A 99,305-nucleotide genomic window follows, 5' to 3' on the forward strand; every position below is an offset into this window, starting at 1 on the left:
GCGGCCTTTTCACTGCCCAGCCACGCCGCGGACGCGCCGTCGGAGAGCGGGGACGCGTTCCCGGCCGTGACGGTGCCGTTCCCGGTCCGGAACACGGTCTTGAGCCCGGCGAGCTTCTCCGCCGAGGACCCGGGACGGATGCCCTCGTCACGGACCAGGTCCGTGCCCGGGACCGGGACGACGAGGTTGTCGTAGAAACCCTCGTCCCAGGCCGCGGCGGCGAGGTTGTGGGAGGCGGCGGAGAACTCGTCCTGCTGCTCGCGAGTCACGCCGTACTTCTCCCGGAGCCGTTCGGTGGCCTCGCCCAGGGAGATGGTCCAGTCCGCCGGCATGGCCCGGTTCACCAGCCGCCAGCCCAGCGTGGTGGAGGCCAGGGTCAGGTCCCCGGCCGGGTAGGGCCTCTCGGTCTTCGGCAGCACCCACGGGGCCCGGGACATCGATTCGGCGCCGCCGATCAACAGCAGCTCGGCGTCGCCGGTGTTGATCTGGCGGGAGGCGATGATCGCCGCGTCCAGGGAGGACCCGCAGAGCCGGTTGACCGTGGTGCCTGGGACCGAGACCGGCAGCCCGGCCAGCAGGGTGCCCATCCGGGCGACATTGCGGTTCTCCTCGCCCGCGCCGTTCGCGTTGCCGAACACCACCTCATCGATCCGCTCCACGTCCAGGGCCGGGGCGCGCTTCACGGATTCGCGGATCACGTGCGCCGCAAGGTCATCCGGGCGGACCCCGGCGAGGCCGGAACCGAACTTCCCGAACGGCGTCCTCACAGCGTCATAGATAAATGCCTGATTCATGATTTTCCTCTAAGTTCTGTGGCGCCCAACTACGCAGCAGCAGGGGTGGTTTGAGGGCGCAAAACGACCCCCTGCTGCTGCCTTGGGCTGGCTGGCCGCCCTCGGCGACTTGGCTGTGATTCGAGCGGGCCTACGCTGCCGGGATCCGGATCAGCTTCTTGTTGGCGAACTCATTGATTCCGTATTGCGCCAGTTCTCGTCCGACGCCGGAACGCTTCACCCCGCCAAACGGAAGGTCGGCGGCGCTGCGGCTGATGCTGTTGATCCAGACCATTCCGGTCTCCAGCTGTTCGGCAAGCTGCCGGGCGGCCTCAACATCCGCGGTGTAGATGGAGCTTGAGAGGCCGAAAGGCGAGTCGTTGGCCAGGTCAACAGCGGCTTCGGGAGAGTCCACCCGGTAAACCACGGCGGCCGGGCCGAAGATCTCTTCCGAGTAAGCCCGCATGTCCGGCGTCACACCGGTCAGGACGGTTGCGGGGTAGTAGGCGCCCGAGTCGTTGGGGGCGCCTCCACCCGTGACTGCGGTCGCGCCCTTGGAGACGGCGTCCTGGACCAGCTCGGCGATGTCATCGACGGAGGCCCGGGATGACAGCGGCCCGAAGGTCGTCTGCCCATCGGTCGGGTCACCCGGGGCGATCTTGGACATGGCCTCGGTGTAGCGGCGCAGGAACTCGTCGTAGATTCCGCCGACGATGATGAAGCGCTTGGACGCAGTGCAGGCTTGGCCGCCGTTGTACATGCGGCCAGCCACGGCGCCGGCTACGGCTTTGTCCAGATCGGCGTCGGGCAGCACGATGAACGGATCGGAGCCGCCAAGCTCCAGCACATACTTCTTCAGATGGCGTCCGGCAATTTCTGCCACGGCGGATCCGGCCTTCTCGGAGCCTGTCAGGGAAACACCCTGCACCCGGGGGTCTGCGATCATGGTGGCGATCTGGCCGCTGGTGGCAAACGCGTTGATGTAGACATCGGCCGGCAGCCCGGCGTCGCGGAAGACCGCCTCGATGGCCAGCGCCGACTGCGGGCAGTTGCGTGAGTGCTTGAGGATCACGGTGTTGCCCAGCACTATGTTGGGTGCGGCGAAGCGGGCGACCTGGTAGTAGGGGAAGTTCCAGGGCATGATCCCGACCAGCGGTCCGATGGGTTCGGTGCGGACCACGGCTGAGCCGGGTCCCCGGATCTCCAAGGGTTCATCGCGGAGGAAGCGCTCGGCGTTGTCCGAATAGTAGGCGTAGATCGAGGCCACGAGGGCAACCTCGCCGCGTGCTTCGGCGATCGGCTTGCCCATCTCCAGGGTCAGCAAGGCGGCGAGTTCTTCGGAACGTTCGCGGTGCAGCTCGGCCACGCGGGTCAGCACGGCGGCCCGTTCCGCCAGCGGAGTGGAGCGCCAGGTGCGGTATTCCGTGAAGGAGCGCTTGAGCGCATCCTGCACTTCCTCGTCGGTGAGTGTCGGGAACTCGGCAACGCGCTCTCCGGTTGCCGGGTTGATGGTCGCGTAGTTGCTCATGATCCGGAACTCTTTCTGCAGGTACGTCTTTGTCTTAGCAATCACGATCCCAGCTTCCGGCTATGCAGTCCAATACTTATTAGCCTCAAGATCAATCAGGATTTTGGATCAATGACGGCGTCGTGAGTGACTGCCCTCGGGCCTGATCTATCCAATTCCGACAATAACGGCCGGTCCATTAGGTATTGGACGCTGTGTAATAAACGATGCCATGGTGGGCTGGTGAAGACGATCAAAATCCACGACGCCGACGCGACCGTCCATGTCGAACTCAACAGGCCAGAAGTCCGCAACGCCATAGACCAGCTCATGGTGGACGAATTGCACACTGTATGCGCGGATTTGGAGCGCAATCCCAAAATACTCATCCTCTCCGGGGCGCAGCTTCCCTCCGGCGGCGTCTTCGCCTCCGGAGCCGACATCGCCCAACTCCGCGAACGCCGCCGTGATGATGCCCTGGCCGGCATCAATTCCGGCCTCTTCCAGCGAATCTCCAGGCTGCCGATGCCAGTGATCGCAGCCATTGACGGGTTTGCGCTCGGCGGCGGCGCTGAGCTGGCCTATGCGGCGGATTTCCGGATTGCGACGCCACGGGCAAAGATCGGCAACCCCGAAACCGGTCTGGGCATCCTCGCCGCCGCCGGCGCAGGCTGGCGCCTCGTGGAGCTCGTCGGCGAGCCTTTGGCCAAGGAAATCCTGCTCACCGGAAAAGTGCTCGACGGCGCTGAGGCAATGGCTGTTCGGCTGGTCACTGAGTTGCATCAACCAGACCAGCTGATCCCCGCGGCCTTCGCACTCGCGGCCCGGATCGCATCCCAGGATCCACTCGCGGTCCGCCTCACCAAGAGCGTCCTCCACGCCCCAAGGTCAGCACACCCGGCCATTGACGAACTCGCCCAAGGGATCCTCTTTGAATCAGAGGCAAAATTTGAGCGGATGCAGGCGTTTCTGGACCGAAAACAACGCAAAGGAACCAACTAATGACCCCTTCCACTCCCCCACTTGAAACCCAGGGCGTCCCCACGAGGGTAGGCGTTCTCGGCGGAGGCCGGATGGGCGCGGGCATCGCCCACGCTTTCCTTGTCTCCGGAGCTGCGGTGACAATAGTCGAACGGGACGAGGCCGCAGCCGCAGCGGCCCGCGACCGCGTGAGAGTGACGCTGGCCAAGGCCCTCGAGAGGAACGCGATAACCGAGGACCTGGAGTCGCTCTTGGGCCGGTTTGCGGTCTCCACGGACGCCGTCGACTTCGGCGGGGCGGGCCTTGTTGTCGAAGCCGTGCCGGAGGACTTCAAGCTTAAGCAGGATGCCCTGCTCAACGTGGAGCGCCACCTGGGCACGGATGCCTGGATTGCCACCAACACGTCCTCGCTCTCCGTCACCGACCTGGCTGACTCGCTCGGCCGGCCGGAACGGCTGTGCGGGTTGCACTTCTTCAATCCGGTCCCGGCCTCGACGCTGGTGGAAGTCGTTCTTGGCCCCCGGTCCGCCCCTGAACTCTCCGACGCCGCCACCGGCTGGGTCCGCGGGCTCGGTAAGACTCCCATCGTGGTCAATGACGCGCCCGGCTTCGCGAGTTCGCGCCTTGGCGTGGCAATTGCGCTGGAGGCCATGAGGATGCTTGAAGAGGGCGTGGCCAGCGCCCAGGACATCGACGCCGCCATGGAACTCGGCTACCGGCACGCATCCGGACCACTGCGCACCACGGACATCGTCGGGCTGGACGTGCGCCTCGGTATCGCCGAGTACCTGCATGAAACCCTCGGCGAACGCTTCGCCCCGCCCCGGATCCTCCGCGACATGGTGGAGCGCGGCGAGCTGGGACGGAAGTCCGGCAAAGGGTTCTACGAATACTCCTGAGCTGTCAGAACCGATAGCCCGATGGCGGCAAGCGTTCTCGCTGGCCGCCATCGTGTCCAGCTGAGCTTCGTTGAGCAAAGCTGGGTTCTTCAACGCCGTCGTGGCGGCGGCGTCGCGCCGATCCCTCCGACCCAAAGAACCGGAAGGCACACGACCAGCGGCTCACGCACATTGGAGCGGGCGGTCCTTCGCGGAAGAGCTGCCCAGAAGTGCCGGCCAGCCCGGGTCGTCCGTGTCTGCGGCGGGGAACCAGCGCTCGGCCGTGAATTGATGCCAGTCCGGGAACGGGTCCGGGGGCAGTTCAATGTCGGGCTCCGGGATGGGATCCTGGCCGGGATGGTAGTCCGGGAGCAGTTCCGGCTCGCAACGATGTCCTGGATCGGCGGGCTGGTCTTGGTCGGGGTCGGTGTCGGGTTCCGGGCCGGGTTCGTCCGTGGCTGGGATGTGGGGCAGCCAGTCTTCGGGCCAGCGGGGCGGCTCCCAGTCCTGGTGTTCGCTGGGGTAGTGCCGTCCTGCCGGGGTGGTCCAGCCCGGCGGGTGGTCTTTGCTGGCCCGGGACGGTGTCCAGGCGGAGGCGTGTTTAAGCCGGTGGTGTTTCGGGCAGGGCTGGCCGAGGTTGGAGATGCCGGTGGTGCCGCCGTCGGCCCAGGCCAGGAGGTGGTCTGCCTCGTTGTCCAGGGAATGGTTGGCGCAGCCGGGGAACGGACACCGGCCGTCGCGGAGCCGGAGCCAGTGGCGCTGGGCCTTTGTCAGCCGGTAGCTGGTCCGGCCGATTTCCAGCGGGGCACCGTCCCGGGGGTCGGTCAGGACCCGGTGGAAGGAACCGGCGCCCTCGGCGATCAGGCGGCGGGCCATCGAGGGCGGGATCGGCCCGTGCCCGTCCAGGACGGCCGGTTCCTCGGTGGCGCCGAGCAGGGCCAGGACCGGGACGGTGACCAGGACCTGCGCCCGCGGGACCGGAACACCCGCGCCGGTACCGGTGCCGCCGTCGTCCGATCCAGCACCCGTGCCGGTGCCGGTGGTGAGGAGCCAGGTGGCGGTGACGTCGGCGCGGAGCTGGGTCAGGGTCCGGGGCTCGTCCGGGCCCTGAAGGGCGCGGGCCGCGGCGGTGGCCCGTTCCCAGATCCCGGCCGCGGTGTCGGCCGGGAAATAGGCCGAGAGCCAGGCCATGCCGTCCCGGTCCGGAGTGTACTCGACCCGCCGGTCCGCGGCGCTCGTGGCGTGGCGTTCCTCGATGCCGGCCGGGTGGTGGCGTTCGCGCCAGGCGCGGGCCTTGGCCCGGAACCGGGACGGAACGAGCTCCCCGGCCGGGCACCCACGGGCGGGGTTCGGTGCTTCGGGGTCCAGGAAGTGCGCCTCGAGCCCGGCCGCCCCGGCCGCATCCAGGCTGCTGGTTTCGTCCACGATGATCCGTGCGTGCTGCCAGGAGATCGCCCCGGACTCAAGGGCGGCCAGGGTCAGCGGCAACGCCGACATCAGGGCCCGGGCTTCGGCGAGGAGGGCCGCGGCGGCGCGTTCGCTGACGGTCAGGACACAGGCGACCTCGGCCACCAGGGCCATCGCCTGGGCGGCCCGGTCCCGCGCGGACGGCGCCGGCGGTGCAACGGCTATGGCTGCCTGCGCGTAGTCGGCGGTCAGCCGCACCCTCAACGCCGCGGTCCGGGCCTCCATCCGGGCGACCTCGGCCAGCCCGTCCAGACAGGCATCCGCCCGCCGCCGCAGCGGATCGCCGTCTCCCAACGGGTCGGCAGCAGGCGCACCGGCGTCGTCAGCGCCGGCGCCGGCGCCGGCCAAGGCAGCCAGCGCGGCAACAGAGGCGGCGACGGCCTCCACGGCCGCCCCGCTCTCCGCACTCAACTCCGCACTCCACGCTGTCCCGCGATCCATACGCCAAGCAAATCACGAGCCACCGACAATATTGATGCGACCGAAACGGTGCCCGCACGAAGCCGGCACGTTTGTGAACCGCAGCGGTAGGTGGCGGTCTTTTCGCCGCGTTATATGGCACCCCCGGTGCTTGTAGTCCAATCATGCACCGGGTGGTCTGGCGGGCGCAGCAGCAGAATTCGAGGAAAGGACATCTTTGCGGACCGCCCACCGGCCGATCGCTGCCGCTGCGCCAACTGTGGCCCATGGGATCAGCAGCCAGGTCTGCCGGCCGAGACCCAGGACGCTTCCCAGCAGCCAGAACGCGAGGGTGGGCACCGCGAAAAAACTCCGATGTGGATCCACTGTTGCCGGACCGGGCGCAGAAGGTAGACCAACACCCAGGCCAGTGGCGCCGCGAACACCAGGGCAACTCCGAAGCCATAAAGAACCACCATGCCCAAAAAGCCCCAAACATGGCCGGCGTCGGTTCCGTCCAGCGCGGCGGGTACGCCATAGTGGGCCGCAACCAGGAGCAGCAGAAAGCCTACTCAGAGCGAGGTGGCGATAAGCCAGCCCTTGATGAACGCGTACGCATCCAGGACCACTCGGCATGGACGCCCGCAAACCCCTGACTGTCACCCGCGACCCAGCCACCAAAGACTACGTCGCGAAACGAACAAGCCAAGGACGCACCAAGAAAGAGATCGTCCGCAGCCTCAAGCGATACATCACCCGGCAGATCTACCGAACCCTCAACCACCGGTTAGTGCTGGCTAGCAGCACCTGAACCAGTGGGGGTAGAAACCGAAAACTCTCCGTCATTGAGGATGCGCGCCAAGGTGCTCCGCCCGAGCGCGCTCATCCCTGGAACCGTTTCCCGGTAGTACCAGACCAGGCCCATTGCCTGCTGGAACGCCCAGGCGGCTCCACGCCTCCACTCGAGGTCACTAGACGCCAGCTCCCGGCGTAAGAGTGCCCGCCTTTCGTTATCGAGCATGTGCCAGGCTGCGACAAGGTCAAGGGAAGGATCGGCAGGAGCAAAACCCCCACCATCCAAGACGCCAAGAAGTCGGTCGCCTCCGACGAGGAGATTGCCGGGAATCAAATCCCCGTGCGTCATCACCGCCGGGCCAGCAGAGGGCAGGCTCCGGAATTCTGACCAGAGCGCACGGAGCCGGTCTACCGGAAGCAGGCCATCGCTCTTAAGAAAACAGACTTCCATCCACTCGTCAGAGTTCTTTAAGTCGCCGCCACGACCGGATCCCGTAAAAGGGCGGCCTCTCGCATCGGCGGCTCGAAGCGAATGAACGAGGGTGGCGAGGTCACGGGTGAACACTTCCGAGTGCGCCAAGCCATCGGGTGTTGCAACGACGCCGGGTAACCACGTTTGCACAGACCACGGCAACGGATAGCCGTGACCAGGACGGCCCAAAGCCACTGGCTCCGGTGTGGGGACGGGACAGCATGTTGCCAATTCACGCATTGCGGCTGCCTCCCGGACGAGCTCAGCGCTTATGTCAGTTGGGTCAGCGGATCGGAGCGGGAAACGTGCCGTGAGATCGGCGCCGATTCTGAATATGGCGTTGACCGTGCCGTCCGTCATGACGCGGCTGATGCGCTCGTGACCCCAACCTGGGAATTGTTCGACTACCAGTCGGCAAGCGAGGTCCTCGTCAATGTGCAACTGGTCGTCGTGCATAGTCATGCAGCTGACGTTAGCCCACTTACTAGTGCGTGGTCAGGACGAGATGGGAGATGCTTTCTCCCACGTCAGGACCTGGAACACTGCTTGACGAATATAGAAGCGTCCAAGCCTACCAATGGGCAAATGCTTCGCCATGGGACCGCAGAACGGCGACTACCACTCCCCCAAGGTGTGGCAGCCGCCGTCGCTGTCATTTGATTGTGGTTACTCCGCCGGGGCGAGTACCTTCAGGTCGAAGCCCTCGTAGCCCGATTCGCGAACTTCGGCGAGCTTGTTCCGGTAGTTGCCGAGGCCGCCGAGGTAGAACATGACCGTCCTCTTCTTGCCGGGGATATTGGCACCGAAGATCCAGGAATCGGCCTTCGGGAAGAGCGTCATTTCGGCGATCTCCTGGCAGGTCTCGGTCCAGGCTTCTTCGGCCTCGGCCGTCGGTTCCACGGAGGCCACCTGGCCGGTTTCTGCGTCCTTGACCAGTTGGGAGATCCACTCGACCTGGGTCTCAATGCTCGGCGGCAGGTTCGTGAAGGGACCGTTCGGTCCGAGGATCATGAACATGTTCGGGAATCCGGCGGTGGTGATGCCGAGGTAGCTTGTGGGGCCTTCCTTCCAGTGGTCCTGGATGGTTTCGCCACCGCGGCCACGAATGTCCATCCGCGTGTAGTTGCCGTCCACGGCGTCGAAGCCGGTGGCGAAGATCAACACATCGAGCTCGTGCTCAACGCCGTCGGACGTCCTGATGCCCTTAGGTGTCAGGTCGAGAATCGGCGTCTCCTTCACGGATACCAGCTCAACGTTGTCCCGGTTGAAGGTGGCGTAGTAGCCGCTGTCGCAGAGGGGGCGCTTGGCGTAAAGGTCGGTCGGGGTGAGCTTGCGGGCCGTCTCCGGGTCCTTGACGATTTCGGCGATCTTTCCCCGGACAAAGGATGCGGCAGCTTCGTTGGCGTCCCGGTCCGTGGCGATGTCGCCGAAAGTGTTGAACATGAAGCGGAATCCGCCGCCTTCTTCCCAGGCCTTCTGGAAGACCGCCTGACGGCCCGTTTCAGACACACTCATGGCCGGAACGGTGCTCTCCTCGAATCCGAAGGCGACGCCGGAGGCCCGGACCTGTTCCCAGATTTTGGGGTAGTCCTTCTTGACGGATGCGACGTACTCCGGCGTGACAGTGGTGTTGCCGACCGGGACGCTGTATTGCGGCGAGCGCTGGAAGACGGTGAGGTGCCCCACCTTGGGCGCGATGGCGGTGATGATCTGCAGGCCGGTGGAACCGGTGCCCATGACGCCGACGCGCTTGCCGGTAAGGTCCACGCCTTCGGGCCAGGCGCCGGAATGGTAGATCTTGCCCTCGAACGAGTCGATGCCCGGGATGTTGGGGATATTGGTGGCCGAGAGCAGTCCGAGGCCGTTGACGATGTACTTCGCCGTGATGGTTTCCCCGGCGTCCGTTCCGATGACCCAGCGGTCGGCGGACTCGTCGTAGCGGGCCGAGGTGATCCCGGTGTTGAGCTGGATATCCTTGCGCAGCTCGTACCGGTCAACCACGTGTTCGAGGTAGCTGAGGATTTCAGGCTGCGTCACGTACTTGTGCGTCCAGTTCCATTCCTTCAGCAGTTCGTCATCGAAGGAGTAGCGGTACACGAAGCTCTCGGTGTCCGACAACGCACCAGGGTAACGGTTCCAGTACCAGGTGCCGCCCACACCCCCGGCGCGGTCGAAGGCGCGGACGTTGAGGCCCAGTTCGTTGCGCAACTTGTGCAGCATGTAGATGCCGCCAAATCCGGCGCCCACGACGACGGCGTCGAATTCGGCGGTGGGGGTGGTGGAGGCAGTCTGCCCCTGTTCTTCAGCCATGATGAAATACTCCTTTGTGTTTCAGGTCTTTGTAGTGAAGTGGCCGGGGCTCAGTACTTGTACCAGCCGGCAATACGGGCGAGTTCGGCGTCGGCAACCTCGGAGTCGCCGGCCAGGAACGGGTACACGTGCTGCTGTCCTTCGCCGATGGAGAGCGTCACGTCGACGCCGGCGGCTTCCGCCAGTGCGTTCAGGCGGGTGGCATTGTCCAGGAGGGATTCGGACGAGCCCGCGGTGATGTACAGGCGCGGGAACCCGGCGAAATCGGCGTAGAGCGGGTTGGCCAGCGGGTTCTGCGGGCTGACGGACTCGCCCAGCACGCCGGCGATCATGCCCTCGAGCAGGGGCACGGAGATGAGTGCGTCCGATGCGTCGTTGGTGATCAGCGTTTCGCCCTTGTTCTCCATGTCCAGCCAGGGTGAGAAGGCGATGACCTGGCCGGGCAGCGGCTCTCCCTGTTCTTTGAGGGCCAGGGGAATGGCAACCGCAAGGTTGCCACCGGCGGAGTCGCCGATGGTGGTGATGTCCTGCGGGTGGATGCCGCTCTCGACGAGGGCCTTGAAGGCGGCCACGCCGTCTTCGACCTGGGCCGGGTGCGGGTGCTCGGGCGCCCTGCGGTAGTCAAGGACAAAGGTGACGACGCCGATTGCCTTGGCAACGTGGCCGGCAAGCTTGCGGTGGCTTGACGCGGAGCCGACGGCGAAGCCGCCGCCGTGGGTGTAGAGCAGCACCTTTGTGCGGTCGGCACCTTCCGGGAAGGCCCAGATGCCGGGGACACCGCCGACGACGTCTTCCTTGTAGGTGACTGCCTCAGGCTCCCGCGTGGGCTGGTGCCACTCGTCGAAGATGCTGCGGAACAGGCGCATCGTCAGGTTGGGCGTGGTGGCGATGATTTCCGACCAGTCCGCGTACAGGTCGCGGAGGGGGTCGGTCGCCTGAGATGTTTCAGTCACTGCTGCTTCGGTCGAGATAGTCATCTCATACTCCTTCGTATGGAGAGCGCCCCCGCGTTGCCCGGGAACGGATGGATCGGTTGTTGGCTGCGTTTGCCGCTACATATAGCGTGGGTCACATTTCTGCCGGCTCAGTGTTCCACTTTGGAACACTCACGCGGCTCCTGATTGTTGCGCTCAGGACATCAAAGGGGCCGCGATTTAGTATTGGATACCTATCAGAACTGGTGTCATTCTTGAATCAATACAGTCTGCGCAACGATGCGAGGTCACCATGCACGCTTTTGCCGTTTTCCAAGACAGCCCAGAGATCCAGGACATCGAACTGCCGGATCCGCTGCCGACAGGAACCGAGGTCCTCTTGAGGGTCATCCGTTCCGGTGTGTGCCACACGGACACCCACCTTCGTGAAGGTTCGTACGATCTGGGCAGCCGCGGCGCGTTGAAGCTGGTGGACCGGGGCGTCACTTACCCGCTGGTCATGGGGCACGAAGTCGTCGGCGTCGTCGAGAAGGTCGGCGACCGTGTGCACGGGACCAAACCCGGGGACATCCGGCTGGTCTATCCCTGGATTGGCTGCGGCACGTGCCGGGATTGCCTTGCCGGCCGCGACAATGTCTGCGCCAACGGACGCAACCTCGGAGTAGCGGAGCACGGAGGCTACGCCGAGCAGATCCTGGTCGGTGACGAAAAGTACCTGGTGGATATCGAGGGCCTGGACCTCAGCTGGGCGGCGACGCTGGCCTGCTCCGGGCTGACGGCATTCAGCGCTGTGAACAAGGTCCTTCCGCTCGGACCCGACGAACCCGTCGTGGTGATCGGCGCCGGCGGAGTGGGACTCACCGCCATCGCCACCCTGAGCGCGCTCGGGCACCAGGCCATTTGCGCCGTCGACATTTCCGAACGCAACCTGGAGCTCGCGCGGCAGGTTGGCGCAGCCACCACCGTCCAGTCCACAGACGGGGCCCTCAGTGCAAGAATCGTTGCAGCCAGCGGCGGGCCCGTGGCGGCCGTCATTGACTTCGTGAACAACAGCCAGACGGCGCCGGTAGCCTTCGATTCCCTGCGCAAGGGCGGCCGGTTGATCCAGGTCGGGCTCTTCGGCGGCGAACTGACGGTACCCACCGCGCTCATGGCCCTCAAGATGCTCACTATCCAAGGCAGCTTCGTGGGGACCCCGGACGAGCTAAACCAGCTCATCGCCTTGGCCAAGCGGGACGCCATTCCCCACATCCCCATCATCGACGCCGAGCTCTCCGCCGCCTCTGTTGGCGAGAGCCTGGACAAGCTGACGCACGGCGGCGTGCCCGGACGCGTCGTCCTGCGCGCGGCAGACGGAGCCCAGGGCTGACCAGCCATGCAAAACCCCAGGAAGGTGCCCGATGATGCGCTCCGCGCTGCCCGGGAACAGCTCATCCGCCGCGGCCTGCTGAATGGGACCCAACTGACGGAAATCGTCTCCCCGGATATCGAGCACAGCTGGCGCCGCTCTATCGGCGTGGAGGCGTCGGCAGGGCCCGAGGCATTCCTCTTCGTCAACGACTTCGATCCGGACGGAATCCTCATCCGGGCCGCCAAGAGCGTGATGGACCACTGGCTGGAGAGCCTCAACGGCATGGGCATATCCCTGTTCCTCAGTGACCAGTCCGGTCAGATCATCGCCCGCAGGCTCGGGGACAGGACGCACGGCAATCGGTTCGATGAGGCAAATGCCGCCGAAGGATTCAGTTTCTCGGAGCGCTCCGTGGGAACGAACGGGCTGGGCACCCCCATCGAAGGACGCCAGGCCGTTTTTGTCCGCGGAGCCGAGCATTTCAACGAGGCACTGGCACCCCTGTCGTGTTCCGGGGCCCCGATTCTGCACCCGGTCACCCGCCGGGTGCTCGGATCCATTTCCTTCGCCTGCGACACCGCTTTGGACAACCCGCTCATGCTGGCCATGGCCCGCGAAGCCGGCGGCCAGATCGAACGCCGACTGCTCGATCTCGGCAGCGCGACGGGACTCGCCCTGGGGATGTCGCAACTGCGTTTGAGCTCCTCCAAGGCCCCGGTCATCATGCTCGACGCCCAGGCTGTCATGACCAACGTCTCCGGACTGGCCGTCATGAGCAGCGAACTGCACACCACCCTGTGGGAACAATTGCGCGGCCTCGTGTGGACCGGCGCCAAGCAAACCATCGAGATTCCCTCCCTGAACGTCGATGCCACGGTCCAGCGAATTGACGATTCCGGCGGGAGCTCGGCCTTCGCCCTGGAGCTTTCCCGCGTTCCGGAGGCCGCAAGCAGTCCGGGCAGGGCCGAGCCTGGGGTGGCCGACGGCGGCTCTTGGGGCGGCGGGGCGGCGTTTGGGCACATCATGCGGAATGCTTTCGATCGCGCAGGTCAGGGGCCCGGGGCGATTGCTGTTTGCGGGCAGGGCGGCTCCGGCAAGCTTCACCACACACTCGCCTGGCTCAATGGGCAGGACTCCGGCCCGAATCCGCTGATCCTCGACGCCTGCCTGCTGCCAGGGGAACAGGATGCCATCTGGTTCTCTGACTGCCGCGAGGCGATCGCGGCAGGCCGGAGCGTCGTCCTGCGGCATCTGGAGGATCTTCCCCGGAGCGAGCTTAACAGGCTGAAGGCGCTGGATGTGGCGGTGCGGCAGCAGCCGGCCGGGCCGTCGGCGGGCGCCACACACGCAGGTACACCGCCGTACAGCGACACGGCCGGCCCCTCTCCAGCCCGGCTCGTCTTGACGACGAATCCGGACGCATGCCCGGACTTCGTATCCGAAGTGGTGTCCCAGATCGCCGCGCGCGTGAATGTGCCGAGCCTCTCCGCCACCAAGGAACGCATCCCGGTACTGGCGGCACATTTTCTGGACGCAGCAGCTCCGGCCGACAGATCCACGCTCTCCGCAGCGGCGCTGCAAGGGCTCATGCGCTGGCATTGGCCAGGCAATGTCGCCGAGCTGCGCGCCACCCTCGAATCACTCGGGCGGGCACATCCCGGACGCGTGGTGCAGGCCAATGACCTCCCGGAACATCTCAGAAGCACGGGCAGGCGGAAACTCTCCAAACTGGAATCCCTCGAGCGCGATGCGATCGTGGCCGCACTCGAACAGAGCGGCGGGAACCGTTCGGTCGCCGCGGAATCCTTGGGCATGGGCCGGACCACGCTCTACCGGAAGCTGCGCGCACTGGGGATCGAAACACCCGAGTCCATGGCGACCTGACCCAGTCATCCGGCGCCTGTCATCCGGCGCCGGGCAGGATCCTCTCAGCCAACTCCAGGACCGCCCGCAAGGCGGGGCTGGAGTTGTCCCGCCGCCAGGCCATGCGCAGCTCGACCGGAAGGGTCTCGTCCACCAGCTGCACAAAACGCACATGGGGATCCGTGACCGACTCGGCCACCGAGGACAGCGTGAGGGTACAGCCCACCTCCGCCGCCACCAGCGAGAGAGCCGTCCAGGAATCCGGGACAATCTGGACGACGTCGAGCTCGAACCCGGCGGCGTGCGTGAGCCGGCGGAGCCGGTCGTTCAATACGGCCCCTGCATGCGGCGGCAGCGAAACAAAAACGTCGCCCTGGAAGTCTGCCATCCGGGCCTCGGCGGCATCGGCCAGACGGTGGCTTGCCGGTACGGCCACGACGAGGTCCTCCGCCGCAAGCAGCCGCGTTTCGATACCGGCGGCAATGTAGTCCCAGCGACCGAGGGCGATGTCCATGTCCCCGCTGAGGACACGGTCCATGGCAGGTTGCGCAAAATTCTGGCTGAAGAGTTCGATCTGGATACCCGGGTGGTCGCGCCGGACCTCCCGGGCGAGCCGGCCCACCAGGGTATGGGTGGAAGCGCCCGCGTAGGCCACCCGAACGCGCCCGACTTCGCCCTTGTCCGCGGCGCGGACCGCGATGCTCGCCCGGCGCGTGGCATCGATGATCTCCGTCGCCGGCCCGATGAACGCCTCTCCGGCGCCTGTCAGCTTGACGCTGCGGGTGCTTCGGTCGAACAGCCGGGTTCCCAGCTCACGTTCCAGCTGCTGGATACTGCGGCTGACCGGAGGCTGCGCCATGTGAAGTTTTTCTGCCGCGCGGCCGAAGTGCAGCTCTTCTGCCACCGCCAGGAAGGCTCGGATCTGTTGGATCTCCATGCATGTGATTATTACACCTGACGCAACAAAAGGGCCATCAATAAGTATTGGACGGATAGCAATGTCCTCCGTCATGGTGGAGGGAGAGAACACTATTCGAGGAGCCCATCGATGGACAGCCAACACTCCGCCACCCCTGAGACGTCGGCATTCGGCCGCAGTCCGGATGGCCCGCTCAGCGGCATCGTCATCGCAGATTTCGGCAGGGTGCTGGCCGGACCATACTGCACCATGCTGCTGGCCGATCTCGGGGCGACCGTCATCAAGATTGAGAGCCCGGCCGGCGACGAGACCCGGGCATGGCGCCCGCCCACCCGCGGGGATGACTCGACGTATTTCCTCTCGATCAACCGCAACAAGACCTCGATCAAGCTCGATCTGCGCGATCCGGACGACCGCCGGACGGCCCAGCGCATCGCGGAACGGGCCGACGTCGTCGTCGAAAACTTCAAACCGGGTGACCTGGTGCGCTACGGACTGGACTACGACACCGTCGCGGCCACGAACAAGGACGTTGTCTACGCCTCGATCACGGGTTTCGGGACCGCCGGCGGCGCCCAGCTGCCCGGCTATGACCTGCTGATCCAGGCCCTGTCCGGACTGATGGACATCACCGGAGCGCCGGACACCGGGCCGTTCCGTTCCGGGGTTGCTGTATTCGACGTCATCACCGGCCTTCATGCCTGCATCGGCATCCTCGCAGCCCTCCGGCACCGGGACCGCATCGGGGAAGGCCAGCTGGTGGAAATGAACCTGATGTCCTCCGCGCTCTCCGGCATGGTGAACCAGACGGCGGCCGTCGTGCTGGGCGGGACCGTTCCGGCCAGGCTGGGCAACGAGCACCCCAGCATCTACCCCTACGAGCCATTCGAGACCGGCGAGGGGCAGCTTGTCATTGCGATCGGCAACGACTCCCAGTACCGCACCCTCTGCGCCACCATCGGCCGGCCGGAGCTGGCCACGGATCCGCGCTTCGAGAAGGCGCCGCTGCGCAGCGCCAACCGCACGGAACTGCGGCCGCTCCTGCTGGAGCGCCTCTCGACCCGGACCGCCTCCGAATGGTTCGACATCCTCACCGAAGCCAAACTCCCGTGCGCGCCGATCCAGGACCTGAGGGCCGGGATCGACTTCGCGGAACGGATCGGCTTGGAACCCGTCGTGACCGTGGGGCACGGCGGGAACACGCAGCCCGGCGTGCGCAACCCCATCCGGCTCTCCAGGACCCCGGTGAGCTACGACCTCACCCCGCCCGGTCTGGACAGCGGCGCTGAGCTCGTGCGCGCGTGGCTCGGCGAGGATACAGCAGTTTCGGCCGGCAGCCTTGCCGGTACTCCCACACGATCCCCCGAGGAGCACTGATGACCACCACAACGGACATGTCCGTCAATTCCGACTTCTATGGATTGGACGACTACCTCAACGACGCCGACCGTGCCTTGATCGCCCGGGTGCGTTCCTTCGTCGAGCAGGACGTCACTCCCATCATCAACGAATACTGGGAGAAGGCGGACTTCCCCTATCAGCTGGTACCAAAGTTCGCTGAACTGGGCATCATCGGCACCGCGATCAAAGGCTACGGCTGCCCTGGCCTGACCCGGCTGCAGACCGGACTCGTCGCCATGGAACTCTCCCGCGGTGACGGCAGCATCAACACCTTCAACGCGGTCCACTCCGGACTGGCGATGGGCAGCATCAACCTCCTCGGCAGCGACGAGCAGAAGCAGCGCTGGCTGCCGCCGATGGCCAGACTGGAAAAGCTGGGCGCCTTCGCGTTGACCGAACCGGCGCACGGCTCAGACTCTGTGGCACTGGAGACTTCCGCGCGGCTGGACGGTGACCACTACGTCATCAACGGATCCAAGCGCTGGATCGGGCTGGGCCATGTGGCGGACCTCGTCATCATCTGGGCCCGGGACACCGCGGACCAGAAGGTGAAGGCGTTCGTACTGGAGAAGAACGACGACGGCACCTACCCCGCCGGGTACCACGCCGAGGCCATCACGGGAAAGATGGCAAAGCGGGCCATCCAGCAGGCACAGATCGAGATCGAGGGCCTGCGGATCCCCGCTGAAAACCTGCTGGCAAAGTCGACGTCCTTCCGCGACGTCGGAGCGGTGCTCAACACAACCCGCAGCACCGTGGCCTGGGAGTCCCTTGGCCACGCCACCGCCGCCTACGAGATGGCGGTCAAGTACGCCCGGGAACGCGTCCAGTTCGGCCACCCAATTGCCAGCTACCAGCTGGTGCAGAACAAACTCGCCAACATGCTCGCGGACCTGACGGCCATGCAGCTGATCTGCTTCCGCACGGCGGCGCTTCAGGACGAGGGCCGGCTCAGCAACGAGCAGGCCTCCCTGGCCAAGATGTTCACCGGGGACAAGGCACGAACGCTCTGCCGGGATGCCCGGGACATGTTCGGCGGCAACGGCATCCTGCTGGAACACCATGTAGCCCGCCACCTCACCGACATGGAAGTCGTCCACACCTACGAAGGCACCGACTCCATCCAGTCCCTGATCCTGGGACGGGAAATCACAGGTCTCTCAGCCTTCTCCTGAGCGGTTCCGATTCCCAAAAGACACTGCATTCCTCAAGACAAAGCACGGCCATCCGCACTGGATGGCCGTGCTTTCGCATTGCGGACTCTCAGCGCCACTCTCCCCTGCTCCCTGCCTCGGTCCTGGCCGCTCCCCCACCGGCGCAGCTTCCGTCGACTGTTCCACATCGAAACACCTGTGACGCAGCACGCACACCTACGGTGGAAGCAGGCACACCGACGCACCGCCGCCAGGCGCTGCGCACTAATCTCGTCCCATTTCTTGGCGCATCATCACCGTCGCTTGCGAAGACCGGAGACAGCGTTGCGCCGACCCACAGTCCTGCTTCAGACCCACAGTCCTGTTTCAAAGGAGAAACAAATGACACACCCAATGACTTCGCGGCCCGCGATGACACCGCGGCGGGCGGCCACAGCTGCGCTGCTCGGCAGCGCCCTGGAGTACTACGACTTTTTCGTGTACGGCGCCGCGGCCGCCCTCGTTTTCAACGTGCTGTTCTTTCCCTCCGGCGATCCCACCGTTGCGCTGATCGCATCGTTCGCCACCTTCGCAGTGGGCTACGTGGCACGGCCCGTCGGTGCGGTGGTGATGGGACACTTCGGCGATCGAATCGGCCGCAAACGCGTCATGCTGGCCACGGTCGTCATGATGGGCATCGCCTCCTTCGCCATCGGCTGTCTTCCGACGTACGAGCAGGTGGGCCTGTTGGCCCCGGCACTGCTGGTGGTCCTGCGCGTCGTGCAAGGCTTCTCCGCGGGGGCCGAGTCGGCGGGAGCCTCGACATTGACCGTCGAGCACTCACCCGTCGGGCGCCGTGGATTCTTCACCAGTTTCGTTATGGTCGGCTACGCAGTCGGCTGCTCGCTGGCCACCATCGTGTTCCTGCCGGTGGCGCTCCTGCCCGCCGGGGAACTCTACAGCTGGGGCTGGAGGATTCCCTTTTGGCTCAGCGCCGTCGTCGTCGTCATTACTTACTACGTGCGGAGCCACCTGGACGAAACGCCGGTGTTCGCCGATGCGAAGGAAGAAAGCGCAGTTCGCAGGCTGCCGCTGAACGACGTGTTCAAGTACCACTGGCGGAAGGTCATCCGCGTCGCCGGGGCATCACTGATGGCAGCGATTCAGACCCTGTTCGCCGTGTTCAGCCTTTCGTACGCAACCTCAGTCGGGGTGGACCGGAGCGCGATGCTCGCGGTCATCTCCGGCGCAATTGCGCTGTCGATTGTCGGCATCCCGGCGGCCGGCTACCTCTCCGACGTCATCGGACGCAAGAAGACGATGCTGATCGCCTCTGCCGGCTGTTCGCTCACAATCTTCGGATACCTTTGGGCGATCTCGACGACGGATATCGTGCTGATCGCGATTTTCGCGTTCCTTAACATGACGCTGTTCTTCAGCTGCTACAACGGCGTGTGGACATCGTTCTTCGCCGAGCAATTCCCGGCACCCGTCCGGTTCACCGGCATGGCCGTCAGCAACCAGCTCGGCAACCTACTTGCCGGATTCGCCCCGATGGTCGCGGCGATTCTCCTCAAGCCGGGCCCGTCGGGCTGGCTTCCGGTGGCAATCTTTGGCGCGGTTGCCGCAGGCATTGCCGCGGTCGCGGTGATCGGGCTGCGCGAGACCTCCAAGACACCGACGGAACTGCTCGGTGGCCCCCGGGCGGCGGACCAGGTGCGTCAACTGGACACCGTCACGACCGCCTGATCCGGCTCCCACGTGAGCCAGCCCTGGCTGGCTCACCTGGGCTCACTCGTTTCCGGCATCGGCGCCCAGCAGGGCACGCGCCTGGAGGATCGCTTGTTCGACGTCGTCGTTGAGGTCTCCGGTGGGGAGTGAGCCGAGTTCACCGCGGAGCAGGCCGACGTCCTTGAGAAGCAGGTCGTACTGGACGTCGACGAGGTTGTCGCTCATCCAGCTCTGCCCAGTGGAGACGCCGATGACCTCGAAGAGGTCCCCGGCGGGTACTCCGTGTTCGGCTGCGAGGTTGAGCATCCGAGCTGTGGCGGCCAGGTTGTAGGTAGCCAGGGCGTTGTTGAGGAGTTTCACCAAGGCCGGCTGGCCATAGGACTGCATCCGGAAGACGCGGCCGGAGATGTCAGCCAGCAGCCTGCCCTCGGCATCGGTGGGGGCGGGGCCGGCGAGGAAGATGGTCATCGAACCGTGGCGTGCACCCTGGGGGCCGCCTGAGACCGGGGCTTCGAACGCGCGCCAGGACTCTGGAGCCGATGCAAAAATCCTCCTGGCATCCGCGGGTGCGAGCGTGGTGTGGACGAAGACGGTCAGCGGCCGTTCGGTGTGGTCTTTGAGGGCCTCGAACACGGAGGAGACCTGGTCGGCCAACCGCACCGCAATGTGGACGCTGTCGACCGACGACCAGTCAACAGCGGCGAGGTCGTTGCCGGCAGGTGATTTGTTCTCGTCCGACCACTCGCGGATGCGGTCCTGGTTGAAGTCGTAGCCATAGACCGCTTGTCCCAGCTCGGCGAGGTGTGCGCCGATGTTTCCGCCGATGGGTCCGAGTCCTATTACCAAATGCATGAGCGTTCCTTGAGTGTGAGGGAGGAGATTGTGGAGGGCGAGGGGCGGAGGAGCATCTCAGTGCGTGGGTGAATCCGGGGTCAGACCGCGCTCTGCCATGACCTCCTTGACGAGGGTCAGTGCGTTGAGTACGCGCGGGAACCCGATGTAGGGGATGCAATGGATCAGGGCACCGACGATCTTCTCTTTGGTCAGGCCCACGTTGAAACCTGTGTTGATGTGCAACTTCAACTGGGGCTCGGTGCCCAGGGCAACCAGCGTGGAGATGGTCACCATTGTCTGCTCCTGCTGGGTCAGGGCAGTCCGGGAGTAGATGTCCCCGAAGGCGAAGGAGACGATGTAGTCGGACAGGTCCTCGTCCAGGCTCCTGTAGGACTCGACGAGCTTGACGTGGTCGAACGTGTTGGCGTGTTCCGTGGAGACGAGTTCCATCATGCGGTCGAGTCCGCGCTGGTAACGATCTGTGGCCATGTCGGCGCTCCTAAAAGTGCGTAGGGTGGTTGTGGGTTTGTCGGGTGGGTTGCTTCAACCACCCGCGAAACGCTACGTTGCGTAGCGTTATTAACATTAGCGCTTCTGGCGCGGAACGGGAAGGGGCGTGGATGTGGCTAACCCCACAGTGACGGGCGAGGACGGGACAGCCGCGGCCCCTCAACCCGCGGACACGGGTCGGCGCGCGCGGACGGAGAAGTTGATTCTTGCCGCCACGAGGGAAATGCTCGCGGAGTCTGGGGTCAACGGCCTGACTGTCGAGGGCGTGGCGAACCGTTCCGGCGTGGCCAAGACGACCATCTACCGCCGGTATCGGTCGAAGACCGACCTCGCACTGGCCGTCCTGCTGGACTCGGTCGAGTACCTGGGGACGACGCCGGATGTCGGGGATACGTACGCCGAACTGGCGGCAGTGGTTGACCGCACCATCGAGCTCCTTAGCTCCACCCTGATAGGCCGCATCATGCAGGGCCTCGTATCGGAGGTCGCTGCGGACCCGGAACTTGCGCGTGCTTACCGGGAGCGGGTGGTGAACCGCCGGGTGGCAGATGTACGCCTCCTGGTGGAGCGGGGCATCTCCCGAGGAGACCTGAGCCCGGACGTCGACGCCGAGATGCTCACCGACCTCCTGCTGGGGCCGATCTACTACCGGTTCTTCCTGAGTGGCTCGCCGCTGGATGAAGGCTTTGGGGTCCGGCTGGTCAGCACGCTGTTTTCGCGCCGACCCGCCCACGGGGGCACGCCGTAGAAGCGATGACGGCGCGGGGGCCCGTGCCGACGTCGGTCCCCGGACTGTCATTCGAAAACGACGGTCCAGCGTGCCTTACATGGGCACGGGCATGTATAGCCCGGGCAGCAGCTCCGGGTGTGCCGGGACGAAGAGCGCGAAAACGATCAGCGAGACACCGGTTATCCGGCTGAAGGCGGGCCCGTATTTCCATGTCTTCTCCAGGAAGATAACTACCGTGAGCACGGCCATCCACGCCAGGTTCATCACGCCCACGGCAATCAGCACCACCATGAGCCCCCAACAGCAGCCGACGCAGTACACGCCGTGGTACATGCCGACGCGGACGTCCCGCAAGCGGCCCTTGTACCCGGACACGTGCAACAGGAAGGCTATGGGCGACCGGCAGTGCCTGAGGCAAAAGTCCTTCAGCGGGGTGAGCTGGTAGGCGCCGGCCGCCACCAGCACGGCACCTCCCACCCAGGGCGCGATATCCGGCGCGTCCTCAGCCAGCAGTCCGGCGAGCGCCGCGGCCGCGTAGGCCACGACGCCGAATCCGATCCATGTCAGAAGGTAGCCGCCTACCAGGGCCGTTGTCCGGATGGCCCTGACCCGGCGGCTGCGCACGGCGCGGATGGATCTGAGATACGTCGAAGTCAGGGGCGCCAGCGCCGGCAACATCATGGCTGCCATCATCAGCGTCCACACCGCCAGGAAACCCCAGAGCCTCAATCCCATCGTTCCCGGGCCCGTGGACATGTCGGAAAGGCCTAGGAACGTCAGGTACCAGGCCAGCGCGGCGCACCCGATCAGCGCCAATTCTCCGGCATGGTGGCCAGCTGTCAGGCGGCTCCTGCCCGGCACCTAAGCGGACCAGGCGAAGGGGGCCGAGAAGGAGTTCTTCCCGGCGTTATCCCAGGTCATCCCGAACACGTCGACGCGGGCGGTGCTGGATGTGCCGGCTGCCAGAGTGTCGGCCGGGAATCCGACCCCGCTAATTTTCACTCCTCGCCCTGTGGAATCAAATGGATTCATGAAGTCCTCGACCACCATCTCGACTGCACTGCCAATACGCACCTGGTGGACACGCCCGTCGTCGGCGTAGGCCATCTCCAGGGACTCCATGCCCGCCATTTCACCGATCAAGGGTGCGAGGCCCTCCATCGGTCCGCCGAGCTGGCCGCCGAAGACTGCACCGAGCGCTTCGGCCTGCTCGGCGGAGGCGGCGGCGTCCATCAGGAGACCGACCTTCCAGCCCCCCTCACTCATCAGGGCCGGGGTATCGGCGAGGACGCAGACTGTCAGACCGCCGACGTCGACACCGTTGACTTCACCGGTTTCCACGTGGAAGGCCAAGGCCACGTTGCAGCGGTCATTGTCCGCCGGTGCCGTCTGTCCTGTCGCCGTACACGGGCAGACCATATCGCAATTGCAATTCTCAAAATATGTACCCTCGACATGCCACGGCATTTAGGGCTCCTTTCGAAGAGGCCCCCCAAAACAAATCCTCCTCGCGGCCCTGAACAGTGTCAACGCCATGCGGACACCCATGCGAAGGACACTCTCGGGCGGCCCCGCGCATCGAATAAAGGGGCGCGGGTCGTCCGGCCGGAATGGGCGCCAGGGCGACTTTTTACGTCTGCCCAGCGGTGCAACACCGCTGTTAGCTGGCCGGCGTCACGACGTCCTCCAGCATTGACCTGTCGAAGAATCGGACCTCACCCGTTGCCTGGAAAAACACCGGGACGACCGAGGTGCTCGGGTCCTTCGAGGTTTCGTAGATCTCAGGCGCGCCCCCGTGTTTGCGCGCGATGGTTCCAACCAGGTCAGTGCCGCGAACCCGGACGGTTCGATATTTGTAGCTCATGTGGACCCCTTCGTCTGCCGACCCCTTCGTCTGCCAAGCCAAACCCTACTCCTGAAAAAGTGTCAGCCACGCCGTTGCACGCGTGCCAGAATCCTCATATGACCAAGGAACGAAGTGAACTGAAGAGCACCGGATACGAGATCTTCATCGGTATCCTTTCGATCCTGTCGATTGTCAATCTCGTGCTCTTGTATGTCGTGCAGGACCAATACCTCGACACGGTGCTCACCGTGATGAACGCCATTTTCAGTGTGATCTTCCTTGCGGACTTCCTCTACCGGATCGTCACCGCGCCATCGGCCGGCGCCTATTTCTTCAAACACTTCGGCTGGGCCGACCTGCTGGCCAGCGTGCCTGTCGCGCAATTCAAGATCCTGCGCATCTTCCGGCTGATCCGGGTGTACCGCCTGCTCCGCGATGTCGGCGTCCGCACGATCAGCCGCGCGCTGATCAAGGATCGGGCCGGCAGCTCCCTGTACATCCTGCTGCTCATGGGCATTCTCGTGCTCGAATTCGGCAGCCTCGCCATGCTCCGCGTCGAGCAGTACGCCCCAGGGGCCAACATTACGAACGCCTCCGACGCCATCTGGTACACCATCGTCACGATCTCGACAGTCGGATATGGTGACCAGTATCCGGTCACCGACCCGGGCCGTATGATCGGGGCAGGCATCATTGTCCTCGGTGTCGGCATCTTCGGCACATTCACCGGCTACCTGGCCAACTTCTTTCTGTCTCCCAAGAATCCCGCACCGCCGGTCGATGCCGCCGGGACGGGAACCGCGACGGTCGAAGGACTCCGCCAGCGCCTCGAAGAGTCCGAAGCCAAGCTCACCGAGATCAGAAAGCTGCTTGCCGGGCCAACCGGGTGAACGTTCGTCCCATAGCTGCCGCCATCTGACCCGGCGCCTCTATTGAAGAGCGCTCATGGCGACGGGGGCGTGAACTGGCTGGCGGTAAACTCAGCTCCCTGGGGGTCCCGGATCAGTGCCGTGCGCGTCCACTCGGTCTCGCTTTGGCTAAGGACTTGGGCGCCGAGTCGCTTCGCCTCAACCACCGTCTGGTCCCGGTCGGCAACGGTGAACGAGACGTGCCAGTGCGGCAGTTCGTCGGGGGCCGTGGTCGCGATCCAGGCGATCGCATCCTCGAAGCCAGGTGGAGGGGCCAGCGCTGACTGCCTTTCCCTGATGCCCGGATCGATTGTCGCCTCAAGGTGATCACCGTAACCGGGCCTGCGGATCATCATCGCGAAGCCGAGGTCGTCGACTTGCCAGCCAAACACGTCCTCATAAAACTTGCTGGCCGCGCCGGGGTTAGGCGTGTGGAGATCGCTGAAATTCCAGGACCCCGGCTGATTGGCCACCTGTGCCCCCAAGCGTCGCTTGGCTTGCCAGATGCGGATCCCGACGCCCCCTGGATCGGTCAACGCCGCACTGCGGTATCCGCGTCCTCGACGGATACGTAGGTATTCCATGTCGCGGCACCCCGGGTGTCCGCCATCCCGGCGACGTCCTGGCCATCGAACTTGGCAATCAAGTATCGGCCTGGCGCGCCCGCCGGCACGGCGTCCTCGAACGTCCAGCCAAAGAGGCCGGCATAGAACTCGGCGGCCGCCTCGACGTCGGGCTGCTCGGTGTCGATCCAACACGGTACGCCCTCAGGGTAGGTTCGCTGGGTCATGTCTCGCTCCCGCAGTCCCTTTCGTAGTACCGCCTGGCGTGATCAGTCCTCGGCCGGGGCATCGGCTTCAGCCTCAAGCTCGGCTTCGAGCTCGGCTTCGGCCACTGCGATGACAAAGCCGAGCGCAATGGCGAGGTTTGCTGCCTGCCGCCACGATCCGGGGAGTGCCGACAATGGGCGCAACTGCGATGACGGTGCCCTGGACATCATCTGCCGTGACGCCGACGTCGACCACCGTACCGGCGTTGAGCAGGTAGGAGGCGGGTGGAGCGTCGACGGAGACGAGGGCCGCGATACGGGCCAGCATCAACTCGCGGGGAACAAGGGTGGAGCGTTCGAGCGACACGGCGGTGATGTCGGCGAGGGCGTCGACGACGGGGGTTTCTTCTTCGGCCATGATCATGTCTCCATCTGGATTCGGTGTTGGGTGCCGAGCCGACGGCACGGGCGAGGGGCCCGGCCCGTCTGCAAAGTAGCCCTGTACGTCCCAGGGAGACATCACCCCCGCGGGATGAACCGATCGCCGGCCATCGGACTCCGTAACAGACGGGCCTCGAGCGTGCGAAAGGATCACTTCTCGGTAGCCGCCAAGTAGCGAGGTCGCCTTTGACGCACAATTGCTGACCCGCCCAAAAGGATTTGAGCCCGATGTATCCGTCGGCCCCAATGCCGAGAGATATACCCGTTACGGTGTCGGCTGGAAGAAGGTCTGGATGAAACGTAGGAGTCGGTGAGTCCGTCATATGTGGGGCCGAAATCGGCCATGGGGCGTGGCTGACCCGCGGGCAGCGCATCAAGTAGATCGTTCGTTGCGGATGAGCCGGATGTCAAGAAGCGGCTGCCATGCTTGTCCCATGGATGACCAGGTTGGTGCCGCGCAGCCGCAACCCCGGCCGTCTGCCTATCGGACCGGGCGGATGGAAGCATTCAGCGACGGCGTGTTCGCCATCGCGATAACGCTCCTCATTTTGGAGATTTCGGTCCCTGCCGGCTCCCACGAGAACCTCGTCGGCGCGCTGGTCGACCTGTGGCCGTCGTACTTAGCATACTTGGTCAGCTTCTCGACGATTGGGGCGGTCTGGTTTGCCCACACGGTCATCACCGAATACCTCGACCATGCCGACTCGGTGTTCGTACGGCTGAACCTGTTACTGCTCCTGGTTGTCTCGTTCCTGCCGTTTCCGACGAAGTTGCTGGCCGAATTCATCCACGAAGCCGGGCCCGAGCGGATCGCGGCGACCGTCTACGGCATCAACCTGCTCCTATCGATGATCATGATTTCGGTGACCTGGCGATATGCTGTCCGCGCGCGTCTCGTGCGCCCGGATCTGGCTGATGAGGATGTGAAGACCCTCACCAAACGGCTCACGCCGACGCTGGGCGTGTACGTCGCCATGATCCTGATTGGGCTGGTCCAGCCAGTCATCGCCGTCTTCGGCTATCTGGCACTCGCCCTGTTTATCCTCCTGCCGTTCAGCGCCATCCGGCGCCGTTCCCGTTCCGCTTGACCGGCGGGTAGGCAGAATCGGGGGCTTTGCATTCAAGATTCCTGTCGATGCGCTGTGGCCGCCACGGCGGGCTGAGCATCGGTTCATCCCATGGGGGTGATGTCGTCCTCCGCTTTCGAGGGTTACGTTGATGTCGAGTCGCAGCGACCGGCCCCGGTCGCGCCACTCGCCATACAATCACCGCAACCAGATGGAGACATGGCCATGGCCGAAGAAGAAACCCCGATCCTGGACGCCCTCGCCGACCTCACCGCCGTATCGGTTGAACGCTCGACGCTTGATCCTCGCGAGTTGATGCTGGCCCGGATCGCTGCCCTCGCCGCCGTCGACGCCCCGGCCGCGTCCTACTTTTTCAATGCCAGTACCGCGATGGATGTCGGCATCACCAGTGAGGACATCCAGGGCATCCTGATCGCTGTTGCCCCAATCGTCGGCACCCCCCGGATCGTGGCGGCAACCGGCAACCTAGCCAGCGCCCTGGGCTTCGCCCTCGAATTGACCGAGGCTATGGCCGAGGCAGAAGCGGAAGCCGAGGGCTAATCCGGTCCGGACCACGGCGCCGTGGCGCGCGGGCTCGTGGAGGGGAACCTGCACGGGCGGCATATCGCCTTCGGGCTACGCCGGAATGATCCTCGTCCCGGTCTGTGCAGACGACGTCGTGGGGTCCGGTGCTGACGTTCTCCTCTCCGGTCCACGCATTCCGGCTCAATGTGGCAGGGGACGCGTAGATTTGCCCCGGGTGGTTATGACCGGTTTGGATCGCACGGATAGGCAGTTATTTCTGGCCCCACCTCGTGACTCGCCGGCACCCTGGTGGATGGAGCCGAGAGTGGAGTTGGTCGCGCGGATCCGAAGCGAGGCCCGGGCATGTCGGTTCGTGGCCTTGCGGTCCTCCGCAGGGTTCACTGGGGTCGTGTCGGCCGATCAGGACGAAGCGGCTTCGATGAACTTCTCGTCACCCACCTTCACGGCCTTGACACCGGACGCTGTCTCCGGACGGTGTGGGGCAGGACCGACCCGTCAAAGGCAAGCGGCCTTTCGCACCCGGACCGGGGCGCTGGCCAAACCGGTAGCGAAGGTCCAACTCTTGCCCCGGCAGGCACACACGGGCAGTGCCAAAAGTCATTGGTTCGGCGAAGAACCCTGGCAGGCAGCCGGGCCGGGGAGGCCCAGCTAGGTTGGCTCGGTGAGCAGCTTTCTGATCTCGGTGAGCTTGGCTTCGGACTCTTCGAGGCGCAGGCGGAGTGCTTCGACCGTCGCGCTGGTGTTGGCCGCATCGACGGGCGGTGCGGGTTCCTTCTTCCGGGGAGCCAGGAAGAAGTTGGCCAGGTAGCCGGTGAAGGTGCCGAAGATGCCGACACCGACGACGATGATGCCCGTACCGAGAATACGGCCGGCACCGGTGACCGGATACTGGTCACCGTATCCCACTGTCGAGATCGTGACGATCGTGTACCAGATGGCGTCCGAGGCCGTCGTGATATTGGCCCCCGGCGCATACTGCTCGATGCGGAGCATCGTGAGGCTTCCGAATTCCAGTACGAAAATGCCCATGAGCAGCAGGATGTACAGGGAGCTGCCGGCCCGGTCTTTGCTCAGTGCGCGGCCGATTGTCCGGATGCCGACGTCGCGGAGCAGGCGGTACACCCGGATCAGCCGGAAGATGCGCAGGAACTTGAGTTGCGCGAAGGGCATGCTGGCCAGCAGGTCGGCCCAGCCGAAGTGCCTGAAGAAATAGGCGCCCGCCGATGGCGCGGTGAGGATCCGGTAGAGGAAGTCGGCGAGGAAGATCACGCTGAAAAGGGCGTTCATCACCTCGAGCACGGTGTCGAGCGACTGCTCCCGCGCGGCATACACGAGCACGAGATTGACGATCGACAGGAGCGAAAGTATTCCGATGAAGATCTCATATCCGATGCTCTTCAGTTCACTGCGTTCCCTGGTCATGTGAGGATTCTGGCACGAAAGCACTCAAGTACCCGACACTTTTTGCCCTTCTCTGACCGGACCGCAGTGCCGCTGTTCAACAGCCTGGCGCGCAAGTACCCGGCCTGGGGCCTCGCCGGGATCGAGGCAGGCGCATGGTCTAAATGTCGTTAGCCGCTCCCCGACGGCGACGACCGCTGCATGCACGCCGCCACGAAAATTCCCCTGCATTAAGTAGTCTTACTATGCAAGCTTCCAGCAGAGTCGAGGAGGTTAAAGTGGCCGGACATTTGGAGTTGGAGCACTCGCTGCAGAGTGGTGGCGGCGTTCTGATCGTGGACGCTGAGAAGTCTTTGACAGGTACTTCGGACGCCGGTCTGGAAAGATCCGTTATGGGCCGAGCCGTTGCCTGGTCAGGCACATGCGGCCGCCCTCAACCAAAGGTGGGGTAGCAATGGTGCCAGGTTCAAAATCCGAAAAGAAACGCGGGGTCCTTTTCGACGTCGACGGGACCTTGATTGACTCCAGCTATTTCCATGCCCTTGCCTGGTGGCAGGCGTTCCGGGGGGAGGGGCTGGACATCCAGATCTCGGCTATCCACCGCTGCGTCGGCATGGGCGGCGACAAGCTCATCGAACACTTGGTCCCCGGGTGCACCACGGACATGCAGGAAGACCTCAAATCCGCGCACGGCGCCGTGTTCTCCACGTTTTGGCCTTCCCTGCGCCCCTTCGACTCTGCCCGGGACCTCCTGGCCGCATGCTCCGGCGCCGGGCTGGCCGTGGGTTTGGCATCATCAGCGCAGGAGCGCGACCTGGACGTCGCCCGGCGCCTCCTGGACGCCGGCACGTCCATCGATGCGTGGACCAGTTCCAACGACGCCGACGAGAGCAAGCCCGCTCCCGACATTCTGCTGGCGTGCCTGGACAAGCTTGAGCTCAGCCCGGCGGACGTCGTGTTTGTCGGCGACGCCGTCTGGGACGTGTTGGCCGCAGCGGCAATCGGAGTTCCCGCCATTGCCCTGACCTGTGGCGGAATCAGCGAAGCCGAGCTGCGGGAGGCCGGTGCCGCCGAGGTTTACGACAATCCGCGGCACCTGTTGGAGAACCTTGGAAGCAGCGCGATTGGAAAGCTGAGCGCCTGAGGCCTTCCGCCCGTGCGGCTTCCAACGCCTGAACGGCCGCCGAGGCAGCACGGTCTGGAATTCTCAGTCCGTGCTGCCCGGCGGGTGTCCTGCCTGTCTTTACTTGGACGCCGCGGCTGTCAGTTCGCCCCGGCGCCGACGCCTGCCTCGACGGCCGGGCCGCCTGTGGCGCCGGCAAGGCGCAGCCAGGTGTCCACCACGGTGTCGGGGTTCAAGGAAACCGAATCGATGCCTTCCTCGACCAGCCACTCGGCGAAGTCCGCGTGATCGCTCGGACCCTGGCCGCAGATGCCGACATATTTGCCGCGCGCCTTGCAGGCCGCGATGGCCATGCTCAGGAGCTTTTTGACGGCCGGATCGCGTTCATCGAAGCCGCCCGAGACAATCGCGGAGTCCCGGTCCAGGCCCAGGGCCAGCTGGGTCATGTCGTTGGAGCCGATGGAGAACCCGTCAAAGTAGTCCAGGAACTCATCGGCGAGCAGCGCGTTGGATGGGATCTCGCACATCATGATCACGTCGAGGCCGTTCTCGCCGCGGGTGAGGCCGTTCTCCCCCAGCAGTTCGATAACGCCGCGGGCCTCGTCCAGGGTCCGTACGAACGGGATCATTAGCTTGACGTTGGTCAGGCCCATCTCGTTGCGGACAAAGGACAGGGCCTCACACTCGAGGTCGAAGCAGTCCCGGAAGGACGGCTCGAGGTACCGTGAGGCGCCGCGGAAGCCGATCATCGGGTTCTCTTCGTGCGGCTCGTAGGCGGGCCCGCCGATCAGGTTGGCGTACTCGTTGGACTTGAAGTCGGACATGCGCACAATCACGGGTTCCGGCGCGAAGGCGGCGGCGATGGTGGACACGCCCTCGGCCAGGCGCTTGATGTAGTAGTCGCGCGGGCTCTCGTACGCTGCGATGCGCTCACGGATTTCCGTGGCGACGTCCGCCGGCTGCTCGTCGAGGTTCAGCAGTGCCTTGGGGTGGATGCCGATCTGGCGGTTGATGATGAATTCGAGCCGGGCCAGGCCCACTCCGTGGTTGGGCAGTTGCGCGAACGTGAAAGCCTGCTCCGGGGTGCCCACGTTCATCATGACCTTGACGGGGGCCTCGGGCAGCTGGGTGATCTCGGTTTCCTCGACGCTGAAGTCCAGGAGCCCTTCGTAGATCACGCCGGTTTCACCGTCGGCGCAGGACACGGTCACGTCGAGGCCGTCGGAGAGGGCATCGGTGGCGTCCCCGGTGCCGACGACGGCGGGAATCCCCAGTTCCCGGGCAATGATGGCCGCGTGGCACGTGCGCCCGCCGCGGTTGGTCACGATGGCGGAGGCACGCTTCATGATCGGTTCCCAGTCCGGGTCGGTCATGTCGGCGACGAGGACATCACCGGTTTTGAAGGCGGCCATCTGGTCGATCGCGGTGAGGATGCGGACGCTGCCCGCGCCGATGCGCTGGCCAATGGCGCGGCCCTCGACCAGCACCCGGCCGGTCCCGTTGAGCCGGAACCGGCTCAGGCTGCCGGAGGCCCGGCGGGACTGCACGGTCTCCGGGCGCGCCTGCAGGATGTACAGGCCGCCGTCGATCCCGTCCTTGCCCCATTCGATGTCCATGGGGCGGCCATAGTGGTTCTCGATGGCGACGGCGTGCCGGGCGAGCTGCTCGACGTCGTCGTCAGTGAGGCTGAAGCGGTTCCGCAGGGACGCCTCGACCGGCACGAAGTCGATGGTGCGGCCGATTTCGCGGCTGCTCGTGTAGGTCATCTGCAGGGCCTTCTCGCCCAGTCCGCGCTTGAGGATTGCGGGCCGGCCGGCCTGCAGCGCGGGCTTGTAGACGTAGAACTCGTCGGGGTTGACGGCGCCCTGGACGACAGCCTCGCCGAGGCCGTAGGAGGACGTGACGAACACGGCGTCCTGGAACCCGGACTCTGTGTCCATGGTGAACATGACGCCGGAGGCGCCGACGTCGGAGCGCACCATGCGCTGGATGCCGGCCGAGAGCGCCACCTCGGCGTGCTCGAACTTGTGGTGCACCCGGTAGGCGATCGCCCGGTCGTTGTAGAGGGACGCGAACACGTCCTTGATGGCGAGCAGGATGTTCTCGATGCCGCGGACGTTCAGGAAGGTTTCCTGCTGCCCGGCGAAGGAGGCATCAGGGAGGTCTTCCGCCGTGGCGCTGGAACGGACGGCCCAGGACAGGTCCTCAGAGCCGCCGTGCTTGTCCACCAGCTGCTGGTAGGAGTTCCGGATCTGCGCTTCGAAGTCAGGCAGGAAGGGCGTTTCGCGCATGAGGGCCCGGATCTCCTGCCCGGCGGCTGCCAGGGCGGTGACGTCATCGGTGTCCAGGCCGACAAGCCGGTCGGCGATCTTCTGGTCAAGGCCCGAATCCGCCAGGAAGTTGCGGTAGGCATCCGCGGTGGTGGCGAAGCCGTCGGGAACCTGGACGCCGGCGGAGGTCAGGTTCTGCACCATCTCACCGAGGGAGGCGTTCTTCCCGCCCACCCGGTCCAGGTCCTTGAGTCCGAGTTCTGAGAACCACAGGATGTCTGTCGTCATAGTTACTGCTCCTTTGCAGATGATGGCATGCAAGTGCGCCGCCCCGCTTGCGGCGATGGCCGGTTGATGGGCGCAAGTCCTGTCCACAGTGACAGGTCTCCAGCGCACTTTCCACATGACGTGCGCCACACTAAGTTTGTGAAACTTTTCTCTAATGCTTGAGGTTCATCCGCTGCAGGATGGTTGCCGCCATTTCCTCGACGGACACCGTGGCCGAATTCAGGTACGGAATCCTATGGGAGACGTACAGCTGTTCGGCGCTGCGCAGCTCGAAGCCGCACTGCCGCAGCGACGCGTAGGGTGAACCCCGGCGCCGTTCGGTGCGGATCTGGCTCAGGCGCAGGGGGTTGGAGGAGAGCCCGAAACACTTCTCAACGAAAGGCCTCAGCGGCTTGGGGAGCCCTTCGCGTTCAAAGTCTTCGTCCACCAGCGGGAAGTTGGCGGCGAAAATGCCGTGCTGCAGGGCCAAGTACATGGTGGTGGGCGTTTTTCCGCAGCGGGACGGCGCCACCAGGATGACTTGGGCCTTTTCGAGCGCCCGCAGGCTTTGGCCGTCGTCGTGTTCCATGGCGTATTCGACGGCGGCCATCCGGGATTGATACCGCTCCGCATTGCCCAGGCCATGGGCCCTGCCGGGTTCGCCGCTGGCCGGCGAACCCAGGGCCCGCTCCAGCTGTCCGACATGTGTCCCGATGAGATCCACGATGATTCCCTGGCACGTACCCAGGACCTGGCGGATATCGCTGCTTACCGCGGTGGAAAAGACGATCGGCTGCAGGCCAGTGGCGGCCAGTTTGTCGATAGTGCCGACCACCGTCCTGGCCTGTTCGACCGTGGTGATGAAGGGGACCGTGATGCGGTCAAAGTGGTTCGCGGGGAACTGCGTCAGCAAAGTGTTGCCGAGCGTTTCCGCGGTGATGCCGGTGCTGTCCGAAAGGAAGTAGACAGGCCGAAGATCGTCTTTGGTCATGAACGCATTCTCCCCCACGCCGGGACCGGTCCGGTATCGGGCAGCCGGCGGGTCCCTACCCCGCCTCCGGTCCCGGACGTAGACTGCTCGCTTACAACGCCACCAGCTATTCGGGAGATCGACATGAACTATGCAGGGACCGGGAACGAGAAGGCCGTCACGGCAAGTGACCTTAACCGGACACATGTCGGACTGACCGTGAGCTTCCAGCCGGACGAATTTACCGTGGTCTTCGGCCGGATTGGCGCCATTGCGCGCAAAGAGGGTGGTGTGACCATCGCGCTGGCAGGGGTGGACGGTGCGGGTGGCCTGGCGTCCCATTACAGCCTGCCTCCCGCCCAACAGGTCTACGTCCAGCCGGACATGCTCACCAATACGGAGACGACCATCAAGGATTTGTTCGGCAAGGTGCAGGAGAATCTGCGGAGCCACAAGGGAGATCAGCGGCCGGACACCGTGTAGGGCGTCACTGACCCCTGACACGGTCACAGTGCTACGTGTTGAGGTCCCAGTGGACACGGATCGCTTCGGCAACCGGTCCGGCGGTGACATCAATCCGGAAAGCAACGGGCGCGGTCCCAGTCTCTTCGATGACAGCGTCATGGTAAACGCGGCCGCAAGAGGAGCACAAGGTGTAGAGATCCTCGTCCTCAGGCCAGGTAGCCAGCCCCGCGGGCACGGGAACGTTTCCGCCAATGTGAACGGGCATGCCCTGTGAGTTGGCCTGAATCAATCCCTCGCTGCTGACGGTATTGCCGCATACGCAGGTGATGGTGGTGACGTCATGATCAATGACCTCGGCGAATTCGGTATCCATGATCAGTTCCCCTCAGGTTCCGCAGAAGGTCCGGTACGGGCCAAAGCTTTCCGGGGCGGCAGCGGCGTAGCGCTCGAGGCCGGACCGCTCGTCGAAAGGCGAGGCGACTGCGTCCAGCAGCCGTGCCAGCGGATCCAGGTTTCCGACGGTAGCGGCCGCCAGGGCCTCCTCCACCAGGTGGTTCCGCGGGATGTAGACCGGGTTGACCCGGTCCATGGCGTCAGCATCCGGTGCCAAGGCACGCCATCGCCCCACCCAGGCATCGAAAGCTGCCGTGTCCTGAGCCTGGCCCCGGGCGGCTTCGGCACGGCCGCGGGCGGCATTGCCGAGGTGCCGGAAAAACGAGGTGTAGTCGGCCCGTGACTCCTGCATTAAAGCCACAAGTTCGTCCACGAGAGGCGAGGCCACGTCGTCGTCGAGCCCGTCACGGAACCCCAGCTTGGCCTTCATGCCTGCCGACCAGGCGTCACTGTACTGCCGGCGGAACTCGCCGAGTGCTCCCACCGCGAGCTCGACCGCCTGCTCCTCGTCGTCGTGGAGCAGGGGCAGAAGCGACTCCGCGAGCCGGGCAAGATTCCACTCCGCCACCACCGGCTGGTTGCGGTAGGCGTAGCGCCCGCTCTCGTCGATCGAACTGTAGACGGCGGCCGGGTCGAAGCCTTCCATGAAGGCACACGGCCCGTAGTCGATCGTTTCGCCCGAAATCGTCATGTTGTCGGTGTTCATGACCCCGTGAACGAATCCGACGAGCATCCACTGGGCCACCAGCGAAGCCTGGGCGGATATGACCCCTTGGAAGAGTGCGAGATATCGGTTCCCGGCCTTCGCGGCGGCGGGGTGGTGACGGGTCAGGGCGTAGTCGGCGAGGCGGCGAAGGAGGCCGATGTCGCCCGTAGACCGGGCGTACTGGAAGCTGCCGACGCGCAGGTGGCTGCTGGCTATCCGGGTCAGAATGGCGCCGGGCAGGAGCGTCTCGCGCTGCACCGAACGTCCCGTCGCGACGACGGCGAGGGACCGGGTCGTGGGGATGTGCAGCGCGTGCATCGACTCGCTCACGATGTATTCGCGCAGCATGGGACCGACCACCGCCTGGCCGTCCCCGTTGCGGGCAAACGGCGTGCGTCCTGATCCCTTGAGGTGGACGTCGCGGAGCTGCCCGTCCGCGTGCCCGATCTCGCCCAGCAGGAGTGCGCGCCCGTCGCCGAGCCGGGGCGCGTACCAGCCAAACTGGTGGCCGGCGTAGGCCTGCGCCACCGGACTGGCATGGGCAGGGACGGCGTTGCCGGTCAACAGACGCAGACCCTCCGGACTCCGGAGGAAGGCCGGATCGAGGCCCAGCTCAGCGCCGAGGTGCTCGTTGAGCACCAAAAGGTGCGGCTCGGGCGCCTCCTCCGCGCGCCAGGGAATGGCCATCTCCTGGAACTCCCGGGCGAAGCGGCCATCAAATGTGACGGTTGAATGCGCTGTGCCACTCATCTTTCAAGGATACCGGCCACAGCGTCAGCAATGCCGCTGGTCGCGGCGGAGCAGATTCGGGCCGGTGCCATGACGTGGCGCGGAGCTGGTGGCAGGATGGGCGCATGGAACTGCACATCACGGGCGACGCCGCCGCCGACCAACTGCTCAGCAATGACGCGTTCGCACTCCTTGTGGGCATGCTGCTTGACCAGCAGGTGACCATGGAGTCTGCGTTTGCCGGACCCGAAAAGATCCGGACGCGCATCGGGTCCATGGCCCCTGCCGCAATCGCCGAATACGACCCTGCCGGCTTCGTTGAGATCTTCAAGGAGCGTCCATCCATCCACCGCTTCCCCAGCTCCATGGCCGGCCGCGTCCAGGACCTCGCTGCGACCGTCCAAGGCGATTGGAATGGGGACGCAACTGCCATCTGGAACCAGGACGACCCGGACGGTGAGGAAGTGCTGCGCAGGTTGAAGGGCTTGCCCGGCTTCGGAGAGCAAAAGGCCAGGATCTTCCTTGCACTGCTAGGCAAGCAGTGCGGCCTGCAGGCGCCAGGCTGGCGTGAGGCCGCCGGCCCCTATGGCCAGGAGAGCGCATTTCTTTCTGTCGCCGACATCGTGGACCCCGAGTCGCTGAAAAGAGTGCGCGCCAGCAAGCAGGCCGCCAAGGCCGCCATCAAAGCCGCGAAGGCATCCGAGCGCTGATACGGAGGTCCGGGATCAGAGGCTTCCAACGGCTTCGCCGGGGAACACGATTCCGAGCTGGTTCCTGATGGCGTCGGCGACGGCCATGGTCCGGATGGATTCGGCGAGCGGCCGCTGGGGAACCTCCAGCCGCCCTGCCGCAATGGCGCGGGCGACGGCGGCAGCCTCGAAGTGCAGGCCCCCGAAGTGTGCTCCGGCCGGCTCCTCATAGGCCAGCCGGGTACCGTCCGGGAAGCGGACGCTGAACTTGCCTGGCATGTTGAAGGGCCCGTCAATTGACAGCGAAGCCTCGGTGCCCACAATGGTGGCGGACGTCGGCGTGAAATTGTGCAATTGGGTGTTCATCATGGCCTGGCGTCCGCCGGCAAAGGACATGACGGCCGAAAGCTGGGCATTGACTCCGGATTCGTGCGGTTCACCGAGCGCCAGGAGGCGGTCCGGTTCGCCCAGGACGGACGTGATGAGCGAAAGCGGATAGGTCCCCAGGTCCAGCAGTGGCCCGCCCGCCAGAGCCGCGTCGAAGATCCGGTGGCTGCGGTCAAAGTGCTCACCGTATTCGGCGAAGACCGTAGTAAGGTCCCCGAGCATTCCGGAGTCGAGCACTTGCCGGATGACGTCGAACTTGGGCAGGAAAAATGTCCACATGGCTTCGGCGGCGAACAGGCCGGCGGCGGCGGCCCGGCTGGCGATGCCGGCCGCCTGCGCACGGTTGATGCCTATCGGCTTTTCGACCAGAACGTGCTTGCCGGCGTCGAGCGCCATGAGGGCGGCCTCGTAGTGGAAGTTGTGCGGCGTGGCCACGTAGACGATGTCGACGTCGGCGGCCGCCAGCTCCTCATAGCTGCCGAAGGCAGCGGGGATGCCGTGCCGTCCAGCAAAGGCTTCGGAACGGTCCAGCGAGCGGGACCCGATTGCGGCGATAATCTGCGAGGTGTGCGCCTGGACGGATTCCGTAAAGCGCTCCGCAATCCAGCCGGGACCCATGATCCCCCAGCGGAGTGGTGGTGCGGCTCGGGAATCCGGGACCCGGGACACCGGGAGTGAAGAGTTCCCGGTCATATGCCGGCCTCCCTTGTGTTGACATCGATTCGCATGAGACGCATAACCCCTTCCCTGAATTTGTCCTGACATAGTAACAAACCGCTTCATCCGGGAAAAGCCCCTGAAGAGGTAGCCGCTCCACCGCGGCGCCACACACTCGGCCTCCGGCACCCTTCCCGCCGCCCCGCCCGCGGACTTGTCCCTGACCGTGCGCCTCCAGGATGCCCGTCGATACTTTGAGCGCATGTCAAGACAAACTCTTGACTGTCTCGTTAGAGCGCTCTAACGTTGAAGGTGCGTGATCCAGCACCCTCCCGGGAACGCTCCCAATTCAAAGTCCGCCCTCCAGGTCGGCCGAATCGAGGAAGTCAACAATGTCGTTGCACACAGCAAGCTCGCCCGCATCGGGCTCAAAACACCGCGGGTATCTCGCCCGTCTCACTGTCATCTCCACACTCGGCGGACTCCTGTTCGGCTACGACACCGGCGTGATCTCCGGTGCGTTGCTCTACATGCAGGACTCCCTGAGCATGAGCCCGGTCGAAGAGGCCACCGTCGTCAGCGCACTGCTCTTTCCTGGTGCCGCGGTGGGCGCACTGAGCGGCGGCAGGCTCGCCGATAAGCTTGGGCGGCGCGGCACGCTGCTCGTCTGTGCGCTGCTCTTCCTCCTCGGCGCGATAGGCTGCGCCATCGCACCGACCGTCGGGTTCATGGTCGTTGCCCGCGTCATCCTCGGTCTTGGCGTCGGCGCCGCCGCCGTAACGTGCCCCCTCTACCTTGCGGAAATGGCGCCTGCACAACTGCGCGGACGCATGGTCACCATCAACGAACTGATGATCGTGACCGGCCAGATGCTCGCTTTTGCCATCAACGCACTCCTCGACGCCGTCATCCACGACGCCGAAGTCTGGCGCATCATGCTTGGCATTGCCTCCATCCCCGCCATCGCACTCCTGATCGGCATGCTCGCCCTGCCCGAATCGCCGCGCTGGTTCGCTATCCGCGACAGGCTCGACGACAGCCGCCGCATCCTCAACCTCAGCCGCAGCCCTGAGGAAGCCGATTTCGAGTACAAAGAAATCGTTGAGTCCGCGAATACCGCCCGGAACGAGCGCTCCAGCGCCTGGCGCGATCTGAAGAACAATCCCTGGATGCGCCGGCTCCTCTGGGTCGGCATCGGGCTCGCCGCAGCCCAGCAGGCAACGGGCATCAATACCGTGAACTACTACGCCCCCACCATCCTCGAGCGCAGCGGCCTCGGCGTGAGCGCATCGCTCGTGGCGACCATCGCCGTCGGTGTGACGTCGGTGCTGATGACCGTCCTGGGCATCTGGCTGCTGGGCTTCGTCGGGCGCCGCCGCATGCTGGTCATTGGCTTCTCCGGGGTCGTGGCTTCGCAGGCACTCCTCGCAGTCGTCTTCACGCTTCCCCAGTCGGACCTCGTCAGTTACACCATTCTGGCGGCCATGATGCTGTTCGTGGCCTTCGTGCAGTGCTTCATCGGCACGTGCGTGTGGCTATTGCTCTCCGAGATCTTCCCGTTGGCCATCCGTGGCTTCGCGATGGGCATTGCGGTGTTCGCCCTCTGGACCGTGAACGCGGCAATCTCCTTCCTGTTCCCGATCCTCGTCGTGGCCCTGGGCTCAACCGGCACGTTCACCCTGTTCGTGCTGGTGAACATTGTTTCCCTCATCTTCGTGGCGAAATTCGTCCCGGAGACAAAGGGACAGTCGCTGGAAGAGCTGGAGGTGCATTTCCGCACCGGAGGCATACCAATCATCGTGCCCCCCACGGTACCGGGCGAGAAGGCGGTGTCTCTCTGAGAATCGAACGTCCGTAGCCATTGCCGCCAGGGCCTCCCCCACGGGACAGGCATGCGGCCGGCGTCAGGCAGCAGTGGAACCGGCGCGGTTGCCCATGGGGCGGCGGCCGGAACCGCTGTGTTTCCCGCGATACGCTTGCCGGCAGGAGGCCATTTGTCCAGGAGCGAACTGAACCGGCATGGAGCGGCCAAACGCGCCACCATTGAGGATGTGGCGCGCGAAGCCGGCGTATCTCGCGCACTCGTATCCCTGGTGCTGAGGGGTTCACCAAAGGTGAGTGAACAAAAAAAGGAAGCTGTCGCCACCGCCATAGCCGCACTCGACTACCGGCCCAGCAATGCGGCCCGCTCGCTCGCCAGCGGACGGACGCAAACAGTAGGAGTGCTGCTGGACGACCTCTCCAATCCCTGGTTCGTGGAGCTGCTCGACGGCATGCAGAACATCTTCCGGGAGCAGAACCTCCGGATGGTCCTCGGCGATCCCCGCTATCTGGCCCGCCCAGGGGAAAGCCCGGTGTCCGCCTTCATGGAATTGCGCGTCGACGGCCTCGTCATCGCCGGAGACTTCACGGCCGATGAAGACCTCACCCGCGCCACACTGCTCACGCCAGCCGTCGTCGCCGGCACCCGCGCCTTCGACCTCCCGGCAGCGGACCGCGTCACCAACGACGACGCCGCCGGCGCCCGGATGGCCGTCGAGCACCTGATTGGTCTCGGCCACAGCGACATTGCCTTCCTCACCGCTCCCACCGGCTCTGCTACCGTGCGGGCCGACGCCTACCGGGACACCATGACCCGCCACGGCTTCCAGAACTACATCCGAGTGATACCAACGGACTTGAGCGAACATTCCGGCTTTGAGGCAATGAGCCGCCTTATCGACGGCGGCCAGCCCCCCTCAGCGGTCTTTGCCGCCAACGACATCCTCGCCGTCGGTGCGCTCTCGGCCGCCGACGAGCACGGCATCAGCGTGCCGGCACAACTCTCACTGGTCGGATACGACAACACCTATCTCGCCGGGATCCGCCACGTCTCCCTGACCACCGTCGACCCCGTCAGCCGGGACGTAGGCACCCGCGCCGCGGAGCTTCTCCTCGCCCGCATCGCCGACCCCTCCCTGCCGCCACGTACCGAAGTGCTGGCCCCGCGCCTCGTCGTTCGAAGCACCACCGCTCCCGCCGCCCACACCTGACACTCTTGGCCACCCAAGGCGGGCGGCCGGAGGCCACTGCGCTCTGTCATGGTGCAGTGGCCCTGACTAGACTTGAATTGCGCCGGATTAGACGCATGGATTCGTCTCTGGAGGGCAGGATCATGACAGACCGCAGCGACTCCGAATTGCCCGCGGACCAGGCGCCCGCGGACGTGAAACCAGAAGATAAGGAGCTCCGGGGCCGGTACGTCGAAGGAGCGTACGGTAAGGCTGGCGTGCAGAGAGGCCGGCACGCCGAGGACGAGGAAGGCCAATACGTCCAAGGTGACTACGGTGCGGCCGGCAAGGAGGGCGGCCTGCCCGAACCCTTGGGAGACCGAGCCAAGGAATCCGGGCGCTACGTAGCAGCCGACTACGGCGGCGCTGGCACGGCTCCGGGACGCACGGCCGGGTCGGAAATCGGCCAGTACACCGAAGGTGACTACGGCGCGGAAGGTACTGTAGATCCGCTGCGCAAGGCCGGAACAGGTACGCCTGGCGAAAAGCCGCCGGCCACGGACAAGCCCTTCGACACCGGCACCCAGGAGGGCACCTAAAAGCGCCTGCCCGGGGGCAAGCAAGGACGCATCACGAGACTATTCCGGGCTGGTAGGTGCCGGCGCTCCATTCCTGTCCTTGCGGATCGAGGACCCGGCAGCGCCGGGCGCCCCATTGGGTGGCTTCGGGCTCGATCACTGAGGTTCCGCCCGCGGCGAGGGCCTTCTGATGAAAGGCGTCGACGTCTTCGACCAGAAGATACAGTCCCTGGCCGGTTGACTGGCCGATAAGTGGCGGCCGCTGGTAGGCGGCATCGCTACTTGCCACCATTAGCACCGCCTCCCCCATGGAAATCTCGGCGTGCAGCACTGACCCTGCGGGTCCGTCGTGCCGCTGAATAACGCCAAATCCCACGGCCTGGAGCCAGTCCAGGGCTGCGGGTGCGTCACTGTAGCTGAGATAGGCGAATAACTTGGCGTCCATGCCGGAATGCTATTCCCAAGCGCAGCCGTCCGGAACTAGCGTGGCGGAATGAACTCGTCGAAGACCCCCGCCGAGATCCTCAACATAGCCGGCAACGAGGTTCGCATCTCGAGTCCGGACAAGGTGGTGTTCCCCGAACCCGGGCTGACCAAGCTCGACCTGGTCCGCTACTACCTCGCCGTCGCCGACGGTGCGCTGCGGGGCGCAGGCGGCCGGCCCATGGTACTCAAGCGCTTCCCGAAGGGGATCGGCGCTGAGCCGTTCTTTCAGAAACGCGTGCCTGAAAACCACCCCGACTTTATCGACACGGCAACGCTGCACTACGCGTCCGGAACATCAGCCGAAGAGGCCGTCATCCGGGATGCTGCGGGCTTGGCGTGGGTCGTGAATCTTGGATGCCTGGACCTCAACCCGCACCCCGTGCGTGCCGAGGACCTCGAGCACCCGGACGAGCTCCGGGTCGACCTCGACCCGATGCCGGGGGTCGACTGGGCGCAGATCGTCGACGTCGCCTATGTCGCGCGGGAGGTGCTCGACGACGTCGGACTGGTGGGGTGGCCGAAGACGAGCGGTTCGCGGGGACTTCACATCCTCGTGCGCATCGCGCCTCAGTGGTCGTACCGCGACGTGCGGCTCGCCGCAGAGACCCTCGCCCGCGAGGTCGAGAACCGCGCTCCGGGCCTCGCCACCGCGCGGTGGTGGAAGGAGGAGCGCGGCGAGAGTGTGTTCGTCGACTTCAACCAGAACGCCAAGGACCGCACCGTGGCATCGGCGTACTCGATCCGGCCCCTGCCCGACGCCCGGGTCTCGACTCCGCTCACGTGGGACGAGGTTACCTCCACCCGGCCGGAACAATTCACGGTGCCAACGGTGCTTGAGCGCTTCGCGGCGATGGGCGACCCCCACGCCGGGATCGACGATGCGGCAGGGACACTCGACAGGCTCATCAGTCTGGCTGCCGGGCTCGGCCCCGCCGAAAAGCCGCCGCGCGGCGGCGACGGTCTGGGCCGCCGGCAATCGGTAATGCCGCTCATCGAGGTGGCAAGGACCAAGACCAAACCCGAGGCGCTCGCGGCGCTCGAGGAATGGAAGACCCGGCATGCGGACCTCTTATCAGCCCTGCACCCCGCAGACGTACTCGTCGACGGAATGCGGGGATCGAGTTCGCTCTGGTACCGGGTCCGGGTGAACCTGCAACACGTCCCGGAAAATGAGCGTCCGCCGCAGGAGGAGCTCATCGCCGACTACGACCCCTGGGCCGGCAAAGAGTGGCCGGGGCGCCCTGGATCCTGACCGCCGGATCCTGACACCAAGGACGGGGCTCGGGCGTCTTGAGGCTTGTCCAGCTGCGCCAGGGTGTCTGCGTGGCGGTGGGCGACCTTCCATTCGCCATCCTCGCGCCGGTAGATCTGGGTCACGCGCAGTGTGTAGTCCCTCGGCTCTCCGTTTACCGAGGTGCTCGTATGCTCGTACCCAACGGTGTAGGCCATGTCCCCGATCACGTCGGCAGCAATCACCTCGTGCGTGTATGACTTGCAATCCGAGAAGGATGCTTCCAGCTGACGGAAGATGCGCCCCACGTCCTCGGAACCGCTGCCGGACATCCACGCGCCAAGCACGGTAACGGGCTCTCTTCGGGACCAGATGGCGAACCGCGGCGCGGCGTCGCCGTTATGCAGGGCGGTCTCGGCGTCCTTGAGGCGCGACCCAACCCAGGCCATGAAGTCATCCCGCTCACTCACGTCGGACCTCCAAAGGGCTCACTGTCCGTCAACGGCAGGATAGGTCTATCGCCGTCCAGGCCGTCCCGGCCCCGCCATCCTAAGCGTGCCTCGTGGTGGCTGCAAGGGTGGGGGGTTACCTCTGCCCCAGGCAGCTGCGGGCTAGAGGCCTCGCCTCGATTCCAAGCTTTCCGCAAGGGGGTTCAGGCAAGATTCGGTCCGAGGTATGCCAATTGATTGCGGGGTGGTTGTTATGGATGAGAAGCCGAGGCCGAAACTCTCGGCCCTATTTTGGGTGGTTTCCGTTGCCGTTCTGGGTGCACTTGGGGCATTGGGCTGGTATGCGGTGAACGTCATAGCCGCCCTGCTGTCCCCGTCGGTGCGTTGAATATGTATCGACGCTCCTGACACCCAATTCGACGCACACCCGGATTGCGGGATCCATTTTGCGGCCGCCATCGCGGCCAGCGCACATCACCGCCGTCCAACATGGCCAAAGACGCGGCGGGGTGGACGGGCCTGAACGCCAGATGTTCGCGTTAGAAAGTTGATAGCGGCATCGGCTTCCCGACGACGCCGGGCACGCTTACGGTGGGCAAGAGGAGCAGGACACAAGGCCTTCGAAGGGACCCGCCATGCTGATCTGCGCAACTTGCGCCGTGGAACGCGACGAACCTGCCCCGGACATTTGCCCGATCTGCACCGACGAGCGGCAGTATGTACCCGAGGACGGACAAAAGTGGCTCACACTGGACGGGCTCGCGCAGGAGGGCCAGCAAACGGTGTTGACGGAGAACGAGCCGGGCCTTGTCGGGATCCGGACAGAGCCAAGAGTCGGGATCGGCCAGACCGCCCAGCTTGTGGCGACACACAAGGGTTCGCTGTTGTGGGATCCGGTCGGATATGTCGACGACAGCGCTGCGAAGGCAGTGCTCAAGCGGGGCCCGGTCCTGGCGATCGCCGCCAGCCATCCACACATGTTMGGTGTGCAGGTCGAGTGGGCGCATCGGCTCGGCGGCGTCCCCGTACTTGTGGCGGATGCAGACCGGCGATGGCTGGGGCGCAATGATCCGCTCATTAAATACTGGTCCGGCAGTCAACCTATCGCCGAAGGGTTGACCCTGCACCAGACCGGGGGCCATTTCCCGGGCAGCGCGGTGGCGCACTGGGCTGCAGGAGCCGGCGGCAAAGGAGTTCTGCTGACCGGTGACAGCGTGTATCCGAATCCGGACCGTCGCTCCATCGCTTTCATGCGCAGCTACCCGAACCACGTGCCGCTATCCGGCGCGGTGGCGGTGCGAATCGCCGCGCAGCTGGGAGAGCTCAACTTCGACCGGATCTACGGCAACTTCAACAATGTCATCGCGTCCGGCGCCAAGGCCATTCTGCACGATTCTGCACAACGGCACGCTGCTTGGGCGCGCGGCGACTTCGACCATTTGACCTGAGCCGCCCATTTCCCTTTTGCGTTAGCGTGGGATCAAGCGCCTCAATTGACGTCAGAGGTATCCGAGCCATCATGGCGACCAGGAGAACCCCAGGTTCTCACGGCGCTCTCATCCCTTCCCCCTATGGAATCCGAAGAAGCGGAGTAACAGTGAAGGCCATCGTGTACGAAAAGACAGGGCCATCGTCCGCGATGACCCTCCAGGACAGGCCACTGCCGGCACCCGGACCGGGCCAGGTCAGAGTCCGGGTGGTGGTCTCCGGGGTCAATCCCACCGACTGGAAGTCCCGGGCCGCCGGCGGGAGCGGAAGCAGGCTGGAGGCACCAAAAGTGCCCAACCAGGATGGTGCCGGCGTTATCGACGAGGTTGGATCCGGCGTGCCGGGGCTGTCCGTCGGCGATCGTGTTTGGCTCTGGGACGTCGCCTGGGGCGGCACCGAGGGCACAGCCCAGGAGTACGTGGTGGTGCCGGCCGCGCAGGCCGTTGCCCTTCCAGACATGGAGTCCTTCGACACGGGCGCATCCCTGGGGATCCCGGCACTGACGGCACATCGTGCACTGACCTCCAGCCAGGACGGCCCGGCCAGGCTTTCGCCGGGCGCCCTGGAAGGGCGGGTGGTGCTGGTCACCGGTGGCGCGGGTGCGGTCGGGCACGCGGCCATTCAGCTCGCCCGCTGGGCCGGGGCAACCGTCATCGCGACCGTGAGCGGGGAGCGGAAAGGTGAACTTGCCCGCCGGGCCGGCGCGCACAGTGTGATCAACTACCGCACTGCCGACGTCCCACAGGCCGTGCGCGAGGCAGCCCCTGGAGGCGTTGATACGATCGTCGACGTCAATGCTCCGGCGAACATCGGCAATGACCTCAAGGTGGTGAAGCCGGGCGGAACCATTTCCATTTATGCTGCCAACCCCGGTGAATCCTTGGGCATTCCCATTCGCGAGAGCATGGGCAAGAACGTCCAATTCCAGTTCATCCTCACGTACACCGTGACGGAGCAGCAGAAGGCGGCGGCCGTTGCCGCAGTCGCGGATGCGCTGAAAGCGGGGGCATTGCGGGTCGGCGATGAGCACGGACTGCCCCTCACCCGCTTTCGGCTCGAGGAAACCGCGGCAGCGCACGACGCCGTAGAACAAGGCTTCGTCGGGAAGGTCCTGGTCGACGTGTCCGCGGCCTGACCACCTTCTGCGTGTCCGGCGAGGAGCCCGCGACCAGACAATGCGTTCGGCATACTGGTTCCATGCAGGCGACGACGGTGTTGGTCGAAGGTGAGAGTGACCGGCTTGCGGTTGAGGCGCTTTCCTTCCGCCGTGGCCATGACCTGGCAGCCTTGCGGGTGTCGGTCGTACCGATGGGAGGCGCGACCAGCATCGTCCACTTCCTCGACCGCTACGGACCGAATGGCGCAGGCCACCGGTTGTTAGGCCTGTGTGATGCAGGGGAATCCCGTGGCATCGCCCGCGCGCTCGGCCGGGCAGGTATCGGGCCCGGTTCGCTGGCCGAGCTTGGGTTCCACGTCTGCCACGCCGATCTGGAGGACGAACTCATCCGCTGCCTGGGGATCGGTGCCGTGCTCAAAGTCAACGCCGCTCAAGGCGAGCTCGCGTCGTTCCGGCTCCTGCAACGCCAGCCGTCACTGCGAGAGCGGCCAATAACGGCGCAGTTGCGCCGGTTCTTCGGTGGACGCAGCGGCAACAAGGTCCGATACGCGCCACTGCTGGTCGACGCCTTGCCGGCCGGACAGGCGCCTCCGCCGCTCGCCCGCCTCGTTGCATCATTCCCGCTTTGATCCTGCCGCCCAAAGGATCGAATGCCTTCACCGTGTCACGGGCATCCCGCTATCTACGTGCGGCGGTGGATGGACTTGTAGCTCAGGTACGCGTTCAGGCCTTCAATCCCGTACTCGGTGCCAAGGCCGGAATCGTGCCGGCCGCCAAAGGGGGCTGCATGGTTGGAGGCGAAGAAGTTGATGCCCACGGAGCCCGTGTCCATCCGGTCGGCCGCGTTCAGAGCGGCCGCCGCGTCCTGCCCGAACACCAGACCGCCGAGCCCGAACTCGGTGTTGTTAGCCAGCGCCACGGCCTCGTCAACACGGCCATCGGCGTCGTCGTATTTTAGGATGCACAGGACCGGGCCGAAGATCTCCTCACGGGAGATCCGCATCTCCGGAGTGACGTCGGCGAAGACTGTGGGCTGCACGAAATAGCCGCCCTCAAGGCCACCGCCTAACGACGCCGCTCGCCCCCCGGTGGTGACCCGCGCGCCGTCGGCCACGCCCGACTCCACGTACTCCAGCACGGTCCGGTACTGGGACTTCGTTGCGCAAGGGCCGAACACAGTGTCCGCCTCGAGCGGATCACCCTGCTTTCCGGCCGCAATCGTGGCCGTGACCATCTCCACCACTTCGTCATAACGGCTCGCAGGCGCCAGGATCCGGGTCGAGATGTAGCAGGTCTGGCCGGTGTTGCGCATCGACGACCGGATCAGCACCTTGGACATCGCGTCCAGATCCGCATCAGGGAGCACAATGGCGCTGGACTTCCCGCCCAGTTCCAGCGTGACCGGACGCAGCAGTTCCCCGCAGGCCGCGGCAATTTTCCGGCCCACCGGCGTCGATCCCGTGAACGCCACCTTATCGACGCCCGGGTGCTTCACCAGCTGATCCCCCATCCGGCCGGAGCCGGTTACCAGGTTGACCACGCCCGCCGGAACCCCGGCCGCGGCGACGGCCTCGACAATCACCCGGATGGACAGCGGCGTGGGCGACGCCGGCTTGATCACCACGGTGCAGCCTGCCAGCAGAGCCGGCGCCAGTTTGATGACCACCAGGTTGATGGGGAAGTTCCACGGCGCGATCAGCGCGCAGACTCCCAGCGGGTCGCGCCGCACTACTGACTCGCCGCCGCCGCGCGGGAAGGGGCGGACATCCTCATGCTCAAGGTACGCGGCGAGGGTGGCGAAGTACCGGAAGATACCGGCCGCGTTGGCTGCCGCCCCGGCGGATTCGGACACCGGTGAGCCGTTTTCCCGCGAGTTCGTCAGGGCAAGCTCCTGAGCCCGATTCTCCACCTCCTCAGCGATCCGGAGAAGGTAGCTGGCGCGCTCAGACGGGGTAAGCCGGGGCCACTCGCCCTGAAAGGCACGCTGGGCAGAGCCGACGGCGGCGTCCAGGTCTTCCGGCGTTCCGTCCGGCACCGAGCCCCACACTTCGCCCGTAGCGGGGTCGGTCACCGGGTTGCGGCCGGTGCCCCGCGAAGGCTGCCACGCGCCGTCGACAAAGATCGTATCCACATGCGTATGCGGCAGGGACAGCTCCGTCCGGGCTACCAGGGCAGGAGCATCATGCGTGGCGGAGGTCATCGGATCACCGCCGTCTTAAGAAGGGCGTTGGATCGGTTTAGGTCCGCGGCGGCCATATCGTGGGCGGCCTGGGTGATGAGTTCGGGCACGATCTCGGTGGCCAGCCTGTCGGTGTACGTGGCCGGGTCCATGGCGAACCACGAGGAGGCGAGGGCGATCCCGGCGCGGTCGAAGCGCCATAGCCTGTCGGCATCGCGCATCAGGGCGTCTTCCAGGGACCGGGCCACCGGCCGGGTGTCGTGGCCGTCGATGATCTCGCAGACGCGCTCAATGAATTCGGTGGAGTATCCCAGGGCGGGGAGAACCCGGCGGGCCACGTCGCAGCCCTGCTGCTCGTGTTCGTAGCGGATGGCAGCCTTCCGCCAGTCACCGGTGAAGCCCTCGGATATGATGCGGGATTCATCAACGTGGGCCCAGCCAGTGTCGTGCAGCACGGTGGCCACGCGCACCAGTTCAGCGTCGGCGCCGGGATAGGCCCGGCACAGCCGTTCGGCGTAGGCCAAGGAAATCGGCAAGTGGATGTCGTTTCCGCGCGTCCGCGTCTCATGGACCACGGCCCTCCACAGCGCGTCGAGTTCCTGAACGGCAGCCGGGGTATTGCAGATCGCGGTGGTGTCTACCGGACCAGCCGCGGGAACAGGCCGGACGCTGTACTCCGCGGCAAAGGCCTGGGCCGGCACGTCCACCGGTTCAGCGGCGGGGCTGGCTGCGACCGGAGTCTTGGGGGTGCTCATAATGCTCCTTCGGGTGGGCCGGCGTACTGTCTGAGTGCAGTTAGCTGTCCGTGGTGATGGTCTTGAGTTGCGTGGCGGGGTCCGCCGCGGCGTCGGCAGGGATGTTCTGGCCCTTTGCCAGTGCGTTCTTGACGGCCATGAAGTCCAGCGGGGCGTTGACGCAGTCCGCGGCGATGACCTGGCCCTGGCGGTAGTACAGGACGCTGAACTTCCCGCGGTCCTCGTCCCGCCGGAGTACCGTCTGGTCGTAGCCGTTGCACAGTCCGGCGATCTGCAACTTGAGGTCCGCCTGATTGGACCAGAACCACGGGATCCCGGCGTATTCCTCGCGCCGCCCGGTCAGCGAGTAGGCGGCTACCTTCGCGTGTTCGATGGCGTTGTTGACGCTTTCCAGCCGGATCCGCTCCCCCGGCTCCGACCCTGGCACCGGGTTGGGCATGTTGGCGCAGTCGCCGATCGCCACCGTTGTGCCGTCCGAGGCCAGCGCGAAGCGGTCCACCACAATCCCGTTGTCCACCGTCAGCCCGAGCTGTTCGGCCAGCTGTGTGTTGGGAATGACGCCGATCCCCACGAGCACAATCTGCGCGGAGAGCTCTGTGCCGTCCTGGAGTTCGACGCCGGCGACCGCGCTACCGCCCTCGCTGGCTGTGAAGCGCTTGGCGCTGGTGTTGAGCCGGATGTCCAGGCCGCGGGAACGGTGCGCCTGCAGGAAGTACCCGGCCGTCTCATCTCCCACGGCCCGGCCGACGAGCCTCGGACCGAATTCCAGAACCGTGACGTTCTTGCCCATCTTCCGCAGGCTGGACGCGGCCTCCAGTCCGATGAATCCGCCGCCGATCACCACCACATCCGTGGCATCCCCCACCCGCGCCTTGAGTGCCAGCGCGTCGTCGGCGTTGCGGAGGTACAGCACGCCGTCGAGGTTCCCGCCCTCAATCTCCAGCTTGCGGGCCCGGGCGCCGACCGTGAGCGCCAGCCGCTTGAAAGGGAACTGTTTTCCGGCGGAAGAATGCGCGACCCCGGAGCCGTCGGGTTCCTTGTCGATCCGGACGATGTATTCGCCCTTGACCAGGGCCACGTTGTGTCCGGCCCAGTAATCGTTGGAGCGGAAGATCAGTGATTCGCTCTCTACCGTGCCCTGCAGGAACTCCTTGGACAGGGCCGGGCGCTGGTAGGGTCGGTGGTCCTCGTCGCCGAGCAGGGTGATGTGTTCGTCGAAGCCGAGTGCCCGCAGCGATACAGCAAGCTGGACCCCGGACTGGCTGGCGCCGATGATCAGGAGCCCCGTGCGCGTTGGAGTGTTTTGCTCCGCGACGAGGGCGTCAGTTGCCTGCTCCACTGCTTCCGCGCCCACGGCTACACCTGGGTTTCCGGGGTGGTGACGAACAGCTCCACCGTGTCCGTGAGCCGGAGCTGGCAGGACAGCCGCGAGTTGTCCTCACGGTCGACGGCGGTGCCGTAGAGCATTTCGTCTTCCATGTCCTCCATCGGCGGAAGCTGCGAAAGGCAGTCCTCGCGGACGAAGACATGGCAGGTAGCGCAGGACAATGAGCCGCCGCATTCGGCGACGATCCCGGGGACGCCGTTGCGGACGGCCGTTTCCATGACTGAATCGCCGGGGTTTCCCTGGACGTCGCGGACAGCGCCCCCGGCGTCGGTGAAATGAACCGTTGGCATGTGGTTCTCCTTAGGTTGAATCGGATGATGGCAGGCAAGGGAGCGCCTCAGATGAACTGGCGGCCGCCGTCCACCACCATGGTCTGGCCCGTGTAGTAGGAACTGTCCGGCCCAGCCAGGAAGAGGGCCGCGCCCACGATGTCCTCGGGCTGGCTGGCCCGCTTGATGGCCCCGCGCTCCACACCGTAGTTCTCGGCGTTCTCCATCAGGCCGTAGCTGGCTTCGGTGAGCGTGAAGCCGGGGGCGATCGCGTTGACCGTGATCCCCCGGCGCCCCAGTTCCTTGGCCATCACCCGGGTCATGGCCACCACGCCGCCCTTGGACGCGACGTAGTGGAGCCACTGTTCCGAGCCGCTGAAGATGGTGGCGCTGGAGAGGTTGATGACGCGCCCGCCCTCGGGCAGGTACGGGCTCGCCGCGCGGGTCACGAGCCAGGGGCCCTTGAGGTTGACGTTCATCACCAGGTCCCATTCGGCCGGGTCGATGTCCTCGAACGGGCTGCGGGTCACCCCCGCGTACACCGCCGCGTTGTTGAGGACGACGTCGATGCTTCCGTTCCCGAAGTCCGCGCAGTCCCGTGCGAGGATCTCAGTGGAGTCTACGCTGGTGACGTCCGCCGGGAAGGCTGCGGCCTCGGCGCCGAGTTCGCGGACCAGTTTGGCCGTCTGCTCAGCGCCCTCGAGGTTGATGTCGGCGACCGCCACGCGGTAGCCGCGGCCGGCAAAGCCGAGCGCAAACGCCCGGCCCAGCCCGCCGGCGGCACCGGTGATCAGGACGGTCCTTGCAGCCGGCGCGTTCAGCTCAGACATGACTGTGGGTGTGGGCGTGGGCGCCGGGTCCGGTCGCCAGGAGCTCCGGTTGGTCGGCATCGAGGATCTGCACGGTGCCCTTGGTGCCGTCCACCCGCAGCCGCTGGCCGGTCTTGATGGTGGTGGAGGCGGAACCCGTTCCGGTCACCGCCGGAAGACCGTACTCCCGGCAGACGATCGCCGCGTGGCTCATCATGCCGCCGATGTCCGTGACCGTGGCCTTGATCTTGCCGAAGATCGGGCCCCAGGACGGTGCGGTGACGGTGGCCACCAGGATCTCGCCCTGCTGCACCTCGGAGAGCTGGTCCGCGTCGGTGATGACGCGGGCCAGGCCCTCCACCACGCCCGGCGAGGCAGCCATGCCGCGCAGGCCCCCGCCCTCCACTTTCTCGCCGGCGCCCAGCCACTGCTGGACTTGCTCGGTGGTGATGCCCCACAGCATCCGGGTGAAGGGTTCGGTGATGGATTCCGGCGGGGTGTTCAGCGCCGGGGCAGGCCGGGCGGTCTTGAGCGCGTCCACGATTCCGCGGCGGCGCTCGATCTCTGCCGGCCAGTAGTCGGGACCGATCGGCTTGGCACCGACGCCCCAGCCCGTGACCAGGTCGAACAGCGCGTCGCGGACCTCGTTGCGGCCCAGGTAGAGGAGGTCGTCCGGTTCAGTCCAGAAGCCCTCGGCCTGCATCATGCGGGACAGCTCGCGGATCTTGCGCCAGAAGACGCCCATGGTCCAGTGCTCGATGTAGAAGTTGTGGTTCTCCACGTAGGGGTAGGCAGTGGCGGCGAGCCCGCGCTTGGCGTCGAAGAGGGCCTGGTTTTCCCCTTCCAGCAGCTCGCGGTATTCCTCGATGATGCGGTCGCGTTCGGCGATGAGCGCTTCCACCGGCCGCATGATCTCCTGGCCCTCGTCCACGCGGCGGATGTAGTCCGCGATGTAGCCGAGCGGGATTTCCTGGTGTTCGTTCCAGTACTTGTCGTGGCCGTAGAAGCCGTTGCCCACGGTGAAGTTGAACCACGGGTCCCTGGCGGCATCGTACTGGGACGTCCAGCGGTCACCGCCGGGGGCCGCGGCGATGGCAGCCAGGGTGGCCTCGACGTCGTCGGTGTTGCTGAAGTGGGCCTGGATCCCAAGTTCCACGGCAAGCTTGGCGAGCTGCTTGAGCTCGTCATCCGGGCGGAAGAGCTCCATGTCCACGCCCTGCACCATGGTGGCGATGGACTGGTCCGGGATGTTGGGGAACACCTGCTTGCAGAAGTTGAAGAAGTCCAGGTAGGCGATGTAGCCGAGGTTGAGGAACTCGAAGTGGTACTGCCAGTTCTGGTAGGCCAGCTGGATGAGCCGGTCGTAGCTCTCCAGGAGCTTCTCGGAGCCGTCCTTGCCCTTGCCGGAGAGGATGTCCTCCATGGGGACCAGGTCCGGGAGCCTGGGGAAGGAAATGGTTTCCATCTCGTCGATGGTGCCCTTGACCTTGACGTGCCACTGCTTGAGCAGCTGGTCCCAGTTCTGGAAGTAGTGGCCAACGCGCTGTTCGAACAGGGGCACGCGGGCGGCGATCTGGTCCGCCGGGACCGGGATGGGCGACATGTAGAGGTAGCCCAGGTGGACGCGGAACTCGATGCCGTTGGCGTTGGGGATCATCAGGTGCCGTGCGTTGTACTGGCCCAGGCACTTGACCGCGAACTCGCCGCCGATGGTCTCGAAGGGCTTGAACACGGTGGGCCAATGCTGGCTGTCGCAGAACCAGAACTTGGCGTCCTCCTGCTCCTTGAGCTTGTCCTGGAAGACCAGATAGTACGGGTAGATCTTTTCCCAGCCCTCGGCCCCGGCGGGGACCGCGAGCTCGGAGGGTTTGGGGAAGGACTTCAGGGACATGGCGGTCCTTTCAATACGGGCTCGGCGTTGAGCCTGGGTGACGTAGCGGACTAGCGGGTCGGAACGTTCTAGAAGGACGGCTTCAGCAGTGAGGCGGTGATGCTGCCGAGGCTAAAGCCGGTGGCGGACGACGGCGCCGGGCCGGCCGGCGTCGTGATGGCTGGCGCCGTCGGGGAAGCGGGCGCTGCCGCAGAAGTGGCGGGGCTGAGTCCGCTGAAGTAGCCGCCGGCGGCTGCCGAGGATGGGACAACAGGCTTCGAGGAGTGCACGGTTTCCGGGCGGGACTGCAGCAGGAGCAGGTTCTCCCCGTCCGGCAAGTCCGCATCGAGGGCCCACTCGATGTCCTGCGGGCACTTGTAGTGCTTCTCCGCGCGCTTGGCCATCTGCGCGACGGCGGTGAGCTCGGCGCCGGTGAGGCTGCGGCGGCCGCGGCGTTCGGCGTCGACCTCCCGCTCCACCAGGCGGCCGGCAACGGCGTCCGGGACGAGTTCGGCGTGCTTGTCGCCGAGGTGTTCGGAGACGACCGCCAGCGTGACCTTGTCCAGCATGATGTTGTCCGGCGTGACCTGGCCGGAGACCACCATCTCCCCCACCCCGTAGGAGGAGTCGATAGTGATCTTGGAACGGTCGCCGTTGGTGGGGTCCATGGTGATGGCGACGCCGGAGACCCGTGCGTTGACCATCTTCTGCACCACGACCGCCATCGAGAGGCCCTCGTTGGGGATGTTGTTCTTGAGCCGGTAGATGATGGCGCGGGATGTGAAGAGCGAGGCCCAGCACTGGCGGATGTGCTCGGTGACGGCCTTGACGCCGTCGAGCCAGAGGTAAGTGTCCTGCTGGCCGGCGAAGGAGGCGTCCGGCAGGTCCTCGGCGGTGGCGCTGGAGCGAACGGCCACCGGGACCGGCGACTCAAAGCGGGACATCAGGGACTCGTAGGCGGCGACGGTGAGCTCGCGCAGGGCCTGAGGCACCGCGCGGGAGCGGATGTCCGCCCGGATCGCGGCGGACACCCTATCCACCTGGCCCATGTCTTCGGGGTCCAGTCCTGCAAGGAGCTGGTGGATGTCCCGGGTGATCCCGGCTTCCTCCATGAAGGCATCGAACTGCGCGGTGGTGACCACGAAGCCGGGCGGGACGGGCATGCCGGCGAAGGTCATGGTGACCAGGGAGGCGCCCTTGCCGCCAAGGTTTTCGAGCTTCGGTTCGATGCCGCCGTCGAAGAACTGGACGTATTCGTTGCTCTGCATATTTCTCAGGCCTTCCAGGTGACGGGGACGGTCTCGGGGACGCGGAAGGAGAGGTTCTCCCGGAAGGAGATGGTTTCCGGATGCTCCAGCTGCAGCTCCGGGACGAGCCGGACCACTTCCTCGAGGGCGATCTTGGCCTGAAGCTTGGCGAGCATGTTGCCCAGGCAGTAGTGGATGCCAAACCCGAAGGACAGGTGCTCGCGGGCGTTGGGGCGGGTGATGTCGAAGTCCTCGCCGGCGTCGAACTTGGTGTCATCCCGGTTGGCTGAGCCCATGAGGAGCAGCAACTGTGCGCCTTCTTCGATGGCGACGCCGCCAACTTCAGCGTCCTTGAGGGCCTTGCGGCGCCAGCCGACGATCGAGCCGGCGTAGCGCAGGACTTCGTCGATGGCGGCGGGAATTTTCTTCGGGTCCTCCACCAGCTGCTTCCACTGATCGGGGCGGGCCAGGAGTTCGCGGAGGGCGTTGGAGATCAGCGTGGTGGTGGTCTCGTGGCCGGCGAAGAGCAGGCTATAGAGGACGGAAGCGACCTCGTGGTCGGAGATTTCGGCGCCGTCCTGCTGCGCTTTGACCAGGTCCGCGGTGAGGTTGTCGCCGCCTTCCTCGTGAGCCACCCTGACCAGCCGGAGGCATTCCTGCCAGTACTCCACCAGGCTGTGGGCGTGCGGGATCTGTTCGTCGTCAGTGAGGTCGCCCCACGTCATGGCGGCGCGGGAATCGCTCCAGCGCTTGAAGGTGTCGACCTGGGCTACGTCTGCGCCGATCAGGGTGAGGATGGTGATGGTGGGGACGTCGTAAGCAAGGTCCTTGACCATGTCGCCGCGGCCTTCCGGCCGGGCCAGCATTTCTTCAAGCAGTCCGACGACGTTTTGCCGGATGAACGGTTCCAGGGCCTTGTACCGGCGGGGGGTGAAGGCCTTCTGCACCACGGCGCGGATGCGGGTGTGCTCCGGCGGGCGGCGGGCGGAGAGGCCCGAGTAGGCGGTGAAGCCGCCGTCGTCCATGATCTTCTTGGCCGCGGCACCGCGTTCGCGGACAGGCGCCTGGGCGTTTTCGCTGGAGAAAGTCTCCCAGTCTTCAAAGACGGCCTTGATGTCGTCATAGCGGGAGACGACATAGAGGCCGATCCGCTCGTCGAACATCACGGGCTGCTCAGCCCGGAGTTCGGCGTAGGCGGGGAAGGGATCCTTCATCTGGAACGGCTCGTAGCCGTGGTGCCCCGTAGGGGCTTCGGCGCCGTGTCCGAAGGGACAGCGGCCGGCCGTTTCAGTCGACGATGACATCTGGGCTCCTTGGTTTTCCGGTCCCGCTGACAGCAGCAGTGCATGCCGGGGGTTCTTCCTCCAGTGTGGCCCCCGTCACCTCGGGATGGCAGGAAAGGCTTCCACTGAGCGGAAGTCACTTTGCCGCGGGCCTGCAGCTGCAGGGTTCGGCCTAGTGCGATGCCGCAGTGTGGCTGCCCAGCAGCGTTTCCAGCGGGATCCGCGCGGTGGCGCGTTCGATCTGCGCCGAGATGCCCCTCAGGACGGGAAGGTGGCGGCTCATCGTGGCGGCCTGGCTCGTGGGAAGCACCAGGCCGATCGCGGCGCCGATTCTGCCGGTGTGGAAGACCGGGACGGCGATGGAGCACGAGCCCAGCCGGACTTCCTCGAGCGTAGTGGCGTAGCCCTGCTCCCGGATCTGGGTCAGTTCGGCGGCCAGCTTTCTCGGGTCAACGTGGGTGTGCGCGGTGTGCCGCTCGAGCTGCCGGTTCAGGTAGGCGTCGCGGACCCAATCCTCCTCGAAGGCCAGGAGGACCTTCCCGACGGCGGTCGCGTGCATGGGCAGGCGTCCGCCGACGCGGGAAGCTCGGGGCAGGCGCTTGGAGCCGTAGACGCGGTCGATGTACAGCACCTCGTGGCCGGACCGGACGGCCAGGTGCGCGGTTTCGCCCGTGAGGGAGAAAAGATCCTGGATGTATGGGCGCGCCGCGTCGCGGAGCTGCCGCCCGGTGTTCTGGGCAAGCTCCCAGAGGCGGATGCCCAGCTGATAGCGGCCGTTGGGCTCGCGGGAAAGTAATCCCCAGTCCGTGAGCTCGTTAACAAGCCGGTGGGCGGTGCTCAGGGGCAGCCCGGATTTTTCCGCGATTTCCGTCAGGCTGAGGGCACCCCGGGACTTTTCGAAGGCTTCCAGGATGGAGAGCACCTTCGAGGTCACAGTCCTACCGGGCTCACTGCTGCCGCCAGCCATCAAGGCTCCTCTGAAATATTCGCCCATCGTCGATGGTCGCCGGGACGTCCGATCAGAGTCTAGCCCTCGAGCAGGAGCACACGAGTCCGCCAAAGAGCTGCAGCCGGCCGGTAAGTAGAATCCGGGGAAGTATCTTCCATGGAATCCAAATGCTAATCTTGATCCATGGACACCAGAACTGGCCAGACTGACTTCTATCCCCTCTTCAGCGCACTGACCCGGCTGGAAACCGAGCTGTGGGATGCGGTCGACGCCCGCCTGCGCCAGGAATGCGGACTTCCCCTCGGCAGGTTCGAGGCGATGGTCGTTGTCTCCTCCCTTGGCACGTGCAGGGTGTTCGACATCGCGTCGGCGCTGGCCATAACCGTGGGCGGCGCCAGCAAGCTGGTTGACCGTGTTGAGGCGGCCGGGTACTGCTCGCGGAAGATGAACCCGGACGACCGGCGCTCCTCCCTCCTTGACCTCACGGAAGCGGGGGCCGCGGTGGTCGCTCGGGGACGCGCAGTGATCGAGGCCGAACTCGCGCGCTGGTTCACCCCGGCCCTGAGTCCGCAGGAGACCACCACCCTGCTGGACCTCCTGACACGGGTCCGCAGCGCCCAGCGGCCCTCCGTGGACTCGACGGCGGCCGGTCAGTGAGCGGCGGCACCATGCGGGCCGTGGTGCTGGACGGCCCAGGGCCGGCCGAGGCGCTGGTCATTCGCGACCGACCCATCCCCGTGCCACTGCCGGGCCAGGTGCTCATCCGGGTCCGGGCGTTCGGGCTCAACCGCTCGGAACTGCACACCCGCCTGGGCTTGGCCGAGGGCGTCACGTTCCCGCGCGTGCCCGGAATCGAAGCTGTCGGCGAGGTGGCCGACTCCCCCGGCGGCGAGTTCCGCACCGGGCAGAAGGTCGCCACCCTGATGGGGGGCATGGGCCGCGTGTTCGACGGCGGCTACGCCGAGTACACGTGCGTGCCGGCCCGGCAGGTCATTGCCTTCGAATCAGAGCTGCCCTGGTCCGTCATCGGCGCCGTCCCGGAGATGCTTCAGACCGCCCACGGCTCCCTCACCATTGGCCTGGACATCCAGGCCGGCCAGAGCCTGCTCATCCGCGGCGGAACCTCCTCCGTCGGCATGGCCGCCGCAATACTTGCCAAGCGCCGCGGGCTCACCGTCCTGGCCTCAACGCGTGACGAAGCCAAGCGGGAAGCGCTCGCCTCGATCGGCGTCGACCATGTCCTGATCGACGACGGCGACCTCGCCACTGCCGTGCGCCGCATTGTTCCGGGCGGCGTGGACGCCGCCCTCGAACTCGTCGGCACCCCCACGCTGCCCGACACGTTGCGCGCCACCCGGGTCCACGGCGTCGTCTGCTTCACCGGGATGCTCTCAAACCAGTGGACGGTCCCGGACTTCTATCCGATTGACTACATTCCGCGGGGCGTCCGGCTCACCTCCTACACAGGCGGCGCCCCCGACCTCCCCGGCGGCGTGCTCCAGGAATTCCTGCAGGCCGTCAGTGACGGCACCGCGATGGTACCCATCGGCAAGGTCTACACCCTCGATGACATCGTCCGGGCCCACACGGACATGGAGGAAAACCGCGTCAGCGGCAAACTCGTCGTCACCACGTAAGACCCACAGCCGGCAGCGAATGCCACTTCCCCCAACCCTGTTGCGACGCCCCGCTGATTCGCAACAGTCGCTGGGGGAATACGCGATGCGCAATAATAGTTGAAGCTTCAAGAGAAACTAATTGTGCCCAACACCCCCGAGCAGGAGCATTCATGCGCATCTCCGAGAAGTCCACCGATCCTGACGGCCGCCACCCGGGCACCTCGGCAGTGGCGACGACGGCCGGGTCGTCCGACCCTGCGGCTCCCCTGGTGGTGCTGTTGCACGGCCGGGGCTCAAGCGAGCGCGAGATCATTGCCCTCGCCGACCACCTGCCGCCCGGCCCGGCCTACGCCGCCGTCCGGGCGCCGATCGCAGAGGGCGGCGGCTATGCATGGTTTGCCAACCGTGGCATCGGCCGTCCGGTCGCCGAGTCGCTGACGGCATCCATGGCGTGGTTCCGAACCTGGCTCGATGCCGTCGCCCCCGCAGGCCGGCCGGTCGTGCTCGTCGGCTTCAGCGGGGGTGCAGCATTCGCCGGCGGGCTGGTCCTTGCAGATCCGCAACGATTCTCCGGTGCGGCTATTCTGTACGGCACCTTGCCGTTCGACGCCGGTGTCCCGGTCGCGCCGGCCCGGCTGGCAGGCCTTCCGGTTTTCGTCGCTCAGGGCGATCAGGACAAAGTCATCCCCACGGAACTGCTGGACCGCACCTGGAATTACTTGCTGACGGATTCCGCCGCCCCCGCCTACGCCCGCCGCGACCCCGGAGGGCACCAGATCAGCGGCCAGACGCTCCGTGAACTCGGGGGCTGGATCCACGAGCGACTGTCGTTCCTGGCTCGTCCCGGAGCGGATGAAGGCACCACCGGCGGACGCTGGTCGGCCCTGCCGGACGGCACTCTTCCCCGCAGGGCCGGTCAGCGCCCCACCGTGTCATGGACAATCCCGCAGGAACAGCGCAGTGACAATGCGCCACTGGACCTTCAGGAAAAGTTGTTCGCCAGGATCAGTTCGCTCGCCGGAGTCTCGACTTCGCAGTCCGTTATCTCCGTTCCAGGCGCGCGGGGCCTGATGATAAAGCCTGAACCTGACGCTCCCGAGGATGCGTTCCTGGTCCCCTCAGCCGGGGAGTTTGCCCACCAGCACCCGCCCCACGACGGCTCCCTCCACCTGGCCCTGCCGCCCCAACTGGCCGCGGAGGCAATCGCCAAGGGCTGGGCAGTGGCCCACCCGCTGGCCGGCATCCGGCTGGCTCGAGGCATGGTCATGGTCTACGGGCCCCGCGACGAGAATGAGCTGCACGTGGTCGCTGCAATGGTAGAGACCAGTCACGCCTGCGCCACAGGCCCCGACGCCCACAGGTTGTAACGTTCCGGCAGGCCGGCCCCGATCATGCACCCCGGCGTGGCTTGCGAACCCGCGCATGGCGTTTCGCATTGTGCCGCGCCCGAGTGCGCGTGGCAACGTGGCCCAGCTTCGCCTGGAGCAGGAGAAGGCGGGGAACGGCGAAGTAGACGGCAATGGGAACGGCCACAAGAGTGAGCGTAAAAGCACGCAGGATCGGTGGCCACCCCGGCGCCAAAGCGGCCAAAATACTCATCCCGATTGCGGCCAGCGGAAAGATCGCCACCCAGGTGACAGCAGCCCTCACATGGACCGATGCCACACCGACGGTTCGGTGATGATGCCCATCCGTTTCATCGGCCGCTAGCGCCTTACCCTCGTGTTCCACTCAATCTCCAAACGTATGGTTGGAATTGATGCTACTGCGTGCTGTTTCGCGAAAGCAAACAAACGGTTGGAGTTATGATGGGGGCCATGGCCTGGGACACTGATGCGACGCGGAAGAAAATCCTCGATGCCGCAATTACCGAGTTCTCTGATCGTGGCTTCTCCGGTGCGCGCATCCATCAGATTTCGCGGATCTCCGGGTGCAACCGCGAACGGATCTACTTCTACTTTGGCGGCAAGGCCGGACTCTTTGAAGCGGCGCTCACACGCGAACTCGTCACCGCCCTGAACGACCTTCCGGTCGCCGGCATGGGTCCTGGTGCGATCGGAGATTTCGCGGGACGGTACTTTGATTTTTCCAGGAGCCGCCCCAGCCTCGCACGCCTTACCTTTTGGGAGGGGCTTGAGCAGGGACATCCGGTAGGAGCCGAGGCCCGCACCCTCCGCTCGGCGAACAAAGTCACCGAGATCCGGAATGCCCTTCCGGCCTTGAGCGAGGCCGCGGCGGAAGACCTGCTCCTGACCATCGTCACCCTGTGCCACGCCTGGGTCTCGAGCCCGAATGTCCCCCTCGTGATCACCGGACCGCCGGACGCAGAGCGCAGGCGCGCAACCATCGTGCGCACCGGCGAACTGCTCGCTCAAGATGCCGTGGATACGGCCCAGCGGCCGTCATAGGCGCGAATACTCCGTTCCGTTCGAAAAAATAGTTGACGCTTCAACTTTCCTGACGTACATTTAGTTGTAGCTTCAAGCATCACTCCCCCAAGAGAACAGAATCTGATGAAAACCCTCCTGGCCCGCATATTCGGAAAGAAGACACCCATGACGAACCTCACCATCATCGGCAACGGCAACATGGCCCGCGGCATCGCCACCCGAGCACTCGCCGGCGGCCTGACCGTGGAAATCCTCGGACAGGACATCACCAAAGCGCAGGAACTGGCCGCCGAACTCGGCGCCGGAGTCACCTTCGGGACCACCGCCGAGGCCCCGCAGGGCGCCATCGTGGTCCTCGCTGTCCCGTTCGACGCCGCCAAGAACGTCGTCAGCGCCTACGGCGAGGCCCTGACCGGCAAGACCATCGTCGACATCACCAACCCGGTGAACTTCGAGACCTTTGACTCCCTGGTCGTCGAGCCCGGCACCTCCGCCGCCGAAGAAATCGCGCAGCTTGCCCCCGCAGGCGCCAACGTGGTCAAGGCGTTCAACACCACCTTCGCCGGCACCCTCGTCGCCGGAGAGTCAGGCGGACAGCCCCTGGACGTCTTCATCGCCGGCGACAACGCGGACGCCACCGCCGCCGTGAGCAGCTTCGTCAGCGCCGGCGGCATGCGCCCCCTGGTGGTCGGTCCGCTCAAGCGCTCCCGGGAACTCGAAGGCTTCCAGTTCGTCCTCATGACCATGCAGGCCAACCCCGAGTTCGCCGACTTCAACTGGGACACCGGACTTCAGGTCACCAAGTAACACGGACTGCGATAGGCGTCAAGAAATAGACGCAAGAGCACGACGGCGGGCCGGATCCGCCGTCGTGCTCTTGTTTGCCTCGGCGGCAGGCCTCCGGTTCAACGCTTCTTGCCTCCGACACCCGGCACGGACGCGACCTGCTTCATCCACGCCGCGATCTGGCGTTCGTCGACGTCGTCCATGGATTTGAGCTCCACACCCCGAGTCGACTTGCCCATCCCCACCGGTGTCACCGGAGGTACAGGCTCGAGCGCGGCGCCATTCACAAACATGAGCTTCACATGGCCAGCAAAACCGCCGCAGCTGAAGCACCACCCGTCGCCGACTCCGTAGTAGGACATGCCCCACTTCACTGAGCGCCGGAGGCTGGGCAGCGTCTTTGCCGCCAAAGCATCGACCGTTTCGGCGATGCCCCGCTGCGGCTGTGGCAGGCTGGCGATATATGCGAAGACTGGCTTGTCGCCGACCGCCGCTTTTGCCGGGCTTGCCCTGCCGGTCATGGATTCCGGCAGAGTTGGGGCGACGTCAACACGCGCACCGGTGCGCGTTGCCGGCTTTTGGGCTTCCCTCTTACCGATCTCCCCGCTGGTCATGGAGGGTATTATTCCTCACCCATCGCGAGACGGAACCACAACCGTTTTCTCGCGAGCCGTATCAGGCTCTTCGGCGAAGTCTCTAACTGTCCGCAGTTATCGATTCCAGGACGGCCTGGAATGCTGGACTTACTCGTATCCCCAGGCCACCATCGTCGGACACCTCGGTAAGTTGCTCGTAGCTCGTCCCGTTCCACCAAAAGACGTGTGGACTCACCGGTGCAGGTGAATCGCTGTATCCCATGGCGGCGAATCGGGCCATTCCGTTAACCGCTGGAATGACGGTGGCGTCTTCGATGATGTGCCAAACGACTTGGTGTCGGTTCGGGACGCTCATGAGCCAGCCGAATTCTTCTCGGACGCGCTTGCCGATGAGTTGTGAGGCCAAGTCGGGAAGAAGTAGAGCCCGGCTCCCGGTATAGACAGATTCACCTAACAGAGCCGTGAACGAGCCCCCTCCCGGTGCAGGGAGGGTTTCGAGTTTTTCGACTGCCAGCCCGCGAAGGTTCGCAATACCCTGGGTTCTGAGGGCTTCGAACCCGCCGAACTTGTTTGCGTTGTTGTGACTGAAAACGGTAACCGTGTCCGGGAGGTCGAGCGCGATCATCTCGACGATGCCCGGCGCGAACTCCCTGTGCGGGTAGCCGTCGATCCCTGGCATGCTCGCCTCATCATAAAGGCGTGCGAAAGTCTGCTTCGCTACATCAGCAGGGGCAAGGATGTCGAACGGATCGGGTGCGTCGAAGCTCGCCAGAACGCGTTGAAGATGTTCGCGTATCAGGTCCCGCCACAAGGATTGCGGCTGGTCACCACAAGCGGCGGCCACGTTCCAAAATCCGAATTCACGCCCGGAGTCATCGACAGCGTGGCCGGGCTGAACATGGACTTCGAGTCCCATCTCGGCGAAAACTTCGCGCGTGATCGTTCGGAAATGGTTAGCGCCTGAAATCGTGAAGAACGTGAGGTGCGAATCAAGCGGTTCCGGTTCGGGAGACTTCTTCCTGAAGATGCCCACAATGACCCGCTTTCGTTGTGGCGGTCGATCGATTCAAGTCGACACTGCCCGGCCTGGGAGTTTCTGCTGCCGTCAGTGGGCCCACAGGCTGAACCCGATTCCGATTCTGTCGCAGTCCGATGGGAACCCAGGTTGCGACCCGCCCGGTAGAGACCTCCAGCCGGAACAGGCGGCATTGCTTTAGGGGCGGGTCCGGCACACCCAAGTCATGTCCAGGGTTCCGGCCGGGAATCCAGACGTGCCCACGTATCGAGACCGAGATTCGCGTCCATCGCACTGCCCGTAAGCCGACCGGTCTGCACAGCATGTGTATGGTGCTGATATGGCTTCTCCGCAGACGCTGAGTGAGCCCGAGCGCCGCGTCGTCGCGACTTGGGCCGCAGACTGCGCTGAGCGGGTTGTGGCTTTATTTGAGGCCGAGGCGCCGGCAGATGATCGCCCCCGCGACGCCATCGCCCGGGCGCGGGCCTTCGCCCGCGGTGAACTCAGTGCCGCCGACGAGATCCGCCGGCGGTTTGTGGCCGGCCGTGCCGCACGCGAGGTGACCAGCCCTGCTGCGGTGGCTGCCGCCCGGTCCGCCACGCAAGCCGCCGCCGTCGCCCACATGGGCGCGCACGCCCTGGGGGCAGCCGCGTATGCCGCGAAAGCGGCCGGACTGGCCGCGCCCGGTCGGCCCCAGACGATCGACGACGAGATCCACTGGCAACTCGAGCACATGAGCGCCGAAGCCCGGTCCGCGCTCCGGCGCCTGCCACCGCTGGGCGCGAATCCCGCCGGTCCGCTGGGGCCAGGACTTCTCGCATCCGGAATCCTCGCCTCGATCATCCGCACGATCCAGGCCGACTTGGCCCGCCCCGACCAGCCTGCCTCCTCCAGTTGAATCTGCCGCCCGCAAGCCGGTCCCCCACCGCGACACCATCCGCCCGCACTGGTGCTGCCAGAAAATCCGATACAGCTACTGGATTCCTGGAAGCCAGCAGCTTGGCCCACGTGCCCGGGTGAGGAGACCGTCGGGACCAGCCGCCGGAGACGGTGGTCGAGGATGCCATCACCTGCTAGGATCCCCAGAATCCCCACGACCGCATGCAAGTCGCTATCACTCTGGAGGTTCGCGATGCCGGACACCACCTGCCACATGTCGATCTCGCTGGATGGCTTCGTCGCCGGGCCGGACCAGAGCCGCGAGAACCCCCTGGGCAAGCGGGGGCTGGAGCTGCACCGCTGGCACATCGGCGACCCGCGGGCCAACGATGCCGACAAGGTCGCGAACGAGTGGCTCATGCGCCCACGGGGTGCGTATGTGATGGGGCGGAACATGTTCGGCCCGGTCCGCGGGGACTGGGATGAGGACTGGGCCGGGTGGTGGGGAGCCGAACCGCCGTACCACGCGCCGGTGTTCGTGCTGACCCATCACGGACACGACCCGATCCAGATGGACGGCGGAACGACCTTCCACTTCGTCACCGAGGGCTTCGACGCGGCCTACTCCGCAGCCCGCCAGGCCGCCGGGGACAAGGGCGTGGACATCGCCGGCGGGGCCTCGACCGTCCGGCAGGCACTGATCGCCGGCGTGATCGACGAGCTCACCCTCGACATCGCACCGGTCCTGCTCGGTTCGGGCGAACGTATTTTCGACGGGGTTGAATCCTTCGGCTTCGAGCCCGCCGAGGTGCTCCACTCACCGCTGGCCACCCACATCCGCTATCGCCGCGTCGGCTGACTCCGAACTGGGATCCGGCCCGCTCCGGCCCAGGTACAACCCGGGACCAATCCCAACGGCCAGTACGATCGTCCAGCGACGGTAATCCGACCTCCCCGATCGGCGTGACGGGTCTTCCTCCGGTGCGAGAATGTCTGCATGCTCACCTTCCTGGAGACTGAACGACTTCTGCTCCGGCAGTTCACCCCCGACGATGCGGAGCTACTCGTGGAACTGGACAGCGATCCGCGCGTGATGCGGTACATCACCGGCGGTATCCCCACCCCCCGGGACGAGATAGAAGGCGACTTCCTCCCGGCATTCCTCGACTACTACCAGCGCTTTCCCGGCTACGGGTTCTGGGCCGCGATCGAGAAGACGACCGGGGAATTCCTCGGCTGGTTCCACTTCCGGCCAGGCCCCGACGATCCACAAGATCAGCCGGAACTGGGCTACCGGTTGCGCCACGCGGCCTGGGGAAAGGGGCACGCGACGGAGGGATCGCGGGCGCTGATCGCCAAGGGGTTCACCGAGTTCGGGGTGCAACGGGTTGTAGCCTCGACCATGGCAGTCAACACGGCCTCCCGAAGGGTGATGGAGAAATCCGGGATGCGCCTCGTGCGGGCCTTCGTCGCGGACTGGCCGGTGTCCGTTCCGGGCGAAGAGCACGGCGACGTCGAGTACGCGATCACCCGAGATGAATGGGAGACTGACGATTCCCGCCTTCGTCCCCAGTGACCCGCCCGTATCCGCGCGCGGCCAAGGTTGCCCTTCAGCAGCTTCAGTGCCCCCCGCGTGGAAACCAGTTCCAGGGCTTCGATGCTTCCGTCGCGGTCCTCGCCAGCCAGGCGCACCCAGTGTTCGGGAGCAGGGGTTGAGGTCATGCGGGCGTCGCTGGTCATGGTCATTCGTTATTTGGTGGGCGTCTGGACGGGCAGCTGCAGGTAGGAGGCGTACTCTCCACCGGTGTGGATGACGTGCGTTCCGCTGTTGGCGCCGACGTATTCGCTTATGCCCGGCATCAGCGTGCCGAGCAGGTTCCGGGAGCTTACGATGAAGCGGAGTTGTTCTCCAGGATGGAAGGCGAGGCCGATCGGAAACAGGTCGATCTCGATGGTGACGATTTCCCCGGCCGACAGCTTCTGGACCCGGTCGAAGCTGTGGGCGGGCACGTCGTCGGTCGAGAGTGTCTCGTCGAGGTGGCGGGCGGAGACACGAAGCCGTCCGTCGGAGCCCTTGTAGCGCAGGATCGTGGCCCCGCGATCGGTGAGGTCATGTGCCATGGCGCTCTGGTTGGGGACGGTGAACGCCTGTAGAGGCGTTCCGTACGCGTCGAGCTTCTGCACGAGGACGAACAGGTCCATGTCGTCAGCGCCTCGCGCCTCGACCCAGAGGTGCGCCTTCGGGTAGCCGACCATGACGGTCTCCTGCGCGAAACGGGTGAGGAAGGACACCGCGTCCGGGTTCGAGTCGACGTCGTACGCGGCTTCCGCCGCGGCGGCCGGGGCGGTCGTCGTCAGGGTCCGGGAGCGGCCGTCCAGGTAGAACTTCGTTGACGCGATGTCCGCGGGCGGGAACATATCGGCGGCGACGCCGACTTGGTCGCCGCCCTCGAGGTCGAGAACGGCGTACCGGACGCGGGGCGTTTGCTCCCACCCGTTGTCCTGATCCTTGAGGTAGTGGTCGAAGAAGCGGCGCAGGTCTTCCACGTTCTCTTCGTCGTAGTAGTCCGGCCATTCCTGGCTGTTGTGGATCCTCAGCCATTTCTCTTCCGAAGCAATGCGCCGCCAGGCGCGGAATGTCCCGGCGGTGTGGAGGGTGTTCGAGTAGCTGGCCACGATGTACGCCGGGACGGTGATCTTGCCGAAGTCGGGGATCTTGTTTTCCCAGAGATCGGTCATCAGCGGGTAGCGCTCGACTTCGGAGAGGATGTCTTCCCTCCGGTTTTTGCCGAAGAAGCTGCCTTCCTGGAGTTGCCGGGCGAAGCCGATGTCTGGCATTCCGCCCCGCATCACCAGGTCGCGGTAGACGTCGCTGACGCCTTCCCACGGGTTGATCGCCGCCAGGTGCGGGGGCTGTTCTGCGGCGGTGAACCACTGGGATACCGCTAGGTAGGAGGTCCCGCTCATGCCCACCTTGCCGGAGCACCACTGCTGCCCGGCGAGCCATTCAATCAGGTCGTAGCAGTCCCGGCCTTCCTGCCGGTCCCACAGCACGCTGTCGCCGTCGGAGTCGACCACGCCGCGGATGTCCGGGTTGCAGATCGCGTAGCCCTGGGCGCACCAGTATGCGGGATCCGGTGCCTCGAACTTTTCCAGACCGGACACGATGCCGTTGTCCAGGCCAACCAGCCCGAAGACGCCCATGACACTAAGGGATGTGCCCTGACCCTTGCCGTACGGACTCCAGGCCACGATCACCGGCACCTGCTCAGAACCAGCGGGACAGAAGATGTCGACGTGAATCGTGACTCCGTCGCGCAACTGAACCGCGACGTCCTTCTCAAACACCACATCCACCGGCAGGGCCCGGAACTGAGGCGCAATCCGGAACCCTGCTTCCAGGGTCCGGGTCCCGGGTTCGAACGCGGTCAGCACGCCCGTTCTCGCGGCCGGCAGCGGATGGGATGGTACGAACATTTTCTGGTCATCGCTCATGGCGAGCTCCTTCGGTCAGTTCAGCCCTCCGGGGCTTGCGTCCAAGCGAGCCTACGTCGGCCAGTTCAAAAACTCAACACTTGTTGAGAAAATCTATATCGGTTGCTAGGTTTGACTCATGACCCAACAGAAGGAATCCCTGCCGAAAGCGCGCCGCGGCCGGAGGCCCGGGACCGGCAGCACCAGACAGGCGGTGCTCGACACCGCCAGGGCCCGGTTCGCCGCCGACGGTTTCGGCGCGACGACGATCCGGCGTGTCGCCGCCGATGCCGGCGTGGACGTGTCCCAGGTGATGCAGTTCTTCCGCTCCAAAGACGAGCTGTTCGCGGCCGTGATGTCCGTCCCAGCGTCGGCCCTCGAACGGTTCAACACGGCTTTCGAGGGGCCGGACGAGCATCTTGGAGAACGCGTCGTCCGCGCCTACCTCGACGCTTGGGAGGGCCCCGCCACCGATTCCGAACCACTGATGGCGATGCTGCGTGGTGCGATCGTCAATGACCAGGCAAGCGCACAACTGCGTGAGTTCATCCAATCCCGCCTGCTGCACGGCACAATCGGCCGCAGCGATGACGATGCCGCTCTCCGGGCTGGACTCGCCTCATCGATGCTGGTCGGTATCGTCACCAGCAGGCGGATCATCGGTGTGCCTGTGTTGGTCGACGCGGACATAGAGAAGCTGGTGGCGACCGTGGCTCCGGCGATCCAACAGATCCTGGTTGGCGCACCCTCCCAGACCGGCGGGATCGGGAAGGGCACCGGCGCGTGACTGCCATTGAAAGTCATGTCACATAGGACTCGTGGGCTGCATGAACTCGCGTCAGCTGAAATAGGCAGGTAGGTGCCCAGCCACCAGCAGCGGCATAAGGTGCATACGGGTATGGACAATGTCCACGCTATCTTTGGCCGGACAAAGGTCCGCCAGCCCCTCCCGGCCACACGCCAATTCGAAGTCATGGTGTCCTGACTGCGCTGACCCTACACCGCCGGGGAGTACGCGGACCTCCGCATCCTCCCGGAAAACCTGACAGCGACCGATCAACGTTGAAGCCCGGATGAGACTCACGCACACGGGCAAGCGCCCCGCAGGCGCGGCACTGGTCCCGTTCCTCTGCGGCTTCCCACCGGCTGTCACCATCACCGATCAGGACCCCTATGCGGAGATTGCATGTTTCCTGAAGATCCATCGCGGGAATGTGGCCCGAATATTCAAATGAACGCGCGCACCTAACGGTTCACTTGACAATATTTCTGAGTCAACTCAAAATTGAGTAGGCTCATGTTTAACCAACCGTACGTCATAGAGGAGCAGCACGCCATGAGGGCATTCGTCGTCACCAAGTACAAGGAGCCGCTTCGCGCAGCAGACGTCCCGGAGCCGACGGTCGGCGATCGCGATGTGCTGGTCCAGGTCCAGGCAGCTGGCCTCAACCAATTGGACGAAAAGATCCGCCTGGGTGAGTTCAAGCAGATCCTCCCGTACAAGCTCCAGCTGATCCTTGGCAACGATGTCGCCGGCACAGTCATCCGTGTCGGGGCGAAGGTGCGCGGCTTCAAACCCGGTGACGAGGTCTACGCCCGCCCCGACAAAGACCGCATCGGCACGTTCGCCGAGCGCATCGCCATCACCGAGGCCGATCTGGCACTGAAACCCGCATCTATCAGCATGGAGGAGGCCGGCTCACTACCGCTGGTTGCACTTACGGCGTGGCAGGCCCTCGTTGAGCAAGGCAACGTACGTCCGGGGCAGAAGGTCCTCATCCACGCCGGAGCCGGCGGGGTCGGGTCGATCGCGATCCAACTCGCCAAGCACCTCGGCGCCACCGTCGCGACCACCGCCAGTGCCTCCAACGCCGGCTTCGTGCGCGATCTCGGCGCGGACACTGTGATCGACTACCGTACGCAGGACTTCGAACAGCTCCGCACCGGGTACGATCTGGTGCTCGACAGCCTCGGCGGGGAGAACCTCGTCAAGTCACTGCGCATCCTCAAGCCCGGCGGGAAGGCGATCGGAATCGCCGGCCCGCCGGACCCGGCGTTCGCACGCAAGGCCGGCCTGAACCCTGTGCTGCGCCTGGCCATCGCGGGGCTCAGCAGCCGGATCCGGCGGCAGGCGAAGAAGCTCGGCGTCAGCTACGAGTTCCTCTTCATGCATGCCAGCGGCGACCAGTTGCGCCAGATCACCGCCCTGGTTGACGACGGCGTGCTGCGCCCGGTCGTTGGACGGGTCTTCGACTTCGCCCAGACCCCACAGGCGCTCGAGTCGCTGGCCAAGGGTGGCCTCCGCGGCAAAGCCGTCGTCGCACTTCCCTCCTGAGCCGCCGGCAGCCATTCACCTCACAGACCACCCAGGAGGACTACCAGCATGAGCAGCTTTGACACCCCGAACGGCTCTGTCGTCACCTCGTACGCGAAGGCCGCCACACGCTCCATCACTTCAGGTGGCATCACCTACGCCTACCGCGAGCTGGGGCCCAAGACCGGCATCCCCGTCGTGTTCTTCGTGCACCTTGCCGCGACCCTGGACAACTGGGACCCGCGCATCATCGAGCCCATCGCGAAGAACCGCCACGTCATCACCTTCGACCAGCGCGGTGTCGGAGCCTCCACCGGGCAGGTTCCGGACAGCATCGAGGCGATGGCCGACGACGCCTACACCTTCATCAAGGCCCTCGGGTTCGACCAGGTCGACGTCTTCTCCTTCTCAATGGGCGGCATGATCGCCCAGGACCTGGTCCTCAAGCATCCCGACCTCGTCCGCAAGCTCGTGCTGGCTGGTACCGGGCCGCGGGGCGGCAAGGACATCGACAAGGTCGTCGGCACCACCTACTGGGACGTCCTCCGCGCGACCCTGACGCGCTCGGACCCGAAGGAGTTCCTGTTCTTCAACCGCGACGCGACCGGCAAGCCGGCCGCGAAGGCGTTCATCAAGCGCTTGCAGGAGCGCACTGTCGACCGCGACAAGCCGATCAGCACCAAAGCCTTCCAGACTCAGCTGAAGGCAATCCGGAAGTTCGGCCGCTCCGCGCCGTCGGACCTGTCAAGGCTCACCCACCCCACCCTCATCGCCAACGGCGACAACGACCGCATGGTGCCGTCGGTCCTGTCCGGGGACCTGCACCGGCGCATCAAGGGATCCGAGCTGATCATCTACCCCGATTCGGGCCACGGCGGAATCTTCCAGTTCCACGACAGGTTCTCCCCCGTCGCCGTGGAATTCCTCGCCCACTGACCAGCACGTACCTGACAAGATCCCGCTAACAGAGCAGAGAGTCACTGTGGCTGTGCCCGTCCGTGAATACGGGCGGGCACAGCCATTGGCGTGGCGTTCCGTCGCGCTGGCCAGCTCGAACAGGACACCCACAAGCGCGTCAGCAGAGTGATCAAAAGTATCGCCACCCGTGACGCGGCCCCCGGCTAGTGACTCCCCCGGAGTGTCAGGCCAACCCCGGATCCTCCGCTATTCAGACACTCCCTGCGGCGGGAGTGGTGCCACCGCGCTCACTTTTGGTGAACGCGGTGGCACCGGTTGTTCCCTTATGCGTTCGTCGCCGCCAACTGCGGGTAGACCGCTTCGAGGGGTGCGCTGAGTCCGGCCTTGAGCTGGACAGACGTGTCGTCGGCGAGGACCTCGTACTGCCCTGCCTCGGTGGCGTCGAACACGGTGCGCACCAGCACGGCCGGGTCGAGCTTCGGGTCGGTGGCGTGCGCGGCCATCGCGGTGTCGACGTATGCGACGTGGACGCCGACGACGTGCACGCCGGCGGGGGCGAGTTCGAGGCGGAGGGAGTTAGTCGCGGACCAGAGGGCGGCTTTGGTGGCGCTGTAGATGCCGGCGACGGCGTACCAGCTCAGGGCCGAGTGGATGTCGATGATCATCGCTCCGTCCTTCACCGACAGGACCGGAGCGAACGCGCGGGCGACGAAGAGAGGCCCGAGAAAGTTCGTCTCGACGTTCCTGCGGATCTCCTCGTCCGTGTGGGTGAGGATCCCGGCACTGGAGACCGACGCGCCGGCGTTGTTGATCAGCACGGTCACATCCGGTGCCGCGTCGACCGCTGCCTGGATGGAGGCGGAGTCGGTGACGTCCAAGGCGAGCGGAACGATGCGCTCGTCGTTCCAGGCGCGGGGGGTGCGGGCTGAGGCATAAACCTTTGCAGCTCCCCGGGCGAGGGTTTCGTGCACGAACTGCGTGCCGATTCCGCCGTTGGCTCCGGTGACGAGGACGACTGCTCCGTTGAGTGAGGGCATGGCTGTTTCTTCTTTCTGATCGGTACGGGGTATGGAAGGTCGGTGGCGTGCGACCTGCGGCAGACGATTAGGCGTGTGCCAGGGCCGGATAGTCGGTGTACCCGGCCGCGCCGCCGCCATACAGGGTTGCCGGGTCCACCTCGTTCAGTGGCGCACCGGTGCGCAGACGCTCAACAATGTCGGGGTTCGCCAGGGCGAAGCGGCCCAGCGGCGCGATGTCCGCGAGCCCGGCGTCGATGTCGTCGGCAATCTGCTCGCGGTCGCGCCCATAGCGGAGGACGAGGATGGCCGCAGGCCACGCGTCGCGGAAGGACCGCAGCAGTTCGTCGTCACCGAGGTGGTGTACGTGCAGGTACGCAAGGTCCAGAGCGGCGAGTTCGCCGACCAGGTGGCGGTACTGAGTCCGGACGTCGGCGGGGTCCCCTTCATTGATTCCGCCCAGCGGGAACGCCGGTGAGATGCGGATGCCGGTCCGGTCCGCCCCGATCTCCTCGGCCACCGCGCGGGCGACCGCGACGACGAACCGGGACCGGTTCTCCACGGATCCGCCGTATTCGTCCGTGCGGTGGTTCGAGTTTGGCGAGAGGAACTGGTGCGGCAGGTACCCGTTCGCGCTGTGGATCTCCACGCCGTCCGCTCCCGCTGCGATAGCGGAGGCTGCGGCGTGGCGGAACCCGGCGATGGTGGCCTGGATGTCTTCGGCAGTCAGCTCACGCGGCACCGGCGTCTTCTGCGGGCCCGTTGGAGTGAACATGTCCTGCTCGGCCGAGATCGCCGACGGGCCCACGGGCTGACGGTGGTGCGGGGTGTTATCCGGGTGCGACATCCGGCCGACGTGCATCAGTTGGATGAACAGGGCTCCGCCGCCTGCATGCACCGTGTCGGCGATCTTTCGCCATCCCTCGATGTGTTCAGGAGTGTAGATGCCGGGGGTGTTCAGATAGCCCTGGCCATCCTCGGACGGCTGCGTGCCCTCGGTGATGATCAGCCCGAGCGAGGCGCGTTGGCCGTAGTACTCCGCGGCCAGTTCCCCGGGGGTGCCATCAGGGTTTGCGCGGCTCCGGGTCAGCGGGGCCAGCGCGAGCCGGTGCGGCAGCTCCACATTGCCGATGGTGAAGGGTTGCCAGAGGGAGGAAGTCATGTGTGCGGTCCTTTGCGTCGCGGGGTATAGCGCCACCACTCTGCCGGGGCGGAACACTGGGGTTCGGCCCTTGCGTGGGAGAATGAACGAAGGAACATTCGAACCCACACAGTAGTGACTACACTCATAACTGAGTGCAGTCAGAATCTATTCCGGAGGATCCATTACCATGTCTCTCGCCTCCCAGCCGGTCGGACGGCGCGAGCGGAACAAGCAGCAGAAGCTGGACCGCATCACGGCCGCGGCAAGCGAACTGCTGGCCGAGCACGGCATCGAGGATGTCACGACCCAGCAGATTGCCGACAAGGCGGACATAGGCACCGGGACCCTGTTCCTTTACGCGAAGACCAAAGGCGAACTTCTCCTCCTCGTGCAGAACGCACACTACGCCGAAGCGCTTCAGCAAGGTCGGGCTGATGCCGAAACCACCTCGGATATCCTCGATGCGGTGCTGGCAATCGTACGGCCGATCGTGGAATGCAACCGCGTCCAGGTCGACAACGGACGCACGTACCTGCGGGAAATGGTCTTCGGTGATCCGGCGGAGCCCCGTCACGCTGAGGCCCTCTCCATCGTCGCGGAGACCGAGGAGGCCATCGCTGCCGTCCTGGGCAGGCAGGAACCGGCTCGTGCGCACGATGCCGCTACGACGGCCCGCATCGTCAGCGCCATCATGTTCCTCAGCATGGCAGCGACCGTGAATGCCGCATTGAGCATCGACGAGATTGTTCAGGACATCCGGACACAGGTCGGCGTACTGCTGTCTCACTGACGCAATCAAGTGCTCGCGCCAACGCCCGGTGTCCACCAATTGCCTGGGGTCGTGGACCGGCAGAAGAACGGCCACCGCTGCTGCACTGAATGCGCAGCCGGACTCCCTCAGCGGACGAGGGGGCACCGTGCGGTTCCAGGCAAAGGATTTTAGACGCCGGACTTCCAGTTAGGCGTTGCCCTCAGCACCCCGCAAACCCGCCGAATCTTCTGTGTGCTGGAGCCGGGCGCGCGGTTCGCGGCATTCCGGGTTCTTAAGTCCGGCCGGGCAGCAGGTGGGGTCCCATCCGATCGGTCCGGGTCGCCAGGAGTGCGTCGGTAAGCCGCCGGACGTCCCTTGCCCGCACTTCGTCTGTGGGTGGCACGGTGCAGGACTCGCTGGTGCAGGTCAGCAGCGCTGCCGTGACCTCCGCGATCAGAGCCGGGGATGGGCTAAACCGGTATCCGCCGTCGGCAGGGTCGTTAGAAGAATTCAGCGCCCTGGTGATGAACACGGCGGCCTGCGTCCTGCTCGCCATGCCGAGTTTCCTCAGAATGGTTGAGGTCAGATTCTTCACGGTCTTTTCCGCCAGCGACATTTCCTGGCTGATCTGGCGGTTGGTCAGCCCTCTCCCCAGTCGGATGGCGGTATTCATTTCCTGTCTCGTAAGGGTCAGGAGTCTCCTATCCAGGGACTGGGTTGCGGGCCCGACGAGCGGGGTAACGAGCGCGGTCCGGAACCGGCCGCTGTACGCGGTGTGCCCGGCCAGGGCACGGCGGATGAGCCTGAGCTGTTCGCAGCTGCCGTCCCGTTTGGACAGGCACCCCCATGCGCCGGCCAGAATCGAGTCGATCAGCACGGCTTCGTTGGCATCTCCGGTCATCAGGAGGCACCGGATGGTCGGGTCCGCCGCAGCGATGGCCCGGCACACGTCGGCACCTGAACCGTCGGGGAGATCATCGTCAAGGATGACCAGCTCCGGGCGGAGGGCAGGGATTCGCCGGAACGCCCGGTGCGCGGATCCTGATTCTCCGGCGATGCTGAGACCTTCGGACTCCAGCAGATGGCGCAGGCCCCGTCTCACGACCTCGTGGTCGTCCAGCAGATAGAGGCCCCGGCCGGCCAAAGGGGGCGGCGGGTGGATTTCCGGTTCAGCCATCATCGCCATTACGTTCCTTCGCTTTTAAGGCACCGAAGGCGTGCTGGATGATCCCGTCCGGTCCCCATCCAGCGTGCATCCATGCGCACACTGCCCGACGGGCCCCACACTAAACCGATAGGGCCGACCCAACAAGGGCCCGCGGGGGTGGATCCGTGGCTTTTCTGAACGTGTTCTGCAGACAACCGGTGTCGTAACCTCAGAGCGCCACTAGTGCTCCGTCGGGGAGTATGGCCCAGAGCACGCTCGGGCGGCGTCGGGCGCTCTTGGACGCTGCGCGCTTCTCCGATGGCGCTCATGATCCCGTGGTTCGAACGTGTCGGCCGAGGATTTCGGCGCGTTTCCTGACCGCGCTAACGTAATCGGTGAAAGCCTGCTGCGTGTCGGACGCAAACTCCCGGAGCAGCAGCCCGCAAAGCGGGCCAGTGAACTCTTCTCTTACGAGCAGGTGCGTCATGCCGCCCACCGGTTCAAGCGTGAAGGTACGCACCCCGGTGAGCAGGCCCAGAGGCAGGCCCTGGGTCCAGGTCATCACCTCGCCGGGCATCTGATGGACGCGCAGCCGGAAGGTGCGCTCCCCTCCGGTGTGGGTTCGGATTCTGATGGTGCCACCGTTGCGCAACTCGCCCCTGATGTGCGTGATGCCGGATTCCCAGACGGTGAAGTTCCGTGCATCGGTGATGACGTCCCAGACGGTGGAGCTTCGGGCTTTGATCAGTGTCTCGGCCCCGACCGAGTGCCTGGCCATGCTGTGACCCTGGCCGAGAGGGCGCCGGGTTGTGGGCACCTGGTCTGTAGACATCAGCCCGCAACCCAAGGCATTGGCCGCGGGACCGGACTGCCGACGCGACCAGCCAGGCATCGGCAGGCTCCACGGCCGATAGCGCCGGCAAGGGACAGCGCCGCGTTCTGGACGGCCATGACACCGCAGCCCTCCGCGGCCGGCAGATCGTGCATCACCAGCACGACGCTCCCTACTGATTCTTCAGACAAGGGGTTCTCCTTTTCTAAACGGAGTGACAGCCGGATAGTAGCCCGGCTTCCTGTGGGCAGCCAGAGAGTCCACTGATCGGGTTATGCCTCGCAGCCTCGGCCGGTCCGAACCGCCTGCGGGAACGCCCTCGACGGCTGGCAACCGGCCACCGTGCCGCCCAATGGCATGGAGCGACAGTCTGGCGGTTGCGCAGAAGGACACCGCACCCTGGTCGAGGACTAAGACACCACCTCGTCCATGGTCATTGCATCTGCTGCCACGCGGTGCTGGGTCGATGGCGCTCTCAGACCAGAGCCTTGGTCTTGATTCTTTCGAATTCATCAGCGCTGATTGTTCCGGAGTCCCGAAGAGCCGTGGCTTTGGAGATCTCGTCGCTCGGACTCGGTGCAGCGACGCTGCGGATGTAAGCATCCGAGGCCTCCCGGTTCTCCTGGGCCCGTGCCATGGACCGCTCCGTCATGCCCTTACCGCGGGCAATCACGTAGACCAGCACACCCAACAAGGGCACGAAGACCAGGAAGAGGATCCAGACAGCTTTCCACCAACCGCTCAGCATGTCGTCGCGGAACAGGTCGCCGATGACGGCGAACAACGCCCAGAGGAAGGCGATGAACGCGTATAGGAGGAAAAACCACCAGAAAATATCCCAAAAGTTTTCCCAGAAACTCATATCAACTTCCCTGCTTTCTGTAGGAGCGGAGTGGGTCGGGAATGCAGCCGGGCAGGACTGAGGCTAGCTGCAGACCTGCCCGGAGGGGCCTTGAGGTCAGCATTTAGTCGCCGTCTGGAGGTCACTGACCGCGGCCTGGACGTTGGCGGCGTCGTCCCGCAGGGAGGCGGCCGCCTGAGTAAGGGTGGCATCATCCGGGACGGCTCTGACGGCTGCGTCGAACTTGTTTTCGGCCGTCTTAACTGCGTCCGTTTCGTCTTTGGCTACATCCTGGCTGGCCTTGACCAGGTCGTCGTAGGTCTTCGCGACCTGTTCCCGTGCCGATTTGATCTGTTCTATCGTGGCACCAGGTTTAAGTGTCTGTTTGAAATTTGTCAGGGATCCGGCGAAGGCACTGGCAGCAGCGCAGGCCTGCGAAACGTTCTTCTCCGCTCTGGCGCTGCTGACACTGGTGCCGGGGCTGGACGTGCCGCAACCCGTGAGCAGTACGATGGCTGCCCCGGCTGCGATCGATCCGGCGAGGATCGGGTGTGGTCTGGACACTGGAGGCCCCTTTCCGAAATGGAATGCGGCAGGGAACCCTGCCGCACGCAAGTCCGACCATTGTCTACCCGTAACGCGGGCGTGGGCCTCATCCGGGGAAGGTGATACGTAGCGGCAGAACCACGAGTTCACCGGACTCGAGATGGCCTCCACTACCAACCGGATTGAAGGCGGCACGAACGCCCAACTCAGACTGATGCTCCACAGCCACCGGGGCATGAGCGAAGAGCACCAAAAGCGAGCCATCCCGAGGTAGGACTCGAACTGCATTCCCTCCATTTCGTCCCGGCAGCTGAGCACCAGTCCCGGAGTCACCGCCACGGGGCAGGTGCCGGGAGAACCGACGGCACCGGAGGGCTAGGACTCATGGCGCAGACTAACGGAGAAGCAGGTCCCAGCCGTCGGGTCTGGTTAGGGTGGAGGATGACCGGAGAACCGAACACCTGGCACGACAAGCACAAGGCTTCCCTCACCCGCGGGCAGCAGGCCGCGGACCTCATGCGAAACGGGATGGGGAGCTGGCCTTTCGTGGGAGGTTTCATCGCCTTCATGCTGGTCTGGGCCGCCGTAAACACCTGGGCGCTGGCGACCCATGCCTGGGATCCGTACCCCTACATCCTTCTTAACCTCTTTCTGTCCATGCTGGCCGGTCTGCAAGGAGCAATTCTGCTCATCGCCGCCAAACGCCAGGATGCCATCGCAGGGGCCATGGCCCAGCATGACTACACTACGAACCTGAAGTCCAAGGAAGAGATCGATCTCCTGATGGACATTAACCGCCAGCAGTTGGAGATTCTCCGCGAACTTCAGCAACTCACAGAACACGGACCAAACGAAAGCAGCCTTTCAACTAGCGCCCGCCCGGCCTAAAAGATGAACCGATACCGGCAGCCGGCAACCCTGGCTAACGGCTCAGGCGTTCCGCAAAGAGGTGCCCCGTAAAACGGCAGCGAAGCCTCCCGTAAGCGGGCCCCCGACGTGCCACACCCCGGGCAGTGACCTGCGGTGCCGTTGTCATGAGTTGTCTGATGGGGCGCTCACAGAGTGCGCCAAGGCAGCGCGCGTGTGGAAATTTCGTTGTTCGACAACCCCGGTTGGCGGGCGGATACTGAAGAACCATGAAGCCTACCCAAAGCGGGTTGCGCATCCAGCTTCTCGGCTCGTTCATCGTGTACGTCAACGGGAACGCCGTCGAGAACAGCCACTGGCGGCTGCAGAAAGCAAAGGCCGTGGTGGCAATGCTGGCGCTGGCGCGTGGTCAGCGTAACCGTCGCGAGCAGGTACTGGACCGCCTGTGGCCTGACATGGAGCCGGTGGCCGCCGCACGGAATCTGCATCAGACCCTGTACGTCGCTCGCCGTGCGCTCGCTAGCGCTGGAGCCGGCAGCGACGGGCTGCTCGCCATCCGCGGTGAAGTGGTCGTGCTGGATGACACTGGCCCGGTCGATGTCGATGTCCTGCAGTTCGAACGTTCGGCCGTGGCAGCGTTGGCTGCAGGTGTCGAGGGCGGCCTGCGCGATGCGGCCGACTTGTACACTGGTGATCTTCTGCCGGAACTGCCGGATGCGGACTGGCTGACGACACGCCGCGATGAGCTCCGGGAAATCCATCGCGAGGTACTGGTGAAACTGGCGTCCACGGTGGCGCAAAGCTCACCGGAGGAAGCGTTGGTCATCCTCACCCATGCGCTCGAATCCGATCCCGTTCACGAGGGAGCCGTGCGCGCGCAGATGGTGGTGCTGGCTGGGATGGGCCGGCGGTCGGAAGCATTGGCACGATATGAGCGGCTGGTCGACGAACTCCTCGACGCGTTCGGGACCGACCCGGACACCCGGACGGTGGAACTGTTTCGCGAATTGTTGACCGGCTCGCCGCCCGAGGAACGCCTCCACCAGCCCGCCGGAGTGACCGGCAAAGACGATGCCATCGGCTATCTGCCATCCCCGTTGACAAGCTTCATCGGGCGCGAGCGTGAGCTCGTTGACGTCGAGCGGCTGATGGGCCATGCTCGCCTGCTCACCCTCACCGGGGCTGGCGGCAGCGGCAAGACCAGACTAGCCTTGGAGGCCGCGAAGACAGTTCGTCCTGGGTACGTGGACGGAGTCTGGTTCGTCGACCTCGCGGCCGTTGGGGAGTCGCTGCTGGTGGCCGATGCCGTAGCCGAGGTCCTCGGGTTGGATTCCGGCGCGGCACCAAGCCGCGTGCAAGCGCTGGTCGACCAACTGCGGCGACGCTCGCTGCTCCTCGTGCTGGACAACTGCGAACACTTGCTCGCGGCCTGCGCGCAACTCGTCGTCGCGCTACTTGACGGATCCCCTGGGATTAAAGTTCTGGCCACCAGCCGGGAGCCAATCCATGCCGACGGGGAGTACACCTACCGGGTGCCGTCATTGCCGCTGCCCTCGCCCCTGCCGTCTGACGCTCTCGACGTGGCCGTGCTGGGCCGTCTGCCCTCTGTCCGGCTTTTCGTTGAGCGGGCAGCGCAGGTCCGGCCGGGTTTCGCGCTCGACGCCGACAACGCGCAGGGGGTGACAGAGTTGTGCCGACGGCTCGACGGGATGCCGCTGGCCCTCGAATTGGCCGCGGCCAGGACGGCCGTACTCGAACCGGCCGAGATCGTCCAGGGATTGGGCGATGCATTGTCCATGCTCGGCGGGGGAACCAGCGGCGTCACACGGCACCAGACGCTGCGTGGCACCTTGGAATGGAGCCACGAACTGCTCACCAAACCGGAGCAGGTTCTGCTGCGCCGGCTGTCTGTGTTCGCGGGTGGTTTCACCCTCGACGCTGTGGCAGCAGTCTGCGCTGACGCGCCCCTCCAGCAGGTCGAACTGCTCGACCTGTTGGCCAAGCTGGTGGACAAGTCTTTGGTGGTCACCGAAAGGAGGGGCGCCGGGACCCGATATCGGCAATTGGAGACGGTCCGCCAGTTTGGCCAAGAGAATCTCGATCATGCAGGTGAGGCGGCTCAACTGGCGGCTGCGCATTGCGCCTACTTCCTTGCCGTCGCCGAATCCCACAATCCCGAACGGGCCACCGGGGTGGTCATCGAACAGCCGAAGTTGCTCGACCGCGAGCACGACAACCTGCGCGCTGCGTTGCGCTGGTCGTGCGCCCACGAGCCCGGGACCGCGCTCCGGCTCGCGGCCAGCCTGTGGCGGTTCTGGTTCCTCCGCGGTCACGCGGTCGAGGGAGCACGTTGGGTGGAGCGTGCCTTGGCGGTGGCTCCCGACTCGACCCGGCCTCGCGCGGCCGCTCTGATCGGCCTGACCGGGCTGGACAGCCGGCAGGGCCGTGGCGATCGGCATCGGGCGCTCGGCGCGGAGGCTCTGGCAATTATGCGGGAGATCGGCAACCCCGACGAGGTGACGATGGCCCGGCTCATTGAGACCTCGCTCGCCTGGAGCACTTTCGACCTGGACGAGGCCGAACAGCTGGCGGCCGACGTGCACACCGAGGCAGTCGAGGGTGGCAGACCCGAACATTGCGCAGCCAGCAGTTGGCTGCTCGGCCAGTGCGCGTTGTCCCGGGAGGACGGACCACTCGCCGCCCGTCACCTAAACACCTGCCTGAGCGAACTCGCGCAGTCTGAGACCAGCACCCCACCCTTCCTGCCGGTGATCACGCCCAGCCTGCAACTGGTCCCGATCGCCGGACGGCTGGTGCCCTGCGTCGAGGAAACCCTGCTGTTGGGCCGGCGGGTCGGCGTCATCCAAGCCAAAGGCTACGTGCTGTCCGCGATCGGCTACGCGGCCAGGCTTTCGAGAGACACGCAGTCTGCGATATCCGTCATCACGGATGCAGCCGAACATTTCGCCGAGTTAGGAGATGACCTGGCCAGGGCGCAAACACTCCACCAACTTGGCTGCATTCTGCGCGACTGTGGCGACCACAGTGCGGCCGATGAGGCCCTGTCCTTGGCGCGGGAGCTTCGGCTCGGTCTGGGCGACCGACGCGGCGAGCTGCTGACCGAGATTAATATCGCCCTGCTCCGCGCCATGGGTGGTGATATCGACCGCGGCCTGACAGACGCTCGGCGTTGCCTTTCAGGGTTCGAGTCCGCGGGAGATCAGGTGGGAATGGGCGCCACGCTGACCATTCTCGGTGCCGCCGAACTGATCTCCGGGGAGGTCCGGGCAGCGCGGGAAATGTACAGGCAGGCAGCGGAAAAAGTCGCCCCATGGCGGCGACACACTGGCTGGCAACGGTTGATGGTGGCAGAGCTATCCAACGAGCTCGGCGACCCACATCGGGCGGCCCGAGAAATTGACAGGGCTGGGGAAATTTTCGACCGAACGAAATGCCTCATCGCCGGTCAGCGGCTGGCCGCACTGCGTAGGCGGGACCCGGATGATGATGTTGAGACGGCGTTGAGTGCTCGTTGAGTACGGTTCACTAGCGTGATTCCTGGATCTGACAAATAGATCTGACCAACCAACAGCAATCAGGAGGAACGCATCGTGACAACGACGCAGACTAGGCCGACCCGCATCGGCGAGGCCACCATCGCCGAGTTCGCCGCCGGGCTGCGCGGCACGGTCGTCAGGCCAGGGGACGCGGACTACGACCACGAACGCAGCATCTGGAACGGGGCCCACGACCGGCGCCCGACGCTCATCGCACGCTGTGCGGGTGTGGCAGACGTGATCCGCACGGTCGATCTCGCGCGCAGCGAGGGGTTGCCGTTGTCGGTTCGCGGCGGTGGACATTCGATCCCCGGGTTTTCCACCGTCGACGACGGTATCGTGCTGGACCTTTCGCTGATGAAGGGGGTCCAGGTGGACCCTGCCCGCCGCCGCGTGGCGGCACAGGCAGGGTGTACCTGGAAGGACCTGGATGCAGAGACCCAGCAATTCGGGCTTGCGGTGACCGGTGGCCTGGTGTCCTCAACCGGCATCGCCGGCTTCACCACCGGCGGCGGCATCGGCTGGCTCGTGCGCAAGCACGGGCTGGCCAGCGACAACCTGGTCGGCGCCGACGTCGTCACTGCTGACGGGCAGTTTATTCACGCCAGTGCCGATGAGCACCCCGATCTGTTCTGGGGGCTGCGCGGCGGCGGCGGCAATTTCGGTGTGGTGACGTCCTTCGAGTATCAATTGCACGAAGTGGGGCCCATGGTCCTTTCCGGCCTGGTTTTCTACCCCGCAGAAGAAGCGGAGCAGGTGTTGCGCGGCTATCGGGCGGCCTGCGCGGCGGCCCCCGATGAGCTGACCACGCTGGTCAACATGACCATGGCGCCGCCGGTCCCGTTCCTGCCAGAATCAGTGCACGGCAAGCCGGTCATCGCTGTGGGAGGGTGCTGGTCCGGCGATCTAGATGCCGGCGAGGCTGCCACCGCACCCTTCCGGTCATTGGGCACGGTCATCGCCGATGTGTTCACGGCCAACCCGTACGCGGGATGGCAGCAGGCGCTCGATCCGCTGTACCCGCGGGGCGTGCACAACTATTTCCGCTCGGCATTTCTGCGCGCCGCCGACGACGCGTCCGTGCGCGTGCTGCTGGACTCGTTTGCGGCATTGCCCAGCGCCATGACGCAGATTCACCTGCACCACCTTGGCGGCGCGGTCGGCCGGGTTCCTGCCGAAGCAACGGCCTTCGCACTCCGCGACCAGGAATTCATCGTCAATGTTGTTGCGCGCACGCCGACAGCGGAAGGCTTCGCGGATGTCGTCGAATGGGCCCGGGGCGTGACGTCTGCGCTCGGTCCGGATGTGACGGCCTACGTGAATTTCACAGGTGAAGCGAATACGGCGCTCGTCCGGGCGTCGTACCCGGCGGATACATACCGGCGGCTCGTGGAACTGAAAAACGAATACGACTCCACCAATCTATTCCGGTTGAACCAGAACATCGCCCCCACGGTGTGACAGCACTGCCTGCGCCAGAGGCACCTCGGATGGGTCCGCTGCACCCAGCAAACCCCTTACCTGAAGTTGCGTGAGTTGAGGCAGGAAGATCCCTGGGTTTCCGGGGGTCTTCCTGCCCGTCTCGTGGGAAGCAGGCAAGGAGCGAGCCACAAAGCAGCAACGGCAGGACACTCACTCCGGTGTGGACACCCCACACACCCCTCTTGGCCGGACAAACGGGAACCAGCCTTCCCCCAAGCCGCCGGTAAACAAAGGATTCCGGAGAAGAAGGTCTTCAATAAATCCCCGCAGTTTATGTCGTCAGTAGGACCCCACAGCATGAATAGGTACAAGAACAACCACGGCCACCCGAGCAACCCAGAAAGGAGACCCGAATGACCCACCCCCCTCTGACGAGGGGAAACACTGCGCCCGAGGTGGGACTCGAACTGCATTCCCTCCCCCGCACCACACTGGACTCCCCCGGACATGCGGAATCCGGCCCGATTCGAAGCCCGAAGTGTGGACAAAGTACACATTCCCAAATTGCCCAGTTCAAAGCATCGCAGCCACCAGCCGCACCCAAGAAGTGAAGAGCGCACTCCAGGCGATCTGGGCAGCACACACCTGAATTCAGACGACCCACGCGCGCACGTCGTGATGGCCTCGATTAAGCTGATGCGCTCTCGTCGGCCCGTCTGAACACCCGTCGCACGCCGCCTCGCGCGAGCATGAGAACGATGATCAGTGCAGTCACTTGAAAGAAGCCACCGAGACGGACAGCGTCGCCGAATACCAGGTCAACCAGTCCGAGCACCATGAACTTGCTCCCCGGCAGCACCAGCAACAGGGTGAACGCGCTGACAATTCGAACCCGCCGAGTATCGGCCGACCGGATTCGCGCAACGATTTTCTTCTTCGCCCACAGCACGACTTCAAGGACGACCTTCAGCAGGATCGCCGTCAAGAGCGCCAACAGGAATGTTTCGGATATGACGTCGGGAAACAGCTGGATGAACACACCCAGCACCACGAGATAGTCCAGCACGTCGACCAGATCTATTGGACGGATCCGCATCCAGCGAGTATATCGACGGCGCCCGGACCGCCCTCTTGCCCGATTAGGATTCCTTCCACTTCGCTCAGGCCCTGCAAGTGCCTCACCCGCCCCACGCAGACCCAGAGCAGTCCGTTTGCCCGTTCCACGGTCTGCCCCATAAGAGTCGTTCACGCGCGGTCTCGGTCTCTTCCGCGACCAGGATGTAACCAAGGTCCGCCGCCCTCGACTCGTGGATCTGGCTCCTGGCTAGGTTGCCGACCTGTCAATGAGCAGATGGTCGGCAAGTACTCCCGTTCGTGCTCTATATGGACGGGGTCTTACGCCGGCCTTCCAGCAGGGCAAGAGTAGCCCAGGATAAAAGCGCTGGGACCAGTATCAGCAGGACGAAAACCCACCACTGGTAGTGGAAGCTCCACAGCAGGACGAGCCCACCCACGACGAGTCCGAGTACAAAGTAGAGCACGAAAAAAACGATCCCTAGACCCATGATGCGTCGATTCATGAGTACATGCTCCCATGAGGAGCAGTACCTTGATGGAAGTAGTGAGCCAGGGAGTTTGGTGGAGGCTCGTTGCGCCACGAAGCGTTCCCGTAAGCCGATCCCTCAGCGGGCGCTGCGATAAGACGCGGCGCTATGGCAGGAACGGCTGCGGGTGCCAGAAGCCACCCCAGCTGCCGCATGGATCCCGCGTGCCAGGCACGAACCCGGGGAAGCCAATGATCGTGATACATCGCCGTCGGTAGGTGTGCCACGGCTAGTCTAGGGGTTCACAATTCTTGGGGGATTGAATGGCTCGGACACACAACGCACCGGTTTTCTCGCCGGGGTGATCCTCGTGTCCGTCGGCTGGATACTCTTCGGCCCGACGAGTATGCTCGCGGCAGCTTCCGATCGACCCGTCTCCCCCAGTCACCCAAATGCGGGGTTGTAGGCTCAGAACATGTCAGCTCATTGGGGGATGCAGACTCAGCGCGGAAGAGTACTGCTTGTTTTGGCCGGACTCGTCCTTGCGCTGGCGGGTTGCACGTACAGTGACCCGCCTGAGCAGACAGTTAGCTCATCGTCCAAAGGGGCAACGGTGCCGCCCCGGTCATTTGAGGAAAACGTTGGTGACGTGGCCCGTTTGCTTGGTGCATCCGTAACGGCCGCTGGTATGCCAACGGAAGCAGAGCCTGCCGGGAAATTGGCCACTGTACTTGCTCCCGGGGACTATGTCGTCACGGCCGCGTGTGCCGGCGGCTACTTCGCCAAGCTGACGATCGTTGAGGGCGATGGGCTTCCGCTGTCAACAGACGTTGACTGCGACGCCACATTCCAGCGATTCCTCAGGCACGCGGGCGGTCCCATCACGATCAGCGCGATCCCGTCGACCGGCGGGCCCGCAGCCGCCGGAGTTGCGATAGGGCCCAACACTGACCCCATGGCTTCAGCGCAACAGGACATGGGCGAATGGTCATCAAAGCAACTGAAACCCGCAGTGCCGGGAGAGCTGGCCGGCTCCGCTGCTTCGAATTCCCCGACCAGCTTCGGAATGTCCGCCAAATCCGGCACTTACGAATTGCAGTTCTTGTGTGAAGGACCCTCCGGGACCGAACTGTCGGTGGCCAGTTGGTCCGGTGTCGAAGTCGTCGCCCCGGTGCAGGTCCATTGCAATGGGAACATCTTCAAAACGACAGTGCAGCTGGGAGCAGGCGCCGACAGAGTCGATTTCAAGATGAACCCAGGAAGCGGTGGCTCGGAGACCCGATACGCCTTCAGGCTCGTTCCGCCCACGTAGCCTCTCCTGTCCGGACGCGTCGACCTCGGCTCGGAGTCTTAGACGCGCTCATGTTGAACCGCCGTGTTCGGACTGCGGTTCCCGGGTGGTTCCGCCGAACCCCACCGCGCTGCCGTGCGTTGGGGGAGCGTTCAGACGACCAGGGCGTCGCCTTGGCGCAGTCGTGTGCGGGCTCGACGAAGAGTCTCACCTTACCGGGATCTTCCTGGGCCCTGGGATGGTCAGGTGCCCTGGTAGTCGCCGGAGGCCTGCTCGGGAACTTCCCACTCCCCCTTGGGGGTCCGGAATCCACGCATGAATCCGAACATCAAGTCGGTCATTCCGGCCGGGTCACCGCCGCAACGGACGAAATCTTCCCGTCGGCGCCGGCCTAGCCACGTCGTGTGTCGGACGCCCAAAACCGTGACAAGGGTTGCACCGAACACTGCAGCGGTTAGAAAGATAGGCAATTCAGTGCTGAACCAGGAGGCCAGCAATCCCGCGGAAATTGCTCCAACCCCGATCCACAGAACGAACCCGGTGACTACTGCTCCGCGCAGCGATGCGTTACTGGGACGGTGGATTGGGATGAACTTGGCGGGGTCAACGGGCGTATAGCCGCGCCTGGAGCGGCGTCCGGTTTGTTCGGACATGAAGTTCGTATCCCCTAGATTGTCTGCGCTGACCGGGGACATCCCGACCATTACTCTCGAATCATATTCTGGACTATGGCGCCAGTACCGATAATGGACCCCAGTGTCCCGGCTCACGCTAATAACTGATGAGCCAATTTAACCGCTCTTCACCACCGGACCTTGTTGCGGGAAGGCCCGGGCGTGGATCCGGGCCAGGACCTCGACTCCGAGGCCCCCGGCGGCCCCGCACGCCACGGCCGCGAGCAACAACCCGCCGGGTGGCCGGGAAAGCAGGAAGAATTCCTGCACGAGCGGGAGGTTGAGCGAGACCAGCAGGGAGGCGCTCATGGCCAACACCACGGCCAGGCGCGCCGCGTTGAGGGGGCGCGACACGGCCGATAAGATCCACAGTCCGACCATGGACAGCGTCAGCACAGAGGCGCTGCTGACTTGTTCGGACGTGGCCGCGCTGGCCAGCGGCGCGAATGCGTTCAGTGTGAGCAGGGAAGCCGTGACGATCAGTCCGGCAGGGACGGAGAACCATAGGGACCGGCGCAGAAATCCGGGCTGATAGCGGCGCGGGTTCGGCATGAGCGCCAAGAAGAAGGCCGGGATTCCGATCGTCAGGCCGTCCGTGAAGGATAGCTGGCGGGGAAGAAACGGAAACGTCCACTGCAGGAGCCCGAAGGTCACCGCGATGGCGGTCGCATAGACCGTTTTGCTGAGGAAGAGGCTGGAGACCCGCTCAATATTGGCGATGACCTGCCGGCCCTCAGCGAGGACTCCGGGAAGCCGGTCGAAGCGGCCGTCGAGCAACACCAGGCGCGCGACTGCCTTGGTGGCGGGCGCCGCGGAGTCCATGGCGATGCCAAGGTCGGCCGTCTTGAGCGCGAGGGCGTCGTTGACGCCGTCGCCGGTCATGGCCACAGTATGTCCCCGGCGCTGGAGCGCCTCGACCATCGCCCTCTTCTGGGCGGGCGTCACTCGGCCAAACACCGTGTTTGATTCCATCACCTCCTCCAGATGCAGCGGGTCCTCCGGCAGTGAGCGTGCGTCGAAGCCCTCCGTGACCTCCAGGCCAACCCTGCGGGCAATGGCGGCAACGGTGCGGGGATCGTCGCCGGAAATGATCTTCAACCCGACCCCTTCGGTCCGGAAGAACTTGAGGGTCTCCCGGGCATCGGAGCGCGGCTGTTCCCGGAAGGTCAGCAGCGCCACAGGGTGGAGCGACGCCGGCAGCTGCTCCGCCTTCCCATTGGCTGGCAACTGATCCGCGCCGGCCAGGAGCAGGGTCCGCAGCCCTGATGCGGCCAGTTCGCCGGCCTGGCGCAAGACGTCGCTCTGGCGCGGTACTGCGCCGTCGGGCGCCGAGATCGACGGCTTCAGACGTGCGGCTGCGTCGTCGCCCTGCACAAGCATCATTTCCGGTGCTCCGAGAATCCAGGTGCGCGCACCGCGGGCGCTCCCGTTGAAGCTGACTCCGCTCCACTTCCGGGCGGAGGAGAACGGCACGGACCGGACGGGTTGAAGGCCGCCATCATCCTCAAAGGCCGTGCTCAGGCAGCGTGCCGTGGCGTTTGCCTCGGGTTCGGCGCCAAACCATGCGAGGGCCTGCTCCCATCCCGGTTGCGGCGCCAGCGGGTGAACCGCGTCGAAGACCAGTCCTCCTTCTGTGAGGGTTCCGGTCTTGTCCATGCACAGTACGTCTACGCGTGCCAGTCCCTCGACAGCGGCGAGTTCCTGGATCAGTACGTTGTGTTTAGCCAGCCGGAGTCCGCCCACGGCGAAGGCCACGCTCGTCAGCAGCACTAGTCCCAGCGGGACGATCGCGATCATGCTGGCAATGAGTCCCACGAGTGCGGGGGTCCAGGCACCGGTGGAAATGGCGGTCTGCCAGCCGCCGCGCGCCTGGATCTCGCCGTTGAGCACGATGAGGGCAACGGGCAGCAGGATCCAGGCGATCCAGCGCATTACACGGTTGAGGCTGTTGCGGATCTCGGAGTTCACCAGTGAGAACCGTCGCGCGTCTGCCGTCAGCCGGCTCGCGAACGACGCCGCTCCGACCCGGACAACCTGGGCGTTGCCGTGGCCGGCCACGACGATCGATCCGGAGAGTACTTCCGTCCCCGCATCCTTACCCACCGGGTCTGCTTCGCCCGTGAGAAGCGATTCGTCCACCTCGAGGCCGGACGACTCCAGTACGGCAGCGTCGGCAGTGACCTGATCCCCGGCCCGCAACACCAGGAGGTCATCTTTTACGACGTCGGCCGTGGCGATGTCGTGGATCTGACCCTCGCGCAAGACCCGCGCGAGCGGGGCGTTGAGGACAGCCAGTCGGTCCAAGGACTTTTTCGCCCTGTATTCCTCGACGACGCCGATCACGGCATTGCTGACAGCGGCGAGGCCGAACAGGGCATCCCGCCATTGCCCCAGGAACAACAGCAGCAGGAAGCTCGTGCCGACGATTGCGTTGAAGAGCGTGAAGACGTTGGCCCGGAAGATCTGCCACAGGCTCCGGCTAGTGGTGTCCGGCACGCGGTTGGTAAGCCCGCGCTCGACCCGCGTAGCCACCTCCCCCTGCGACAGCCCCTTGGCGGCCGGCCGGCGCCTGGCGGCCTTCCGGTCTTTGGCTGCCGGGGACGCACGCCGATGCAGAAAGGCTCGTCTCTTGCGCCGGCGGTATGCCTTCACCCTCCGATGGTATCCGCCGTAGCGCCACAATGTGACGCACTGCGACGCATACGCCGGTCCCCCACCGCAACACCATCCGCCCGCACTGGCGCTGCGAGAAAATCCGATGCAGATACTGGAGCCTGGAATCGCGCATACCCCGGCCGCAAACTGTCCCGCTCAGGGTGGACAATCCCGACAGTTGCACCCGCGCAGATCATTGGCTGCGTCCGGGTCTGCACCAACGAACAGGACCTGGCAACGCCGCGCAAGGCGCTTACGGGGCTGGGCGACCCCCGAGGGCCTGACCAATGGTGACCACGGCGCGCGGCCCGCAGAAACAAGGATCGGCTGGGATTGAACGAAGCCCTGGGCGCTGTCCGGGCCGGCGGCACCCTGGTCGTCGCCAAGAGAGGAACCACCCGGCAGCAGCAACGGCCACCAACAAAAATGGGCCCCCGCAAGGGCCCATAAAGGAGATTTGTACACAGTCATACGCTCACAAGCCTCTGAACAGGGAAAACACGTGCCCGAGGTGGGACTCGAACTGCATTCGCTCCCCCAGAAACATTGAGCTCCCCCCGAGACATAAGGAATCCGCGCAGTGAGGTCCGCGATCGACTCTGAGGCGACTCAACGATGGCATGCCAGCGCGAACATCACAGCCGTGAGGGCCGGCGTCCTGGCCCGACGTACTCACACGCGTATACCCGAGATGTCCCGCCGGCTATTGTGCCTCAGAAACCCCCGGCCAGCACCCGCCTGAGACGAATTACGGTGAGACATATTTCCACGACACGACACGACACGAGGCGGGCCAGCACGCTGTCGATTCCTTCAATCCTCCAGACACGACGAGGTGTCTTGAAGGGTGTTGTTTGCCAAGACAGCAGCGGATACGGTCGCTGCCGTGTTTCTCACTGGCGGTCGTCTACAAGAATCCTGCACGGTTCGGCCCTGGTTGGCGGTACGAGGTGCGACGTAGAAGCTCAAGAGGGTCTTTCGGTCACTCTTTGATGGGGGGCCGAACGACGGACAGTAGTCGAGTGCACTATAAGTGCACTATAAGTGCAGTATGATGCACTTATGGATGAGAGTACAACGAGCTTGGCGCTGGCAATCGGCGCCCGGGTTAAGCAGGAGAGGCAGTCGCGGGGCTGGACGCTTGATCAGCTTGCGGAGTCTGCAGGGGTAAGCCGCAGGATGGTCATCAACGTGGAGCAGGGTGCCGCGAATCCCAGCGTGGGAACTCTGCTGAGGATCAGCGACGCGCTGGGTGTGGGGCTGCCGGCGTTGGTCGAGCCACCTCGCCCGAAGCCGGTGAAGGTCACGCGCAGTGGTGAGGGCGCTGCTTTGTGGAGCGGTGAGTACGGCGGCCGCGGGGTGTTGGTGGCCGGCACCGAACCGCCGGACGTGGTTGAACTGTGGGACTGGACGCTGGGTCCCGGCGACCGTCATGTGAGCGAGGCCCACACGTCGGGCACCAAGGAGCTTTTGCAGGTCCAGCAGGGCACGGTCACGGTGGAGGTCGCAGGTCAATTGCTCACCCTCGATGAGGGCGATGCGGTGACGTTCCCGGGCGACGTGGCACACTCTTACGCCAATCCGGGCACGGAGCCGGCGAGGTTCTCCCTGGCCGTCTTCGAGCCGGGCGTGGGGACAGGTCACCGGCCGGAGGCGTCCGATGCCTGAGTCGGGCATGCTTCAGGAATTTCTCGACGGCGGCCATGTTGACGCCACCGTGTTCGCGCTGCGGCCCGACTACCGGGCGTTGCTGCTGGCCGTTGGCGGACTCGTCCCTGGCCCGAGTGACCAGGCCGGTGAGGAGATGCTCCAGGCGGCGGAATCCGCAGCCCGGGAGCTGCTCAACGGCCGGCCGGTTGAGCAGCTCCCGCACGTGGCTGCGTGGCGCGAGGCTTATCAGGGCTTCGGCGCCAAACCGAACCGCACGCGCAACAGCCTGGAGGCGCTCCTGCGCCGGGCGGTGTCCGGGTTGCCCCGGGTGAACCGTCTCACCGACCTCTATAACGCCGTTTCGGTGCTCCACCAGGTCCCGCTGGGTGGGGAGGATCTGACCCGCTACAGCGGTGCGCCGCGGCTGGTTCGAGCCACCGGCAAGGAAGCCTTTGATACCGCCGCCGACGGCGCCACGGTGATCGAGCACCCGGAATCCGGCGAGGTGGTGTGGCGCGATGACGCCGGCGTGACCTGCCGGCGCTGGAACTGGCGCCAGGCACGCCGCACCCAGCTCGGCGAGGAGACCACCTCCGCGCTGTTCATCCTCGACGCGCTCGAACCCATGACCGATGAGGCGCTCCACGCCGCAGCCGAGGACCTGATCGCCCGGCTGACCCTACTGGGTCCCGACGTCGGCGTTGCCCGCCGCCTGATAGCCGCGGGCACGCCAGCCAACGAAGAGACTGACATGCTCGTCCACTCCCGGATACGCGCGATCGTTGACCGGCAGGCCCGAAGGGGCCAGCCGTGAGCCAGCGCGTCCCCAAGAATGTCCCCGTTCCGCCGTGGGGGCTGGCCGTGGCGGCCATGCTCTCAGTCCAGCTGAGTTCGGCACTGTCAGTGGATCTGATCGCGGCGGTGGGGCCGGCCGGAACTGCCTGGCTCAGACTCAGTGTGGGGGCGCTCGTCTTCTTGGCCGTTGCCCGACCCCCATTGCGCGCGCTGCGCCGCCCCGACGTCCCCGTGCTACTGGGGCTGGGTGTCGCCACCGGACTGATGACCATCGCGTTTCTCGCCTCCATCGAACGCATCCCGCTCGGCACCGCCGTCGCGATCGAGTTCCTCGGTCCGCTGACTGTCGCCGGGGTGCGCAGCCACAGCGCACGGGCGCTTATCTGGCCAGCCCTGGCGCTGCTCGGCGTCGTCCTTCTGACCGAACCCTGGGCTGGTGACATCAACCTCGCCGGTATCGGGTTGGCAGGGCTCGCAGCCGTCGGGTGGGCCGTCTACATTGTGCTCACCCAACGGATCGGCGACCGCTTCACGGGCATCGGTGCGCTTTCACTCACCGTTCCCGTCGCAGCTGCCACGGCAGCGGTCGTCGGCATCCCGCAGTCCGCCGGACATCTCAACCTCGGTGTCCTCTCCGTCGCTTTCGGACTGGCCGTCCTGATGCCGGTGCTGCCAATGGCGCTCGAGATGCTCGCCCTGCGCCGGATGACGCCCACGGCGTTCGGTACCCTGATGGCCCTCGAACCCGCCATCGGGGTGCTCCTCGGGCTGCTCGTGCTGCACCAGCAGCCCTCACTCGCCCAATTCGGTGGCATCACGCTCGTCGTCCTTGCAGGGGCCGCCGCGCAACGCGGTGGCCGACGGCGACCGCGCTCCCGCGAACACGCCGGCGCCCGCATCGCCCCCGACCTCATCGGCCAAGGGCCAAAGTAAGCGACAGTCCTCCAAATAGGGGGTCCGCCAGACTGTCGCTACGCGGGAATTCCCTGCTGACAGGGCCCGCAGCTAAGTCCCCCAGGGAGTGCCTCAGACTTTGCTTCCCTGTTATTCAGACCTAAGGAGTTATAACCATGTTCACCGGCTTGAGTGCCTTCCCCCTGACCCCTCTGGCAGATGATGCTGTTGACGAGTCTGCCTTTGTTCGCCTGATCGAACGGCTCTCGGAGGCGAAGGTTGGCTCCATTACCGCGCTCGGATCCACGGGCTCCTACGCGTATCTGAGCGGCGAGGAACGGAGCCGTGTGGCTCGTCTTGCCGTCGAGCACGCCGGCGCGACACCGGTGTTCATTGGTGTTGGGGCCTTGCGGACCTCACACGTCCTCGCGAACGCTGAAATGGCAGAGCAGGCGGGGGCTTCCGCACTCCTGCTTGCGCCCATGACCTATCAGCCCCTCACCGAAGATGACGTGTTCGAACTCTTCCGGACCGTCACCGCGAACTCGTCGCTGCCCGTGATCGTCTATGACAACCCGGGCACCACCCATTTCACCTTCACGACCGAGCTTTACGGACGCATCGCGGAACTGCCCGGAATCGCCTCCATCAAAATCCCCGGTGTGCCGGCCGATCCGGAGCAGGCACAGGCGCGGGTTCAGGAAATCCGAGCCGCCGTCCCGGCGCACGTGACCATCGGAGTTTCCGGTGACGCAAAGGCCGCCGCCGGACTGGCCGCCGGGTGCGATGCCTGGTACTCCGTCATCGGCGGCACCTTGCCCGCCCTGGCGCTGCGGATCACCCGGGCCGCTCTGGAAGGGCGGGTCTCAGACGCGACCGCTGAGTCCGAACGGCTTGCACCGTTGTGGGAGTCGTTCGCCGAGTTTGGCGGGAGTATCCGGGTCGTTGCGGCCATAGCCGAACAGCTGGGACTGGCATCACCATCGTGCCTGCCGCTTCCCCTCCAGGGATTGACCGCGGAGCAGCGTGCCCATGTTGGCAGGATTGTCGATGAGCTCGGGCTTAACCCGTAGCGCCGGCCTCGGCGTTTCACGCGGGAAGTACCGCCGGGGCGGGGCGCTGGCGCGCTACGTCTTCGCCGCGACGCTGGTGCGAAGCGCAGACGGCGGCGCAGTGGTCGCCATCGTGCTGCTCGCGCACGCCTGCGGGATGCCGGGCTGGCTGGCCGGCATCCTGGGAGCATCAATCACCGCACCCCACGTGCTCGGCCCCTTCATCGCCCGACGCCTCGATACAGCCCGTGACGGACGCAAGGTCATCGCGTGCTCCGCAGTCCTCCACGGGGTGCTGCTCGGTGCTGCTGCACTGCTCCTGCCCGTCGCCTGGCCGATCTGGCCAGCCTTGCTGCTCTTCGTCTCCGGCATCTTCGGGCCGATGCTCACCGGCGGGATCAGCAGCCGCCTGCCCTCCATCGCCGGCCCCGGGCAGCGCAGCCAACGCAGAGCACAAAGCTGGGACGTCGCAAGCTACGGACTCAGCGGCACCCTCGGCCCGGCAGCAGTGGCATGGATCGCGGCAGCATCCGACGCACTCACCGCGACATTGGTTCTGGCCGGAGCCGCCGTCGTTGGTGCTGGAGCCGTCCTCGCACTCCCCAAGCAAGAGCCGCCCAACAAGGCCGTTGGGGTGCCATCACCCGGACGAACACTGAGCCTCATATGGGAACGTGGTCCGCTGCGCCGCACACTCGGACTCACCGTGACCGTCGCATTCTCTGTCGCCGCGCTACCGATCTACGCCGTTGCCACAGCTCCCGCGTTCGGCGGCGCCGCGGCCGCCGGAACACTGGTCGCAGCCTACGGGATAGGGAATCTCCTCGGATCAGCAGGGCTCATGCTCCGACCGCTTCGCCGCGACGCAGACCCTCTCATGAGCTCCCTCTCCGCACTCGTCGCGGCAACGCTGATACTCGTGATGCTTACTCCGACACTCCCCACATCCCTCATTGCCTTCGGCCTGGCAGGGATCGCCAACGCAATGTTCTTCGCAACCCTCGCCGCGCGAAGCGAATACGCACCCATCGAGGCCCGCGGCCAAATCTTCATCTGGGTAGGCGCACTCAAGATCGCAGCAGGATCCGCCGGAACAGCCGTCGCGGGTGCAACTATCGCACAGACGGTTTGGGCACCACTTCTGCTGGCGACAGCCCTCACAGCAATTGCTGCGACCACCAGCATCATCGAGCGCTCCCGTCCACGCTTGTCCAAACACTAGCCCGCCTGAATCCGCGGCGTGTATGCGGCGAGCAATGTCTCCAACCTGATGGCCCCGTCGCGGAGCACCGGGCCGGCCGAGGGTGTCATGCCCGGCGCAGGGATCAACGCCGACGTCATCAAAGAGGAATCCCCCGGGGCCGTCGAGGGCCACTTCGGCCCCTTCTCGGCCGCCGCGGAAGCAACTGTCGCTCAGATCTGCCTGGGTCACCGACGCCATGGCCTTTATGATGGGCAGAAATCCACCGGCATACGCCCTGCGGCCACAGTTGAAAGGTAAGTAGGCCTTGGCGGGGTGGGTAGCGTTGGTCCATGGGACTGGTCGACGACAGCCCGGACCGGGCAGCCCTGACGTTGACGCGGCTCGCCCGCGGAAGAATCCGTAGGACCCGGCGACCTGGCAGGCGCATGCTCGACTATCTAGACGACCTCGGACAGCGGAACGGCACCCCTTCCTCGGGTTGGTGGCCACCGCATTGCCCCGAGCCACTTCAAATCCCTGGACTATCTGGGAGCAGGGTTGCGCGAGCCGTGTTGGGGCGGGATGTTCGACACTAAATCACTGTCACCTGCTGGAATTTGACCTTGTCTTTGTCGTCGCGCGCCGCGCCCATTTGACCGGGAGCGCCGCTGGGCCCCGCGAGGCCCGGTGTGGATGGCTGGCCAGGGTCAGTGCTGGCGTGGCTGAAGTCGCCTCGGGCGCCGCTGTCGCCGGTGACCCCCGCGGCACCTCCCGGGCCCGGGTCTCCTCCTTTGCCGGGGTCTCCTGACTTCGCCTTGAACACGCTCTGGCCACCGCTTTGGTCGGAAATGTAAAAGACAAGGATGTCTCCGGCTGCGCCCGCGTCGCCGCCCCGACCTCCAACCCCGCCCTGGGCTCCATTCCCTCCTGCGCCGCCGTAAGCGCCGGGCTCGCAGTCGTTTCCGTCGCCGCCCTTTCCGCCCTTGCCGCCGGCGCCACCTTTTCCTCCGTTTCCACCTTTCCCTCCGTTGCCGCCTGAAGCGTCGACAGATACGTCGCTGCCGAGGACGCTCACGTGTAGTTCAACGGTGCCGCCCTTGCCGCCTGGCAAGCCATCCGCGCCGGGGCCGCCGATGCCGCCATCGCCGCCACGTCCGCCGCGCGTGGCACCAGTGTCGGTGACGAAGAACCAGCCACTGCACACCGCTCCGAATCCCCCTTGTCCCTGCGGTCCGTCTCCTCCGGCAGCGCCAGCCGCGCCATCGCCGCCATCCGTTCCCCGCTTGTCGATGCCGCCCATTTTAGGATCTCCTGTTCTGGTGAGGGTAAGTCTCTGATGGGTTTGCTGCTGTTAAGTTCAGCGCCAGCCGGCCGTGACAGCCTCCACTCGAGCGAGGATCTCGGAGATGGCAAGACGATCTGTATAGCCCTCTATGGGCGGATGCGGGCCGGGCTTGGTCATTTCCTCCACCACCAGGGGAATCTCCAATGGTGTAGGCGGGGCACCGACCATCTCGTTGCAGGTGAGCAGGAAGTGGCTGCTCTCCGGTACGATCCAGCCGTACTGGTGGAACTTCACGTTCCCGGCCGTCAGCGCGTTGATCGATCGTTTGAGGAACAGCAGGCCTCGCACTTCGAGGTCGCGGTCCAGAAGCCGGACCTCCTTCCATACCGGAAATGCGTCGCGGACCGGTGAAATGAAACGCGCACCTTTCTCAGCGGTCAGCTTCGCCAGGGCAGGAGAATGGCCACGAGCGATAAGCATCGCCGTTGCGCGACTGACCGCGTCACGCACCATCACAACTTCCTGTGGAATGGTTGCAGTGCCCTCGATCTCTCGGGACGACACAACACCGTGGTTACCCTCAGAGAAAACCACATCAGGCACAGAGGCATGCTCGAGACTGCGTTGGATGTCGTTCAGATCTTCCTCCGGGATGGCGGGGTGGATGATTCCGAGGCGGTAGAGGTCCCTGATTGAGCGCGGTCTTTCTTCGACCAGAAATTCAGCGGCCGGAGAGTCAGGGCTGTCAGAGAAGACGACCGGGTAGTCCGACTCCTCGATTACATATGTGTCAGGCATGATCTGTCCTTGCTTGAACGGAACCTGTTTGGGGGAATGGGGTCCGGTCACGAGGTGGGGACCTGCGTGAAGCGGTCAGCTCTGGGTGATCGGACCAGTCGGCGCCTGCGGGTGTCTCTCAGGTGGGACCGCCAGCCGCCGATCCTCATCCTGGGCGCGGAGACGTGGCGGGCAAGGGACACGGTCGGGTTCTGGACGATTTTGGCTCTGTAGCCGTCCGCGATCAGCAGGTCGTAGACACCTTGCCAGCCTGATCCGTCGACGAAGCCGCCGTGCACGAGCACGAGGTTCTTTACTGGTTCCTCGGACATGCGACCCTTCTGTTTAAGGGAGTAACAACCGGATGCTAGCCGGACCCGGTCCGGGTCGCTAGGGTCCATTGACCGGGGCAATGCCTCGACGCCGCCTTTACCTGCGATTCCGTCGAATGGTTCTCGAAATGGAACGGGCGCTCCCGAGCCCGAATCGAGTTTGAGAGGGAGCGGGGAACCCAGAAAGTTGGTCGGGAAGTGTGCCTCATTCTGTCCCCCGGGGGATGGAGCCTACGGTCAGCGGAGCGCGCGCAGATACCGTGCAGGCACGATTCGCTGCCCGATTCGAAGGAGTGGGTAGATTGCCCGCCAGTCGGCCATCTGCTCCCGGCTCAGCGCGCGCCCAGACCGGGATGCACCGCAGCTTTGCAGTACCGCGGACCTTTCCCGTGAGTCAACGCGCACCCTAGCCCGGGATGCGTTCTGGAACTACGCTGGGGCAGGCGTCGCCCTGTTTCCGGGCAGGCGGCGGGCACGTGGTCGGGGAAGGAGGCGGTCCATGAACGCACAGAACATCACCCACTGGATCCGGGCGGGGTTGTGGACACTGCCCCTTTACGGTCTGATCACCGCCTGGGCCACGCTTGAGCCTCAGCCGGACCAGCAAAAGGATCCAGACGCCTGGGCACGGTTCGTCAGCTCGGGCTCATATCAATCCAGCCACTTGCTCGGCAGCTACGGAGGCACCATCCTCGCCATCTTCGGGGTGTTCGCGCTGGGCTGCTGCCTGGCCAACAGCCGCGTCGGCCGCCTGGCACTGGCAGCAACAGTCATCACCGTCGCGGGAACTGCCTTGCTAATGGTCCCCGCTGTCCTCTCCACTTTCGCCACTCCCGCGATCGGGAAGGCGTATCTGGAAGGGAACCGGGACGTCATGCTTCTGGAGTTTCCATCCGCCATGACGGTCTCGTTCCTGCTCGGGCTCCTGCTCGCGTTCGTTGGCAACGTCTTGCTTGGAGTCGCGGTCTGGCAGTCCCGGACGCTCCCCCGCTGGGCCGGGGCGCTATGGATTGCCGGCGCCGTACTGTTCTACCTCCTCGGCGTCGTGCTGGGGCAGGCGACCACGGGCAGCAGCCTTCCGACACAACCGGCCGGTGCCTTGCTCATGGCTGCATCGGGTGGCTGGATGGCGTGGAGCCAGTCACGGCAGGGCCAGCCAGCCGCGGCCGTCCATGCGGCCGGCACGCGCTGACGGCTTAAGGTTCGTGGAGGCTGGACTTGCCCAAGCGGTCCAGGTGATTGTGTTGAGAATTCGCGTCGGTTCCATCCGATCGGATGGATCGAGACGATGAATACCGGAGAACGCCTCATGCCACATCAACGACGTTGCGATTATGTCGGCATCACCGTTGGCGTATCACCCATGTGCGCGGTCCGGAGGATTATCTTGCCCCTGGCCCAGCGGATCGGCTGACCCGCCTTCAGCCGCGCCGACCTCACCGGTGAGGTCCGACTCGGGCCGCGAAGATGCCCACCCGCTAACGTTCAGCAACCCAGCACGGGCGCTCACGCCTTTCCCGCGGCCACGGCGGATAACCACGAAGATTTGATCCCCAAGACTCAGCAAGTCATGCAGGTCCAAGCGCTCCCGCCCATGAAGAAGTAAGCAGGAACACCGCTGTCCAAGCCAAGAGAAGGAGCCGCCAGACCGCCCCAGACACCAACAAAAATGGGCCCCCGCCGGGGCCCATAAAGGAGATTTGGACACATTCAGCGGCCCACAAGCCCCTGACCAGGGAAAACACGTGCCCGAGGTGGGACTCGAACTGCATTCCTGCCCTCGCAATCACTGGGCTCCCGCGGAAACATGCGGAATTCTGTCCGATCCGACACCGGTACGGCCCGGTCCGAAGCCCAATGTGTGTACTTTGTACACACCGCAAAATGGCCAGCTCAAAGCATCGCAATCACCAGCCGCACCCGACACGTTTCGCCGGCGACCACCAGCAACCGCAGCAACTCGGCTAAAAAAACGCCGCTCCCCATCGGCCACACGTGGCGAGTGAGGCCGCACCCGTCACGACATATTCGAGACTTCCTTGACGGGCAGTGTGACAAGTGCCATAGTCTTCGTATGGACCTGTTGGACAGCTGGACAGCTGCGCAAGATCGAGTGGTACGCGTCGGCGCGGCCGAAGCGGTCTTCGCATCCCTCCGCAGCGCAATCGAAGGCGGCAAGATCCCTGTCGGCACCCGCCTGGACTCAGAGGCATCGCTGGCCAAACAGTACGGCGTGAGCCGCACGATGGTCAGGGAGGCGCTGCGTTCCTGCACCGCGTTGGGACTCACGGCCACCCACACGGGTAAAGGCACCTTCGTCATCGCTGACAAGGTGGCCCAGGACCTCAAACTCGGCAAATATTCGGCCAGCGCCCTCGTGGAAGCCCGCCCCCACGTGGAAGTGCCGGCCGCGGGCCTCGCCGCCCAACGCCGCAGCAACGAAGACCTGGAGGCCCTTCGGGAAATCCTCCGGGAAATGTCCGAGGAGGACGATCTCCAGCAGTGGGTGCTTTTGAACACCGAGTTCCACGTGACCATCGCCCGGTGCAGCGGCAATGGCGTGTTCGAATCATTCCTGTCCGACATCTGTGACGCCATGGCCAACCAATCGAACACGCTTAACCTCGTGGCGGACCGGCGCAAAGAATCGGGTCAGGAGCACGCCCGCATTTTCGCTGCCATCGAGAGTGGATCAGCCGACGAAGCATCCCAGGCCATGAGGATGCATTTGCACGGGGTTGAATGCGCCCTGGGCACCATCGTCCCCGGAAGCGGAAACTCCAGGTCCGGCCATACGCGCTAGATCCTAAACCTCGGATTTCACCCACCCTCCCCTGCTGCAATCGCCGCAGGCCCCGCGCGGTCTCTTTGCCCTGGAACAACCATGCCCACCGTGCTGGCAGCGGCGTCACTCAGGCCTGCCCCAGATTTTCCGTCCAAACCCGTCAACGAAGCCCTGTGAGGACCCAATGACCAACGCCCATACCGCCCCGGACACCCGCTCCGAACACGACCTCCTGGGCGACCGGGATGTTCCCGCCGGCGCCTACTGGGGCGTCCACACCCTCCGGGCCGTGGAGAACTTCCCCATCACCGGCCAGCCACTGTCCTCCAACATGCACCTGGTCCGCGGCCTGGCCGCGGTGAAACTCGCCGCCGCCCGCACCAACCACGAGCTCGGACTGCTCGACGCCGGGCGTGCCGCCGCCATCGGGCAAGCCTGCACCGAGGTCATGAACGGCAAACTCAGCGAACAATTCGTCGTCGACGTCATCCAGGGCGGCGCCGGGACCTCCTCGAACATGAACGCCAACGAGGTCATCGCCAACCGGGCCCTGGAAATCCTCGG

General features: G+C 65.1%; 93 protein-coding genes. 47 read left to right on the forward strand and 46 right to left on the reverse strand.

The features are described 5' to 3' along the window. Both AC1DDH_RS17770 and AC1DDH_RS17775 read right to left on the reverse strand, forming a co-directional pair. A partial coding sequence (locus tag AC1DDH_RS17770; RefSeq protein WP_476955969.1) for a thiolase family protein occupies window positions 1–794 on the reverse strand: 794 nt, incomplete at its 3' end. 130 nt (window positions 795–924) lie between these two features. Beyond that, window positions 925–2,346, reverse strand: coding sequence for an NAD-dependent succinate-semialdehyde dehydrogenase (locus AC1DDH_RS17775; RefSeq protein WP_476955970.1), 1,422 nt, complete (start codon window positions 2,344–2,346; stop codon window positions 925–927). Window positions 2,347–2,523: 177 nt separating this feature from the next. Between AC1DDH_RS17775 and AC1DDH_RS17780 the strand changes: the two genes are divergently transcribed. Continuing rightward, window positions 2,524–3,282, forward strand: a complete 759-nt coding sequence (locus AC1DDH_RS17780; protein ID WP_476851114.1) for an enoyl-CoA hydratase/isomerase family protein — start codon at window positions 2,524–2,526, stop codon at window positions 3,280–3,282. Continuing rightward, a complete protein-coding gene (locus AC1DDH_RS17785; protein WP_476955971.1) occupies window positions 3,282–4,160 on the forward strand; it encodes a 3-hydroxyacyl-CoA dehydrogenase family protein in 879 nt (292 codons plus the stop codon). Before AC1DDH_RS17780 ends, AC1DDH_RS17785 begins: the two co-directional genes overlap by 1 nt. Before the next feature lie 162 nt (window positions 4,161–4,322). On the opposite strand, the gene AC1DDH_RS17790 is transcribed toward AC1DDH_RS17785, so the two are convergent. From AC1DDH_RS17790 to AC1DDH_RS17805, 4 genes are all read right to left on the reverse strand, one after another. After that, a complete protein-coding gene (locus AC1DDH_RS17790) occupies window positions 4,323–6,047 on the reverse strand; it encodes a DUF222 domain-containing protein (RefSeq protein WP_476955972.1) in 1,725 nt (574 codons plus the stop codon). Between the two features lie 745 nt (window positions 6,048–6,792). Beyond that, window positions 6,793–7,734 carry an aminoglycoside phosphotransferase family protein gene (locus AC1DDH_RS17795; protein WP_476955973.1) on the reverse strand — a complete coding sequence of 314 codons (942 nt, stop codon included), beginning with the start codon at window positions 7,732–7,734 and terminating at the stop codon, window positions 6,793–6,795. A 204-nt stretch (window positions 7,735–7,938) separates the two neighbouring features. After that, window positions 7,939–9,582, reverse strand: coding sequence for a flavin-containing monooxygenase (locus AC1DDH_RS17800; protein WP_476955974.1), 1,644 nt, complete (start codon window positions 9,580–9,582; stop codon window positions 7,939–7,941). 50 nt (window positions 9,583–9,632) lie between these two features. After that, window positions 9,633–10,559, reverse strand: a complete 927-nt coding sequence (locus AC1DDH_RS17805) for an alpha/beta hydrolase (protein WP_476955975.1) — start codon at window positions 10,557–10,559, stop codon at window positions 9,633–9,635. Between the two features lie 250 nt (window positions 10,560–10,809). Here AC1DDH_RS17805 and AC1DDH_RS17810 point away from each other — a divergent pair, with 250 nt between their 5' ends. Both AC1DDH_RS17810 and AC1DDH_RS17815 read left to right on the forward strand, forming a co-directional pair. Next, on the forward strand, window positions 10,810–11,886 hold the full coding sequence (locus AC1DDH_RS17810) for an alcohol dehydrogenase (RefSeq protein WP_476955976.1): 1,077 nt from the start codon (window positions 10,810–10,812) through the stop codon (window positions 11,884–11,886). A 6-nt stretch (window positions 11,887–11,892) separates the two neighbouring features. Next, window positions 11,893–13,752 carry a sigma-54-dependent Fis family transcriptional regulator gene (locus AC1DDH_RS17815; RefSeq protein WP_476955977.1) on the forward strand — a complete coding sequence of 620 codons (1,860 nt, stop codon included), beginning with the start codon at window positions 11,893–11,895 and terminating at the stop codon, window positions 13,750–13,752. Between the two features lie 19 nt (window positions 13,753–13,771). Here the strand turns inward: AC1DDH_RS17815 and AC1DDH_RS17820 are convergent, their stop codons facing one another. Further along, on the reverse strand, window positions 13,772–14,668 hold the full coding sequence (locus tag AC1DDH_RS17820; protein WP_476851123.1) for a LysR family transcriptional regulator: 897 nt from the start codon (window positions 14,666–14,668) through the stop codon (window positions 13,772–13,774). Between the two features lie 111 nt (window positions 14,669–14,779). On the opposite strand from AC1DDH_RS17820, the gene AC1DDH_RS17825 reads away from it, so the two are divergent. From AC1DDH_RS17825 to AC1DDH_RS17835, 3 genes are all read left to right on the forward strand, one after another. Further along, window positions 14,780–16,027: a CaiB/BaiF CoA transferase family protein gene (locus tag AC1DDH_RS17825; RefSeq protein WP_476857353.1), complete on the forward strand. Its 1,248-nt coding sequence runs from the start codon at window positions 14,780–14,782 to the stop codon at window positions 16,025–16,027. Continuing rightward, window positions 16,027–17,226, forward strand: coding sequence for an acyl-CoA dehydrogenase family protein (locus AC1DDH_RS17830; protein WP_476857354.1), 1,200 nt, complete (start codon window positions 16,027–16,029; stop codon window positions 17,224–17,226). The genes AC1DDH_RS17825 and AC1DDH_RS17830 overlap by 1 nt, the downstream gene beginning before the upstream one ends. A 360-nt stretch (window positions 17,227–17,586) precedes the next feature. Further along, window positions 17,587–18,933 (forward strand): MFS transporter, encoded by a 1,347-nt coding sequence (locus AC1DDH_RS17835; protein ID WP_476955978.1) that lies wholly within the window; start codon window positions 17,587–17,589, stop codon window positions 18,931–18,933. A gap of 42 nt (window positions 18,934–18,975) precedes the next feature. On the opposite strand, the gene AC1DDH_RS17840 is transcribed toward AC1DDH_RS17835, so the two are convergent. Both AC1DDH_RS17840 and AC1DDH_RS17845 read right to left on the reverse strand, forming a co-directional pair. Continuing rightward, window positions 18,976–19,767: an NAD(P)-binding domain-containing protein gene (locus tag AC1DDH_RS17840; RefSeq protein ID WP_476955979.1), complete on the reverse strand. Its 792-nt coding sequence runs from the start codon at window positions 19,765–19,767 to the stop codon at window positions 18,976–18,978. A 57-nt stretch (window positions 19,768–19,824) separates the two neighbouring features. Then, on the reverse strand, window positions 19,825–20,238 hold the full coding sequence (locus AC1DDH_RS17845; RefSeq protein ID WP_476955980.1) for a carboxymuconolactone decarboxylase family protein: 414 nt from the start codon (window positions 20,236–20,238) through the stop codon (window positions 19,825–19,827). 133 nt (window positions 20,239–20,371) lie between these two features. Here AC1DDH_RS17845 and AC1DDH_RS17850 point away from each other — a divergent pair, with 133 nt between their 5' ends. Continuing rightward, window positions 20,372–21,007, forward strand: coding sequence for a TetR/AcrR family transcriptional regulator (locus tag AC1DDH_RS17850; RefSeq protein ID WP_476851129.1), 636 nt, complete (start codon window positions 20,372–20,374; stop codon window positions 21,005–21,007). A 75-nt stretch (window positions 21,008–21,082) separates the two neighbouring features. Here the strand turns inward: AC1DDH_RS17850 and AC1DDH_RS17855 are convergent, their stop codons facing one another. The 3 genes from AC1DDH_RS17855 to AC1DDH_RS17865 form a co-directional block, all read right to left on the reverse strand. Beyond that, window positions 21,083–21,805 carry a DUF2182 domain-containing protein gene (locus tag AC1DDH_RS17855; protein ID WP_476955981.1) on the reverse strand — a complete coding sequence of 241 codons (723 nt, stop codon included), beginning with the start codon at window positions 21,803–21,805 and terminating at the stop codon, window positions 21,083–21,085. A gap of 45 nt (window positions 21,806–21,850) precedes the next feature. Then, window positions 21,851–22,456, reverse strand: coding sequence for a DUF1326 domain-containing protein (locus tag AC1DDH_RS17860; protein WP_476932289.1), 606 nt, complete (start codon window positions 22,454–22,456; stop codon window positions 21,851–21,853). 193 nt (window positions 22,457–22,649) lie between these two features. Beyond that, window positions 22,650–22,853 carry a hypothetical protein gene (locus AC1DDH_RS17865; RefSeq protein WP_043435465.1) on the reverse strand — a complete coding sequence of 68 codons (204 nt, stop codon included), beginning with the start codon at window positions 22,851–22,853 and terminating at the stop codon, window positions 22,650–22,652. A 98-nt stretch (window positions 22,854–22,951) separates the two neighbouring features. Between AC1DDH_RS17865 and AC1DDH_RS17870 the strand changes: the two genes are divergently transcribed. After that, window positions 22,952–23,725, forward strand: a complete 774-nt coding sequence (locus tag AC1DDH_RS17870) for an ion transporter (RefSeq protein WP_476851132.1) — start codon at window positions 22,952–22,954, stop codon at window positions 23,723–23,725. Between the two features lie 53 nt (window positions 23,726–23,778). Here AC1DDH_RS17870 and AC1DDH_RS17875 read toward each other — a convergent pair whose 3' ends face one another. The 3 genes from AC1DDH_RS17875 to AC1DDH_RS17885 form a co-directional block, all read right to left on the reverse strand. Then, window positions 23,779–24,216, reverse strand: coding sequence for a VOC family protein (locus AC1DDH_RS17875; protein WP_476955982.1), 438 nt, complete (start codon window positions 24,214–24,216; stop codon window positions 23,779–23,781). Window positions 24,217–24,275: 59 nt separating this feature from the next. Continuing rightward, a complete protein-coding gene (locus AC1DDH_RS17880) occupies window positions 24,276–24,533 on the reverse strand; it encodes a VOC family protein (protein ID WP_476955983.1) in 258 nt (85 codons plus the stop codon). A 73-nt stretch (window positions 24,534–24,606) separates the two neighbouring features. Then, window positions 24,607–24,930 (reverse strand): carboxymuconolactone decarboxylase, encoded by a 324-nt coding sequence (locus AC1DDH_RS17885; protein WP_476955984.1) that lies wholly within the window; start codon window positions 24,928–24,930, stop codon window positions 24,607–24,609. Window positions 24,931–25,387: 457 nt separating this feature from the next. Between AC1DDH_RS17885 and AC1DDH_RS17890 the strand changes: the two genes are divergently transcribed. Both AC1DDH_RS17890 and AC1DDH_RS17895 read left to right on the forward strand, forming a co-directional pair. Next, complete coding sequence (locus AC1DDH_RS17890) at window positions 25,388–26,041, forward strand: TMEM175 family protein (RefSeq protein ID WP_476857362.1); 654 nt, start codon at window positions 25,388–25,390, stop codon at window positions 26,039–26,041. 204 nt (window positions 26,042–26,245) lie between these two features. Continuing rightward, window positions 26,246–26,581, forward strand: a complete 336-nt coding sequence (locus tag AC1DDH_RS17895; RefSeq protein ID WP_476851136.1) for a carboxymuconolactone decarboxylase family protein — start codon at window positions 26,246–26,248, stop codon at window positions 26,579–26,581. 633 nt (window positions 26,582–27,214) lie between these two features. Here the strand turns inward: AC1DDH_RS17895 and AC1DDH_RS17900 are convergent. Further along, window positions 27,215–27,988 carry an ion transporter gene (locus AC1DDH_RS17900; protein WP_476851137.1) on the reverse strand — a complete coding sequence of 258 codons (774 nt, stop codon included), beginning with the start codon at window positions 27,986–27,988 and terminating at the stop codon, window positions 27,215–27,217. Window positions 27,989–28,421: 433 nt separating this feature from the next. On the opposite strand from AC1DDH_RS17900, the gene AC1DDH_RS17905 reads away from it, so the two are divergent. Next, on the forward strand, window positions 28,422–29,111 hold the full coding sequence (locus AC1DDH_RS17905) for an HAD family hydrolase (RefSeq protein WP_476955985.1): 690 nt from the start codon (window positions 28,422–28,424) through the stop codon (window positions 29,109–29,111). Window positions 29,112–29,230: 119 nt separating this feature from the next. Here the strand turns inward: AC1DDH_RS17905 and ppsA are convergent, their stop codons facing one another. Together ppsA and AC1DDH_RS17915 are read right to left on the reverse strand one after the other, a co-directional pair. Continuing rightward, complete coding sequence (gene ppsA / locus AC1DDH_RS17910; RefSeq protein ID WP_476955986.1) at window positions 29,231–31,648, reverse strand: phosphoenolpyruvate synthase; 2,418 nt, start codon at window positions 31,646–31,648, stop codon at window positions 29,231–29,233. Window positions 31,649–31,799: 151 nt separating this feature from the next. Continuing rightward, window positions 31,800–32,618, reverse strand: coding sequence for a pyruvate, water dikinase regulatory protein (locus AC1DDH_RS17915; protein ID WP_476871978.1), 819 nt, complete (start codon window positions 32,616–32,618; stop codon window positions 31,800–31,802). Between the two features lie 123 nt (window positions 32,619–32,741). On the opposite strand from AC1DDH_RS17915, the gene AC1DDH_RS17920 reads away from it, so the two are divergent. Next, window positions 32,742–33,080: a hypothetical protein gene (locus AC1DDH_RS17920; RefSeq protein WP_476857366.1), complete on the forward strand. Its 339-nt coding sequence runs from the start codon at window positions 32,742–32,744 to the stop codon at window positions 33,078–33,080. Window positions 33,081–33,111: 31 nt separating this feature from the next. Here AC1DDH_RS17920 and AC1DDH_RS17925 read toward each other — a convergent pair whose 3' ends face one another. Next, window positions 33,112–33,435, reverse strand: coding sequence for a hypothetical protein (locus AC1DDH_RS17925; RefSeq protein WP_476851141.1), 324 nt, complete (start codon window positions 33,433–33,435; stop codon window positions 33,112–33,114). Window positions 33,436–33,447: 12 nt separating this feature from the next. Then, on the reverse strand, window positions 33,448–34,911 hold the full coding sequence (locus AC1DDH_RS17930; protein WP_476955987.1) for a protein adenylyltransferase SelO: 1,464 nt from the start codon (window positions 34,909–34,911) through the stop codon (window positions 33,448–33,450). Between the two features lie 104 nt (window positions 34,912–35,015). Between AC1DDH_RS17930 and AC1DDH_RS17935 the strand changes: the two genes are divergently transcribed. Beyond that, window positions 35,016–35,600: an HhH-GPD-type base excision DNA repair protein gene (locus tag AC1DDH_RS17935; RefSeq protein ID WP_476932283.1), complete on the forward strand. Its 585-nt coding sequence runs from the start codon at window positions 35,016–35,018 to the stop codon at window positions 35,598–35,600. 15 nt (window positions 35,601–35,615) lie between these two features. Here the strand turns inward: AC1DDH_RS17935 and AC1DDH_RS17940 are convergent, their stop codons facing one another. Further along, window positions 35,616–36,659 (reverse strand): Gfo/Idh/MocA family protein, encoded by a 1,044-nt coding sequence (locus AC1DDH_RS17940; RefSeq protein ID WP_476955988.1) that lies wholly within the window; start codon window positions 36,657–36,659, stop codon window positions 35,616–35,618. A 356-nt stretch (window positions 36,660–37,015) separates the two neighbouring features. On the opposite strand from AC1DDH_RS17940, the gene AC1DDH_RS17945 reads away from it, so the two are divergent. The 3 genes from AC1DDH_RS17945 (at window position 37,016) to AC1DDH_RS17955 (ending at window position 40,212) form a co-directional block, all read left to right on the forward strand. Beyond that, a complete protein-coding gene (locus AC1DDH_RS17945) occupies window positions 37,016–38,464 on the forward strand; it encodes a sugar porter family MFS transporter (protein WP_476955989.1) in 1,449 nt (482 codons plus the stop codon). A gap of 51 nt (window positions 38,465–38,515) precedes the next feature. Then, window positions 38,516–39,655, forward strand: coding sequence for a LacI family DNA-binding transcriptional regulator (locus AC1DDH_RS17950; protein ID WP_476955990.1), 1,140 nt, complete (start codon window positions 38,516–38,518; stop codon window positions 39,653–39,655). Window positions 39,656–39,750: 95 nt separating this feature from the next. Continuing rightward, the gene (locus AC1DDH_RS17955) at window positions 39,751–40,212 is read left to right on the forward strand and encodes a hypothetical protein (RefSeq protein ID WP_476955991.1); all 462 of its coding nucleotides are present in this window, start codon (window positions 39,751–39,753) and stop codon (window positions 40,210–40,212) included. A gap of 31 nt (window positions 40,213–40,243) precedes the next feature. On the opposite strand, the gene AC1DDH_RS17960 is transcribed toward AC1DDH_RS17955, so the two are convergent. Next, on the reverse strand, window positions 40,244–40,636 hold the full coding sequence (locus AC1DDH_RS17960; protein WP_230009733.1) for a VOC family protein: 393 nt from the start codon (window positions 40,634–40,636) through the stop codon (window positions 40,244–40,246). Between the two features lie 48 nt (window positions 40,637–40,684). On the opposite strand from AC1DDH_RS17960, the gene ligD reads away from it, so the two are divergent. Further along, window positions 40,685–41,929, forward strand: coding sequence for a non-homologous end-joining DNA ligase (ligD, locus tag AC1DDH_RS17965; RefSeq protein ID WP_476955992.1), 1,245 nt, complete (start codon window positions 40,685–40,687; stop codon window positions 41,927–41,929). Here ligD and AC1DDH_RS17970 read toward each other — a convergent pair. Continuing rightward, a complete protein-coding gene (locus tag AC1DDH_RS17970; protein WP_476955993.1) occupies window positions 41,881–42,378 on the reverse strand; it encodes a nuclear transport factor 2 family protein in 498 nt (165 codons plus the stop codon). The two genes, ligD and AC1DDH_RS17970, sit on opposite strands and share 49 nt — an antisense overlap. Before the next feature lie 614 nt (window positions 42,379–42,992). Between AC1DDH_RS17970 and AC1DDH_RS17975 the strand changes: the two genes are divergently transcribed. The 3 genes from AC1DDH_RS17975 to AC1DDH_RS17985 all read left to right on the forward strand — a co-directional run bounded on the left by AC1DDH_RS17975 (window position 42,993) and on the right by AC1DDH_RS17985 (window position 45,591). Next, window positions 42,993–43,805 (forward strand): MBL fold metallo-hydrolase, encoded by an 813-nt coding sequence (locus AC1DDH_RS17975; protein ID WP_476955994.1) that lies wholly within the window; start codon window positions 42,993–42,995, stop codon window positions 43,803–43,805. Window positions 43,806–43,954: 149 nt separating this feature from the next. Next, entirely contained in the window at window positions 43,955–44,980 is a 1,026-nt protein-coding gene (locus AC1DDH_RS17980) for an NADPH:quinone reductase (protein ID WP_476851150.1), read from the forward strand. 62 nt (window positions 44,981–45,042) lie between these two features. Beyond that, a complete protein-coding gene (locus AC1DDH_RS17985; protein ID WP_476851151.1) occupies window positions 45,043–45,591 on the forward strand; it encodes a TOPRIM nucleotidyl transferase/hydrolase domain-containing protein in 549 nt (182 codons plus the stop codon). A gap of 53 nt (window positions 45,592–45,644) precedes the next feature. Here the strand turns inward: AC1DDH_RS17985 and AC1DDH_RS17990 are convergent, their stop codons facing one another. The 9 genes from AC1DDH_RS17990 to AC1DDH_RS18030 form a co-directional block, all read right to left on the reverse strand. After that, entirely contained in the window at window positions 45,645–47,162 is a 1,518-nt protein-coding gene (locus AC1DDH_RS17990) for an aldehyde dehydrogenase family protein (protein ID WP_476955995.1), read from the reverse strand. Beyond that, window positions 47,159–47,896 (reverse strand): HD domain-containing protein, encoded by a 738-nt coding sequence (locus AC1DDH_RS17995; protein WP_476851153.1) that lies wholly within the window; start codon window positions 47,894–47,896, stop codon window positions 47,159–47,161. The genes AC1DDH_RS17990 and AC1DDH_RS17995 overlap by 4 nt, the downstream gene beginning before the upstream one ends. Before the next feature lie 40 nt (window positions 47,897–47,936). Next, window positions 47,937–49,250: an NAD(P)/FAD-dependent oxidoreductase gene (locus AC1DDH_RS18000; protein WP_476851154.1), complete on the reverse strand. Its 1,314-nt coding sequence runs from the start codon at window positions 49,248–49,250 to the stop codon at window positions 47,937–47,939. 2 nt (window positions 49,251–49,252) lie between these two features. Beyond that, window positions 49,253–49,573 carry a 2Fe-2S iron-sulfur cluster-binding protein gene (locus tag AC1DDH_RS18005; RefSeq protein WP_476851155.1) on the reverse strand — a complete coding sequence of 107 codons (321 nt, stop codon included), beginning with the start codon at window positions 49,571–49,573 and terminating at the stop codon, window positions 49,253–49,255. 47 nt (window positions 49,574–49,620) lie between these two features. Next, the gene (locus AC1DDH_RS18010; RefSeq protein ID WP_476851156.1) at window positions 49,621–50,382 is read right to left on the reverse strand and encodes an SDR family NAD(P)-dependent oxidoreductase; all 762 of its coding nucleotides are present in this window, start codon (window positions 50,380–50,382) and stop codon (window positions 49,621–49,623) included. Next, window positions 50,375–52,252, reverse strand: a complete 1,878-nt coding sequence (locus AC1DDH_RS18015; RefSeq protein WP_476851157.1) for a PEP-utilizing enzyme — start codon at window positions 52,250–52,252, stop codon at window positions 50,375–50,377. The genes AC1DDH_RS18010 and AC1DDH_RS18015 overlap by 8 nt, the downstream gene beginning before the upstream one ends. A 68-nt stretch (window positions 52,253–52,320) precedes the next feature. Further along, window positions 52,321–53,499, reverse strand: a complete 1,179-nt coding sequence (locus AC1DDH_RS18020; protein ID WP_476851158.1) for a PEP/pyruvate-binding domain-containing protein — start codon at window positions 53,497–53,499, stop codon at window positions 52,321–52,323. Window positions 53,500–53,504: 5 nt separating this feature from the next. Beyond that, window positions 53,505–54,782: a cytochrome P450 gene (locus tag AC1DDH_RS18025; RefSeq protein ID WP_476851159.1), complete on the reverse strand. Its 1,278-nt coding sequence runs from the start codon at window positions 54,780–54,782 to the stop codon at window positions 53,505–53,507. A 151-nt stretch (window positions 54,783–54,933) separates the two neighbouring features. Next, window positions 54,934–55,728, reverse strand: coding sequence for an IclR family transcriptional regulator (locus AC1DDH_RS18030; protein WP_476851160.1), 795 nt, complete (start codon window positions 55,726–55,728; stop codon window positions 54,934–54,936). A 165-nt stretch (window positions 55,729–55,893) separates the two neighbouring features. Here AC1DDH_RS18030 and AC1DDH_RS18035 point away from each other — a divergent pair, with 165 nt between their 5' ends. The 6 genes from AC1DDH_RS18035 to AC1DDH_RS18060 all read left to right on the forward strand — a co-directional run bounded on the left by AC1DDH_RS18035 (window position 55,894) and on the right by AC1DDH_RS18060 (window position 60,526). Continuing rightward, complete coding sequence (locus AC1DDH_RS18035) at window positions 55,894–56,367, forward strand: MarR family winged helix-turn-helix transcriptional regulator (RefSeq protein ID WP_476851161.1); 474 nt, start codon at window positions 55,894–55,896, stop codon at window positions 56,365–56,367. Next, window positions 56,364–57,347, forward strand: a complete 984-nt coding sequence (locus AC1DDH_RS18040; RefSeq protein WP_476851162.1) for a zinc-binding alcohol dehydrogenase family protein — start codon at window positions 56,364–56,366, stop codon at window positions 57,345–57,347. The genes AC1DDH_RS18035 and AC1DDH_RS18040 overlap by 4 nt, the downstream gene beginning before the upstream one ends. 152 nt (window positions 57,348–57,499) lie before the next feature. Beyond that, window positions 57,500–58,696 carry a luciferase domain-containing protein gene (locus AC1DDH_RS18045; RefSeq protein WP_476955996.1) on the forward strand — a complete coding sequence of 399 codons (1,197 nt, stop codon included), beginning with the start codon at window positions 57,500–57,502 and terminating at the stop codon, window positions 58,694–58,696. Window positions 58,697–58,866: 170 nt separating this feature from the next. After that, window positions 58,867–59,010 carry a hypothetical protein gene (locus AC1DDH_RS18050; protein WP_476851164.1) on the forward strand — a complete coding sequence of 48 codons (144 nt, stop codon included), beginning with the start codon at window positions 58,867–58,869 and terminating at the stop codon, window positions 59,008–59,010. Window positions 59,011–59,146: 136 nt separating this feature from the next. Continuing rightward, window positions 59,147–59,737 carry a TetR/AcrR family transcriptional regulator gene (locus tag AC1DDH_RS18055; RefSeq protein WP_476955997.1) on the forward strand — a complete coding sequence of 197 codons (591 nt, stop codon included), beginning with the start codon at window positions 59,147–59,149 and terminating at the stop codon, window positions 59,735–59,737. A 147-nt stretch (window positions 59,738–59,884) separates the two neighbouring features. Then, window positions 59,885–60,526, forward strand: a complete 642-nt coding sequence (locus AC1DDH_RS18060; RefSeq protein ID WP_476851166.1) for an NADPH-dependent F420 reductase — start codon at window positions 59,885–59,887, stop codon at window positions 60,524–60,526. 98 nt (window positions 60,527–60,624) lie between these two features. Here the strand turns inward: AC1DDH_RS18060 and AC1DDH_RS18065 are convergent, their stop codons facing one another. Next, the gene (locus tag AC1DDH_RS18065) at window positions 60,625–61,119 is read right to left on the reverse strand and encodes a DUF1801 domain-containing protein (protein ID WP_476948387.1); all 495 of its coding nucleotides are present in this window, start codon (window positions 61,117–61,119) and stop codon (window positions 60,625–60,627) included. A gap of 82 nt (window positions 61,120–61,201) precedes the next feature. Next, window positions 61,202–62,134 (reverse strand): hypothetical protein, encoded by a 933-nt coding sequence (locus tag AC1DDH_RS18070; protein ID WP_476888097.1) that lies wholly within the window; start codon window positions 62,132–62,134, stop codon window positions 61,202–61,204. A 322-nt stretch (window positions 62,135–62,456) separates the two neighbouring features. Between AC1DDH_RS18070 and AC1DDH_RS18075 the strand changes: the two genes are divergently transcribed. The 3 genes from AC1DDH_RS18075 (at window position 62,457) to AC1DDH_RS18085 (ending at window position 64,571) form a co-directional block, all read left to right on the forward strand. Beyond that, window positions 62,457–63,014 carry a putative immunity protein gene (locus AC1DDH_RS18075; protein WP_476851168.1) on the forward strand — a complete coding sequence of 186 codons (558 nt, stop codon included), beginning with the start codon at window positions 62,457–62,459 and terminating at the stop codon, window positions 63,012–63,014. 234 nt (window positions 63,015–63,248) lie between these two features. Beyond that, the gene (locus tag AC1DDH_RS18080) at window positions 63,249–63,854 is read left to right on the forward strand and encodes a dihydrofolate reductase family protein (protein ID WP_476857392.1); all 606 of its coding nucleotides are present in this window, start codon (window positions 63,249–63,251) and stop codon (window positions 63,852–63,854) included. 138 nt (window positions 63,855–63,992) lie between these two features. After that, window positions 63,993–64,571: a GNAT family N-acetyltransferase gene (locus tag AC1DDH_RS18085; RefSeq protein WP_476955998.1), complete on the forward strand. Its 579-nt coding sequence runs from the start codon at window positions 63,993–63,995 to the stop codon at window positions 64,569–64,571. Between the two features lie 173 nt (window positions 64,572–64,744). Here AC1DDH_RS18085 and AC1DDH_RS18090 read toward each other — a convergent pair whose 3' ends face one another. After that, a complete protein-coding gene (locus tag AC1DDH_RS18090) occupies window positions 64,745–66,490 on the reverse strand; it encodes a CocE/NonD family hydrolase (protein ID WP_476955999.1) in 1,746 nt (581 codons plus the stop codon). A gap of 118 nt (window positions 66,491–66,608) precedes the next feature. Between AC1DDH_RS18090 and AC1DDH_RS18095 the strand changes: the two genes are divergently transcribed. The 4 genes from AC1DDH_RS18095 (at window position 66,609) to AC1DDH_RS18110 (ending at window position 69,719) form a co-directional block, all read left to right on the forward strand. Next, a complete protein-coding gene (locus AC1DDH_RS18095; protein ID WP_476956000.1) occupies window positions 66,609–67,256 on the forward strand; it encodes a TetR/AcrR family transcriptional regulator in 648 nt (215 codons plus the stop codon). A gap of 286 nt (window positions 67,257–67,542) precedes the next feature. Beyond that, window positions 67,543–67,704, forward strand: coding sequence for an acetylxylan esterase (locus AC1DDH_RS18100; protein WP_476956001.1), 162 nt, complete (start codon window positions 67,543–67,545; stop codon window positions 67,702–67,704). Between the two features lie 101 nt (window positions 67,705–67,805). Further along, window positions 67,806–68,804, forward strand: coding sequence for an NADP-dependent oxidoreductase (locus tag AC1DDH_RS18105; protein WP_476956016.1), 999 nt, complete (start codon window positions 67,806–67,808; stop codon window positions 68,802–68,804). A gap of 48 nt (window positions 68,805–68,852) precedes the next feature. After that, window positions 68,853–69,719 carry an alpha/beta fold hydrolase gene (locus AC1DDH_RS18110; protein ID WP_476956002.1) on the forward strand — a complete coding sequence of 289 codons (867 nt, stop codon included), beginning with the start codon at window positions 68,853–68,855 and terminating at the stop codon, window positions 69,717–69,719. A 305-nt stretch (window positions 69,720–70,024) separates the two neighbouring features. Here the strand turns inward: AC1DDH_RS18110 and AC1DDH_RS18115 are convergent, their stop codons facing one another. Together AC1DDH_RS18115 and AC1DDH_RS18120 are read right to left on the reverse strand one after the other, a co-directional pair. Further along, complete coding sequence (locus tag AC1DDH_RS18115; RefSeq protein ID WP_476956003.1) at window positions 70,025–70,738, reverse strand: SDR family oxidoreductase; 714 nt, start codon at window positions 70,736–70,738, stop codon at window positions 70,025–70,027. Window positions 70,739–70,805: 67 nt separating this feature from the next. Beyond that, window positions 70,806–71,879 (reverse strand): alkene reductase, encoded by a 1,074-nt coding sequence (locus AC1DDH_RS18120; RefSeq protein WP_476956004.1) that lies wholly within the window; start codon window positions 71,877–71,879, stop codon window positions 70,806–70,808. A gap of 169 nt (window positions 71,880–72,048) precedes the next feature. Here AC1DDH_RS18120 and AC1DDH_RS18125 point away from each other — a divergent pair, with 169 nt between their 5' ends. After that, window positions 72,049–72,651 carry a TetR/AcrR family transcriptional regulator gene (locus AC1DDH_RS18125; RefSeq protein ID WP_476956005.1) on the forward strand — a complete coding sequence of 201 codons (603 nt, stop codon included), beginning with the start codon at window positions 72,049–72,051 and terminating at the stop codon, window positions 72,649–72,651. Window positions 72,652–72,904: 253 nt separating this feature from the next. On the opposite strand, the gene AC1DDH_RS18130 is transcribed toward AC1DDH_RS18125, so the two are convergent. The 4 genes from AC1DDH_RS18130 to AC1DDH_RS18145 form a co-directional block, all read right to left on the reverse strand. After that, window positions 72,905–73,798, reverse strand: coding sequence for a response regulator (locus AC1DDH_RS18130; protein ID WP_476956006.1), 894 nt, complete (start codon window positions 73,796–73,798; stop codon window positions 72,905–72,907). A 286-nt stretch (window positions 73,799–74,084) separates the two neighbouring features. Further along, on the reverse strand, window positions 74,085–74,537 hold the full coding sequence (locus tag AC1DDH_RS18135) for an SRPBCC family protein (RefSeq protein WP_476956007.1): 453 nt from the start codon (window positions 74,535–74,537) through the stop codon (window positions 74,085–74,087). A gap of 529 nt (window positions 74,538–75,066) precedes the next feature. Continuing rightward, entirely contained in the window at window positions 75,067–75,453 is a 387-nt protein-coding gene (locus AC1DDH_RS18140; RefSeq protein WP_476956008.1) for a PLDc N-terminal domain-containing protein, read from the reverse strand. A gap of 96 nt (window positions 75,454–75,549) precedes the next feature. Further along, window positions 75,550–75,996 (reverse strand): hypothetical protein, encoded by a 447-nt coding sequence (locus AC1DDH_RS18145; protein WP_476956009.1) that lies wholly within the window; start codon window positions 75,994–75,996, stop codon window positions 75,550–75,552. Window positions 75,997–76,419: 423 nt separating this feature from the next. On the opposite strand from AC1DDH_RS18145, the gene AC1DDH_RS18150 reads away from it, so the two are divergent. The 3 genes from AC1DDH_RS18150 (at window position 76,420) to AC1DDH_RS18160 (ending at window position 81,863) form a co-directional block, all read left to right on the forward strand. Next, window positions 76,420–76,866, forward strand: coding sequence for a DUF1003 domain-containing protein (locus AC1DDH_RS18150; protein ID WP_476857403.1), 447 nt, complete (start codon window positions 76,420–76,422; stop codon window positions 76,864–76,866). Between the two features lie 248 nt (window positions 76,867–77,114). After that, window positions 77,115–80,381: a BTAD domain-containing putative transcriptional regulator gene (locus AC1DDH_RS18155; protein ID WP_476956010.1), complete on the forward strand. Its 3,267-nt coding sequence runs from the start codon at window positions 77,115–77,117 to the stop codon at window positions 80,379–80,381. Between the two features lie 75 nt (window positions 80,382–80,456). Next, window positions 80,457–81,863 (forward strand): FAD-binding oxidoreductase, encoded by a 1,407-nt coding sequence (locus tag AC1DDH_RS18160; RefSeq protein WP_476851181.1) that lies wholly within the window; start codon window positions 80,457–80,459, stop codon window positions 81,861–81,863. 649 nt (window positions 81,864–82,512) lie between these two features. Here the strand turns inward: AC1DDH_RS18160 and AC1DDH_RS18165 are convergent. Continuing rightward, window positions 82,513–82,920, reverse strand: a complete 408-nt coding sequence (locus tag AC1DDH_RS18165) for a hypothetical protein (protein WP_476956011.1) — start codon at window positions 82,918–82,920, stop codon at window positions 82,513–82,515. Window positions 82,921–84,323: 1,403 nt separating this feature from the next. Between AC1DDH_RS18165 and AC1DDH_RS18170 the strand changes: the two genes are divergently transcribed. Continuing rightward, complete coding sequence (locus AC1DDH_RS18170; RefSeq protein WP_476857408.1) at window positions 84,324–84,680, forward strand: hypothetical protein; 357 nt, start codon at window positions 84,324–84,326, stop codon at window positions 84,678–84,680. Window positions 84,681–85,450: 770 nt separating this feature from the next. Here the strand turns inward: AC1DDH_RS18170 and AC1DDH_RS18175 are convergent. Further along, the gene (locus tag AC1DDH_RS18175) at window positions 85,451–87,829 is read right to left on the reverse strand and encodes an HAD-IC family P-type ATPase (RefSeq protein WP_476956012.1); all 2,379 of its coding nucleotides are present in this window, start codon (window positions 87,827–87,829) and stop codon (window positions 85,451–85,453) included. Window positions 87,830–89,050: 1,221 nt separating this feature from the next. Here AC1DDH_RS18175 and AC1DDH_RS18180 point away from each other — a divergent pair. The 5 genes from AC1DDH_RS18180 (at window position 89,051) to AC1DDH_RS18200 (ending at window position 93,601) form a co-directional block, all read left to right on the forward strand. After that, window positions 89,051–89,656, forward strand: coding sequence for a helix-turn-helix domain-containing protein (locus AC1DDH_RS18180; protein WP_476871944.1), 606 nt, complete (start codon window positions 89,051–89,053; stop codon window positions 89,654–89,656). A gap of 7 nt (window positions 89,657–89,663) precedes the next feature. After that, window positions 89,664–90,452: a B3/B4 domain-containing protein gene (locus AC1DDH_RS18185; RefSeq protein WP_476871943.1), complete on the forward strand. Its 789-nt coding sequence runs from the start codon at window positions 89,664–89,666 to the stop codon at window positions 90,450–90,452. Then, a complete protein-coding gene (locus AC1DDH_RS18190; protein WP_476956013.1) occupies window positions 90,449–91,366 on the forward strand; it encodes an EamA family transporter in 918 nt (305 codons plus the stop codon). The genes AC1DDH_RS18185 and AC1DDH_RS18190 overlap by 4 nt, the downstream gene beginning before the upstream one ends. 137 nt (window positions 91,367–91,503) lie before the next feature. Further along, window positions 91,504–92,400, forward strand: coding sequence for a dihydrodipicolinate synthase family protein (locus tag AC1DDH_RS18195; protein ID WP_476851189.1), 897 nt, complete (start codon window positions 91,504–91,506; stop codon window positions 92,398–92,400). Beyond that, window positions 92,378–93,601, forward strand: coding sequence for an MFS transporter (locus AC1DDH_RS18200; protein ID WP_476956014.1), 1,224 nt, complete (start codon window positions 92,378–92,380; stop codon window positions 93,599–93,601). Before AC1DDH_RS18195 ends, AC1DDH_RS18200 begins: the two co-directional genes overlap by 23 nt. Before the next feature lie 553 nt (window positions 93,602–94,154). On the opposite strand, the gene AC1DDH_RS18205 is transcribed toward AC1DDH_RS18200, so the two are convergent. Genes AC1DDH_RS18205 through AC1DDH_RS18215 form a run of 3 tightly spaced genes read right to left on the reverse strand, consistent with a single transcriptional unit; the run spans window position 94,155 to window position 95,956 of the window. Continuing rightward, window positions 94,155–94,862 (reverse strand): hypothetical protein, encoded by a 708-nt coding sequence (locus AC1DDH_RS18205; RefSeq protein WP_476851190.1) that lies wholly within the window; start codon window positions 94,860–94,862, stop codon window positions 94,155–94,157. Window positions 94,863–94,919: 57 nt separating this feature from the next. Further along, on the reverse strand, window positions 94,920–95,645 hold the full coding sequence (locus AC1DDH_RS18210) for a hypothetical protein (protein WP_476851191.1): 726 nt from the start codon (window positions 95,643–95,645) through the stop codon (window positions 94,920–94,922). Between the two features lie 47 nt (window positions 95,646–95,692). Continuing rightward, a complete protein-coding gene (locus AC1DDH_RS18215) occupies window positions 95,693–95,956 on the reverse strand; it encodes a hypothetical protein (RefSeq protein ID WP_476851192.1) in 264 nt (87 codons plus the stop codon). 499 nt (window positions 95,957–96,455) lie between these two features. Between AC1DDH_RS18215 and AC1DDH_RS18220 the strand changes: the two genes are divergently transcribed. The 3 genes from AC1DDH_RS18220 to AC1DDH_RS18230 form a co-directional block, all read left to right on the forward strand. Then, complete coding sequence (locus AC1DDH_RS18220; RefSeq protein WP_476858748.1) at window positions 96,456–97,148, forward strand: DUF4386 family protein; 693 nt, start codon at window positions 96,456–96,458, stop codon at window positions 97,146–97,148. An 882-nt stretch (window positions 97,149–98,030) separates the two neighbouring features. Beyond that, a complete protein-coding gene (locus AC1DDH_RS18225; protein ID WP_476851194.1) occupies window positions 98,031–98,759 on the forward strand; it encodes a FadR/GntR family transcriptional regulator in 729 nt (242 codons plus the stop codon). Window positions 98,760–98,925: 166 nt separating this feature from the next. Beyond that, a partial coding sequence (locus AC1DDH_RS18230) for a lyase family protein (RefSeq protein ID WP_476956015.1) occupies window positions 98,926–99,305 on the forward strand: 380 nt, incomplete at its 3' end.

It is taken from the genome of Arthrobacter sp. 10T425, from assembly GCF_056393985.1.

Coding starts and splice junctions, on each gene's coding strand:
- AC1DDH_RS17785 (WP_476955971.1), top strand. CDS start 3,282: ATGACCCCTTCCACTCCCCCACTTGAAACCCAGGGCGTCCCCACGAGG.
- AC1DDH_RS17790 (WP_476955972.1), bottom strand. CDS start 6,047: ATGGATCGCGGGACAGCGTGGAGTGCGGAGTTGAGTGCGGAGAGCGGG.
- AC1DDH_RS17795 (WP_476955973.1), bottom strand. CDS start 7,734: ATGACTATGCACGACGACCAGTTGCACATTGACGAGGACCTCGCTTGC.
- AC1DDH_RS17800 (WP_476955974.1), bottom strand. CDS start 9,582: ATGGCTGAAGAACAGGGGCAGACTGCCTCCACCACCCCCACCGCCGAA.
- AC1DDH_RS17805 (WP_476955975.1), bottom strand. CDS start 10,559: ATGACTATCTCGACCGAAGCAGCAGTGACTGAAACATCTCAGGCGACC.
- AC1DDH_RS17810 (WP_476955976.1), top strand. CDS start 10,810: ATGCACGCTTTTGCCGTTTTCCAAGACAGCCCAGAGATCCAGGACATC.
- AC1DDH_RS17815 (WP_476955977.1), top strand. CDS start 11,893: ATGCAAAACCCCAGGAAGGTGCCCGATGATGCGCTCCGCGCTGCCCGG.
- AC1DDH_RS17820 (WP_476851123.1), bottom strand. CDS start 14,668: ATGGAGATCCAACAGATCCGAGCCTTCCTGGCGGTGGCAGAAGAGCTG.
- AC1DDH_RS17825 (WP_476857353.1), top strand. CDS start 14,780: ATGGACAGCCAACACTCCGCCACCCCTGAGACGTCGGCATTCGGCCGC.
- AC1DDH_RS17830 (WP_476857354.1), top strand. CDS start 16,027: ATGACCACCACAACGGACATGTCCGTCAATTCCGACTTCTATGGATTG.
- AC1DDH_RS17835 (WP_476955978.1), top strand. CDS start 17,587: ATGACACACCCAATGACTTCGCGGCCCGCGATGACACCGCGGCGGGCG.
- AC1DDH_RS17840 (WP_476955979.1), bottom strand. CDS start 19,767: ATGCATTTGGTAATAGGACTCGGACCCATCGGCGGAAACATCGGCGCA.
- AC1DDH_RS17845 (WP_476955980.1), bottom strand. CDS start 20,238: ATGGCCACAGATCGTTACCAGCGCGGACTCGACCGCATGATGGAACTC.
- AC1DDH_RS17860 (WP_476932289.1), bottom strand. CDS start 22,456: ATGCCGTGGCATGTCGAGGGTACATATTTTGAGAATTGCAATTGCGAT.
- AC1DDH_RS17865 (WP_043435465.1), bottom strand. CDS start 22,853: ATGAGCTACAAATATCGAACCGTCCGGGTTCGCGGCACTGACCTGGTT.
- AC1DDH_RS17870 (WP_476851132.1), top strand. CDS start 22,952: ATGACCAAGGAACGAAGTGAACTGAAGAGCACCGGATACGAGATCTTC.
- AC1DDH_RS17880 (WP_476955983.1), bottom strand. CDS start 24,533: ATGACCCAGCGAACCTACCCTGAGGGCGTACCGTGTTGGATCGACACC.
- AC1DDH_RS17885 (WP_476955984.1), bottom strand. CDS start 24,930: ATGGCCGAAGAAGAAACCCCCGTCGTCGACGCCCTCGCCGACATCACC.
- AC1DDH_RS17890 (WP_476857362.1), top strand. CDS start 25,388: ATGGATGACCAGGTTGGTGCCGCGCAGCCGCAACCCCGGCCGTCTGCC.
- AC1DDH_RS17895 (WP_476851136.1), top strand. CDS start 26,246: ATGGCCGAAGAAGAAACCCCGATCCTGGACGCCCTCGCCGACCTCACC.
- AC1DDH_RS17900 (WP_476851137.1), bottom strand. CDS start 27,988: ATGACCAGGGAACGCAGTGAACTGAAGAGCATCGGATATGAGATCTTC.
- AC1DDH_RS17905 (WP_476955985.1), top strand. CDS start 28,422: ATGGTGCCAGGTTCAAAATCCGAAAAGAAACGCGGGGTCCTTTTCGAC.
- ppsA (WP_476955986.1), bottom strand. CDS start 31,648: ATGACGACAGACATCCTGTGGTTCTCAGAACTCGGACTCAAGGACCTG.
- AC1DDH_RS17915 (WP_476871978.1), bottom strand. CDS start 32,618: ATGACCAAAGACGATCTTCGGCCTGTCTACTTCCTTTCGGACAGCACC.
- AC1DDH_RS17920 (WP_476857366.1), top strand. CDS start 32,742: ATGAACTATGCAGGGACCGGGAACGAGAAGGCCGTCACGGCAAGTGAC.
- AC1DDH_RS17925 (WP_476851141.1), bottom strand. CDS start 33,435: ATGGATACCGAATTCGCCGAGGTCATTGATCATGACGTCACCACCATC.
- AC1DDH_RS17930 (WP_476955987.1), bottom strand. CDS start 34,911: ATGAGTGGCACAGCGCATTCAACCGTCACATTTGATGGCCGCTTCGCC.
- AC1DDH_RS17935 (WP_476932283.1), top strand. CDS start 35,016: ATGGAACTGCACATCACGGGCGACGCCGCCGCCGACCAACTGCTCAGC.
- AC1DDH_RS17940 (WP_476955988.1), bottom strand. CDS start 36,659: ATGACCGGGAACTCTTCACTCCCGGTGTCCCGGGTCCCGGATTCCCGA.
- AC1DDH_RS17945 (WP_476955989.1), top strand. CDS start 37,016: ATGTCGTTGCACACAGCAAGCTCGCCCGCATCGGGCTCAAAACACCGC.
- AC1DDH_RS17950 (WP_476955990.1), top strand. CDS start 38,516: ATGCGGCCGGCGTCAGGCAGCAGTGGAACCGGCGCGGTTGCCCATGGG.
- AC1DDH_RS17955 (WP_476955991.1), top strand. CDS start 39,751: ATGGATTCGTCTCTGGAGGGCAGGATCATGACAGACCGCAGCGACTCC.
- AC1DDH_RS17960 (WP_230009733.1), bottom strand. CDS start 40,636: ATGGACGCCAAGTTATTCGCCTATCTCAGCTACAGTGACGCACCCGCA.
- ligD (WP_476955992.1), top strand. CDS start 40,685: ATGAACTCGTCGAAGACCCCCGCCGAGATCCTCAACATAGCCGGCAAC.
- AC1DDH_RS17985 (WP_476851151.1), top strand. CDS start 45,043: ATGCAGGCGACGACGGTGTTGGTCGAAGGTGAGAGTGACCGGCTTGCG.
- AC1DDH_RS17990 (WP_476955995.1), bottom strand. CDS start 47,162: ATGACCTCCGCCACGCATGATGCTCCTGCCCTGGTAGCCCGGACGGAG.
- AC1DDH_RS17995 (WP_476851153.1), bottom strand. CDS start 47,896: ATGAGCACCCCCAAGACTCCGGTCGCAGCCAGCCCCGCCGCTGAACCG.
- AC1DDH_RS18005 (WP_476851155.1), bottom strand. CDS start 49,573: ATGCCAACGGTTCATTTCACCGACGCCGGGGGCGCTGTCCGCGACGTC.
- AC1DDH_RS18010 (WP_476851156.1), bottom strand. CDS start 50,382: ATGTCTGAGCTGAACGCGCCGGCTGCAAGGACCGTCCTGATCACCGGT.
- AC1DDH_RS18015 (WP_476851157.1), bottom strand. CDS start 52,252: ATGTCCCTGAAGTCCTTCCCCAAACCCTCCGAGCTCGCGGTCCCCGCC.
- AC1DDH_RS18020 (WP_476851158.1), bottom strand. CDS start 53,499: ATGCAGAGCAACGAATACGTCCAGTTCTTCGACGGCGGCATCGAACCG.
- AC1DDH_RS18025 (WP_476851159.1), bottom strand. CDS start 54,782: ATGTCATCGTCGACTGAAACGGCCGGCCGCTGTCCCTTCGGACACGGC.
- AC1DDH_RS18030 (WP_476851160.1), bottom strand. CDS start 55,728: ATGGCTGGCGGCAGCAGTGAGCCCGGTAGGACTGTGACCTCGAAGGTG.
- AC1DDH_RS18035 (WP_476851161.1), top strand. CDS start 55,894: ATGGACACCAGAACTGGCCAGACTGACTTCTATCCCCTCTTCAGCGCA.
- AC1DDH_RS18045 (WP_476955996.1), top strand. CDS start 57,500: ATGCGCATCTCCGAGAAGTCCACCGATCCTGACGGCCGCCACCCGGGC.
- AC1DDH_RS18055 (WP_476955997.1), top strand. CDS start 59,147: ATGGCCTGGGACACTGATGCGACGCGGAAGAAAATCCTCGATGCCGCA.
- AC1DDH_RS18060 (WP_476851166.1), top strand. CDS start 59,885: ATGACGAACCTCACCATCATCGGCAACGGCAACATGGCCCGCGGCATC.
- AC1DDH_RS18065 (WP_476948387.1), bottom strand. CDS start 61,119: ATGACCAGCGGGGAGATCGGTAAGAGGGAAGCCCAAAAGCCGGCAACG.
- AC1DDH_RS18075 (WP_476851168.1), top strand. CDS start 62,457: ATGGCTTCTCCGCAGACGCTGAGTGAGCCCGAGCGCCGCGTCGTCGCG.
- AC1DDH_RS18080 (WP_476857392.1), top strand. CDS start 63,249: ATGCCGGACACCACCTGCCACATGTCGATCTCGCTGGATGGCTTCGTC.
- AC1DDH_RS18085 (WP_476955998.1), top strand. CDS start 63,993: ATGCTCACCTTCCTGGAGACTGAACGACTTCTGCTCCGGCAGTTCACC.
- AC1DDH_RS18090 (WP_476955999.1), bottom strand. CDS start 66,490: ATGAGCGATGACCAGAAAATGTTCGTACCATCCCATCCGCTGCCGGCC.
- AC1DDH_RS18095 (WP_476956000.1), top strand. CDS start 66,609: ATGACCCAACAGAAGGAATCCCTGCCGAAAGCGCGCCGCGGCCGGAGG.
- AC1DDH_RS18100 (WP_476956001.1), top strand. CDS start 67,543: ATGAGACTCACGCACACGGGCAAGCGCCCCGCAGGCGCGGCACTGGTC.
- AC1DDH_RS18105 (WP_476956016.1), top strand. CDS start 67,806: ATGAGGGCATTCGTCGTCACCAAGTACAAGGAGCCGCTTCGCGCAGCA.
- AC1DDH_RS18110 (WP_476956002.1), top strand. CDS start 68,853: ATGAGCAGCTTTGACACCCCGAACGGCTCTGTCGTCACCTCGTACGCG.
- AC1DDH_RS18115 (WP_476956003.1), bottom strand. CDS start 70,738: ATGCCCTCACTCAACGGAGCAGTCGTCCTCGTCACCGGAGCCAACGGC.
- AC1DDH_RS18120 (WP_476956004.1), bottom strand. CDS start 71,879: ATGACTTCCTCCCTCTGGCAACCCTTCACCATCGGCAATGTGGAGCTG.
- AC1DDH_RS18125 (WP_476956005.1), top strand. CDS start 72,049: ATGTCTCTCGCCTCCCAGCCGGTCGGACGGCGCGAGCGGAACAAGCAG.
- AC1DDH_RS18130 (WP_476956006.1), bottom strand. CDS start 73,798: ATGGCGATGATGGCTGAACCGGAAATCCACCCGCCGCCCCCTTTGGCC.
- AC1DDH_RS18135 (WP_476956007.1), bottom strand. CDS start 74,537: ATGGCCAGGCACTCGGTCGGGGCCGAGACACTGATCAAAGCCCGAAGC.
- AC1DDH_RS18140 (WP_476956008.1), bottom strand. CDS start 75,453: ATGAGTTTCTGGGAAAACTTTTGGGATATTTTCTGGTGGTTTTTCCTC.
- AC1DDH_RS18150 (WP_476857403.1), top strand. CDS start 76,420: ATGACCGGAGAACCGAACACCTGGCACGACAAGCACAAGGCTTCCCTC.
- AC1DDH_RS18155 (WP_476956010.1), top strand. CDS start 77,115: ATGAAGCCTACCCAAAGCGGGTTGCGCATCCAGCTTCTCGGCTCGTTC.
- AC1DDH_RS18165 (WP_476956011.1), bottom strand. CDS start 82,920: ATGCGGATCCGTCCAATAGATCTGGTCGACGTGCTGGACTATCTCGTG.
- AC1DDH_RS18170 (WP_476857408.1), top strand. CDS start 84,324: ATGGCTTCAGCGCAACAGGACATGGGCGAATGGTCATCAAAGCAACTG.
- AC1DDH_RS18180 (WP_476871944.1), top strand. CDS start 89,051: ATGGATGAGAGTACAACGAGCTTGGCGCTGGCAATCGGCGCCCGGGTT.
- AC1DDH_RS18185 (WP_476871943.1), top strand. CDS start 89,664: ATGCTTCAGGAATTTCTCGACGGCGGCCATGTTGACGCCACCGTGTTC.
- AC1DDH_RS18195 (WP_476851189.1), top strand. CDS start 91,504: ATGTTCACCGGCTTGAGTGCCTTCCCCCTGACCCCTCTGGCAGATGAT.
- AC1DDH_RS18200 (WP_476956014.1), top strand. CDS start 92,378: ATGAGCTCGGGCTTAACCCGTAGCGCCGGCCTCGGCGTTTCACGCGGG.
- AC1DDH_RS18205 (WP_476851190.1), bottom strand. CDS start 94,862: ATGGGCGGCATCGACAAGCGGGGAACGGATGGCGGCGATGGCGCGGCT.
- AC1DDH_RS18210 (WP_476851191.1), bottom strand. CDS start 95,645: ATGCCTGACACATATGTAATCGAGGAGTCGGACTACCCGGTCGTCTTC.
- AC1DDH_RS18215 (WP_476851192.1), bottom strand. CDS start 95,956: ATGTCCGAGGAACCAGTAAAGAACCTCGTGCTCGTGCACGGCGGCTTC.
- AC1DDH_RS18220 (WP_476858748.1), top strand. CDS start 96,456: ATGAACGCACAGAACATCACCCACTGGATCCGGGCGGGGTTGTGGACA.
- AC1DDH_RS18225 (WP_476851194.1), top strand. CDS start 98,031: ATGGACCTGTTGGACAGCTGGACAGCTGCGCAAGATCGAGTGGTACGC.